93 protein-coding genes, 2 pseudogenes and 1 riboswitch are annotated in these 101,422 nt (G+C 37.8%); of the genes and pseudogenes, 30 read left to right on the forward strand and 65 right to left on the reverse strand.

From position 1 onward, the window contains the following. The 3 genes from ACLIBH_RS06060 to hag all read right to left on the reverse strand — a co-directional run. Positions 1-1,071: motility associated factor glycosyltransferase family protein (locus ACLIBH_RS06060; protein ID WP_439315809.1), on the reverse strand; the 1,071-nt coding region annotated here is incomplete at its 3' end. Beyond that, entirely contained in the window at positions 1,061-1,669 is a 609-nt protein-coding gene (locus ACLIBH_RS06065) for a hypothetical protein (RefSeq protein ID WP_439315810.1), read from the reverse strand. The genes ACLIBH_RS06065 and ACLIBH_RS06060, both read right to left, overlap by 11 nt. Positions 1,670-2,074: 405 nt before the next feature. Then, positions 2,075-2,911 carry a flagellin Hag gene (gene hag / locus ACLIBH_RS06070; RefSeq protein ID WP_439315811.1) on the reverse strand — a complete coding sequence of 279 codons (837 nt, stop codon included), beginning with the start codon at positions 2,909-2,911 and terminating at the stop codon, positions 2,075-2,077. 464 nt (positions 2,912-3,375) lie between these two features. Here hag and ACLIBH_RS06075 point away from each other — a divergent pair. After that, positions 3,376-4,708, forward strand: a pseudogene (locus ACLIBH_RS06075) (short-chain fatty acid transporter). An 81-nt stretch (positions 4,709-4,789) separates the two neighbouring features. Here ACLIBH_RS06075 and ACLIBH_RS06080 read toward each other — a convergent pair. The 10 genes from ACLIBH_RS06080 to ACLIBH_RS06125 all read right to left on the reverse strand — a co-directional run bounded on the left by ACLIBH_RS06080 (position 4,790) and on the right by ACLIBH_RS06125 (position 13,649). Further along, positions 4,790-5,710, reverse strand: coding sequence for a DMT family transporter (locus tag ACLIBH_RS06080; protein WP_439315812.1), 921 nt, complete (start codon positions 5,708-5,710; stop codon positions 4,790-4,792). Between the two features lie 318 nt (positions 5,711-6,028). Next, on the reverse strand, positions 6,029-6,574 hold the full coding sequence (locus tag ACLIBH_RS06085) for a hypothetical protein (RefSeq protein WP_439315813.1): 546 nt from the start codon (positions 6,572-6,574) through the stop codon (positions 6,029-6,031). Continuing rightward, on the reverse strand, positions 6,555-7,112 hold the full coding sequence (locus ACLIBH_RS06090; RefSeq protein WP_439315814.1) for a hypothetical protein: 558 nt from the start codon (positions 7,110-7,112) through the stop codon (positions 6,555-6,557). Before ACLIBH_RS06090 ends, ACLIBH_RS06085 begins: the two co-directional genes overlap by 20 nt. A 12-nt stretch (positions 7,113-7,124) precedes the next feature. Further along, positions 7,125-8,024: a type IV pilus biogenesis protein PilM gene (gene pilM, locus ACLIBH_RS06095; RefSeq protein WP_439315815.1), complete on the reverse strand. Its 900-nt coding sequence runs from the start codon at positions 8,022-8,024 to the stop codon at positions 7,125-7,127. Positions 8,025-8,172: 148 nt separating this feature from the next. Then, positions 8,173-8,532, reverse strand: coding sequence for a prepilin-type N-terminal cleavage/methylation domain-containing protein (locus ACLIBH_RS06100; RefSeq protein ID WP_439315816.1), 360 nt, complete (start codon positions 8,530-8,532; stop codon positions 8,173-8,175). Between the two features lie 21 nt (positions 8,533-8,553). Continuing rightward, positions 8,554-8,637, reverse strand: a riboswitch (cyclic di-GMP riboswitch). Between the two features lie 53 nt (positions 8,638-8,690). Beyond that, positions 8,691-9,890: a type II secretion system F family protein gene (locus ACLIBH_RS06105; protein ID WP_439315817.1), complete on the reverse strand. Its 1,200-nt coding sequence runs from the start codon at positions 9,888-9,890 to the stop codon at positions 8,691-8,693. A 152-nt stretch (positions 9,891-10,042) separates the two neighbouring features. Beyond that, positions 10,043-11,077 carry a type IV pilus twitching motility protein PilT gene (locus ACLIBH_RS06110; protein WP_439315818.1) on the reverse strand — a complete coding sequence of 345 codons (1,035 nt, stop codon included), beginning with the start codon at positions 11,075-11,077 and terminating at the stop codon, positions 10,043-10,045. 10 nt (positions 11,078-11,087) lie between these two features. Further along, a complete protein-coding gene (locus ACLIBH_RS06115; protein WP_439315819.1) occupies positions 11,088-12,701 on the reverse strand; it encodes a GspE/PulE family protein in 1,614 nt (537 codons plus the stop codon). A 47-nt stretch (positions 12,702-12,748) separates the two neighbouring features. Further along, positions 12,749-13,204, reverse strand: coding sequence for a hypothetical protein (locus ACLIBH_RS06120; protein ID WP_439315820.1), 456 nt, complete (start codon positions 13,202-13,204; stop codon positions 12,749-12,751). Continuing rightward, entirely contained in the window at positions 13,197-13,649 is a 453-nt protein-coding gene (locus ACLIBH_RS06125) for a type II secretion system protein (RefSeq protein WP_439315821.1), read from the reverse strand. Before ACLIBH_RS06125 ends, ACLIBH_RS06120 begins: the two co-directional genes overlap by 8 nt. A gap of 61 nt (positions 13,650-13,710) precedes the next feature. On the opposite strand from ACLIBH_RS06125, the gene ACLIBH_RS06130 reads away from it, so the two are divergent. Then, positions 13,711-14,886 carry a type II secretion system protein gene (locus ACLIBH_RS06130; RefSeq protein WP_439315822.1) on the forward strand — a complete coding sequence of 392 codons (1,176 nt, stop codon included), beginning with the start codon at positions 13,711-13,713 and terminating at the stop codon, positions 14,884-14,886. Between the two features lie 205 nt (positions 14,887-15,091). On the opposite strand, the gene ACLIBH_RS06135 is transcribed toward ACLIBH_RS06130, so the two are convergent. Both ACLIBH_RS06135 and ACLIBH_RS06140 read right to left on the reverse strand, forming a co-directional pair. After that, on the reverse strand, positions 15,092-15,559 hold the full coding sequence (locus ACLIBH_RS06135; protein WP_439315823.1) for a flavodoxin domain-containing protein: 468 nt from the start codon (positions 15,557-15,559) through the stop codon (positions 15,092-15,094). A 301-nt stretch (positions 15,560-15,860) separates the two neighbouring features. After that, entirely contained in the window at positions 15,861-16,637 is a 777-nt protein-coding gene (locus tag ACLIBH_RS06140) for an ABC transporter ATP-binding protein (RefSeq protein ID WP_439315824.1), read from the reverse strand. A gap of 352 nt (positions 16,638-16,989) precedes the next feature. Here ACLIBH_RS06140 and ACLIBH_RS06145 point away from each other — a divergent pair, with 352 nt between their 5' ends. Then, positions 16,990-17,151, forward strand: a complete 162-nt coding sequence (locus tag ACLIBH_RS06145) for a hypothetical protein (protein WP_439315825.1) — start codon at positions 16,990-16,992, stop codon at positions 17,149-17,151. A gap of 195 nt (positions 17,152-17,346) precedes the next feature. Here ACLIBH_RS06145 and ACLIBH_RS06150 read toward each other — a convergent pair whose 3' ends face one another. The 5 genes from ACLIBH_RS06150 to ACLIBH_RS06170 form a co-directional block, all read right to left on the reverse strand. Beyond that, positions 17,347-17,586, reverse strand: coding sequence for an indolepyruvate ferredoxin oxidoreductase subunit alpha (locus tag ACLIBH_RS06150; protein WP_439315826.1), 240 nt, complete (start codon positions 17,584-17,586; stop codon positions 17,347-17,349). Positions 17,587-17,978: 392 nt separating this feature from the next. Beyond that, entirely contained in the window at positions 17,979-20,153 is a 2,175-nt protein-coding gene (locus tag ACLIBH_RS06155; RefSeq protein ID WP_439315827.1) for a DNA topoisomerase III, read from the reverse strand. Between the two features lie 398 nt (positions 20,154-20,551). After that, positions 20,552-21,580, reverse strand: coding sequence for a spore photoproduct lyase (gene splB, locus ACLIBH_RS06160; RefSeq protein WP_439315828.1), 1,029 nt, complete (start codon positions 21,578-21,580; stop codon positions 20,552-20,554). After that, a complete protein-coding gene (locus ACLIBH_RS06165) occupies positions 21,573-21,821 on the reverse strand; it encodes a transcriptional regulator SplA domain-containing protein (RefSeq protein WP_439315829.1) in 249 nt (82 codons plus the stop codon). The genes splB and ACLIBH_RS06165 overlap by 8 nt, the downstream gene beginning before the upstream one ends. Positions 21,822-21,908: 87 nt before the next feature. Then, positions 21,909-22,844 carry an AEC family transporter gene (locus ACLIBH_RS06170; RefSeq protein WP_439315830.1) on the reverse strand — a complete coding sequence of 312 codons (936 nt, stop codon included), beginning with the start codon at positions 22,842-22,844 and terminating at the stop codon, positions 21,909-21,911. Between the two features lie 163 nt (positions 22,845-23,007). On the opposite strand from ACLIBH_RS06170, the gene ytaF reads away from it, so the two are divergent. Further along, positions 23,008-23,643: a sporulation membrane protein YtaF gene (gene ytaF / locus ACLIBH_RS06175; protein WP_439315831.1), complete on the forward strand. Its 636-nt coding sequence runs from the start codon at positions 23,008-23,010 to the stop codon at positions 23,641-23,643. Positions 23,644-24,027: 384 nt separating this feature from the next. Here the strand turns inward: ytaF and ACLIBH_RS06180 are convergent, their stop codons facing one another. Continuing rightward, positions 24,028-24,819, reverse strand: a complete 792-nt coding sequence (locus ACLIBH_RS06180; protein ID WP_439315832.1) for an SDR family oxidoreductase — start codon at positions 24,817-24,819, stop codon at positions 24,028-24,030. Between the two features lie 484 nt (positions 24,820-25,303). Here ACLIBH_RS06180 and ACLIBH_RS06185 point away from each other — a divergent pair, with 484 nt between their 5' ends. The 6 genes from ACLIBH_RS06185 to ACLIBH_RS06210 all read left to right on the forward strand — a co-directional run bounded on the left by ACLIBH_RS06185 (position 25,304) and on the right by ACLIBH_RS06210 (position 30,956). Further along, positions 25,304-25,681 carry a GntR family transcriptional regulator gene (locus tag ACLIBH_RS06185; protein ID WP_439315898.1) on the forward strand — a complete coding sequence of 126 codons (378 nt, stop codon included), beginning with the start codon at positions 25,304-25,306 and terminating at the stop codon, positions 25,679-25,681. 1 nt (position 25,682) lies between these two features. Further along, on the forward strand, positions 25,683-26,531 hold the full coding sequence (locus ACLIBH_RS06190) for an ABC transporter ATP-binding protein (protein ID WP_439315833.1): 849 nt from the start codon (positions 25,683-25,685) through the stop codon (positions 26,529-26,531). A gap of 16 nt (positions 26,532-26,547) precedes the next feature. Continuing rightward, positions 26,548-27,186 (forward strand): ABC-2 transporter permease, encoded by a 639-nt coding sequence (locus ACLIBH_RS06195; protein WP_439315834.1) that lies wholly within the window; start codon positions 26,548-26,550, stop codon positions 27,184-27,186. Positions 27,187-27,268: 82 nt separating this feature from the next. After that, a complete protein-coding gene (locus ACLIBH_RS06200; protein WP_439315835.1) occupies positions 27,269-27,916 on the forward strand; it encodes an ABC-2 transporter permease in 648 nt (215 codons plus the stop codon). Between the two features lie 39 nt (positions 27,917-27,955). Continuing rightward, positions 27,956-28,858 carry a CPBP family intramembrane glutamic endopeptidase gene (locus tag ACLIBH_RS06205; protein WP_439315836.1) on the forward strand — a complete coding sequence of 301 codons (903 nt, stop codon included), beginning with the start codon at positions 27,956-27,958 and terminating at the stop codon, positions 28,856-28,858. Between the two features lie 1,237 nt (positions 28,859-30,095). Further along, positions 30,096-30,956, forward strand: coding sequence for a CvfB family protein (locus tag ACLIBH_RS06210; protein WP_439315837.1), 861 nt, complete (start codon positions 30,096-30,098; stop codon positions 30,954-30,956). A 152-nt stretch (positions 30,957-31,108) separates the two neighbouring features. On the opposite strand, the gene ACLIBH_RS06215 is transcribed toward ACLIBH_RS06210, so the two are convergent. The 7 genes from ACLIBH_RS06215 to ACLIBH_RS06245 all read right to left on the reverse strand — a co-directional run bounded on the left by ACLIBH_RS06215 (position 31,109) and on the right by ACLIBH_RS06245 (position 36,163). After that, positions 31,109-32,104 carry a metal ABC transporter solute-binding protein, Zn/Mn family gene (locus tag ACLIBH_RS06215; RefSeq protein WP_439315838.1) on the reverse strand — a complete coding sequence of 332 codons (996 nt, stop codon included), beginning with the start codon at positions 32,102-32,104 and terminating at the stop codon, positions 31,109-31,111. 57 nt (positions 32,105-32,161) lie between these two features. Then, entirely contained in the window at positions 32,162-33,022 is an 861-nt protein-coding gene (locus ACLIBH_RS06220; protein ID WP_439315899.1) for a metal ABC transporter permease, read from the reverse strand. Then, positions 33,022-33,765, reverse strand: coding sequence for a metal ABC transporter ATP-binding protein (locus ACLIBH_RS06225; RefSeq protein WP_439315839.1), 744 nt, complete (start codon positions 33,763-33,765; stop codon positions 33,022-33,024). The genes ACLIBH_RS06220 and ACLIBH_RS06225 overlap by 1 nt, the downstream gene beginning before the upstream one ends. A gap of 467 nt (positions 33,766-34,232) precedes the next feature. Then, entirely contained in the window at positions 34,233-34,523 is a 291-nt protein-coding gene (locus tag ACLIBH_RS06230; protein WP_439315840.1) for a hypothetical protein, read from the reverse strand. A gap of 252 nt (positions 34,524-34,775) precedes the next feature. Then, positions 34,776-34,976: a YwbE family protein gene (locus ACLIBH_RS06235; protein WP_439315841.1), complete on the reverse strand. Its 201-nt coding sequence runs from the start codon at positions 34,974-34,976 to the stop codon at positions 34,776-34,778. Between the two features lie 32 nt (positions 34,977-35,008). Next, positions 35,009-35,236 carry a DUF2164 domain-containing protein gene (locus ACLIBH_RS06240; protein WP_439315842.1) on the reverse strand — a complete coding sequence of 76 codons (228 nt, stop codon included), beginning with the start codon at positions 35,234-35,236 and terminating at the stop codon, positions 35,009-35,011. Between the two features lie 30 nt (positions 35,237-35,266). Then, positions 35,267-36,163, reverse strand: coding sequence for a fumarylacetoacetate hydrolase family protein (locus ACLIBH_RS06245; RefSeq protein WP_439315843.1), 897 nt, complete (start codon positions 36,161-36,163; stop codon positions 35,267-35,269). A gap of 411 nt (positions 36,164-36,574) precedes the next feature. On the opposite strand from ACLIBH_RS06245, the gene ACLIBH_RS06250 reads away from it, so the two are divergent. Continuing rightward, positions 36,575-37,459, forward strand: a complete 885-nt coding sequence (locus tag ACLIBH_RS06250) for a cation diffusion facilitator family transporter (RefSeq protein WP_439315844.1) — start codon at positions 36,575-36,577, stop codon at positions 37,457-37,459. A gap of 172 nt (positions 37,460-37,631) precedes the next feature. Here the strand turns inward: ACLIBH_RS06250 and ilvD are convergent, their stop codons facing one another. Continuing rightward, positions 37,632-39,332, reverse strand: coding sequence for a dihydroxy-acid dehydratase (gene ilvD / locus ACLIBH_RS06255; protein ID WP_439315845.1), 1,701 nt, complete (start codon positions 39,330-39,332; stop codon positions 37,632-37,634). A gap of 274 nt (positions 39,333-39,606) precedes the next feature. Beyond that, a complete protein-coding gene (locus ACLIBH_RS06260) occupies positions 39,607-40,779 on the reverse strand; it encodes a pyridoxal phosphate-dependent aminotransferase (RefSeq protein WP_439315846.1) in 1,173 nt (390 codons plus the stop codon). 837 nt (positions 40,780-41,616) lie between these two features. Between ACLIBH_RS06260 and ACLIBH_RS06265 the strand changes: the two genes are divergently transcribed. Both ACLIBH_RS06265 and ACLIBH_RS06270 read left to right on the forward strand, forming a co-directional pair. Continuing rightward, on the forward strand, positions 41,617-42,687 hold the full coding sequence (locus ACLIBH_RS06265; protein WP_439315847.1) for a branched-chain amino acid aminotransferase: 1,071 nt from the start codon (positions 41,617-41,619) through the stop codon (positions 42,685-42,687). An 84-nt stretch (positions 42,688-42,771) separates the two neighbouring features. Next, complete coding sequence (locus tag ACLIBH_RS06270; protein WP_439315848.1) at positions 42,772-42,972, forward strand: DUF4083 domain-containing protein; 201 nt, start codon at positions 42,772-42,774, stop codon at positions 42,970-42,972. A 57-nt stretch (positions 42,973-43,029) separates the two neighbouring features. Here the strand turns inward: ACLIBH_RS06270 and pstB are convergent, their stop codons facing one another. The 9 genes from pstB to argC all read right to left on the reverse strand — a co-directional run bounded on the left by pstB (position 43,030) and on the right by argC (position 53,087). Beyond that, positions 43,030-43,839 (reverse strand): phosphate ABC transporter ATP-binding protein PstB, encoded by an 810-nt coding sequence (gene pstB / locus ACLIBH_RS06275; RefSeq protein WP_439315900.1) that lies wholly within the window; start codon positions 43,837-43,839, stop codon positions 43,030-43,032. A 65-nt stretch (positions 43,840-43,904) separates the two neighbouring features. Beyond that, entirely contained in the window at positions 43,905-44,789 is an 885-nt protein-coding gene (gene pstA, locus ACLIBH_RS06280; protein WP_439315849.1) for a phosphate ABC transporter permease PstA, read from the reverse strand. Further along, positions 44,790-45,746: a phosphate ABC transporter permease subunit PstC gene (gene pstC, locus ACLIBH_RS06285; RefSeq protein ID WP_439315850.1), complete on the reverse strand. Its 957-nt coding sequence runs from the start codon at positions 45,744-45,746 to the stop codon at positions 44,790-44,792. It lies immediately after the preceding gene. Positions 45,747-45,854: 108 nt separating this feature from the next. Beyond that, complete coding sequence (locus ACLIBH_RS06290) at positions 45,855-46,868, reverse strand: PstS family phosphate ABC transporter substrate-binding protein (protein ID WP_439315851.1); 1,014 nt, start codon at positions 46,866-46,868, stop codon at positions 45,855-45,857. Between the two features lie 880 nt (positions 46,869-47,748). After that, positions 47,749-48,708 carry an ornithine carbamoyltransferase gene (gene argF, locus ACLIBH_RS06295; protein WP_439315852.1) on the reverse strand — a complete coding sequence of 320 codons (960 nt, stop codon included), beginning with the start codon at positions 48,706-48,708 and terminating at the stop codon, positions 47,749-47,751. A gap of 79 nt (positions 48,709-48,787) precedes the next feature. Beyond that, entirely contained in the window at positions 48,788-49,933 is a 1,146-nt protein-coding gene (locus tag ACLIBH_RS06300) for an acetylornithine transaminase (RefSeq protein WP_439315853.1), read from the reverse strand. Next, positions 49,930-50,709: an acetylglutamate kinase gene (argB, locus tag ACLIBH_RS06305; RefSeq protein ID WP_439315854.1), complete on the reverse strand. Its 780-nt coding sequence runs from the start codon at positions 50,707-50,709 to the stop codon at positions 49,930-49,932. Before argB ends, ACLIBH_RS06300 begins: the two co-directional genes overlap by 4 nt. Positions 50,710-50,722: 13 nt before the next feature. Further along, positions 50,723-51,949, reverse strand: coding sequence for a bifunctional glutamate N-acetyltransferase/amino-acid acetyltransferase ArgJ (argJ, locus tag ACLIBH_RS06310; RefSeq protein ID WP_439315855.1), 1,227 nt, complete (start codon positions 51,947-51,949; stop codon positions 50,723-50,725). Between the two features lie 100 nt (positions 51,950-52,049). Next, a complete protein-coding gene (gene argC / locus ACLIBH_RS06315) occupies positions 52,050-53,087 on the reverse strand; it encodes an N-acetyl-gamma-glutamyl-phosphate reductase (protein WP_439315856.1) in 1,038 nt (345 codons plus the stop codon). Positions 53,088-53,413: 326 nt separating this feature from the next. On the opposite strand from argC, the gene ACLIBH_RS06320 reads away from it, so the two are divergent. The 3 genes from ACLIBH_RS06320 to ACLIBH_RS06330 all read left to right on the forward strand — a co-directional run bounded on the left by ACLIBH_RS06320 (position 53,414) and on the right by ACLIBH_RS06330 (position 57,324). Further along, positions 53,414-54,274, forward strand: coding sequence for a MurR/RpiR family transcriptional regulator (locus tag ACLIBH_RS06320; RefSeq protein ID WP_439315857.1), 861 nt, complete (start codon positions 53,414-53,416; stop codon positions 54,272-54,274). 135 nt (positions 54,275-54,409) lie between these two features. Continuing rightward, positions 54,410-55,804, forward strand: a complete 1,395-nt coding sequence (locus ACLIBH_RS06325; protein ID WP_439315858.1) for an aspartate aminotransferase family protein — start codon at positions 54,410-54,412, stop codon at positions 55,802-55,804. 530 nt (positions 55,805-56,334) lie between these two features. Further along, positions 56,335-57,324: an asparaginase gene (locus tag ACLIBH_RS06330; protein WP_439315859.1), complete on the forward strand. Its 990-nt coding sequence runs from the start codon at positions 56,335-56,337 to the stop codon at positions 57,322-57,324. A 215-nt stretch (positions 57,325-57,539) separates the two neighbouring features. Here ACLIBH_RS06330 and ACLIBH_RS06335 read toward each other — a convergent pair whose 3' ends face one another. The 5 genes from ACLIBH_RS06335 to ACLIBH_RS06355 form a co-directional block, all read right to left on the reverse strand. Further along, a complete protein-coding gene (locus ACLIBH_RS06335) occupies positions 57,540-59,063 on the reverse strand; it encodes a succinate CoA transferase (protein ID WP_439315860.1) in 1,524 nt (507 codons plus the stop codon). 253 nt (positions 59,064-59,316) lie between these two features. After that, a complete protein-coding gene (locus ACLIBH_RS06340; protein WP_439315861.1) occupies positions 59,317-59,967 on the reverse strand; it encodes a LytTR family DNA-binding domain-containing protein in 651 nt (216 codons plus the stop codon). Between the two features lie 187 nt (positions 59,968-60,154). Continuing rightward, on the reverse strand, positions 60,155-60,838 hold the full coding sequence (locus tag ACLIBH_RS06345) for a phosphoribosylaminoimidazolesuccinocarboxamide synthase (protein ID WP_439315862.1): 684 nt from the start codon (positions 60,836-60,838) through the stop codon (positions 60,155-60,157). A gap of 247 nt (positions 60,839-61,085) precedes the next feature. Beyond that, a complete protein-coding gene (locus tag ACLIBH_RS06350) occupies positions 61,086-62,207 on the reverse strand; it encodes a M20 peptidase aminoacylase family protein (protein ID WP_439315863.1) in 1,122 nt (373 codons plus the stop codon). After that, a complete protein-coding gene (locus ACLIBH_RS06355; protein WP_439315864.1) occupies positions 62,207-63,031 on the reverse strand; it encodes a MurR/RpiR family transcriptional regulator in 825 nt (274 codons plus the stop codon). Before ACLIBH_RS06355 ends, ACLIBH_RS06350 begins: the two co-directional genes overlap by 1 nt. 133 nt (positions 63,032-63,164) lie before the next feature. On the opposite strand from ACLIBH_RS06355, the gene ACLIBH_RS06360 reads away from it, so the two are divergent. Both ACLIBH_RS06360 and menC read left to right on the forward strand, forming a co-directional pair. Beyond that, positions 63,165-64,562, forward strand: a complete 1,398-nt coding sequence (locus ACLIBH_RS06360; protein WP_439315865.1) for a YfcC family protein — start codon at positions 63,165-63,167, stop codon at positions 64,560-64,562. Between the two features lie 27 nt (positions 64,563-64,589). Then, complete coding sequence (gene menC, locus ACLIBH_RS06365; protein WP_439315866.1) at positions 64,590-65,696, forward strand: o-succinylbenzoate synthase; 1,107 nt, start codon at positions 64,590-64,592, stop codon at positions 65,694-65,696. A 706-nt stretch (positions 65,697-66,402) separates the two neighbouring features. Here the strand turns inward: menC and cyoE are convergent. From cyoE to ACLIBH_RS06405, 8 genes are all read right to left on the reverse strand, one after another. Continuing rightward, complete coding sequence (cyoE, locus tag ACLIBH_RS06370; protein WP_439315867.1) at positions 66,403-67,317, reverse strand: heme o synthase; 915 nt, start codon at positions 67,315-67,317, stop codon at positions 66,403-66,405. 568 nt (positions 67,318-67,885) lie between these two features. Further along, positions 67,886-68,527 carry an L-fuculose-phosphate aldolase gene (locus ACLIBH_RS06375; RefSeq protein ID WP_439315868.1) on the reverse strand — a complete coding sequence of 214 codons (642 nt, stop codon included), beginning with the start codon at positions 68,525-68,527 and terminating at the stop codon, positions 67,886-67,888. Between the two features lie 38 nt (positions 68,528-68,565). After that, entirely contained in the window at positions 68,566-69,429 is an 864-nt protein-coding gene (locus tag ACLIBH_RS06380) for a DeoR/GlpR family DNA-binding transcription regulator (protein WP_439315869.1), read from the reverse strand. Then, the gene (gene mtnA, locus ACLIBH_RS06385; protein ID WP_439315870.1) at positions 69,430-70,473 is read right to left on the reverse strand and encodes an S-methyl-5-thioribose-1-phosphate isomerase; all 1,044 of its coding nucleotides are present in this window, start codon (positions 70,471-70,473) and stop codon (positions 69,430-69,432) included. 15 nt (positions 70,474-70,488) lie between these two features. Further along, positions 70,489-71,697 (reverse strand): S-methyl-5-thioribose kinase, encoded by a 1,209-nt coding sequence (mtnK, locus tag ACLIBH_RS06390; RefSeq protein ID WP_439315871.1) that lies wholly within the window; start codon positions 71,695-71,697, stop codon positions 70,489-70,491. Positions 71,698-71,715: 18 nt separating this feature from the next. After that, positions 71,716-72,720, reverse strand: coding sequence for an ABC transporter permease (locus tag ACLIBH_RS06395; RefSeq protein WP_439315872.1), 1,005 nt, complete (start codon positions 72,718-72,720; stop codon positions 71,716-71,718). After that, positions 72,704-74,242: a sugar ABC transporter ATP-binding protein gene (locus ACLIBH_RS06400; RefSeq protein WP_439315873.1), complete on the reverse strand. Its 1,539-nt coding sequence runs from the start codon at positions 74,240-74,242 to the stop codon at positions 72,704-72,706. The genes ACLIBH_RS06395 and ACLIBH_RS06400 overlap by 17 nt, the downstream gene beginning before the upstream one ends. Positions 74,243-74,404: 162 nt before the next feature. After that, positions 74,405-75,481 (reverse strand): sugar ABC transporter substrate-binding protein, encoded by a 1,077-nt coding sequence (locus tag ACLIBH_RS06405; RefSeq protein WP_439315874.1) that lies wholly within the window; start codon positions 75,479-75,481, stop codon positions 74,405-74,407. Between the two features lie 1,405 nt (positions 75,482-76,886). Between ACLIBH_RS06405 and ACLIBH_RS06410 the strand changes: the two genes are divergently transcribed. From ACLIBH_RS06410 to ACLIBH_RS06425, 4 genes are all read left to right on the forward strand, one after another. Then, the gene (locus ACLIBH_RS06410; RefSeq protein ID WP_439315875.1) at positions 76,887-77,600 is read left to right on the forward strand and encodes a FadR/GntR family transcriptional regulator; all 714 of its coding nucleotides are present in this window, start codon (positions 76,887-76,889) and stop codon (positions 77,598-77,600) included. Positions 77,601-77,672: 72 nt separating this feature from the next. Further along, entirely contained in the window at positions 77,673-78,407 is a 735-nt protein-coding gene (locus tag ACLIBH_RS06415) for a (Fe-S)-binding protein (protein WP_439315876.1), read from the forward strand. Continuing rightward, positions 78,404-79,843, forward strand: a complete 1,440-nt coding sequence (locus tag ACLIBH_RS06420) for a LutB/LldF family L-lactate oxidation iron-sulfur protein (RefSeq protein ID WP_439315877.1) — start codon at positions 78,404-78,406, stop codon at positions 79,841-79,843. The genes ACLIBH_RS06415 and ACLIBH_RS06420 overlap by 4 nt, the downstream gene beginning before the upstream one ends. Further along, a complete protein-coding gene (locus ACLIBH_RS06425; RefSeq protein ID WP_439315878.1) occupies positions 79,830-80,534 on the forward strand; it encodes a LutC/YkgG family protein in 705 nt (234 codons plus the stop codon). The genes ACLIBH_RS06420 and ACLIBH_RS06425 overlap by 14 nt, the downstream gene beginning before the upstream one ends. A 199-nt stretch (positions 80,535-80,733) precedes the next feature. Here the strand turns inward: ACLIBH_RS06425 and ACLIBH_RS06430 are convergent, their stop codons facing one another. The 7 genes from ACLIBH_RS06430 to ACLIBH_RS06460 all read right to left on the reverse strand — a co-directional run bounded on the left by ACLIBH_RS06430 (position 80,734) and on the right by ACLIBH_RS06460 (position 88,802). Continuing rightward, on the reverse strand, positions 80,734-81,948 hold the full coding sequence (locus ACLIBH_RS06430) for a dicarboxylate/amino acid:cation symporter (protein WP_439315879.1): 1,215 nt from the start codon (positions 81,946-81,948) through the stop codon (positions 80,734-80,736). A gap of 48 nt (positions 81,949-81,996) precedes the next feature. Continuing rightward, positions 81,997-83,199 (reverse strand): threonine synthase, encoded by a 1,203-nt coding sequence (locus ACLIBH_RS06435; protein WP_439315880.1) that lies wholly within the window; start codon positions 83,197-83,199, stop codon positions 81,997-81,999. 360 nt (positions 83,200-83,559) lie between these two features. Beyond that, on the reverse strand, positions 83,560-84,903 hold the full coding sequence (locus ACLIBH_RS06440) for a hypothetical protein (protein WP_439315881.1): 1,344 nt from the start codon (positions 84,901-84,903) through the stop codon (positions 83,560-83,562). 178 nt (positions 84,904-85,081) lie between these two features. Next, positions 85,082-86,434 carry a TRAP transporter large permease subunit gene (locus tag ACLIBH_RS06445; RefSeq protein WP_439315882.1) on the reverse strand — a complete coding sequence of 451 codons (1,353 nt, stop codon included), beginning with the start codon at positions 86,432-86,434 and terminating at the stop codon, positions 85,082-85,084. A gap of 162 nt (positions 86,435-86,596) precedes the next feature. Beyond that, on the reverse strand, positions 86,597-87,268 hold the full coding sequence (locus ACLIBH_RS06450; protein ID WP_439315883.1) for an aspartate/glutamate racemase family protein: 672 nt from the start codon (positions 87,266-87,268) through the stop codon (positions 86,597-86,599). Between the two features lie 59 nt (positions 87,269-87,327). Next, positions 87,328-88,491 (reverse strand): NAD(P)/FAD-dependent oxidoreductase, encoded by a 1,164-nt coding sequence (locus tag ACLIBH_RS06455; RefSeq protein ID WP_439315884.1) that lies wholly within the window; start codon positions 88,489-88,491, stop codon positions 87,328-87,330. A gap of 35 nt (positions 88,492-88,526) precedes the next feature. After that, positions 88,527-88,802 carry a (2Fe-2S)-binding protein gene (locus ACLIBH_RS06460; protein WP_439315885.1) on the reverse strand — a complete coding sequence of 92 codons (276 nt, stop codon included), beginning with the start codon at positions 88,800-88,802 and terminating at the stop codon, positions 88,527-88,529. A gap of 323 nt (positions 88,803-89,125) precedes the next feature. Between ACLIBH_RS06460 and dpsA the strand changes: the two genes are divergently transcribed. The 5 genes from dpsA (at position 89,126) to ACLIBH_RS06485 (ending at position 93,131) form a co-directional block, all read left to right on the forward strand. Then, positions 89,126-90,004, forward strand: a complete 879-nt coding sequence (gene dpsA / locus ACLIBH_RS06465) for a dipicolinate synthase subunit DpsA (protein WP_439315886.1) — start codon at positions 89,126-89,128, stop codon at positions 90,002-90,004. Between the two features lie 690 nt (positions 90,005-90,694). Then, a complete protein-coding gene (locus tag ACLIBH_RS06470) occupies positions 90,695-91,267 on the forward strand; it encodes a TetR family transcriptional regulator (protein ID WP_439315887.1) in 573 nt (190 codons plus the stop codon). A 94-nt stretch (positions 91,268-91,361) separates the two neighbouring features. Continuing rightward, positions 91,362-91,712 carry a DMT family transporter gene (locus ACLIBH_RS06475; RefSeq protein WP_439315888.1) on the forward strand — a complete coding sequence of 117 codons (351 nt, stop codon included), beginning with the start codon at positions 91,362-91,364 and terminating at the stop codon, positions 91,710-91,712. Next, positions 91,712-92,026 (forward strand): DMT family transporter, encoded by a 315-nt coding sequence (locus tag ACLIBH_RS06480; protein WP_439315889.1) that lies wholly within the window; start codon positions 91,712-91,714, stop codon positions 92,024-92,026. Before ACLIBH_RS06475 ends, ACLIBH_RS06480 begins: the two co-directional genes overlap by 1 nt. A gap of 472 nt (positions 92,027-92,498) precedes the next feature. Continuing rightward, complete coding sequence (locus ACLIBH_RS06485; RefSeq protein ID WP_439315890.1) at positions 92,499-93,131, forward strand: YczE/YyaS/YitT family protein; 633 nt, start codon at positions 92,499-92,501, stop codon at positions 93,129-93,131. Positions 93,132-93,200: 69 nt separating this feature from the next. Here ACLIBH_RS06485 and ACLIBH_RS06490 read toward each other — a convergent pair whose 3' ends face one another. Continuing rightward, complete coding sequence (locus ACLIBH_RS06490) at positions 93,201-93,878, reverse strand: MgtC/SapB family protein (RefSeq protein WP_439315891.1); 678 nt, start codon at positions 93,876-93,878, stop codon at positions 93,201-93,203. 350 nt (positions 93,879-94,228) lie between these two features. Between ACLIBH_RS06490 and ACLIBH_RS06495 the strand changes: the two genes are divergently transcribed. From ACLIBH_RS06495 to ACLIBH_RS06505, 3 genes and pseudogenes are all read left to right on the forward strand, one after another. Continuing rightward, positions 94,229-95,122 (forward strand): DMT family transporter, encoded by an 894-nt coding sequence (locus tag ACLIBH_RS06495; protein ID WP_439315892.1) that lies wholly within the window; start codon positions 94,229-94,231, stop codon positions 95,120-95,122. A 108-nt stretch (positions 95,123-95,230) separates the two neighbouring features. Then, on the forward strand, positions 95,231-95,377 hold the full coding sequence (locus tag ACLIBH_RS06500; protein WP_439315893.1) for a hypothetical protein: 147 nt from the start codon (positions 95,231-95,233) through the stop codon (positions 95,375-95,377). Positions 95,378-95,491: 114 nt separating this feature from the next. Beyond that, positions 95,492-95,673 (forward strand): annotated as a pseudogene (locus ACLIBH_RS06505) (IS5/IS1182 family transposase); the annotation flags it as partial. Between the two features lie 393 nt (positions 95,674-96,066). On the opposite strand, the gene ACLIBH_RS06510 reads toward ACLIBH_RS06505, so the two are convergent. The 5 genes from ACLIBH_RS06510 to ACLIBH_RS06530 all read right to left on the reverse strand — a co-directional run bounded on the left by ACLIBH_RS06510 (position 96,067) and on the right by ACLIBH_RS06530 (position 101,360). Further along, positions 96,067-96,696: a class II aldolase/adducin family protein gene (locus ACLIBH_RS06510; protein WP_439315894.1), complete on the reverse strand. Its 630-nt coding sequence runs from the start codon at positions 96,694-96,696 to the stop codon at positions 96,067-96,069. A gap of 74 nt (positions 96,697-96,770) precedes the next feature. Further along, positions 96,771-98,072: an amidohydrolase gene (locus ACLIBH_RS06515; protein ID WP_439315895.1), complete on the reverse strand. Its 1,302-nt coding sequence runs from the start codon at positions 98,070-98,072 to the stop codon at positions 96,771-96,773. 11 nt (positions 98,073-98,083) lie between these two features. Further along, a complete protein-coding gene (locus tag ACLIBH_RS06520; protein WP_439315901.1) occupies positions 98,084-98,812 on the reverse strand; it encodes a GntR family transcriptional regulator in 729 nt (242 codons plus the stop codon). A gap of 91 nt (positions 98,813-98,903) precedes the next feature. After that, positions 98,904-99,971 carry a s-methyl-5-thioribose-1-phosphate isomerase gene (locus ACLIBH_RS06525; RefSeq protein ID WP_439315896.1) on the reverse strand — a complete coding sequence of 356 codons (1,068 nt, stop codon included), beginning with the start codon at positions 99,969-99,971 and terminating at the stop codon, positions 98,904-98,906. Between the two features lie 162 nt (positions 99,972-100,133). Continuing rightward, on the reverse strand, positions 100,134-101,360 hold the full coding sequence (locus ACLIBH_RS06530) for a NupC/NupG family nucleoside CNT transporter (protein WP_439315897.1): 1,227 nt from the start codon (positions 101,358-101,360) through the stop codon (positions 100,134-100,136). Between the last annotated feature and the right edge of the window lie 62 nt (positions 101,361-101,422).

The following is a 101,422-nucleotide window of genomic DNA, read 5'->3' on the forward strand; positions in this document are numbered from 1 at the left end:
AATAGAAGGTGAATCTAAAATTAGACCTCGTTCTATGTCCAATTGATCTCTTAGAAAATAAAGTGATGTTCTATCTTGTGACGTTATGAAATGAACTTTTGGGCCTATGTATTCTTCTATTGTTTCGTATCCAACACTTGAGCCAAACACCATTGGAATATGTTTAATTTCACAATCAATCATTTTTTTAAATACTTTGCGGTTTATTTCTCCTGGATCATATGTAAACACAGCATCTGGCAACACATCAAATTCTATTAAACTATTTATAGCTGAACCGACGGAAAAAATATAAGACAAATTATTTTCTTTAACATAGCGTAAATGTTCTATATCTTCGGCAAGCGATGGACCCGCTGAAACAATTATAGCCGGTTTACCTTCAAAGTGAGAGCGATCAATGTCTCGCATCATGTTTGGAGTATTCAATACCTCTTTAAAATTATTTAGGCTATTTTCTACCCACCGCTTTTGAAATTTTACATTCGTGTGGAAGCTCTGACGTCTAGATGAAATTGTTTCCTTAATGTGTTGGTGAAACTGTTCATATTTTTCTTTAACAATATTTTTATAGCTTGGCAACACTATAAGATGAATATTTTGATTACTTGTCTGAAATTCATCTAAGTATGACAATTCTTCTTCAGTAACTTTATCTACATATAAATTCTTCGTTTTTTTCGTTACAACATTTTGCAGTTCCTTGTGCTGCGACATCGCAAAAAAGACCTCAGGAATCGGCTCATACATAGAATAGGAATTATTTGGGAATTGTTCAATGAATTTTTCTATATGGTAGCCCATCCCAATTCCATAAAAAAACACATGTGTATTTTCCTTGATTTTATCCTGATGTGCAGAGATCACTCTTTCCGCTTCCTGGATTGGATTATAAATACTGTGTACCATTAATGACTTGTCTTCCTTAGATCTATAACGAATTGTATCAACACCTACCCGTGATTCCAATACCTCCCATTGATGCATTCGCAACTCCTTCTCATGCTGGGAAAAAAAGTTGCGAATTGCTGGATAACGGGCTCTCAATAGTAAAATGTTATCAATTAACATGTTTTATGTACTCCTCATCTTGCAAGGAAATTGTTACATTCTTTGCCAAGGATTCATAGGCAGGCGTTATTTCATAAGCTAATATATCTGAAATCAACACCGTATCTTGTGCTTCCACTGCTTCTAGCAGTTGTGCAAAACTTTTTTCACAAATAGTCATACTTGATTCGATATTCGACCAATTCGTTGGTTTCCCGCTAACAGTCTTCGTATATGTTGAAAATTGAACCATCCATTGCATCCCTTCAGCTAGTTGATCAATTCCTTGCCACGTTTCCTCAGAAAACCCTTCATAACTGTCATTAACTAGTGACTTCAATGCTGGAATTGCACGTTGCAGGTATTCATGGACGGATTGCATTGTTTCCCAAATCAAGTCTTTTTTTGTCTTCGTTACGATTTCTATCTCAATAATTTCGTTAATTTTTTCTTGTATGTAAGCCTCGTGATTTTCATACACTTCGGTACCGTCTATTAGTAAATGGCTGAAAACAACATCTTTTTGCTGTATGAGCTCGTTAACTTTTCCAAATAATATATTTATAAGAGAATCGTCATTTTTGATCAAGAATTTTTTGTCTTTATGGATTAATTGCATAATAACCTCCAAGATGTCGAATTTTATGCTTTCTTTTATTATCGGATTGTTTGAAGTAGAATTCAAGAGGTTTTTGAAGTATTTACTATCTGAGGGCATCGTAGGCTAATTGTATTAATGGTATTAATATAATCATAAACATGAAGCTTCAATTATTTTAATACATAGCATTTGAGGGAGTAAATAGCGGTAATAGTACTCAACGGTGGACTGACAATTTAAGTATGAGAAGCAAGGCTTAGATTTCAATTTATTCTCGTTGAATATTAAAATCGGAATAAATTAGTGGTATCGAAAACGTATTTAACCAATTCATTTAATCCTTCTAAACTATAAAATACTTGCTCAAATAAACTGAAAGAAGCTCAAAACGTTGACGTTCTGGAGCTTCTTTCATACTAATGTTTAACGAAGTAGCTGTAATACTCCTTGAGGAGTTTGATTCGCTTGTGCGAGCATTGCTTGAGATGCTTGAGTTAGGATGTTGTTCTTCGTGAACTCCATCATTTCTTTCGCCATATCAACGTCTCTAATACGTGATTCTGCAGCTGTTAGGTTTTCTTGAGAAGCGCCTAGGTTATTGATTGTGTGCTCTAGACGGTTTTGTGTAGCTCCAAGCTTTGATCTTTGAGACGACACTGCTGTGATAGCACTATCAATTTTTGCGATATTGGAATCAAAACCAGACCCAGATGAAGTTACATCTATAGCATCTACACCACTTCCGAGATCTGCCGCTTTCATGCTTGAAATTTCCAATTCTAATTGTTGTCCACTATTTGCACCAATTTGGAAGGTTAACGCATTTCCACTTCCAGAAAATGTACCTGTGAGTAAATCTTTTCCATTAAACTGAGTACGATCAGCAATACCATCAATTTCTGCTACTAATTCATCAATTTCATCTTGAATAGCTTGCAAATCATCACTTTCCTGAGTTCCAGTGTTACCTGCCTGGACAGTCAATTCTCGCATTCTTTGAAGAATTGCGTGTGTTTCGTTCAATGCTCCCTCCGCAGTTTGGATAAGAGAAATACCATCTTGAGCATTCTTAGAAGCCATTTCCAATCCACGAATTTGTCCACGCATTTTCTCAGAGATTGCTAGACCTGCTGCATCATCGCCTGCACGGTTAATCTTTAGTCCAGAAGAAAGCTTTTCTAATGAACCTGATACCGCATTGTTGTTTGCACCTAACTGACGGTGTGTGTTAAGTGCTGAAATATTGTGATTAATAATCATTTTCCATACCTCCATGTATGTAATATTTTCTCATGAGTCACGTCCTTGTGTCTCATGCTCGAACACTTATCGAGTGTTCTACTAAGTATATCGGCACGTTTTATTAAACTTTAATCCTTTTTCATTAATTTTTTCAATTATTTTCGATCAAATTATAAATCTGGAGGAAATATTTCCCCAGCTGGAACTATTCTAAATCGAGTTGCTCCGTTTTTACTAGATGAATTGCTTCCGTACCATCTATATAAACTTGTATTTTTACTTTCAAACATTTTTAAAAAATTCCTCTCTTTCCTTTTCCCACGCCATTCCCCTTAATTTAGATTTCTAAAATATTTATCTTGAATCAACATTCGTTCATCATGATTTCCTCCTTCCTCTCCCCTACACTAAGACATGTTTGCGCTCAGCCAATCATATATAATCATATATATGAAAATAAATAAACGAAAGGAGAAGAGAGCATGCTTAAATCAATGACAATGTTTTTTGATCGTCTTGTCCAAAGGTATTTTACCAGATGCTTTTTTGTTTGCTGTTATTTTAACTTTTCTCGCTTTTCTCATGGGCATTCTATTTACAGGAAGCTCACCTATTCAGATGGTGGAGTTTTGGGGAAATGGCTTTTGGAACTTATTGGCGTTTGCCATGCAAATGTCTTTAATTGTCATCACTGGCTATGTGCTTGCAAACACACCACTTGTAAAAAATGTGCTCGTAAAAATGAGTACGTTTGCCACTTCACCTGGGCAAGCAATTATGCTCGTTACGTTTGTCGCAGCAATTGCTTCGTATATTAATTACGGATTTGGTCTTGTTGTTGGAGCGTTACTCGCCATTCAAGTTGCAAAACGGGTTCCTTCAATTAGCTTTCGATTATTAATTGCTGCTGCATATAGTGGTTTTTTACTATGGCATGGTGGGTTGTCGGCTTCTGCACCTTTATTAATTGCGACGCCTGGTCATTTTTTGGAGGATACAATGGGTGTTGTTTCCGTTACGGAAACGCTCTTTAGTAGCTATAATTTGTTCATTGTGATCTTTTTACTTTTGACGTTACCGTTTGTAAATCGTATGTTAATGAAAGCGCAAGGACCTTTACAAGCAAACGAGTCTGCTGCTTGGCAAGCGACGGCGTTTAACGAAGAATCTGAACAAGAACAAACAGAAAAACGAACACCAGCCGATCGTCTTGAAAATAGCCAAATTATATCGCTGTTAGCAGGTCTGCTCGGATTTGCATTTATTATTTATCATTTTGCACGGAATGGCTTTGATTTAAATATTAATATTGTTAATATGACGATGTTATTTTTAGGGATTATTTTTCACCGAACGCTGCGTCGCTTTTTACACAGTGTTTCGAATGCGGTGAAAAATGTTGGAGGAATTATTGTACAATTTCCATTCTATGCAGGAATTATGGGCATGATGGTCGCCTCTGGGTTGTCCGAGCAAATGTCGTTATAGTTTGTTAGCATTTCAACGGAGTTTACTTTCCCGTTATTTACGTTTATAAGCGCCGGGATCGTCAACTTCTTTGTCCCTTCCGGAGGTGGTCAGTGGGCGGTACAGGCTCAAATTATGATTCCTGCGGCTATGGAGCTTGGAGTTGATACGGCAAAAACAACGATGGCGGTCGCTTGGGTCGATGCGTGGACGAATATGATTCAACCATTTTGGGCGTTACCGCTTTTGGCAATTGCTGGCTTGAAAGTGCGCGCTATTATGGGCTTTTGTACCGTCATATTAATTTATAGCTTTATCCCTATTTCAATCGGATTATTATTCTTTTAATCGATTTTCATTAATACCTCAAGCTCTTGCACTGCTTGAGGATTTTTTGCTTTGCTGCTATCGAACTGACGATTTTGCCCGTTATATTGAAGTCTGTTTTTGTTTGAACTGGGCGATTACTACACCTACAATAATGAGAACTGCTCCGAGTAGTACGCTCACTGCCAATTGCTCTCCTAATAAAATTGTACCGAAAAGGAGTGCAAATACTGGAACAAGCATCATTGAAACAGTCGCAGTCACCATATCTATTAAACTAAGAATAAAAAACCACACAGTAAAACAAAGGGCGGAAGCAAAAATTCCCGTAAATAGTACATAATAAATGCTTTCCATATTCCATACAATCGGCATGTTCCATTCCACTGTACTTGCCGCAATAAACAAGCCGATTGAGCCAAATGCCATCTGATACGCAGAGGATTGAATTTTTGGCAAATCATTTAGCTTTAAGCGAAAATATACATTCGAAATTCCCCAAGCAACAGCAGCTAAGACAATTAGTAGCTCTCCAAATAGATGGGCAAAGTTTTCTCCCTTCCAAATATCCGTTCCAAGAATGAAGAGCAAGCCAACCATTCCTATTGTTAGACCGATTCGTTTTGCTTGGGTAATCTTTTCGCTTAATAATTTAGCTGCAAACAGACTGCTCCACATTGGCATAGAATACAACAATACAGATGTTTTTCCAGCGTCAACAAAACGAAGGGCGAGCATAATAAATAAAAAGACGATCGTAGTTTGCAAGAGACCGACTGCTGCTAAGTGCTTCCAATACCGTTTTGGAGGGATGCCGAGCTTTAATATTAAAACGAGCAATACCAAAACAAGCGCCCCAACACCAAAGCGAGCTGCTGCAAATGTAAAGGAGCCCATATACGTTAATGCATCCTTCATGATGACAAAAGAATATCCCCATATCATTGTAATGAGGATAATGAGCGACCATAATATGACTTTATTACGTAATAAATTTAGATGAGCTGTTCGTTGATTTTCCATGCTTCCTCCATTTTATAGAAGTCGAAACAATCATAGCAATCTACAGTGACGCATTTCAAGTGAATGGAATTCGGAGCTAAAGGATAAGTGATAACTATTTGTAAAATTAAAGTGTAGCTATACTGGGGAGCTATGCGTGTACGTCAATTACAAGAAACTATTTAAAAAGAATCGTAGCGGTTATTATTTAAGCGTACGCTAGATTCTAGCGACTATCATTATTCATTCCGATTAATGATGTACTTCTTTAAACCAACAATCGTTCGTGTGCGTGTAACGATTCCGAGTAGGCTTCATGCAATCGATAAAGATTACCACTTATTCTTCAGCTTCCATATAATAAGCTACAACTGTCAGCACAGCTTCCACTTGTTCTCCTTGCTGCTCTATTTCAACCGCTTCAATCGTAAAGAATCGTTCCGCCTTTAAAATTGCTTCTAGGAATGAATGTGTAGCTGTTAGATTCGTGGCCGTAATTTCTATCTCATATTCCATTTGTTCTATATTACGTTCCGATGCCTCTTTTTCTCCAACGTCGTCGTTTTCTTCCTTCGTTTCAAGAGCAATTATATTTACGTTTGTTTTTTTGGCATGTTCTTCAAGCTGACGAAGCACAGTGTCTGGTGTTTTTTCGATCGGTACCTGTAACGTAATTTCTGAAAGCGGCTCCTCATCTAATTCATTCTTCTGCTTTTTTAATTTGGTTACTTGTTTTTCATAAATTTCTACTTCTTGCATAAGATTATCGGATTTTTCAGCAAGTGGGCGAATCATATTGAAATAGAATAGAGAATAAATGAGCGCGGAAACACATAGTAAAACAATACTTATGATTATATAAAATTTAGTTCGTCGATTGCGCATATTCATTTAACTCCTCTATTACCAAGGCGGAATCCAATTGGACAGTTACCACTGCTTCAAAGTGGCTGTCGCTATCCTTGTTTATTTCTGTCAGCTCTATGTCAATAATATATTGCTGTTCCGCTAATTTTTCTGCATAATTCGCAACGGCACTCAACGTCGTAAATTCACCGATTAGTATAGCCTCACTTTGATCGGTTATTTTATAGGCTAAGAGTCGGTCTTTCTTCGTCAGTTGATTAATGTTCTGACGATAAAGAGGGTATACAGGAAACGCCTCTTGCTGTACGATCGACATTTCCTGTTCAATTTTCTCTAGCAATTGTTCATCCGCAGTATCCGCTTGCAACTGTAGTAATTCGGTCTCCCATTGGGCTAGCTTTTCTTTATTTGTTTCTATTTTTGTTGTAAGGTCTTGACGTTGAATAAAAACAATACTTGCCACAAGGATCATCATCAAAATAAACATACTTACAACAAATAAAGAAGAAGCATATTTATTTTCTTTCTTTTCAATGAAATTTATTTCAACTGGCATATGCTCCTCCTTTTATACATCTTGTTTTATTGCTAAGCCAAGTAAATCAATGTATTTTAATTGTTCATTTGCTAGCTCAAATTGGTAAATATCTACTGCAAATTCTTCCTTCGCTGCTTTTATTGCATCTGGCAAATAAGGAAGATCGCCTGCGAATAAAAGCTGCTCAACGCCGGCTTCGCCGTTCATTATTGAATATCGATAGAAATCTAGTATTCTTCTTATTTCAACGAGTTGATCTTGAATCAACTGGCGCTGCATTACGTCATCTGTTCCTGTGCCTGTTTTTACATAACGAGTGAAAATGGCTTTATTTTGATGAAAAGCAGTTAAAACTAACGTATCAATATTCCAATGAGCGAGTAAAATATGGTTCGCACGTTCCTTTTGCTCGTAATAGTAATAACGGTAGACAGATAGAAAGGTGAGGTCTGCAACAACTGCTTTTAAGCCTACTTCTTCAAATGCAGATATGAAGGAATCTATTTTTTCTTTTGGATATGCATATAATAAAATGTCACGTTCTTCTTGCTTTTCTTCCAAATACGCAACAGCAAGCGCTGGATTGTCAAACGGCAAATGGATTGAATTGCCGAGCTGTGTTTTGATATAGCCAATTGCTTCCCCTTTGTCTAACGTTGCTGGAATAGTCATTTGCCGGATAACGACGGTACTATCCGGAACAGAAAAATAAAGTTTTTTACGCCTCCATTTATGTTCAACGACAAGTTTACGGAGCATTTCCTTAAAAACGGCTGCATTTAAAATGACACCATCTTGAATTGTATTAACCGGAAGCTCTAGTTCGCCTTTATATACGAGTCCGTCCTTTGAGGGGTGCTTATGATAGGAATACCGAATTACTTGATTTGTAATAACGATGTTGACACGACCTTTTATTGAGAATACCACATTTTCACCTGCCCGATTGTTTAAATATGCCAATTAGCCCTTATACGTATCAGACGCCCTATGTTGCATAAGCAAGGGCGTCCGATTGTGTGCCTTATTCATTTAAAATGCGATCGTTAACTTGTCCTGCGTTGCTATAACTGGTTAGTTATTCACAACCAGCCATTATATACTTCCCTTTACCGTCGGTTTGAGCAACAGCTGTAGTCCCTGCATAAGGGGCTTCAGTTTCAGGATCTGTAGGAATTTCTTCTAAAAATTCAGCATCGACTAAATCTTGCAATGTCGTGCTGCCATCAATTTCTCCTGCTACATCTGCAAGCCGTGCGGCATTTGCCACCAAATCACAGTTCGCTTCGTGAACATCTGTCTTAGATTTATCTAAAATGTTTCCAATAGCAGGAACAGCGACAGCTGCAATAATGCCTAAAATAACGATAACCGCTAATAACTCTACTAGCGTAAATCCTTTTTCCTTCTTGAACATTTTCTTAAGTTTCATCATCATATGAATTCCTCCTAATTAATTAGTAAATTAGGTCGGTTGCACTAATAACTCCAGATTATCCAAGTGCCCAAGTAGAGATAATCTATCATTGTATCCTAATTCTATTATATAAGAAAATTTAAATTAAATCGACAAATTTAGTGTTTATTTTAAGTTTTTTAGATAAAATTCTCAAACATTGAAAACATTGGCAGAACAATTGCCAAAATAATTCCACCTACAACAACAGCTAAAACAACAATAATGAGCGGTTCGATCATCGTTTTAATTCGTTCGGATAAATGCTCTACTTCCTCTTCATAAAAGTGCGCTACCTTTAATAGCATCGAATCTAACGTCCCAGTTTGTTCACCAATTTGGATCATTTGAACAACAAGTGTTGGAAAGGCCCAATGCCCTTGCATTGGTGTAGTCATTGATTTTCCGCTCGTTAATGCATTGCGTGATTGCACAAATATTCCTCGAATGACACGGTTTCCGACAACTTTTTCGGTAATTTCAACGGCTTGAAGAATTGGTACACCACTATAAAAAAGCGTGCTTAACGTTTGGGTAGCTCGCACGAATGCGCCTTTATAAACGAGTTGACCAAAAATAGGAATCTTCATTTTAATTACATCCATTTTATAGGCAAAGGATCCATTTTTCATCGCTCTTTGATAAAATACTACGAGTAATAGAAGGAATACAAAGAATATCCACCAATAGTTTCCGGCCCATTGGCTAAGATTCACAATCAATTTGGTATAAAAAGGTAGTTCCTGGTCAAAGGAATTAAACATCGAGACAAATTGCGGCACGACAAAAATGAGTAAAAAAACTACTAAAACAAATGTAATGATACCGACAATAGTAGGATACATTAATGCGGATAGTATCTTTTGTCGATTCGTGTACTGCTTTTCATAGTACGTCGCCATTTGCCCTAAAATGTCATCCAATTTCCCACTCGCTTCTCCCGCTTCAATCATAGAAATAAGTAATTCTGGAAAAATGGTTGGATGGATCATAGCGGATGAGGAAAGGGATTGTCCCTGTCGTAATCGCTTATATATATCCTCGAGCGCAATTTTTAACATGTATATATTTGTTTGTTGTGCCATCGTGTTCGTTGCCGTTGCAATCGGGATTCCTGATTGTATTAGAGTAGCATACTGCCGTAAAAAGATGACAAAATCTTTATTCTTTATTTTCCTATGGAACGCGAGGTCTTTATTCCATGGCTTCGTTTCTTCAATATGATAGATAATATACCCTTCTTTTTCAAGCTCGCGTAACGCTTCTGTTTTGTTATCCGCATCAATCTTCCCCTTTAAGCGTTCACCAGACAATCGTTTCGCTTCATATTGAAAATTCACCCACATCCCTCCTCGTATATTATGCTTAGGCATTATTATTCCGTCTATTGTTTCTAGATGTTTCTATCGCAATAAACGGGTATGTTATTCCCGTTACTTTGCACTACAGGCGGAAGCTTTCCGCTTTAATCTCTAACTATATTCTCAGCTTGCTATGCTTCACTTAAATAAGGCTTTGCCGTTTCGTAATGAATACTATTTTCTTGTAGTAGGCGACGTAAATCCATCTCTAACGTATGCATTCCTGAATTTTTGGACGTTTGCAACACATTTTGAATTTGGTAAAGCTTTTCATTTCGGATTAAATTTTTTACTGCTGGCGTATTAATTAATACTTCTGTCGCAACCTTTCTTCCTCTTCCATCTGCAGTCGGGAACAACCGTTGGGAAATAACAGCCTTTAAAATAGTAGAAAGTTGAATTCGTATTTGTGTCTGCTGTTCAGCTGGAAACACGTCGATAATCCGTTCAATCGTAGAGACAGCATCAGACGTATGGAGCGTACTCAATACGAGATGACCGGTTTCCGCTGCTGTAATTGCTGTTGCTATCGTCTCTAGATCACGCATTTCCCCAACAAGTATGATATCCGGATCTTGTCGTAAGCTAGCACGCAGCCCATTAATAAAGCTAAGCGTGTCTAGGCCGACTTCGCGCTGATCAATAATAGACCGCTTATGTGCATGTACGTATTCTATCGGATCTTCTAACGTAATAATGTGTTTCTCGCTCGTTTGATTTATATAATCAAGCATTGATGCAAGCGTTGTCGTCTTACCACTCCCTGTAGGTCCAGTAACGAGAATGAGTCCCTGTGGCAGACGAGATAATTCATTCACAACGGAAGGCATATGTAACTGCTCCAATGAAGGTATTTCCGTTGGGATTAAACGAATTGCGAGCGCTAAATGATTACGCTGATAAAATGCATTCATCCGAAAACGTATACGATTGTCCAACGTATAAGAAAAATCGATTTCTTTATTTTTCTGCAATATTTCCCAAGCAGATTCAGACAATATTGCTACACATATCGCTTCAATATGTGACGGATTTAATACAGCTTCACTCGTTTCAATTAATTTGCCGTTTATTCGAAATACAGGTGCTTTATTTACAGTCAAATGAACATCTGAAGCATTTTGTTCAGTAGCTATTTGCAACCAGCGATTTAATAAATCCTTCATCTTCTACCCCCTACGTCTGTATCGTTACTTGCATTAACTCCTCCATCGACGTCAACCCCGCCTTCACTTTTTCTAGCCCGTCATGGATAAGGAAGGATGTACCGTTCCTTCGCAAATCATCTCGGATTTCAACGACTGAACGATTGTCCATTAATTTTTTTCTAATTTCGTCGGTAATTACGACTACTTCGTGAATGGCGATCCGTCCACGATAACCCTTTTGCTGACAACTGTTGCAGCCTTTTCCTTCATAGATTGTAGAGACAGTTATATTATTTTTAGCAAATATTTCCTTTTCTAAAATTGTTGGCTCTCTTTCCGTCTGGCAATCACGACAAATTTTGCGTACAAGTCGTTGGGCTACAATGCCAGAGATAGATGATACAACTAAATATGGCTCAATCCCCATATCAAACAGTCTCGGAATCGTATCCAATGCACTATTCGTATGAATCGTGCTAAATACGAGGTGGCCTGTCAAGGAAGCTCGAATGGCAATTTCTGCAGTTTCTTGGTCTCTTATCTCTCCGACCATAATAATATTCGGATCCTGTCGTAAAATCGAACGCAACCCTCTGGCAAATGTTAAATCAATTCCACTATTCACCTGAACCTGATTAACTCCCTCAAGCTGGATTTCAACAGGATCTTCAACCGTAATAATATTTACGTGTTCATCATTCAACTGCTTAATGGATGCATACAACGTTGACGTTTTTCCTGATCCCGTCGGGCCACTAATTAAAATAAGACCCGACGGCTCGGTTATTAATCGTGTATATCGTTCATAATTTTCTTTAGAAAAACTTAGTTCCTTCAATTGCATCAAAGCACTACTTAAGTCCAAAATTCGAATTACTACTTTTTCGCCATCAACCGTTGGCAACGTTGAAATACGTAAGTCTACTGGGGAAAGGCCTACCGTCGTTTTAATTCGCCCATCTTGTGGCAATCGTGTTTCTGTAATATTCAAGTTGGCTAAAATTTTAATTCGCGCAATCAACGATTGGTGCATGCTTTTTGGTAATTTTCTTTCCGTTTGTAATCGGCCGTCAATTCGAAAACGAACGAGCAAATGGGCATCCTGTGCATCAATGTGAATATCACTTGCCTTCAGTTGCACACCTGACTGCAGCAATTGATCGAGTACTTCGATAATTGTTGTTTCGGACTCATTTACATCGGTTTCGCCTTGACCATGCTCATAATACTTATTTATTGTAAATAAAATATCGTCCTTTGCAGCAATTACTGGGGAAATGCTTAGTCCAGTAGATATTTCCAAATCGTCAATAATATAATAGTCCATCGGATCATTCATGGCGAGAACGAGTGAATCGGCATCCATTTTTAATGGCATTATATAATGACGCTGTGCTGTTTCCTTATTTACATAGCTTAATACTTTGGGATCAATCGGATAATGAAACAATTGAACGTGCGGAATGCCTAGCTGAAACTCTAACACTTCAATCAGTTGCCGTTCTGTGATAAACCCACGGTCAAGTAGAGCATCTCCAAGTTTTTTATTACTGTTATTGTTTTCAATCGTATCAATAATTTGTTCTTCTGTTACAATACCAGCTTCTTGCAACAGATCTCCTAACCGTTTTCTTACTACCATAAGTTATCGCTCCCTTGAACACTGACAAATGTACATTTTTCAAGCACTTATTTGTTACGCATTATCGTAATTATAATTTCGTTATTTTCGCGCACTTCTTTGCCATTGGCTGTCCCTAAACTCGTAAATTCAACTATTATTTCATTCTCTGTTTGTTGATCTAGTGTGACATTTTCAATCGTAAAGTATTTTCGTTCTCCTTCCACTTGAACGGTTAGTACTTCCGTTCCGTTCCATTCCTGAAGCTTTTCTTCAACACCTTGAAAACCGGATGCCTGTGCTGCTTCTGTTAACTCAGCTTGTTTTGAAGCAATCAGCTGTTGATAATACTCTACACCCATTTCCGCTAAATGACGGGATTCGATATTTTTTTCCATCGTTGCTACCTGACCAGCTGTATTTGTTACTTGATAAAATTGACCGAGTAAAAGAAGCGTAATTAACGTAATAAGTAATAATGTCAAAACAAGTGCAGCACCTTGTTCGTTTTGATATTTATTCATCTGCATCACCTGCTGCGGTCATATAGAAATATGTATTTTTTAAGTCTTCTCCATTTGCAAACACGTGCACATTGCCCCGGTATAAGTTAAGCTCTTTTTCTCGTTCTGTTTGACAAAATGTTAATGTAGGTTTAAATCGTTGATTATCAACAGTTGTTGTGTAGCCTTCATCAAGTGCATATGGAGTTTCTGATTGCTCACAGTTTGCAACATTTGGAGAGTTATCTACATAGGCACGTAAAGATTCATCGTTTTTTAAGTCAAACACAAATTGATCGAGTAAATTACTCGAAACAAGCTCTTCATTCGTTTGTTTGGACCAATTTAATAGCTGTGGGAACATTGGCAATAACACGACAATAACAATGCTTATTAATGTAATAGAAACAATAAGCTCTACTAGCGTGAAGCCGACACTATTTTTTTCCTTCTTTTTACTATACAATAGAGTTCACCGCACTTTTGGTTCTTTTCCTTTAAGTATATCATTTATGGAAGTGATTAACATGCTGAACTTGTCGAATTTCAAAAGAGAAGATGGAGTTACGCTCGTTGAATTACTCGCTGTGATCGCTATTTTAGCAATCGTAGGCTCATTACTATATTCCTTTGTTTTTCAAGGTTTAAACAACGAAAAGAAAACAAGTGGAGCAATTGCATTAAATCAGGACGGAAATGTGTTAATGAGTGAATGGAAAAGTCAATATTATGCAGGAGAACCAGTGCTTTGTTATGATGAGAATAACGAACAATTCACGATCGATAATTATACAATTGTAAATGGTGAAACGGATTTGGAACTTACGAATGGTTGTATACACGGTGTAAACGTGGACGAGCCATTAGAGGTCGAAGTTACATTACAAAATATAGAAGGGCAATCCATTACTTTAGCAGCTGCTTGGGAGCAGCCACCACCTTCGCAGATCGCATTAGTGCTCAACGCTTCTAATAGTGAAGGCGTGGCGGATCCAAATGATATCGATTGGAATTATACGACAAATACTTTGCCATGCCTAGACAATCCACAATATCAGCAAATGAATATTGTTTGGACAGGTAGCGCTATGGAGAAAAACTGCGAACAATACAATGGACCGAATAAAGATAAACATGGGACATATAAAAGCTTATGGAAAAAAGGGAAAATGGAACTAGAAAATAACGAGCATATCGAAGTAGGTCACCATCTGTTTACGGATAAAAAAGTGGAGATAGAAGAGGGTGTCAAAATCACCGTATTCCAAACTGCTACTTTTAATCAAGATGCAACGTTTGAAGAGGATGCAAAAGTCGTTATAAAAGGGAATGCGCAATTCCGAGCGTTGAAAATAGAAGACGATGCCAAACTAGAAGTAGACGGTAATTCTAATCATATAAAGAAAGTGGAAATGGATGAGGATAGTACGTTTACGATTGGTGGGAGCGGCCAGTTTCAGAGTAAAGTAACTATGGAAGAAGATGCAAAGCTTACGATTACAAACCATGCTACTTTTTCTAAAAAAGTGGAGATGGATGAGGATACTGCCCTTACTATTGGCGGTAATGGTACTTTTTCCGATCAAATTATGATGGAAGATCGTGCATCAATCCGAATTGGCGGCGATGCAACGTGTATGAAAAAAGTAAAAAAAGAGAAGAGAAATTCGATTACTGTTGGAGGAGATTCGACCTGCTCTTAGCGTATCGGATTGGACGCATTTCAAAATAAGGTCGAGCCGAAACAAAGCGGCTATGTGAAAAATCCAAATGATGAACGAGTTAGCTCCGGAAATACCTTATCTCTTAATAAAGAAGAACGCTTTTTGCCGGTGATATTTCTACCGCGAAGCGTTCTTTTGAGATACTTTTGTCATTGCATCTTTCCGTCTTGTAAACAATGCAGCCTTATACGTCTTTTTTATTAGCTTTTATCAACGTACAAACTTTATTAGCGAATGCTTGACAACGCCTTATGTCTGCTTCGTCTGGCTCCAAATCTACTTTCAGTCGCTCCGGGACAACGGTTGCTTTTGTTTTATTTGCTTGTTCTGCTATCAAGTCAATCGCTCCGCCATACGTATCATAAAACGAATCCGCAGAACCAAAAACACCGAAAACTACTCCGATAAGCTCAACTTCTTCTAACGCATCATAAAAGTCTTCCACTTCATATGGAAGTTCTCCGTCGTCCCACGTATACGTACCAACAAGCACTGCATCGTAATGCCCCAATTCTTCTGCTTTAATTAAATCAAAATCAAATGTTTTAAGAACAACCGTATGCCCAGCTTTTATAAAATAATCGACCATTGCTTCGGCCATTATTTCCGTATTTCCAGTTGCACTTGTATACACAATGAATACTTTTGCCATTTGCACCTCTCCATAGCAAATATAGGGGATCTGGGAAATATTGTAGAAGGAGAAATCTTCTAACACTTCCACTCATGGAATATTCGCTTTCAGCGGTCGAATGGCAAGCCTCGTCGTACTAAGCACTGTGTGGTCTCACCGATCTCTTTCTTCCCGTTGGAGTCTCGCATATCCATTCGCTCGTGTTGAAGAGCTTTCCTAATTTCCCACACATACATCCGAAAACTCTAAATATATTTTCATTACTAGCTGAACCTGTTCCATTAAAAAGCAGTTTAACGAAGAAGGAAGAGTTTACACACTAAGCTAACGTCATCCACGGGCGATCGCTATGCCATTCAACTAAAACAGGCTTTTCAAAAAATGCGCTTAAATTCTTTTCTGTTAAAACATCCTTCCGCTTCCCTTGATCATAAATAGTCTCTTGCTTCATTAATAATGTATGCGAAAAAATAGGTAACACTTCTTCAATATGATGCGTCACATATATAAGCGTCGGTGCTGTTTTTGACTGGAGCAGATTTTGAAGGGCGTGTAGCAATTCATCGCGCGCGATACAATCAAGTCCGCTCGTCGGCTCATCAAGGATTAACAGTTTAGGAGAGGACATTAATCCACGTGCGATTAATATTTTTTGTTTTTCCCCGTTCGAGCACGTATCGTATGTTCGGTTATATAAATAAGCACAGCCTAATTGTTCCATTAAAGCATGCGCCCGTTCAAAATCTGCTTCTGTTGTCTCTACATGGTATAGGCCAATGGAAGCAAATTTCCCACTTACGATAATATCTTCAACAAGATGCCTTCCATTCATTCTTTCCTGCAACGACGAGCTAACCCAGCCAATCGATTGACGAAGTTCACGAAGGTCTGTTTTTCCGAACTTTTTCCCTAATACCGTTACTTCTCCAGTTGTCGGCCATATGTACCCATTCACCATATTTAAAAGCGTTGTTTTACCGGAGCCGTTTAAGCCTAAAACTGCCCAATGCTCGCCCTTATTCACTTGCCAATTAATATCCGTTAAAATGGTTTTTCCCGACCTTTTCCAGGACACTTTTGTCATATTAATAACCATCAAGCTCCCCCTTATTAAAAAATTCCGGTTCGTTTAGCAATTCAGAAAATACTTCCCATCTAGTTTAGCTTTTACACATGAAACTGTCCAAAAATATATATTGTCATTTACTTTATTTGGTAAGAACATGGTTTACTTATCTCGCATTTCATGCATAGGCGATACTCACATTCCGTGAGCAACATTCAAACTTCTCAAATTAGTTGAGACGTTGCCACTAGCCAGCCGGATCGTAATTTAGTATTGTATAATACAAGTACATGTTAAATTGTATAGGCTCCACGTACAATGACAAAACCGATATATTTATTAATAAAGGAATGTATCAACATTCTATATGAGGTGAGAAATCATGCAAGTGAAAATGAATGTCCAAACAATGTACCACGGTGATCTATTAAGAAAAGATAAAATTTATGAAATTGAGGAAGATGTTGCGAAACGCTGGATTGCCAGCAAAATTGCTGAAATCGTTAATAAAGATGCTCATGCTGAGGAGCTTAAAGACAATTAGTACTTAATTACCTTTCGCAAATTGAATTTATATTAATACTTTTACTAAATTCGTACGTACATACTATATATCTATGGTATTTCGCTAAATTTAAAAATGCAAACTCCCCGCTTATGCTCTATAGCTAAACGGGGAGTTATTTATAGGCTGGATACATTTTTAACAAGTCCAATAATTATTAATGATACTTCAGCTTTATTTATTTCCAAAAAACTCTTCTGCTTTTTCCAAGTACACTTCATTTTCCGGTGTTAAATCATATTCCTCTACAATTGCATCTACCGGACATACTGCAACACACGCACCACAATCGATGCAAATATCTGGATCAATATAAAATTGGTCTGGTCCTTCTTCGATACAATCGACTGGGCATACACTTACACATTCGGCAGCCTTTTCGGCGCTGCATGGTTCTAGTATTACAAAAGCCATCTATAGTAACCTCCTTCGTTCGAGTGAAAAAATAACTGTATTATACTTCAATGATACATGACATTCCTTATACAAGTAAACAAATTACTATTAAAAAATTTGTGAACAATTTTACCTTACGGGCAGTCGTTCTTATCGTAAAGTAAAACGTGAGGATACTTCTCCTCTGTTACATACGTAAACAGGGCATTATAACGCCACATAGAGAAAGGATACAGCTTTACAAATCGATGTGAAACCCTTGTTCGTTTTTTAGTTTACCCGGTTGATTTTTTTCAATCCTTCTTCTAAGCGTACCTTCAAACGTATATTTGTTGTATCGTTTTATACTTCGCCGTGATACGCCACCATTCAATTGCTTTCAGTTCGTACGATACATTAAAGCTTGATTCCTATTTCTTCAGTTTAGCCAATGCTTCTGCAAGTGCATTGTTTGTAAACTGGTCATCCTGCTTTTTTAAATACTGATTCACTTCACGTTTGGAAACATATTTGTTCTTTTCACGCTTTTTACGTTCATTGAAGCTCGATCGTTTTTCTCGATGTCCGCAAGCACACATAAATTGCTGCCCATCGCCTTCCCCACGAAGCTCTAACCGTTTATGACAGTTCGGACAACGTGCATTCGTTCGCTTTGCAATGTTTTTCTTATGATTGCACGAACGATCCTGACAGACAAGCATTCTACCATGTTTGTTTTTAATCTCAAGCATAAGTTTATCGCATTTCGGACATTTCGTTCCCGTTATGTTATCGTGTTTAAATTTCTCATCGCTATTTTTAATTTCTTGAACAATCTGCTTCGTATATTGTTTCATCTCGTTAATAAACTGTTCCTTGGTCAGCTTCCCTTGTGCGATTTGGCTCAGCTTTTGTTCCCACTCTGCTGTTAAGGCCGGAGATCGCAATTCGTTCGGTACGAGCTCAAGTAGTTGTTTCCCCTTAGAAGTAATGAATATATATTTCCCTCTTAACTCCATATAGGCACCATGAAACAGCTTTTCAATAATGTCAGCGCGCGTTGCTACCGTACCGAGCCCACCTGTTTGATTAATTGTCTCTGCTAAATGTTTTTCTTCCGCACGCATATACCGAACAGGGTTTTCCATAGCCTTTAAAAGTGTTCCTTCTGTAAAACGCTCTTGTGGCTTCGTTTCCCCACTTGTAAGAGAAATACGAAGATTTGTTAACGATTCCCCTTTTTTAAATTTTGGTAGCTCTTGCTCATTATCCTCATCATTTGCACTATTTATTTGTTGCTTATAAATCGCTTTCCAGCCTTGCTTTATAACTCTGTTTCCATTTGCAGTAAATTGCTCATTCGCAATACTTACTATAATCGTCGTCCGCTCGTACTCATGCGCCTCGGAAAGAACAGCTAAAAATCGCTTTACAACAAGCTCATAAATCTTGCGCTCTTTAGAAGTTAAATCTTCTAAAATTACAGGCTCTTCCGTTGGAATAATCGCATGATGGTCAGATACTTGCGCATCATTAACGACAGATTTTGGTAGTTTCCAAACATTTTTGCGTATCTTTCTTGCGGTATTTGCATAGTGATCGACTCCACATGCGTCCAATCGATCATTTATTGTTGAAACAATGTCAGATGAAAGCACACGTGAATCGGTTCTTGGATATGTAAGTACCTTATGCTGTTCATATAATTTTTGCATGAGCGACAACGTTTCTTTACCGGAATATCCGAAGAGACGGTTGGCATCCCGTTGCAGCTCGGTTAAATCGTATAACTGTGGTGCATAGCTTTTCTTCAGTGTCGTATCTATCTTAATAATTTTCGCTTCTTTATTTTTTAAGTTTTCATAAAGCTTTGTCGCCTTATCTTTGGAAAAAATGCGGTCGTTATTTTCCCCATCCCGCCACGTAAGTGTTACGCCTGTTTGAGTTTTTGCTTCTATACGGTAAAAGGTTTGCGGTTGGAACTGTTGAATTTCCCTTTCACGAGCGGCTATCATTCCAAGTGTCGGTGTTTGCACCCTTCCACTCGATAATTGCGCATTGAATTTAGTTGTAAGTGCGCGAGTTGCATTTAATCCTACATACCAATCCGCTTCCGAACGTGCGACCGCAGATGCATATAACGGCAAATACTTTTTACCTGATTGTAAATTGCGAAAGCCGTCTTGAATGGCTTTATTCGTTACGGACGAAATCCAGAGTCGCTTAATCGGTTTATTCACACGAGACTTTTCAATGATCCAGCGTGCTACAAGCTCTCCTTCTCTACCCGCGTCCGTTGCAATGACAATTTCTTTCACATCTTTCCGATTTAACTGCTGCTTCACTGTCGCAAATTGTTTACCCGTTTTTGGCATCACGACTAACTGTAAATGCTTAGGAAGCATTGGTAAATCTTCTAACCGCCACGTCTTATATTTTGCATCATATTTTTCTGGATCGGCTAATGTAACTAAATGACCTAACGCCCACGTAACTATATATTTAGAGCCTTCCATAAAGCCATTTCCCTTTTTCGTGCAATTCAATACGTTGGCAAGATCACGACCAACGGAAGGTTTTTCTGCTAAAACAACGGTTTTGCTCATTATCAAAAATCCTTTCTTCGTTACAAACATGCTACGTTTCTTTTCTATACCTACTTTACCATATCAAACCATATTCAGCTTGCTATTTATACATAAAAGCTACGTTCATTTGCTAAAGGGAACAGAATAGAATCGATAGTAAGATTGTATAACTGCACCATAATGATAATTGAAAAAGGTCTGTTTACCAGATTCGCGCGTATACAGAAAAGGCGCTTTCAGAAGGATAAAATGAGGAGCGTAAGTGGAGTGAAAAACAAGGAAATAAACCCCGGACACATGTAAACTTTAAGGAGTTCGAGTACAGTGTATCCGGTTCATATAAAGCAACTTTTTTATTAAAATGTAATTTTTGAAAAGAACTATACATCCCCGAAACAAACCGCCCTTACCCGCACCTACGTAAAGTATTCAAGCGTTGCTTCTGGAAAGTAATTTTCAATATACCGTCCGAGCGTATCTTTTATATCTTCCTGTTCTTCGTTTTGATAGACGTACTTGCCAATCCCGTATCTTCCCCATTTCCATTTACGCTTTGCTTCATCGAGTTCAAGCTTTGTCATTGGATAATTTTCCTGGATCACCCTTTTTGCCGGCTTCGTAAAACGGTGCTGAATCATTTCAAAGGTTAACCCCTTTTTGGCGAAATTAGGAAGCATTGCTTCTAGCTTCTCAAACATTTCGTGATAACCAGCCTTCCACCCTTCATGTAAATAGATCGGTGCCACGATAAATCCTAATGGATACCCTGCTTCGGCTACTTTTGCTGCCGCTTCAATCCGTTCATGCAATCGAGAAGTACCTGGTTCAAAAAATTTAATAACATAATCGTCGTTAATACTAAACCGAAAACGTGTACGTCCTTTGTGATCGGCATCAAGTAAATGATCCACATGGGCAAATTTTGTCACAAAACGCAGTTTCCCATGCTCGGATCGGCCGAAATATTCGATTGCGCGCTTCAACGTATGTGTCAAATGATCAACACCTACAATGTCTGACGTACACGATGCTTCAAAACGAGTGAATTCTGGAGCTCTTTCTGCCATATACTGTTCTGCTTGGTCAAAAATCTCATCGACATTTACATATGTACGAATATATGGCTTACTGCCCATCGTAGTCTGTAAATAACAATAATGACAATGGCCCATACATCCCGTCGCTAAAGGGATTGCATATTCAGCGGATGGCTTTGACGTATCAAATTTCATTGTTTTACGAAGTCCAACAACGAGCGTAGACTTTGCAATTCGGTATTTCTGAAAGTGATTGTCTCCTGGTAAATTACGAATCTGATTATGGGAGGTTGTTTCCCGAATTTCTATTCCCATTTTAGTAAATTTATCTATTAATGTCTTTCCAAGTGAATATTCCATTGCCTGTGGTTCAACATAAACGAGCTGAGGTACAAACGGTTTAACCATACGTATCCTCTATTCCAAACACATTTTCATATGCTTGCTCTGCCTCTGCTTCTGTTTTATATATAGCAAGTTCCTCTGTTAACGGGTAATACGTCTCGTACAGAAACAATGCCATTTGTGATGGATCATCTGGATGAGCAACGATCGCTGCTTCTTGCACGTTGGCAACATCTTGGGCATGCGGATTACGTATAATAACGTACACAACTTCACCAGGCTGATACGATTGATTTATATTCATCTATTTCACCTTTCCTCTATTATGTTTGCCATTATTATGACCGGAAGCAGTCCAATTTATAATAGAAACAGGAAAAGTGTGCATCGATTAAGGTACAGCGAGTGCATGCGCCAAATAAAACAAAAATGGAATTGTCATTATACATAACACCGTTGTCAAAAAAACACCAAGCGCAGCAAAAAACGCATCCCCTCCATACGTTTGTGCATATAGTGAAATTGTTGGCGCGGACGGCATACCTGCTACGATTACAGCAATGACTAAGAGCGTATGCGGAACAGAAAATAAAATAAATACAAATAATAAAACCGGCAGAAGCAGTAGCTTAAAGAAAGCCGCATTCCATAAATATATATTTTTAACAAGAAGTGGAATATCTCCCCAAGTAATTCTAGCCATTAAGCTTCCGATAACAATCATCGATAACGGTATTGTCATTTTACCGACAAGCTCCAATGTATTCGTTACCATGAAAGGCAAATGAAGCGGGGAAAACAAAAGGATAAGACCAAAGCACGTTGAAAATATCCCAGGATTTAAAAAAATACGTTTCCAATCCACCGTTTGTTTATTCGCTGTAAATAAATAAATTCCATAAGTCCAAATTAACATTAAGTAACAAATATTAAACATCGTCAAATAAACAATCCCAGACTCTTGAAACAAAATGAAAATGACTGCATATCCAATAAACCCTTGATTGCCGAATATAATTAGACTTTCATATACTTTCCTTTGTCCATTAGGTAACCGGGCACGCTTTTCCAGCCAACGTCCAAAGATAACGGAAATAGTTAAAATATAAATCGACATAGACATGAGCCAAAACAATTCTTTTATATATGAATGCGAAAACGGAATATCAAGTGAATAAATAATAAGTGCAGGCAACGTCATGTGCAAAATAAGCTTTGTTAGCACAGTATTCGCTTGTTCCGTTAACACATTTTTCTTTCTTGCAATAAATCCCGCAAAAGCGACGCTATACAAAACGAGCATCTCTTGGATAAATTCTACAGTCATCCCATTCGAACCACTCCCATAATGTAACGTATGAAAATAATCGACGAATGGTTATTACCGATAAAAGCGAGCCATCAGAGGGAAAGCGTTCACGAATCGGTCACGCACACCTCAAAATCAAACCCATACAATATGTTAGAAAGCTGAAAAGGGTTTGGTGACTATGCTTTTTTATATGGGGTTATTTTTTTTAGTCGTAGCAGTTAGTATCGATGGATTCGGTGTAGGAATTACGTATGGTTTGAGAAAAATTAAAGTACCAGTTAACGCGCTCGTTATTATTATGATTTGCTCAGGTGCAATTGTATTTCTATCGATGAAAATCGGTTCTATTTTGCAAACATTTATATCTCCCGTTACGGCAAAGCTGCTCGGTGGATTAATATTAATTTGTTTAGGCTTTTTTGTTTTATTTCAGATGATTCGTTCAAAAGTAAATACTGTCAAGATGACCGTGCAATCAACAAAGAGATTTCGCGATATTAAAACAGTGCTTGCCACACCCGATCAAGCTGATCTTGACCAATCTGGGATTATTTCTGCAAAAGAAGCGGTCTTACTCGGTACGGCGTTAGCCTTGGATGCTTTTGGTGCAGGCTTAGGGGCTGCTCTACTTGGTTATTCCCCTTTAGTAACGACAATTTTGATTGCCTTTACGAGTGGACTATTCGTATTTTCCGGGATAAAAATAGGCTTATTGCTTTCTAAAAATAAACATATGGAAAAATTATCTTTATTGCCTCCATTATTACTAATTGCTCTAGGAATGTTTAACATCTTGCAAAATAATGCATTCTAACAATTCATACGTACGCAAAAAGGAGTTAAGAAATAATAGAGAAAGGGGATTTTGTAACGGATTTGCTCATGGAATATACGCGCCTTTCCCGAAAACGAGAGGTGAGCCTTCACGTGCTACAACGCACAGTGGGGTCTCACCGATCTTTTCCTTAAGGCTGCTAAGAAACTGTCGTGTTTTGAGAAATGTCTTTTCGTTAATAAAAAGAGGATGCCCTTAATGCTGTTGTTGTAGTGGAAGGCGGCGACTCCCTCCGAGAAAGTTCCAGCCGAAAAAGCATGAGGAAGAACCTGGACTGTGCTCAAGTCCAAACACTCCTCTTTCATTTAATGCATACGACTCTACACCCGAGTATTTAAATGATTTATTACACGATTGAATTCCTTATAGCGCCTTTACAAGTGCACCATCAACCACAAGTCCTTGACCTGTAATATACGTATTGGCACCAGATGCTAGAAAAACAACCATTTTAGCAAACTCATCCGGTTGCCCGTATCTTTTCATTGGGATTTTTTCGGTTGCTTCTTTCATAAGTTCCTCTGCATCGATGCCTTTTTCCTTTGCCCAAGCACGATTTAATTCAATTGTCCGATCTGTTTCAATCATTCCAGGCCCGACCGTATTAACTAAAATATTATATGGTGCAAATTCTTGGGCAAGGCTTTTAGTTAATCCGAGCACACCCGGTCGCATCGTATTTGATAGAATTAGTTGATCGATGCTTTGTTTGATCGAAGAGGAAGTAATGTTTACAATTCGTCCTTCTTGCTGCTTTTTCATATATGGAATAACTGCTTTTGTCATCCGCACGACGCTAAGTAAATTTTGTTCAAACGCATGATACCAATCAGCTTCATCCATATCCAAAAATCCCCCTGCAGGTGGTCCGCCAGCATTATTAATTAAGACATCTACTGTCTCTCTTTTCTTTTTAACTTCGTTTATCAAACGTTCAATCTGATTCTTATCCTTCATATCGCACGTTACATAATGCACGTTTTCGTTACCGGTCGTTTCTATTATTTCTTTCGCCGCTTCCTTTAACGTCGATTCCGTTCGACTACTAATAAAGACAAATGCATCTTCTTTTGCTAATTCCATCGCGATCGCTTTTCCAAGTCCTTTGCTTGCTCCAGTTACAATTACCGTTTTATTTTCTAAATATAAATCCATTTGTATACCAATCCTTTCATTGTTAGCGTATTCGGAAAATAATGTAGTCGGAGAGGTTTTCTGATTTTTTTCATTCTTGGACGATACTCGCTTTCCACGGGCGAGTAGTGAGCCTCCCCGAGCTAAAGTCTCGCATCTTTCATTCGCTCGTGCCTGAGAACTTTCCATACTTTCCCTACTTTCATCCACAAACCCTATTAATATTGCTTAGTTATTTATTATTTCATTATCGCATTCGTATAAATCTTTTCGCAACTGCTACTTATTAAAAAATGAGTCTATTTGTAAGTCGGTCTTGATGCGTTGATCGCCGTTGCCATATGCTTCGCTTTCTGTGGGCAACGCCTCAAATAGTTTACTCACATTTTTTGAAAACATCTTGAATTCTTGTGTATATTGTGTATAATGTATATATACACTATACACATTAAGTATAAAATTACTAAAATACAATCTGCTTTTTTCTTTGGAGGTGAACGTGACCATGAATATTTTATTGGATACAAATAGTAAAGAACCTCTCTTTTTGCAAATAAAAGAACAGATAAAACAGCATATTTTTAACGGTAAGTTAGAAGAAGGGGAAGCGTTACCTTCCATGCGACTGCTCGCTAAGGAGCTTAAGATAAGCGTAATAACAACAAAAAGAGCTTACGAAGAACTTGAGCAAGAAGGATATGTCGTATCAGCAGTAGGCAAAGGGACATTCGTAGCCGGACAACAACCGCACGTACTAAAAGAATGGCAAATGCGCGAATTGGAAAATGAGCTTGAAAAAATCATTAAAAGTGCTAAAAGACTTGGGTTAACTAAACAGGAAATTATTGAACTACTTGATGTTTACTACGAGGAGGAAATGTAACGTGAATACAGTCGAATTTAAACATGTAAGTAAAAAGAGAAAGGATTTCTCTATCGATAATCTGTCTATGACCATTCCTGAAGGCTATATTACTGGGTTTATTGGGCCAAACGGCAGCGGGAAAACGACAATTATCCAAATGATGATGAATATCTTACAATTAGATGCCGGGGAAATACAGTTGTTCGGAACAACGCACAAAGATTCGCAAGCTAAGCAGCATATCGGCTTTGTATACGATGATTTATACGTGTACGAGGAATTTACAATCCAAAAAATGAAAGCTTTTATTGCTCCCTTGTATGCCACATGGAATGAACAACTATTTCAAACGCTTTTAAAGAAATTTGAACTGCCCGATCAAAAAAAGCTTAAGCACTTTTCAAAGGGGATGAAAATGAAATGCTCCCTTCTATTTGCCCTTGCACACGAACCTAAGTTTATCGTGATGGATGAACCAACATCCGGACTGGACCCGATTTTCCGAAGAGAACTGCTTAGTATTTTGCAGCAGCTGATGATAAAAGAAAGACAGACAATTTTTTTGTCCACTCATATTACTACGGACTTAGACAGAATAGCTGATTATATTATTTTCATTAATGAAGGACAAATTGTATTGCAAAAATCTATGGAGGAGTTAAGAGAACAATTTCATCTTATAAAAGGAAAAAAAGAGTTACTTGATGACGATATTCGCAATTTATTTCGAGGCTATCGAGAAACTGAGGTCGGTTTTGAAGCTTTATTCGAAGGCAATCCTGAGATTTTCAAGCCATTTTTCAAAGAAGTGTTAATTGAGAATGCATCGATAGAAGACATTATGTATTTTATTACAAAAAAGATGTAGAAAAGGAGGATTTATAATGCGTTATTTAGTAAAAAAAGAAGTGTATTTGCATACACCAAGCTTATTATTCTTTCTCTTTTTTGTTCCGATCGGATACGTATTGAATATGCCTATGCTTACTATTTATTTAACTGTTTTTATCCTCCTGCTCGCGAACGCATTTTACTATGATTACAAAAATAATGTTCATGCACTTCTTAAAAGCTTACCGGTCATACCACAACATACGGTACTAGCAAAATATATCGTTCTATTCGTACTACTTATACTGTTTTTATTATACCAATGGATGATTGACGCACTCGCACACTTAGGACTTCCCTATTTAAAAGAACAGCCTATAAACAGGATACATTTTTTATTCACACTCCTTGGTTTTAGTATGTTACTCAGCATTGTTCTTCCCGTTTTTTACCATTTTCGATCCTTTGTTACTGCTGTTGTCGTTATGATGGGACTTATCTTTATAGTCGCTTTTGGCTTTGCAATTACCGCAGGAAACGAAGCGTTTCCTTATACGGATTATTTCCTTTTAAGTATTTTCTATTTAATCGATATCCAGCCTTTTCTTATTTCTAGCTTACTGACTATGTTATGTCTATTTATATCGTATCGTATTTCGACAGCTATTTTTAAACGGAAGGATTGCTTTTAACCTATTAGTCAAAGGGGAATACAAATAATTTTACTGACGGAATGAAAAATTTTAAAGGTTGGTGATTCAAGTGCTTGCTCTATTGAAACAGCATACGCATTATACGAGTATATTAATGTACGTTTCGATTTTGCTTTTTTTAGTGGTTGCTTATGTTATAAAGCTGCCTCCAATATTTTTGTTTCTCATTGTTTTTTTAGCTATTGTTATTTCATTATTCATTTTTGATTATACAGGGAAAATGAATCGGTTCCTTATTAGTTTACCTGTTCCAAAACAAAGGATCGTACAAAGCCGCTACGTAGCTTTGCTATTGCTAGCTTTATTTCTTCTATTCTACCAATGGGGCGTTATGATCTTTACTTCCAACATTTTTGGGGCGGATTATTATGTATATAGCTGGAGAGATATAGTAACCGTTTTTTGTCTTAGCGGTTTAATTATAAGTATTACATTACCTATACTTTACTACTTTCAATCTGTTATCGTTTCGATTAGTATCGTATTGATTCTTTATTTTTTAGGCACGTTTCTCATGCTTGATCCACTCGTTCATGTGCTAGCGATGAAAAATGAAATTATTTTCAACGAGCTCGATCCAGGCTTTAAACGATTAGTGGAAACGTATATTCCTTTTCAACCGTATATTAGCTTATGCGTAGTGACAAGTTTTTTCCTAGTTTCATCTGTAAAGCTAGCTGAGCAGTTTTTTTTGAAGAAGGATTTTTAAACATCAAATGTGAAATTATAAATACGAGGAGGTACAACATTGCTAAAAAATAAAAACGGGCAATTCCGATCTGGGTGGATCATTTTAGTCGCATTTATTATTATGTTCCTTGTTCAAGGTGTGTTTACAATTCCCGGAAGCCTTTTCCTTAGTTTCATCGAGCTATCAGAAGAGTCCGGGTCAATTGCAATCGATATGGGAGAGGCATTTTCAAACTATCCTTGGCTGCTTTTAATCGCTCAAGGCGGAGGCACCGTAGGAGGAATCATTGCAACCGTACTTATTTGGCGACTTATTAATAAACAACAGCCTTCCACATTAGGGCTATCCGGATCTGTCAAAGATTTTGTTTATGGTCTACTGCTTGGAGCCATTTCGATTACTATTATTTTTATCGTGTTATATGTAACGGGGAATATTCAGTTGCTGACCGCCTTCTCAAATCCCCAAATAAGTAGTTTTACATTCAGCTTTCTCATCCTCTTTATTTTAGTAGGATTTTTTGAGGAAATGTTTTTTAGAGGATATGTTATGAATACGATGATCTTAAGAGGGAACAAAAAATGGATTATTTATGTTGCTTCTGCTCTTTTCTTTAGTATTGTACATGGGGCAAATCCAAATGTGAGTCTTTTCGGATTAGTAAATCTCGTGCTCGTCGGACTGTTATTTGCTTATATGTATGATGCTACTAAAAGTCTGCTTTTACCAATCGGGTATCATATTACGTGGAATTACTTTCAAGGAAATATTTTTGGCTTTGCCGTAAGTGGAACGACCCCACATGGACTTTACGAGATTGATATTTCTCAAGGGAACGCTCTTCTAACTGGAGGATCCTTTGGACTTGAAGGTGGAGTTCTAGCAACAGCTTTGATTTTACTCGGATTTGCTGCGACAAAACTGTATGTACATAAACGCAACTATTCGTCATTGCTTTAACAATAAATAAAAAGCGCCAACAGAAAGCGAAGCATATGACAACGGCGATCACCGCAACGTTTTAAAAGCGTGTAACTGCACTAAAAAAGGACGAAACAGATTTTACTAATCTAATTTTTTAGGGATTGGAAATTTATGACCCTTTCTATCTTTGGTGTTTGAATTAGCACTAGCCGTTGCCATATGCGCAGACTCTAGTTGGAAAAGCAACAGCCGAAAATCCATTTAGGAAGTTGCAAAAACTTCCTAAATTAGTTGAGGCGTTGCCAACAGAAAGCGAAGCATAGGGCAACGGCGATCACCGCAGTGTTTTCAAAGTGTGTAACTGCACTAAAAACAGATTTTACTAATCTAATTTCGCTTTAGGGATAGGAAATTTATGACCCGCTATATCTTTGGTGTTTGAATTAGCACTAGCCGTTGCCATATGCGCAGACTCTAGTTGGAAAAGCAACAGCCGAAAATCCATTTAGGAAGTTGCAAAAACTTCCTAAATTAGTTGAGGCGTTGCCAACAGAAAGCGAAGCATAGGGCAACGGCGATCACCGCAGCGTTTTCAAAGTGTGTAACTGCACTAAAAACAGATTTTACTAATCTAATTTCGCTTTAGGGATAGGAAATTTATGACCCGCTATATCTTTGGTGTTTGAATTAGCACTAGCCGTTGCCATATGCGCAGACTCTAGTTGGAAAAGCAACAGCCGAAAATCCATTTAGGAAGTTGCAAAAACTTCCTAAATTAGTTGAGGCGTTGCCAACAGAAAGCGAAGCATAGGGCAACGGCGATCACCGCAGCGTAATCTATACAAAATAATGGTTTTCAAAATTCTAAACATCGATTGCAAACACGCGACTCAATTTTTCATGGACAACTACTTGACAAAAACTAAATTACGAGAGATAATATAAAGCTAAGTAACAAATAAGCATTCTGGCTTTCTACGTACTGTTTTTGAAGATGCTTACTCACACTGGCGCGACTAAGGGGTCGCAAGGATGTAAGAGCAGGTAGGGCTTACATTGCTTAAGTTAGAGAACACCCAGTGGAAAAAGACCGCGGCATAAAATTCAACTCAACCTTAAATCGTTGCAAAAAAATCGTTGAATAGAAACTTTTCACTTATCTAGATCAAGTGAGCATATAAATGAATTTGTTACTTTCATATGTAAGGAGCCCTACCGTATACTATAAAGGGCTCCTTTTCTAATAATAAAATTTACGAAAGCAGGTAATTGTATGAACGGCTTACAAATAGGAACGGTTCAAACAATGGAAGTATTACGAAAGATTGATACAGGATACGTTCTCCATCAAGAGGACAACGAAGCTTTGCTCCACAATAATGAAGCAGATAAAGAACTAGAAACAGGCGAAGAAGTCGAAGTATTTTTATATATGGACAAGTCGGAGCAAATTGTTGCAAGTAGTAAAGTACCTTTCATTCAAATAGATACGTTTGGTTGGGCACAGGTGATAGAGGTTATTAAACCGATTGGCGTATTTGTTGATATCGGAACAACAAAAGACATGCTCGTTTCCGTCGATGACTTGCCATTATTCCAAAGTGCTTGGCCACAGCCGGGTGATCAGCTGTATGTTACCTTAGGGACCGATCGCAAAGGTCGTCTGCTCGCCATACCGGCTAAAGAACAAGATTTCGGCGATTTATGGGAGGCTGCGCTTGAGTTAAAGTTGAATATGCCTGTTACTGGCCGAGTCTATTACACAAGTCGTGAAGGCACTGCGATAATTACCGAAAATAATCATCGCGGATTTATTCACCATACAGAACGTAATGAAGAACCACGTCTTGGCGAGCTTGTGCATGGACGTATTATCGCGATTAAAGAAGACGGGTCAATCAACGTTTCGTTACTCCCATTAAAGCACGAACGATTGGATTCAGATGCAGAACAAATTCTGCAACATCTGGCACAACAAGACGGTCGCATGCCTTTTACAGATAAAAGCGATCCCGAGGACATACGTGCTACTTTTCATATGAGTAAATCAGCCTTCAAACGGGCGCTCGGGCGGCTAATGAAAATGAAGCGGATTGAACAACGCGCGGAAGAAACAGTTTTGATTAAAGAGTGAAACGATTCCGTTAATGAACAATTTTGCATAGAAAAACTGCCCGCTTAAGTCATATTCGGAATGCTTAGGCGGGCAGTTTTTTTCCTGTTGTTTATCTTTCGCTGAAGTTCGTAATTGTTTAGTATGCTTCCTATTTCAAATCATTCTGCAAATTAGGATTCCTTATTTAGTCCATCACTAATAATATCAATATTATAATTTAAATACTTTATATACGTATCGACTTCGTCGCCAGGCTGGCCTATTTCATCCGAATAAATATACTTTTCATAAATTTCAACCCCAGATTCAGCAGAAACGGTTTCCATTGGACGAGAATCTACGTTGGATTCCAAAAATAGAACAGGAACGTTATTTTCTTGGATGTACGTTACAAGCGATTTAATTTGCTCTGGAGAACCATTTTCTTCTGTATCCACACGCCAAATACATTCTTCCTCCATTCCGTAATGATCGAGCATATATTGAAACGCACATTCACTCGTAATTAACGTACGATTTTCTTTAGGTATTGCACCAATTCGCTCTTCGTACTCTTTATCAATTTCTTTTAAACGGGTCAAATAATCTTCGGCTCGTTCTTCATAATACGCTTTATTGTCTGGATCAACCTCGATAAATGCATCTCGCATATCCTCCGCCATCTTAATACCTACACCGGGATCTATAAACGAGTGGGGGTTAACTTCTTCATCTTTACTTCCCTTTGCCGACAAATACTTCGGCTCTACGCGTTCGGTCAAACTATAAACCTTCGCCTCATCCTGACCTACAGAGTCGACCATTCTGAAAAACCAGCCATCCTTCCCACCTTCTAAATTCATACCGTTGTAAAATAATACATCCGCATCTGTAGCTTTTTTAATATCCTCTGGCAACGGCTCATACTCATGTGGATCGGTTCCCGTCGGTACGAGGTTGTGTACTTCGACCTTTTCCCCACCGATTTCTCGAACCAAATCTGAAATAATCGTAAAAGATGAAACAGCCAACAGTTTATTTCCAGTACTTGCTTCAGTAGTTCCAGCAGTCTCTTTAGTATCTGCTACTTCTCCTTTTTCTTCTTTTGTAGCATCACTCGTGCCACAAGCTGCGAGTGCAACGAATGCGATGCTCGCTAAAATTAGTGCCTTTACAAAATTTCTCATAAACCCCATACGCTCCTTTGATGTTTAATCCTATAGTTAATTTTTTTCACCAGTTGATTACTTCCCTAACGCCACTTTCTTTTTATTATTCTTAAGGGTACGCCATAACACCCCTTGTTTTGGTGAAAAGATAAAAGCTAAAACAAATAATGCGGTAGTTGCTAAAGCAATTACTGGGCCAGATGGTAAATTATAAACAAAACTAAAATACATACCGATCACCGCTGAGACTGCTCCAAAAAATGCAGCCATAAAAATCATCGTCCCCATTCGATTCGTTAATAAATAAGCGGTAGCCGCTGGTGTAATTAGCATAGATATTACTAAAATAACACCTACTGTTTGCAACGAAGCGACCGTAACTAACGTCAATAAAACCATAATCCCATAATGAATGAGCCGTACCTTCAACCCATAGGCCGCAGCCATTGTTTCATCAAAACTAGACACAAGCAGTTCTTTATAAAACAAGAAGACAGCAAGGAGAACAATTGCCCCTACAATGATTGTCAGCCACATATCAGACGTTCGAACGGATAATACATTTCCAAACAGAATTTGAGTTAGATCCGTTGCACTTTGAGCCTTTGTAATTAAGATAATCCCTAACGCAAAAGCGGCCGAAAAAACAAGTCCAATCGACGAGTCATTTTTCACACGACTGTTTTGGCTAATAACACCAATACCTAATGCGGTTAGAATCCCCGTCACAACTGCTCCATAAAAATAACTAATACCGAACATATAAGAAATAGCTACTCCAGGTAATACAGCATGCGAAATTGCATCCCCCATTAATGCCATCCCTCGAAGTACAATAAAACTGCCAATAACCCCACAAATTATTCCGACGACAACGGAAGTAATCATCGCTTTCTGTAGAAATCCGTAATTCATTATGTCGTTCATAAACTCGATCATGCTTCCACTCCTAGACTGCCCATCATTGAAAAGGGAGAATTATATGCTTTTTGCATTAGTGAAGGTTGGAATACGTTTTCTACAGAACCACATCCGATAATTTCTTTATTAATTAAAATTAAATCATCAAAATAGTGCTCTACTTTCGATAAGTCATGATGTACAACGAACACTGTTTTTCCTTCGTCACGTAATTTTTTAAGAATGTTAATAATTACTTTCTCACTTGCGACATCAATTCCAACAAATGGTTCATCTAAGAAAAAGTATTCCGCCTTCTGTGCTAATGCACGTGCGAGAAACACACGCTGCTGTTGCCCACCGGACAATTCTCCAATCTGATTTTTTGCATACTTTTCCATACCGACTTTAGCAAGACACTCCATCGCCCATTGCCGATCCGCCTTTTTCGGACGATGAAATAACCCAAGCTTTGGAAACGTCCCTAATAAAACCGTATCCCGTACAATTATTGGAAAGTCCCAATCTATATTTGAACGTTGCGGAACGTAAGCAATTCTTTTTTGCACAGCTTTTAATGGCTTATTTTCCATCGTCACCTTTCCACTATCTCGTGGAATTAAACCGAGAACAGCTTTCATCATCGTCGACTTTCCAGCTCCGTTTGGTCCTAGTATGCCAATTAACTTTCCTGTCTCAAATGAAAAGTTGACATTATCCACTACTTGCTTTCCATAATAGGAAACATTTAAATTCTCTACATCAATCGTTTGCCTCAATGCTATCTCCTCCTGATTCCACTTTTCCATGTTCTATTATTATTAAAACGCCAAAAAGTTTACCTGAGGCAACTTTAAGACGTTAAAAAAGGAACTTTCCGATATTTATTCTTTAATTAAACCTTGATCCAATGACTTTATAGCGTTCGTCCACTTCTATTTCACGCTGCATACATAATCGTTTAAAATAAAAATTTTATTACCTTGAGTTCCGTCTAAATGAATTCATCATCGTCAATTAGTTTGCTTAGGCATTATTTCTTTCCTCGATACAACTTTTATTATAATATAAACATTTCTAAAAGTAAACAACAATTCGTAATCCTTTTTAAGTTCTTTTATTTCCTTTGTTAGGGGTCGTTTTATAAAAAAATAGAAAAGTCCGCAACGCACACAATATGCATCGCAGACTTTTCTAAATAAATAGGACGTGGAAGCACGTCTCCTATTAATCGTAATTAAATTAATTAAGCTTTAACATCCTCTTGCTGAAAAGAGTCTAAAATCGCCGTGACAATAAAACCAATTGCAGCTGCAAATAGACAAGCAATTCCCCAGCCACCTAGGCCGGCACCCATAATAAATGTTCTTTCAACTATCGTAGCAAACAAAAGTAAAATTAAGCCAGCTCCAAATAAGAACATACATGGGTAGTAGCTTATGTACTTCGTTTTAGGCGTTACTTTCACAAGTACAAAACTTAAAATTAAAATAGCAACCGTTAAAATAATACCTATTGTGAATACAGACTGTATCATCGTGTCACCTCATATACCAAATATATATAGTTCGCACTATCTTTATATAGTTTACAATCGAACAGTTGTAAAGTCAATTAAACAGACGATCGAAAGCATTAAAACTGCAAGTTGTCACGATTAGTTCACAAATTAAAAATTAAATGTTGGACAGGCTACACATTCCTCAATAATTGAATCATGCTCATTTGCAATTGTATTTATAAAAAGTATTCTTCCAGTACGGTAAAAATGTATGCAAATTATAAACGATCATTTCGTATCGGTATAAACTCTTCCTACTTGACCGTCTTGTAAGCGAACCTTTATGCCGTGAGGATGAAAGGAGGACTTAGTAAGTATATCCTGTACAATCCCACTTGTCGTTTTACCTGTTCTCTGATCTTTTTTCAAAATAACTTCCACTGCAAGTCCTCTATAAATATTTTCTCTATATCTTCCGTCTGTGCCCATTGCCTATCTCCTTATTTTCCACACGTGATTTATCACTTCTGAATTTCAAATATATCCTCTATTTTCGCTAGCATGTATGTATGACTATCTTCTACACCTTTATTGTAAAAGGTTGGCGCTATTTCCTTCGTTATGAAGTCTAAGAACATCATCGCTTTCAAATTACCCATTTTTTCGCCATGCTCTTTTTCAAAATAATGCTGCATATGTTTAATCATTTCTTCCTGTTGCTCTTTTGATAATTCAAATGTTGCTTTCAATAAGGAGCTCTCCTTTATGTTGTAACGTACTTATTCATTTATAAATGTATTCGTTAGTGCGCCTAGCTTTTCAATTTCAATTGTTACCTCGTCACCTTGTTGCAAATATACTCTTTCTTCTTTCGGCTGTCCGATGATTACACCTTCTGGAGTACCTGTTAAAATTAAATCGCCTGGAAATAATGTCATATGCTTAGAAATATAGCTAACAATCGCCTCACAAGAGAATACCATATCAGCTGTATTTGAATGTTGTCGTACTTCTCCATTTACCGTAGTTTTTAACGTTAAATTATTTGGATCGCTTACTTCATCCTTCGTTACGATATAAGGACCAATAGGAGCAAAGCCATCACATGTTTTACCGAGCAACCATTGCGATGTCTTCTTTTGCAAATCACGGGCGGATACATCATTTGTCGTACAATAGCCGAACACATAATCTAACGCTTCCTTTTCCGAAACATTTTTAGCAGTTTGTCCAATTACAATACCTAGCTCTGCTTCATAATCCACACGATTCGTTACTTGCGGGATGAGAATTGCACGCCTGTGTCCTGTTAGTGCATTTGGAAATTTGTTAAATAAAACAGGTACTTCTGGATACGGTATTTTCACTTCATCTGCATGTTTTTTATAGTTTAGACCAACACATATGATTTTACCTGGCCTTGGTACGCATGGTTCCCAATCCACTTCTGATTCTTTAATTAAAAACTGCGACTGTTCATTTATAGTTAGCTTAGAAAGATAGCGACTCATGGCAGGCAATGCCTCGTTACTATGTTTAATAAAATTCATTACATTAGACGGAATATCATAGTCAGATGGATGTTGTTGTAATGCTGCTTCCACGTCAATGATCCCATCTTTCACCTTTATCCCAAAAGATTGCTTACCGTTTATTGAAAATGTTGCTAATTTCATTTACGTACCTCCTAACAATTAATGTGCTTGTATAAGTTTACCATAATTCAGAAGCTTGTTTAACATAGGTGCAAGTAATTGGATTGCACGTATTTGTTCGTTAAGATAACCATTTTCTTTAAATGTGTATGATTATATACTTTAGGTGAAAATAGATACATGAATACGTGAAGATTACATAATGTAACTAGAACCGACAATGCTATAAAAATGACCGTTTATTGTTTCACGTAGGAAACTCTTTTCTAATTTAAGGAAGATCATATTATAAAACATTACTTACTTCGTGTTTAACTAACGCAACTTTTTTGCGTTATAGGCAGTATGTTTGATGTAATGAATAACATTGCTCTAGACCCACCCAAATAGCAACTGGTAGGATAGAAGGACAAGACATGGTGGTGAAAATAAATGAGGGAAAATACAAAACCAATAATTACGGCAACATGGGTTGGAATTATCGTTAATGGTTTACTCGCAATATTAAAAGGTATTGGTGGCTTGCTATCAGGGAGCAGGGCGCTCATGGCAGATGCACTACATTCAGCCTCAGATATTGTAGGCTCAGTTGTTGTCTTATTCGCTGTCAAAATTGCTAATAAACCACCAGATGAAGAACATCCGTATGGACACGGAAAAGCAGAGAATATCGCTTCGATTATCGTCGCTTTATTACTAATCGTTGTCGGTATAGAAGTTAGCATTTCATCAATAAAAGTATTTTTTGGAGAAACACCAAATGCTCCCGGGATGCTTGCACTCGTAATAATTATAATTTCAATTTTAATTAAGGAAGCACTGTTTCAATACAAATACAGACTAGGAAAAAAGTATAAAAGTTCTGCTTTAATAAGCGAGGCATGGCATCACCGTTCTGATTCTTTATCTTCAATGGCGGCGCTGCTCGGAATTGGAAGTGCATTGTTAGGCGAAGCATATTCTATTAGCGCACTTGTATATGGCGATGCAGTAGCGGGTATTCTAGTTTCAATTATTGTTATAAAGGTAGGATATAGCTTGGCTAAAGAATCTTCCTTAATAATGATGGAAAAAGTGTTGGATAAAGAAGATACGCAAGTATATATTGAAACTGTTAAAAGTGTTAGCGGGGTTCTAAAAATAGATCAAATTCATGTCCGTACACATGGAAGCTATGTCGTTATTGATATAAAAGTAGGAGTCGATCGAAATATAACGGTCGAAAAAGGCCATGCTATTAGCAAACACGTTAAAACGAAACTAATGAACAAGCATCATGAAATTGAAGATGTACTTGTCCATATAAACCCGTACTAATTAACATTTCGTACGGGTTTTTATGGGTTTTTCGGTTGATCGACTAGAAATAAGGAACTGTCTCCAATTCATGCTATTTGAGGCTGGAGTCGCAGCCTTCCACTACCATTAACTGGGAGCTTTTAAAAAAACGGATAAATGAACGTATGTCCACTTATCCGTTTTTCATATATTAATCTTCCATACGTTTAAAATAATCCGTTACTGCACCTCTTGATGAGCACGATACGTTATGCGCATATTTACCAAGTACACCTTTTGTATAAAGTGGAGGTGCTTCCCAGCTCTTACGACGATTTTCTAATTCTTCCTCTGAAACATCCATCGTAATCGTTTGTTCCTCGGAATCAATCGTTACTTCGTCGCCTTCTTGTAGCAATGCAATCGGACCGCCGACTTGGGCTTCTGGTGCAATATGTCCGACAACAAGACCATGAGTTCCGCCTGAGAAACGGCCATCCGTCAATAATGCCACTTTTTCGCCTAGTCCTTTTCCAACAAGGATCGCAGAAATAGACAGCATTTCCGGCATACCTGGGCCGCCTTTTGGTCCAACATGGCGAATAACGAGAACATCGCCTTCATTAATTTCATTATTCATTACCGCTTCTGTCGCTTCCGCTTCTGTGTTATACACTCGAGCAGGACCAGTATGTCGCTTAACCTTTACACCAGATACTTTTGCTACTGCGCCTTTTGGTGCTAGATTTCCTTTTAAGACTATTAACGGGCCATCTTTTCGTTTCGGCTGATCAAGCGATGTAATTACTTTTTGACCTTCTTTTAGACTAGGAGCGTCTTTTAAGTTTTCTGCCAACGTTTTACCTGTTACAGTCAAACAGTCTCCATGCAGATACCCATTTTCATATAACAGCTTCATTACGGCTTGTACACCACCGACATTGTATAAATCTTCCATTACATACTGACCGCTCGGCTTTAAATCGGCAATGTGTGGCACTCGTTTTTGGATCCGATTGAAATCATCAATAGTTAAATCAACATCAATCGCGTGCGCAATGGATAGAAGGTGAAGAATCGCATTCGTCGACCCGCCAAGCGCCATTACGACTGTAATTGCATTTTCAAATGCCTCTTTTGTCATAATATCTTTTGGATAAATACCTTTTTCCAAAAGATTATATACAGCCTTTCCAGCTTCGGCACATTCTTCCATTTTTGCTTCAGAAGTTGCTGGCTTTGCAGCATTACCAGGCAAACTCATCCCCATTGCTTCAATAGCAGAAGCCATCGTATTTGCTGTATACATACCGCCACATGAACCAGCACCAGGGCATGCTTGACATTCGATACGACGTAATTGCTGATCGTCAATATCCCCTTTATTATGCTGGCCAACGCCTTCAAATACAGATACAAGATCGATATCTTTTTCATCGAGCTTTCCAGGTGAAATAGTTCCACCGTAAACAAATACAGATGGGACTTCAGCGTTCGAGATAGCGATCATACAACCTGGCATGTTCTTATCGCATCCACCGATTGTTACTAAAGCATCAAGACTTTCTGCACCAACAACTGTTTCGATAGAGTCAGCAATAACATCCCGGCTTGGAAGGGAATAACGCATCCCGTCCGTTCCCATCGATATACCGTCAGATACAGTAATCGTATTAAATATCATAGGTGCGCCGCCAGCTTCTCTCGCACCTTTTTTAGCGCTTTCTGCTAAATCCTTTATATGTATATTACATGGCGTTACCTCACTCCACGTACTGGCAACTCCAATCATTGGCTTTTTAAAATCCTCATCGGTAAAGCCAACAGCACGGAGCATCGCCCGGTTTGGTGACTTCATCGTACCGTCAAACACTTTACTATTAATCCGCAAATCTTTTGAATCTTTTGTCATTTAGCACCTCACCTTTCTTTCTTTAATTATATTGCTCCGCGTGTAAAAGTTCAATGATTTTCAGTCAGAGTCCTTGTTTATTATTTTTCTCTGTAAATTTCTTTCAACATAACATACGCAACGACCGTTTCTCAAAAAAACGTGCTTCATTTTCACTACCTGTTTTCAAAATCAAAATAGATAAAATGAACAACACAAAAAGCAAGCCTTGCCAGTATAGAATGAATTTGATATCTCCGCTTTTCAAGGCTATAACATAAAGCTTTACTACGTTTTAAAACAAATTCAATTCTCCTATGCGACGAGCGGCTTCTCGTAATCGTTCCTCCTCATCTAATAAACCAGCACGAACATAACCTTCCCCATACGTACCGAACCCATTCCCTGGAGCAACCGCAACGTGCGCTTTTTCCAAAAGAATATCGGTAAACTCCTCCGACGTATAACCCGATGGTACCGGTAGCCAAACAAAAAACGTACCTTTAGGCGCACTCACCTTCCAACCGATATCGTTTAAGCTCGCAACGAATGCATTACGACGTCTTTCATAAATTGCATTCAATTCGTGAACAGCTGTTTGATCTCCGAGTAATGCTGCTGCACCGGCTTCTTGTAACGCTCCAAACAAACTTACATACGTGTGGTCCTGCAGTAAATTAATACTACTTATAACGGATTGATTCCCTACTGCAAATCCAACACGCCACCCTGCCATATTATACGTTTTGGATAACGTATACATTTCAACGCCAATCTCTTTAGCGCCCTCAGATTGTAAAAAGCTTGGCGGCTTTATGCCGTCAAATCCGATCGCTCCATAAGCAAGATCATGCACAACACAAATGTTATTTTTCTTCGCTATTGCTACCGTATAATCAAAAAATGCTTTGTTAGCAGTTCCTGCTGTTGGATTACTCGGATAATTTAAGAACATGAGCTTCGCCTTATCTAGCATTTCAGTAGATAAGTTTTCATAATTTGGCAAGAAGTCATTCTCCTCTAAAAGTGGCATAAAGGAAGGTTCTGCTTGAGCGAGCGCGATGCCCGATAAATAATCAGGATAGCCTGGATCTGGAAGCAGTGCTACATCTCCAGGATTAAGTAGACATTGGCTAATTTCGACCACCCCTACTTTTGTACCACCTAACAGAGCAACCTCTTTGTCTGGATCAATGTGCACGTTGTATTCTCGTTTATAAAATTCTGCAATCGCTTCACGGAAATGGCGATGCCCGGCAAACGGAGAATATTTATGATTAGTAGGTCGCTCTACAGCTGTTTGCATTGCCTGAACAATGTGCTCAGGTGTTGGCATATCAGGATTTCCTTGTCCTAAATTTATAACGTCATACCCTTGCATTTGCAAAGACTGTACTTTACCGGCAAGCTTAGCAAAAAATTGTTCCGGTAATCTTTTTAATGTATTTGATTGTTCAAATATATGCACAACACCCACTCCTTTAAAAATTATAAACCTACTAAATCATAGCGAGATCCATTCAGCTTGTAAAGAAACAAACCATATACGATTGAGTCAAGTATTTGTGGGTGTTATTTTAAGAAGTTAAAAAACCTCTCTTTGTACTCGTTAATTTTAGTATTGCTTCCTACCGACCGCAGTAGATATACACTACGCTTTCCGAGGAGGCTGATGCCGTTTCCGCGGAAAGCATCCACCTGCAGTGAAAATCAACGGTGTTATTCATGTGTATATCGTTCGAAGTAAAATTGATCACATATTATCTAGTTAGATTCGTGCATCTGTTCCCCCACAACCATTTTACTCATACACCATATACGTTTACCTTTTTTACAGAAAGTATTAATTAAAGCTCGCATAATGAGATAGGATGAGGATAATCGAATTCATACAGCATTCAACCAAGAAACACAGGTTGCATAGCAACACCAACTCGTCTGTGTGGAATCCGGATCCACGCACACTCCTGCAGGAAAAGCAACAGCCGAAAATCCATTTTATAAGTTTTGGGAAAAATCGTTTAAAATTAGTTGAGGTGTTGCCTGCGGAAAGCGGAGTGGATCCGGATCGAACACAGCAGACACCAATTTTAAGTCGATTTTAACATTCTGTTCTTTTGTGTTTTTTAAAAATGGCAATTATGAAATTGACTAAAATAGGAATTATTATCACACTGAATTTAAATAATATGATATGTTATTGTAAGAAAGTATTTAAACAGATATATTTTAGCTTCTTTAGTACTGTGACTTTTAATTCAACTTTTAAAATACTATTTTGTTTTTAATGATAGGAGATATGGGGATGAAAAAACAACGTATACAGCAAGTATTAGCAACAGATAAGAAAGCCAAACCACAAACCGATCAATTGGAATTCGGCAGAGTATTTACAGACCATATGTTTATTATGGACTATTCTTCAGAATCTGGCTGGCACGATGCACGTATCGTTCCTTATGAGCCTTTGACGATTGATCCTGCTGCAATGATTTTCCACTACGGTCAATCTGTATTCGAAGGATTGAAAGCATATATTACTCCAACGGGAGAGGCTCAGCTTTTTCGTCCTGAAAAAAACATGGAGCGATTAAACCGTTCAAATGACCGTCTTTGTATTCCAAGGATTGATGAATCGTTTGCCATTGAAGCAATTAAGCAGCTTGTTTCAATTGACAAAGAGTGGATACCAACTTCCGAAGGTACTTCGCTTTATATTCGACCGTTTATTATTTCAACGGAGCCGTATTTAGGTGTAGCACCTTCAAATCATTATAAATTCATCGTCATTCTCTCTCCAGTAGGCGCTTATTACAAGGAAGGAATTAATCCGGTGAAAATCGCTGTTGAAAATAAATTTGTTCGAGCAGTAAAAGGTGGAACTGGCGAGGCAAAAACTGGTGGGAATTACGCAGCTGGTTTAATGGCACAAGAATTAGTTGCAAACAAAGGGTTTGCTCAAGTGTTGTGGCTTGATGGAGTAGAGAAAAAATACATTGAAGAAGTTGGTAGTATGAATGTGTTTTTCAAGATTAACGGTGAAGTCATTACCCCGGCGCTTAACGGAAGCATTTTAGAAGGTGTAACAAGAAACTCTGTTATCCAACTACTAAAGTCGTGGAATGTTCCTGTAACAGAAAGAAAAATATCTATGGAAGAAATCTATGACGCACATAAGCAAGGTAGCTTGGAAGAAGCATTCGGTTCCGGTACCGCAGCGGTCATTTCACCTATTGGCCAGTTGACTTGGGACGAACAAGACCTCGTTATTAATGAAGGTAAAACGGGGAAAACTGCGAAAAGAGTTTATGACACGTTAACAGCTATTCAATATGGTAAAGAAGAAGACCCTTTTAATTGGATTTCAAAGATTTAATGTACCAACTATAAAATGCAAACGAACCAATGATGACTGGCAGCATTGGTTCGTTTATCTATATATATAAAGGGGGGACACAAAATGGATGTTGAACAATTTCATTTCGGTGACTTAGCAATTCAATTATTTTTCTTTTTCTTAATTGCAATTATAGTTACTACACTTATCGTACTATTAATAAGCCTATTTAAGAGAAGTAAACAAAAATCACAACTCGATCGAATTGAAGAGAAAATTGATTTACTCCATAAACATGCCGACCGAGATCAGTCTGATAAATAGTTACTTTTTTCAAACGTATGTGCATCGGAATAGTAAACAAATGGATATTTTCATTCATTAACCAAACCGACCAGAAATGTAGTCTTCTGTTCTATTATCATTTGGATTTGTAAATATATGATCAGTGGCGTCATATTCAATGACTTCCCCTTCTAAGAAAAATGCTGTTTTATCAGAAATACGAGCGGCTTGTTGCATATTATGAGTAACCATAATGATCGAGTATTCCTTCTTCAACTTCTGTACAAGCTCTTCAACTTTCAAGGTAGACTTTGGATCTAATGCCGAAGTAGGCTCATCCATTAAAATAACATCTGGTTCAATTGCTAAACAACGGGCAATACACAAACGCTGTTGCTGTCCACCGGATAAACCATACGCATTTTCATGAAGACGGTCTTTTACCTCATCCCATATATAGGCACCTCTTAAGCTTTTTTCTACAATTTCATCTACTATTTTTTTATTGCGAATCCCATGTATTTTTGGCCCATAGGCAATATTTTCATAGATTGACTTTGGAAATGGGTTTGGCTTTTGAAAAACCATTCCAACTTGCGTTCTTAATTCTTCTACTCTAAAAGACCGATCAAGAATGTGTTGATCTCGATACATTATGTCTCCTGATAGCTTTACAATCGGAACGAGCTCAACCATTCGATTCAATGCTTTAATAAATGTTGATTTGCCACATCCAGATGGGCCGATGATTGCAGTAACTTCGTTTTGATAAAGGGATAGATTAATATCCTTTAGTGCATGTGTATCTCCATACCATAAGTTGAAATCTACCGTACGATAAACAACTTCATTGGCTAACCCAATATGATTTGTAGGTTTCGGTGTTAGCGTAAAGTCTACGTTCATCTTTTCTTTTACTAAAGTCATTATATTCACTCCTTAAAAGCCTGCTTAATAAACGTACAGTGCTCTTAATACCTTTTCTGAAACTTATTACGAATAAAAATAGCAGAAGCATTCAATAAAAAAAGAAGTAGTAATAAAACGATAATAGTTGCAGCTGCCAAGTTAACATATTCATCTACAAGCGCAGAATCTAACGTCCAATAATAGATTTGCATTGGTAATACTGTAAATTTATCTAAAATCCCACCTGGAAATGGAATTAGCAATGCAGGAATACCAATAACGACAAGTGGAGCCGTTTCTCCAATCGCTCGTGATAAAGATAAGATCGCTCCTGTCAAAATTCCTGGTAATGCTGCAGGCAGGATGACTTTTCGAATGGTTTGCCATTTTGTAGCCCCTAACCCATAAGAGGCTTCGCTTAAATGGAAAGGAACGGAACGTATTGCTTCTTGACTCGCAACGATTACAATTGGTAAGACGAGTAATGACATCGTTAGACCGCCTGCAAGTACAATGTTTCCAAAATCCATCGTTCTTACAAAGATTGTTAACCCTAAAATTCCATAAACGATAGACGGTACACCGGCTAAATTCGCTATATTCGTTTGAATAAACGATTGAATGATTCCTTTTTTTGCATACAGTTCTAAATAGATCGCAGTTCCTACACCTAGTACAAAGGTAACCGGGGTTACAACGACCATAAGCCAAGCTGTGCCAAGTATAGCACCCATAATTCCAGCACGATCAAACTGGGTTGATAGCTTTCCAGTTATAAAGTCAATATTTATCCAAGCTATTCCATCTACTAACACTCTTAAAATTAATGTAATAAGAACAATCAATCCAAATAATGAAGCAACTAAAAACAAATTTTTAAATAGACGATTTTGTATTAAACGAGCATTCATTCGTTGTTGTACCTGTGCTTTATCAATGTAGTTCATTTAATATTCCTCCCTGAATTTACGAGATACATAACGAGCAAGTAAATTCATTAGAAATGTAAAGACAAATAATGTCATTGCTACCGCATACAAGCTATAATAAATTGTCGAGCCTGCAGGCGCCTCTCCGCCAGATACTTCAACGATATAAGCAGTCATCGTTTGCATAGATTGTGTAACGTCAAATGTGAAATTTTTCGTACTGCCGCTCGCTATTGTAACAATCATTGTTTCGCCTATTGCCCGAGAGATTCCAAGTACAAACGATGCAATAATTCCTGATAAAGCTGCTGGAATAACGACACGCAATGTAACTTCTAATTTCGTAGCCCCTAAAGCTAATGCGCCTTCACGCATTGCATTTGGAACAGCGTTCATTGCGTCCTCTGATAAAGAAGCAATCATCGGAATAATCATAACACCCATTACGAGACCAGGACTTAATATATTCGTAGTTTCTAACCCGGGTACGATGTATTTTAATAATGGCGTTACAAATGTGAATGCAAAAAAACCGTAAACAATTGTCGGTATCCCTGCAAGCACCTCAAGCAATGGTTTAAACACCTTTTTCACTCTATCTGAAGCATATTCACTTAAATAAATAGCTGTCATAATTCCAATCGGCCCTGCTACGAGCATTGCAATTAAAGAAGAAATAATTGTCCCAGTAATTAATGGCAACACACCAAATTGAGGAGTTTGACTTAATGGCTTTAATGTCGTCCCAGTAAAAAATTGTACAAACGATACTTCTTTAAAAAATGCTATTGTTTCTGTCAACAACGTGTACAATATTCCAATGGTCGTCAGTATGGATACCGCCGCAATTAAAAAGAGGAAACTAGGAATTGTCTTTTCAACCAGCGCCGTAATGCTTTTCGACTTCCTTTTGTTTTCAATTAATCTTCTAGTATTAACAGCTTGATCAACTTTGTAAGTACGATTCACCGCCATAATCTATATCTCTATCCTTTCAAGGCTTATAAGTCGCAATAAGATGAGAGTATCCGTTTCTCTCATCTCATTGCTCTATATGCTCGAATCATATGCAATTGTTATCTTTTATTTAAGCCCTTCTAAATCTGTAATAAGCTGCTGAGCCTCTTCATCTGGAATTGGTGCAAATCCTACTTCGCCAGCAAACGTGTTTACATTGTTCATAACATATAGTGCATAGTCTAATACTTGATCTTTTTCTTTTGCATTATTCACGTTTAAGTAAGTGAAAACCGGACGCGTGAAGTCTGCATACTCTCCATCTTCAGCAATCGTATCAAGAGATGGTTCAACCGGACCGTTGCCAAAATCAACATGAACTGCTTGCAGGCTATCCTGATTGTTTACATAGTATCCGAAACCAAAGAATGCAATCCCATTTACATCTTCTGACACAAGCTTTACTAATGTTGGATATTCCTGTTGTAAATTCACACCATCAACTAAGTCCTTTTCATCAAGCACGCTCTCGTAGAAAAATTCGTACGTTCCGTGGTTTTCGTTCGGTCCCATCGCATTAATTGCTTCATCTGGCCATTCTGGATTAATGTCCGACCACTTCGTAACACCACTTTCTGCTAAAAAGATACTTTTTAATTCATCGGCCGTCATTTCAGTAGCCCAGTCGTTCTCCTTATTTATAACAAATGTTAATCCGTCTAAAGCAACTTTCAGTTCTTTTGCTTCAATTCCAAGCTCATCTGCTTTCGCTTGTTCTTCGTCTTTAATTTTTCGTGATGCATCGTTAAAATCTGTACCATTTTCTGCTAAAAACTTTTCAAATCCTGCACTTGTACCCGCTCTGCTTACTTCAACCGAAACATTTTCTTGTTCTGTTATCATATATTCTTCAGCCAATCGCGCCATAAGAGGATAAACTGTACCTGAACCGTCAATAACGACACTGCCTTCTAATTCCTCTGAATCCCGATCGCCTTCTTCTTCCGTTTCTTTCGCTTCATCTGTTTCTGCTTCTTCAGAAACGTCTGATCCCTCTTCTTCTGCGTCTGCTCCACAAGCTGCCATAACTGCTACGAATGCTGCTAATATTAGGAACATGAAATACTTTTTAAAAGACATAATAATTGTCCTCCCTCATTTTCTCTAGATTAATAGAGTAGGTTTTCCCTCTCACAATTCTTAGTATAGGAGGAGAATATTACGTGTATATGTAGTGAGTGTAAACGTTTTGTAAAGAACACTATATTTAAGGTTTCGTGAACAGTAGTTGACAAAGTATATGACATTAGTGAAGAAAATTCACTAACGTCATTTTGATTTCATAATAGAAAACAAGAAAATTACTTGTAAATTAAAATTCGTTGAAAACCATACATAGGAGGAAATCACTTGTCTATTTCGAAACTTACTTAATATTCAAGGATCCAGCATTATCTTTGAAGGAAGTTGTGTAAATGATGGAATGCACAAAGAAAAGGCCTGTAAAATGGCGATGGAAAATTAATCTATAACCCTACATATTGCAAAACACGAATTATAAGAATCGAATCATGCTTGATTTCAAACGAAAACCTGTAGAAACAAAATACAATACAAAAGAAACACACTCCAATGCAAATTAAACAGCATTGAAGTGTGTACAATAATGGCATTAGCCCTCTTTAAGCTGACGAACTCCTGCGGAAATAGCAAGCTTTCGAAGATCACTGTAGCGTCTCGGATAGAGGAACTACAGAAGCAGAGGCAGTAACCGCGAAAATCCTGTCGGCTGTAGTGCAAGTCAGCGACATCAGAGCGCAAGCCTTCATGTTTTCGTTCTACATAATTATTAAGTATTCCTCGACTTAAAATACATCACCAACGGCATTCGACAAAGAACCCTTTATTTACAGACTACTAGTTCTGACGGCACTCAAACTAAAAATACGATTATCATTATTCACGAAAGAAGTGTACGCCTGTAATTATTCAGACGACTATTATGCAACATTACATACCCTTATAAGAGCGAGGCTAATATTGCTTTTTGTGCGTGAAGTCTATTTTCCGCTTGATCAAAAACAACCGAATGATCACCGTCTATAATCGAGGAAGCCACTTCTTCTTCTCTATGAGCAGGGAGACAATGTAAAAATACATAATCATCCTTTGCTCCTGTTACGAGTGCATCGTTCACTTGATACTTCATAAAACCTTTTTTACGTTCCTCTAAATCCCCATTCCAGCCCATGCTTGCCCATACATCCGTATAAATGATATCGGCATTTGCCACTGCTTCAACTGGGTCATTCGTTTGCTCGACTTTAGCCCCTGATACGGCTGCTTTCTCCAATACTTGTGAAAAAATCTCTTGCTTCACTTGACTATTGTCTGGCGAAGCAATCGTACAGTCAATCCCCATTATTGCACAGCCCATTAGTAAAGATTGCGCCATATTGTTACCGTCACCGACAAACGCTAGCTTCAAGTCATCAAACGATTCTTTCTTTTCATAAATAGTTACTAAATCAGCTAATACTTGACAAGGGTGAAAATCATCCGTTAATCCGTTTATGATCGGTATAGAAGCATTTACTGCGAGCTCCTCTACAATAGCATGCTCATACGTTCGAATCATAATTCCGTCTACATAACGAGACAACACTTTAGCAGTATCGGCAATCGTTTCACCATTACCAATTTGCAGATCATTTTTATTTAAAAATAATGCTTGCCCGCCAAGCTGATACATCCCGGTTTCAAACGAAACTCGTGTTCTCGTTGATGACTTTTCAAAAATCATCGCCAACGTTTTCCCTTTTAATAATGGATGAGGTTCGCCCATTTTCTGCATGTTCTTTAATTGTATCGTATAGCGAATCAAATCCATTAATTCTGCTTTTGTAAAGTCAGCAAGCTTAAGAAAATGCTTTCCTTCTAATTTACTTCTCATATGTTGTACCACTACGGGATTAATCATGACACCTTCACTTCCTTATCTCATTATTAAAGTTTAAATTTCTTAATGCCTAATTCCAGAGACTCGTTCACAATACAAATTACACATCATCACTTAACACATCTGCCAAAATAGTTACGGCTTGATCAATCTCATCTTTCGTAACCGTCAAAGGTGGCAGCAACCGGATTACATTTGGACCAGCACTTAATACGATTAAACCATTTTCTAACAGTTTCGGTATGATTCCGGTAACATCACTCTTACAATGTATACCGATCATCATTCCTTTTCCTTTAAAGGAAGCTATTAAACGATTCGTACCTACTTTTTCCGTTAACTGTTCCATAAGGTATGTCGCTTTTTCATTCACTTCTTGTAAAAAGGTTGGTTGTATCACCGTTTGCATTACTGTTTTCGCCGCAGCCATTGCAAGTGGATTTCCTCCGAATGTCGAACCATGGGACCCAGGACCAAAATGTTCTTCAAGAGGCGATTTAGCTATTATTGCCCCTACAGGCATACCATTTCCAAGCCCTTTTGCAATCGTAATAATGTCTGGTTCAATTGAATAATGCGCATAGGCAAAAACCTTTCCTGTCCGACCAATACCCGTTTGGATTTCATCGACAATCAGTAATACATTCTGTTCGTTACATAATTGTGCTACCCCTTGAAGGAAATTAACCTCTCCGGGATGAACACCACCTTCTCCCTGAATTACTTCGAGCATAACCGCCGCTGTTTGGGAATCAAGTGCTTTTTCAACGGCTGACATATCGTTGTACGGAACATATTCAAACCCATCCAGCATAGGACCGAAGCCTTCTTGAATCTTTGTTTGACCCGTAGCTGCCATTGTTGCAAAGGTTCTTCCATGAAAAGACTGTTGAAACGTTACAATCTTTTTCTTACCAGTTGCTTTTCGTGCGAGCTTGATTGCTGCCTCATTTGCTTCGGCACCACTATTACAAAAGAACACTCGATCACCACTACTGCTTTCTACGAGCAGCTGAGCTACCTCTTCTTGGATCGGCTGTTCATATAAATTTGAAACATGCCAGTATTCATTCAGTTGCTTTTCAATTGCCTGTTGTACGTCTGAATGACGATGGCCTAGGTTACATACACCGATACCCGATCCAAAATCAAGATACGATTTTCCACGAGTATCCTGAATTACACACCCTTTAGCCCGTGCAACAGATAAATTCAATCGTTTGTATGTCGGAAGTAAATAGGTCATTGTACTACCTCCGCAGTTTTTTTAATAACCGTTCCTACAAGCCTTCTATCAGACTGAAGAGCAGATTGCTTTCCATCGACAATCATTACTTCATTCACGGCACCTGTTAAACTATCGAGCGCAGCAGTAACTTTAGGAACCATGCCTCCGTATATTGTGTCGTCGGCAATCATGTCTCTTATCGTTTCTTCAGTAACTGTGGCAAGCAGTTTACCGTTCTTCATTACTCCTGGCACATCTGTTACAAAGATAAGTTGTTTCGCATTTAAAGCCTTAGCGACTGCACCAGCAGCAGTATCTGCATTAACGTTGTATCTTTTTCCATCTTGCCCTAGAGCAATTGGTGCCAGGACTGGTACGATATCTTGATCTAATAAGTTCTTCAAATACAGATCATTTACTTGCTCAATCTCCCCGACGTAACCAAATTGGGCGAAATCAATCGGCTTTGCTGAAAATAAATTGGCATCCGAACCCGACAGCCCAATCGCTTGCATACCCGCAGCATTCAAGCTTCTTGTCAAACGTTTATTTACATTCCCGCATAGTACCATTTCAACGACATTCATAATATCTTCCGTTGTTTTACGCAAGCCATTCACGAATTCAAACGAAATATTAAGCTTTGTCAGCATTTCCTTAATTTCTGGGCCACCACCATGCACGATAACCGGTTTTAACCCTGTTTCTTGTAGCAGCTGAATATTCGTAAAAAAATCTTCCGATAATTGATCAATTGTACTGCCACCACATTTTAAAACAATTACATCTTGCACGTTGACATCCTCCTTACGTGCGATAGCTTGCATTGATTTTTACGTAATCATACGTAAGATCACATCCCCAAGCTTTCCCTTTTCCATCACCGACGTTTAAATCTACCGTTATTTTTACTTCTTCATTTTCTAAATATGCTGAAGCCTCATCTTCAGAATATGTTGTTGGCTGACTATCTTTTAGAAGTGGGATCGTACCGATCGACATATCAATGGTATCCGGGTTTACGACTGCACCACTATATCCTACCGCAGCAATTATTCGACCCCAGTTTGCGTCCGAACCGTATACGGCTGTTTTTACTAAGGAAGAACTAACAATCGACTTTCCTACTTGAATTGCTTCTGTATCATTTTTGGCTCCGTATACTTCCGCCTCAATGAGTTTTGTTGCACCTTCCCCATCTCGCGCAATCATTTTCGCCAAATCTTCACATGTTTTTTCTAACAGAGCAACAAATTGGCTCCAATCCTCATGCTCAGGGGTTAACGTTTTGTTCCCCGCTTTTTCACTTGCCATTACAATTACCATATCGTTTGTAGAAGTATCTCCGTCAACCGTAATACAATTAAACGTTTTATTCGTTGCTTCTTTCAATGCACGATCAATCATATTAGATTCGATAACAGCATCGGTCGTTAAAAATGCAAGCATCGTTCCCATATTTGGCTCAATCATGCCTGAGCCTTTTGCAGCCCCTGCCATTGTCACCGTTTTTCCATCAATTGTCGCTTGATAACAAGCCGACTTATTAAACTTATCCGTTGTCAAAAGTGATTGGCCAAATTGTGCAGCGCTATCTTCTGTTGTCGCTAGTTTAAGATTTTTTATATTAGGGATAATTTTATCCATTGGCATTTCTAACCCAATAATACCTGTAGATGCCACAGCGACGTAATGCTCTGGGAGTGAAAATTGCTCCGCAGTCACTTGACGCATCGTATACGCGTCCTTTTTCCCTTGCTCGCCTGTACAAGCATTTGCATTGCCACTATTAATAATAACAGCCTGCAGCTTTCCTTCTTTTGCAAGACTTTCTTTCGTTACATACAGAGGAGCTGCTTTAACCTCATTTAATGTATATACAGCTGCTGCATTCGCAGGTTCATTGCAATAAAGAATACCTAAATCATTTCTCTTTCGTTTTACTCCAGTATGCATGCCAGCCACTTGAAATCCTGCTGGAGTTGTAATTGTACCTCTTTCTATTTTCTGAATACTTTTTTGACTCGTGAGCATTTTCAATCTCCTTTCTTCTTTATCGATATTTTAATTTTTACGTTGTACATAATTTGTTTACTTCCGCATTTGATATCTTCTCACCTAAGGGGGAAGAAACTTATGGGAATACCGGCATAAAGTCTAGCCCCGTTCTTTCATCAAGCTGGAGCATTTTGTTCATATTTTGAACCGCTTGCCCAGATGCGCCTTTGATTAAGTTATCAATGACGGAAACAACCATAATCCGATTCGTTCTTTCATCATATGTTAAAGAGATATCGCAAAAATTCGAACCATACACTTCTTTCGTGCTTGGGTATGTGCCCTTCTTTCTAATTCGTACAAAGTAGTCATTTGCATAGCATTCGTTGAACAAATCAAATAACTGCTCTGTAGTTGTCGGTTCTTTTGCAGTTGCATACATTGTCGCCATAATTCCTCGAGTCATCGGCACGAGATGCGTCGAAAATGTAACTGCACCTGATTTTTCATTCCAACGATACAACATTTGCTCAATTTCCGGTGTATGCTGATGTGCATTTACTTTATAAATTTTAAGGTTTTCATTCGTTTCGGAATAGTGTGTTGCTCCAGAAACACCGCGCCCTGCTCCGCTCACTCCTGTTTTTGCATCAATAATAATTGAGCTTTCATCAATCAGTTTATTTTTTATTAAAGGCGCTATCCCTAACAATGTAGCTGTGGGGTAACATCCAGGGTTTGCTATTAAACTCGCATTTGCTACATCCGCATCCAGCCACTCCGTTAATCCATATACCGCCTGATTTAACAACGATTCCTCAGCAGCTTCCATACCGTACCATTTTTCATACGTAGTCTGATTTGTAAGTCGGAAGTCTCCTGACAGATCAATTACTTTTACGTTCTGCTCCATAAATACCGGAGCTAGTTTTGTAGACACCCCGGAGGGAGTCGCCGTAAAAACGAGATCTACTTCACTTGCTAATTTTTCCGCATTAACGGAATCAAGCTGTAAATCGACTACTTTTTGCATATGAGGATAACTTGCTTCAATTGATTTACCCTGCAAACGAGTAGAATGAATGGAATGAATGGAAACGTGCGGATGTTTGTGCAAAATACGAATCAATTCTGCACCACCATAGCCAGTCGCTCCTATTATTGCTACTTTCATAGTTCATTCACTCCTTTTTAGAAAACAACGTATTCACCATCTTATACGAGAATAGCATAAGAAAATAGCTCCTTCGCTGTCTAATAAAACCTATTATATACTGTATAAAAATAAAATCAATAGTATATTTATAAATTTTTAAATTATTTTTTACACTAATTAACGTTGATAAATCGACATTTACGCCTGTATCCTGTATACAGGAGATATGCATGAACGATGTATAATTATGTAAATAACATTGAATCACACCTTAAAACCGCTGAACATAAAAGGATTTGTTTGCTACAATAATGAAAAGAATTATACAAAGGAGCACGGAAAAGATGGCAGACATGAATGTATTTAAAAGAATTGCAAGTTATCGAGATAAAATGAGTAAATCTCAACAAAAAATTGCAAACTATATTATCGAAAATCCAAATTCCGTTCCGTTTTTAACCGGAAGCAAGCTTGCAAAGGTAACGAATGTAAGTGAGGCGACCATCGTACGTTTCGCAGTATTTTTAGGGTATTCCGGTTATAACGAGCTGCAGCAACAATTAGTCGCCTCAGCCGAGAAGCAATTAAATACAGTAGAGCGTTTGCAAATGTCTCGGACCGTTTATAATGAAACAGAAAAAGCGATTTACGATATTTTTAACGATGATATTAAAAACATAAAATCCACAATGGAAGGATTAAATATTGAAGACGTTGAACGGACAGCTAATTATATATTGCAAGCAAATAAAATTTATATCGTTGCCAACCGTAGCGCAGTCGCTCTCGGATCATTCCTACAATATTACTTAGATATTATTTTTGGAAAAAGCGAATTACTCCAAACTACGACAACTGCATTCGATCGAATTCATAACGTAAATGAACAGGATGTCGTAATTGCAGTAAGTTTTGCCCGTTATACGAAAAGTACGCTTGACGTTGTTTCCTATGCGCACAAACAACAGGCAAAAATTATCGCTTTAACCGATTACTTTTCATCTCCAATCACAGCATTTGCTGATGTTTCTTTATTTGCAACGAGTAAAATGCCTGCATTTCTTGATTCATTTGTTGCCCCGCTAAGTTTAATAAATACACTAATTACTTATATAGGAAATCAAGATGGGATTCACATAGATAAGCGACTTGAATCACTTGAACAATTATGGGATACGTATGAAGTGTTTTATGAAGAAAAGTAATTGCAAGCAAACTCAAACCTTACTTATGAAATTAAATTTTCATAAGTAAAATAATAACGAAATATACATTGCATAATTTTATGTACTCGCATATACTATATTGGAAAGATCAAATATAATGCGAGGCGATATACTATGTCGAAAAGCACTTCTCAAAATTACAAAGAGAAGTCAAAGCAAATGTTTAATGAAGCTAGCAAAGTTATTCCTGGAGGTGTTACAGCAAACATTAAGTATTTTTCACCTCATCCTATTTTCATGAAACGTGGAAAAGGCAGCAAACTAATTGATGTCGATAATCGTGAATATATTGATTATTCTCTTTGTTACGGTGCATTAATCACTGGACATGGACATCCAAAAATTTCAGAAGTTGTTACAAATCAACTGGCATCCTTTGGTACGGCAATTTTTGGGACTCCCCATGAACTCGAAATAAATATGGCTGAAAAATTAATTGAACTCTATCCTAGTGTCGAACAAGTACGCTATACAAACTCTGGATTAGAAGCAACTTTGTTTGCCATTCGACTCGCAACCGCACATACAGGGAAACAGAAAATTGCTAAATTTGAAGGGCATTATCATGGCGGCTATAACGAAGTGCTTATTAGCGTAAACCCAAATAAAACAGAAGCAGGAAATAAAGACACCCCAAAATCAGTTTCTGAATCGAAAGGGATTTCTAAAGAGGAATTGGAAAATACAATCATTTTACCCTTCAATGATATACAAGCGACTGAAAAGCTGTTACGTACTTATGCTCGTGAGCTCGCTGCGGTAATTTTAGAACCAGTTCAAGGCGGCTTTATTCCTGCAGATCAAACATTTATCCAACAGCTACGAAAGCTGACAGAGGAGCTAAATATATTACTAATATTTGATGAAGTAAAAACAGGCTTCAGAGTTGCACTCGGTGGTGCACAAAGCGTGTATCAAGTTAAACCTGATCTGACCGCATTAGGGAAAGTACTTGGCGGTGGTTTTCCAATCGGAGCTGTTGGCGGAAAAAAAGAAATTATGATGCTCAGTGCTACGAGTGCAGAAGATGATGTTTTTTCAATCGGAACGCAAAACAAACGTAAAGAGGATACTGTTTTCCATAGTGGAACGTATAACGGCCACCCAATTATTTTAGCAGCTGGTCTTGAAGCAATTCGACTTCTAGAACATAACAAAACGATGGAAGAATTGTTTCACCATACGATGCTTTTACGTACTAAACTGGAGAAGCTGTACAAAGCGTATGATATACAGATGAAAACGATCGGACTTGGTAGCATATTCAATATCGTTTTAACAGACCGGCAAATTCGTACGTATCGAGATATGTGGAATACAGATATTGCCACCCGTCAAGCGATTGACACAGAATTATTAAATCAAGGCATTTATATAAAACCATTAAATCGTTACTCCTTATCAACGGTTCATACAATTGACGATATTGAAAAAACAGTTGTAGCTCATGAAATCGCAATAAGAAAAGTAATGAACACGCAAGCACGCAATTACTCTTTCGCAAATTAAAAGTTGCTTATGAGCTACACAATTTTCGTATGTGTAACGAACGTTCGAAGCATTACAAATTATTGATACTCTCGTTGCACACGAACAACGTCTACTTTTCGGTTGAATATACAATCACTCAAACCAAAGCCTCTGTCCGGGGCTTTTTTTCATCGACACCAGCTTCGAGCACTTCCTATTTAAGCAGATTCATACTACACTTAAAGAAAGCGTATTTAACCAGCTTCTGACTCTTATACTGCACCTCACTACTATATGGACACACCTTTTATAAAACAAAACCGGCGGAACGCGTCCGCCTAGAATGAAAAGCTTAGTCAATTGAAAAAATAATTATTTAATCACTAGCAAAACAAATTGCTTGTAACACAAGGCGGTGACTCCTGCGGGAAAGCATGCGTCTTGAGACCCCACAGCGAGTGTCTTTTTGCGAGCGAGGAGACTCAAGCCATGCCCGCGGAATGCGTCCGCCTAAAGTGTAAAGCAACAAGCACACCGAATTAGTACAAATTCTACGAGGGGGATGTAACGTGAAAAGAATAGCGATCATTGAGATGGGTGGTACAATTTCAGCACAAGGAAAGGATCGCCTTGATCTCAAAGATTACCAGTCAGGAATTTATACAGGCCAAGATTATTTATCGACAGTACCTGAATTAGGAAACTTGGCACAAATACATTTTGAAGCATTTGCAAATGTAAGCAGTACTGCCGTTGATAGTTCAATGTGGATAAAACTCCGCAAGCGGATTTTACATTATATTAATAAAGAAAACTTTGATGGCATCGTTATAACGCACGGAACAAATACAATAGAAGAAACTGCATTTTTCCTACACTTAACCGTACCCACAGCTAAGCCAATCGTGCTTGTTGGCTCGCAACGACCGTTTAGTGCTTTAAGCAGCGATGCACATTTAAATTTATATAATGCGGTGAAAGTAGCTACCAACGAAAATTCATATAAAAAAGGTGTGCTCGTTGTGCTTAATGATGAAATTAATTGCGCGCGAGAAGCAACGAAAACAAATACATATCGTTTGGAAGCTTTTCAATCAGGGGCATCAGGCTACCTCGGCTATATCGATCCAGATCGTTCTGTTCAATACTACCGATCTCCACAAAGAAGACATACAATTAACTCTGAATTTTCAACGATGTCATTTGCATCGTTGCCAAATGTTGAAATCATTTATTCGTATGCAGGTGCAACTGGACACTTAATCAACTATATAGCTCAATCCGGTAAATTTAAAGGAATTGTTACAGCAGGGACTGGAGCAGGACTCGTTTCCCCCTTAGAAAAAGAAGCGCTACTAAACGCTGTAAGTGAAGGCATCACAATCGTCCGTAGCAGTAGAACGGGAAACGGGAGAGTTGTGAATATTGATAGCTATACCAATCCACCAATCATTAGTGGAGATAATTTACTCCCGCAAAAAGCACGTATTCTGCTCATGCTCGCATTGCATGCCGCTTACACACCTGCAAAAATTCAACGAGTATTTAACGAATATTAACAGTAAGTGAGCAACACGATTACTCCTTACAATGTAACGATTATTTATATGGAAGACAACGTTTTGCATCATTTCCTATTTCAAGGGCGTGATCACTTTATCGACTTTTTGAACATGTACGTACTTTACGTATTATAATGATCCAATAAAAAAATATGGCTCCAATCATTCACACTCGTTGATTGGAACCATATCCATCACTAAATTCTATTGCTTTACTTTACTTCTGCTGCATCTTTTTCAAGCATTGTTCCAGATTCTGCTAAACGTAAATGCCATGAAAATGCTTTATCCAGCATATGTGGAGTATGCCCACCGACTTTTTCTTTTGCTTCTTCAAAATATGCTCTTAACTGTTCCTTATACATTGGATGTGCACAGTTTTCAATAATTTCTACAGCCCTTTGCACAGGTGCTTTCCCACGAAGATCCGCATATCCGTGCTCTGTAACAATAATATCAACGTCATGCTCTGTATGATCTACATGCGAAACGAACGGAACAATTGATGAAATTTTACCATCTTTTGCGACAGACGGTGTAACGAAGATTGTAATGCGCGCATTCCGGGCAAAGTCACCAGAACCACCAATACCGTTCATTACTCTTGTGCCACCTACGTGCGTTGAGTTAACATTTCCGTATATATCGACTTCAATTGGAGTGTTAAATGAAATAACACCTAAGCGACGAATGTTTTCTGGATGGTTAGAGATTTCCTGAGGTCTGAAGACAATTTTATCCTTATACTTCGCAAGGTCTTCTGCAAGTGTATCTACTCTCTTTTTAGAAAGTGAAAACGCCGTACCAGCAGCGAACTTTACAACGCCTGCGTCGATAAGATCAAAAACACCATCCTGCAACACTTCAGAATATACTTCAATATCGCGAAACTCAGATTCTCTCATTCCATTAAGCACTGCGTTCGCAACGGAACCAACCCCCGACTGAAGCGGTGCTAATTCTTTCGTTAAGCGTCCTGCTTTAATTTCATCGCGGAAGAAGTCTAGTAAATTGTCTGCAATTGTTTGCGTTACTTCGTTTGGTTCAAATAAAGGAGATGGAATATCTGGTTGCTCCGATAGTACAATTCCTCGGACTTTTTCTGGATCAACTTTAATTCCAATTTCACCTATTCTTTTATCAATTGTATCTAATGGAATTGGATCACGATCGCCAGCTTCATTTGGAACATAAATATCATGAATACCTTCATATTCACTTGGTGCTGACGTATTCAACTCAATAATTACATGCTTCGCTTCTTGTACAAAAATTGGTGAGTTACCAACAGATCCTGTCGGTATAATCATACCATCTTCTGTTATCGCTGCTGCCTCAATTACCGCATAATCAATTTTCTCAAGTGTACCTTTACGTACTTCTTCAGCTGTATGGGATAGATGCTGATCAATATAGAACATTTCGCCATTATTAATCTTTTTACGCATTACTGGATTTCCTTGATACGGAATTCGCATATTGATGATGTCTGCTTCGGCCATTGATTGGTCTGCAGTCGGCCCTAAGGAAGCACCTGTATACAGGTTCACTTTAAAGTTCTCTTTCTTCCCTCTTTCTGACAGCGCCATTGGAAATTCCTTCGGCTCCCCAAACAACGTAAAACCACTCATTCCAAGTGTCATACCATCTTTAACCCAGGAAGCAGCTTCCTCGGCAGAAACAACCTTATCTAAAAAAGCCTCATTTCTAATTAACTTACTCAACTCAGCCGTCATTTAAATTCACCTCTACTAAAATTATACATGATTATGTAATTGTTATTTTATCAATGAAACATAAAAAATTCATGTCCTAATGTATGAAAGGGCTTTTATTTCCACTAAGACAGAATATATTATACATTAGTTACGATTATACTACAATACGTATTATATTGATTCAATTATGAAGTTGGTCGTCTTCCACTCAATGGTTCGTTACAAATAGAATTATGCATGAAGTAAAATTATTAAATTGAAACGATTATCGTTAAAATCCAAATCGTTTTCTAAAATTTTTTGCATAGCTTTGACTAACTGGAACCCGGGAATCATCTTTCATTACTAAACTGAACGTTGAATGAGAATCTGGATGAATTTCTTTTATTTGATGTAAATTAACGATATAAGAACGATGACAGCGAATAAACATATCCTTAGGTAATACGAACTCAAGCTCAGATAGATTATTACGATGTGTCCCTTTACCAACCATCGATAAAATATGTGTTTTTCTGTTTTGTGCTTCCATATAGATGATATGCTTTAAATGAATAGGCAACCACTTATCTGTTGTTTTCACTGTCAAAAACGGTGGTGTTAAATCATTTAGCTCTTGAGGGAAAAAGGCTGTCATGGCTCCTTTTAAGTGATCATTCTCAATAATAGGAACCGAAACACCGTAATACGGGGTACTAAACGAACTGTCGTCAATCTGTGCCGCTACTTTTTTTTGCGTTTGAATGGCCTGATAAGTTACAGGTTCTTTTTTGATAGGGTCATTTATACATATATTTAAATCAATTGATCTACTCGGTTTAAAATAAATAAAACTAGTAGAATCACTAACAGCAATTGACTTTTCCCCAGGAAATAGGTTATAAAAGCTATTAATTAATGTAGGAATCTTTTCAATCTTCATTTTATTCAACTCACTTCTATACCTTTAAACCATTTATTCATACACATCAAATTATACAGCATGACGATATCTCTGTCAGTCATAAATGACAACATTTAACACGAATGGTTTTGTTTTCTGCCTCAAGTGTATAAAAACAGACTCGAATTGCATGAAATACACTATCCGAGTCTTAGACTTTTTAATGTTAATCAAATAAGAGCTGTTCTAGTTCCATTGGCTTAATATACGTATTATTTTTATAAACACGCATATTTCCGCCAGAGATTTCATCGATCAACATGATTTCACCTGTATTTTTGTCCTTGCCGAATTCTAGCTTTATATCGTATAATTCAAGTTCACGTTTTGCCAATTCTTCTTTTACAATTGACGCAATCTGTTTCGTTAGTTGTTTAACTTCTTTGTACGCTTCTTTTGACATAATATGTAGCTCAGCCAAAGCATCGTCTGATATTGGTGGGTCTTGACGTTCATCATCTTTAAGCGTCACTTCAATAAATCCATCGAGAGACTGCCCTTCCTCACAATACGCACCGTAACGACGATAAAAGCTCCCAACTGCACGATAGCGACAAATTACTTCTAATCCATTTCCAAACATTACAGCATCTTTTACTGTCATTGTCACATCATTTAAATTCGCCTCTATAAAATGAGTCGGTACACCTGCTTTTTGCAGCTTTTGAAAGAAAAATTGCGTCATCCGCAACCCTGTCCTACCAACACCAGCAATCGTTAAGCCAACAGTGTTTGCACCTGGATCGAACACTCCATCTTCGCCTGTTACGTCATCTTTAAATTTTAAAACAACATGATTTGCATCCTTACGATAAACATCTTTTGTTTTTCCTTGGTATATAAGTTCCATGCTGATAATTCCTTTCGTGGAAAAAGATTAAATTCTAATTATATAATAAAACAAATAATTGAAAGGAACAAACAATGTCGTTACATGATTAAGCTCCGTATTTGCTGCTGGGGATTAAAAGTCTTAAAAATCATTCTTTTATTCAACTTTTTTTAATACACTTCAGCTCCCGTCGTTAACATATAGGTAATAATAAATCGCGCCTATGTTCTTCCACAACCATTTTACGGAGAGCCGCTTTCAATCATTATACATTGTACGGCTGTAATACAGCTTCATATAAAATAGCTACACCGTTCATTAACGCATCTCTATTAAATGACATATGTGGATGATGCAGGCCTGGTTCTAAATCACAGCCTAGCCCAACCATTGTTGCTTTCAAAGAAGGCTTTTTTATCGTATAGAAGTGAAAATCATCTCCACCAGGTGTTACTAAAGCAGGATCAACATTTTCATCACCAAGCACTTTCTTTATCGCGTTTTGCATAATATTGATCGCTTCCTCATCGATTTTTGCTGCTGCGACACCTGTGCTATTCGTCACTTTAATCTCAACATCGTATAAATTCCGTACTGCTTCAAAAATAAAATTCACTTTCTTTTCCAATGTTTCCATTAATTCATTATTTTGCGCACGCAAATCCAATGCGAAGCTTCCATTCCCTGGAATAATATTTGTGCTTTTTCCACCTGCATGAAAGTTCGTCATTTTTATCGAATAAGGTATTCGGGGATCGAGGTGAATTTTACCTAACATCGTTACGATTTGCGCACCAATTTCAACGGCATTTTGATTCAGATGAGGTCTCGCTCCGTGCGCATCCTCTCCAATAATTTCCGCTTCAATACTTCTCGTTGCCCCATGTACAATTACTGGTGTCGCCCTCCCCATCTTCGTTTCCTGAAACGGCCGCAAATGAATACCAAATAAATAATCGACATCAGCAATCGCCTGCTTTTCAATCATCTTTAATGCACCTGTGCCGTCTTCTTCTGCCGGTTGAAAAATAAATTTAATGGCCACCTTTTCTTGTAAAGCAGGGTTTTGCTGAAGCTTCCATAGCAATCCAAGTACCATTGACATATGTGCATCATGCCCACAAGAGTGATTTGCTTGAAAGACGCCGTTCACTTCTTGCCACAATGCATCAATATCAGCACGGACAGCTACAACCGGCAAGCCTTTGTTGAAGGAACCAAACTTACCAATTACACCTGTGCAATCATCAAACGTTTCCACTTCGCAATTACTAGCTTGTAAAATACTCGCAATATATTTTGTCGTCTCTGTTTCTTCCCAACTAATTTCTGCGTTTTCGTGCAAATAATCAAACGTTTCCAATACACGCCGTTCAATAAAACTCATTATACTTCGCCATCCCTTATTAAATATTTGTATGTACCTTTTATTTTGCCACGATCTTTAACCTGCTGCATACATTCAAATAATAGAGCATTAATTACCGAAATTGTCGCTGGTCCTTTATCAATTAGTGATTTATGATATGCATTTATCGATATAACAACATCCGAAAACTGTGCAATCGGAGATACGAGAGAATCGGTTATAGAAATTATTTTAATGCCTTTATTTTTTGCTTCTTCTGCAAGCTGAATCGTTTGCAGTGCATAACGATAATATGAAAACAAAATGATACAAGCGTTTTTCGGCATTAAATCCAAAAGTCCTGCGTCTGCCTCTGGTCTATATAATAATACATTTCCCAAAATATAATTTAAATTAAAGTAACACCAATGTGCGTACGTAAATGACTGATAAAAACCGACAACCATTATTTTTTCACTATTTACAATCCTATTTACCGCTTCCTCCATCGTGTTTTCATCCAAATGATCAATTGTTGTTTTTAGGTTTTTCATATCAACAGCTATACTTTGAGCAAAACGTCCATCCACGCTTTCATGATCTGTTTCTACAGCTGCACGTTGATTAAGGTTTAACAAAAATTTGCGTACGTCTTTTTGGAGTGTACTATAACCATCATAGCCAATTTCATTGCAAAACCGCAATACTGTTGTTTCACTTACTCCGATAATACTTCCTACCTTTTTAGCCGTATGAATCGCAAAAACAAATGGGTCTGTCAGTAAATAGTCCCCAACTTTTTTTAATCCTTTTGTTAAAATTGAAAACTTTTCCTTCGTACTTCTTATATAAAATGGTTCCATTATTTTCCTCCAAAAATAAAGTTTGAACATTTTTTACTATTGAAATAAAGTATAAACTATAATATACTGACGCTCAAGTTGCAATGTTTAGAAAATACATTTAATTCGAGGAGGAAGATATGAGCAATCAAAGTTGGAAGGAAAAAAGAAGGTACGTTTACCCGATGCATACGTCATATTGTTTGCTATTCTTTTAATTGCAGCAATATCAACCTATTTTATTCCAGCGGGAAGTTTTGAAAGGGAAACATCAGAAAGTGGTGCTTCAATCGTTGTCCCTGGAAGTTATGAGCAAATTGAGCAACAGCCTGCTACCGTTATAGAAGTGTTTCGATCCATTCAAGAAGGTTTGATTGGAGGAGCAGGAATAATCTTCTTAGTTTTAATCATTGGCGGCGCTTTTGCAGTAATCGAGAATACTGGAGCAATCGATACGTTAATAATGAAAACGATTTCAAAAACCCGAAATAAAGAATGGCTCCTAATTACGATTGTTGCAGCTCTATTTTCCGTGTTCGGTGGTCTCGGCATTATCGTAAATGCGGTAATTGCATTTATTCCTATTGGTATCGTACTAGCAAGAGCGATGAAAATGGATGCGATCGTAGGTGTTTCCATTATATACATCGGAGCGTATTCTGGGTTTTCTATTGGTTTTCTAGACCCTTCAACAACTGGCTTTGCCCAACAAATTGCCGGTTTGCCGTTATTTTCTGGACTAGGACTGCGAATTATTATTTATATTAGTATATTACTATCTTCAATTCTTTATATTGCTTGGTATGCAAATAGAGTAAAGAAAAATCCTGAAAATAGTATTTTAAAAGAAAATCGATTTCCTAAGTATGATGAAAAAAGTATGGATAAAGTAACTCCTAATTTAACAACTACGCACAAGCTTGTTTTAATAATACTGGCACTTGGCATAGGGACGTACGTTTATGGAGTGTTTCAGCTTGAATGGTCTATAAATGAAATGGCAGGTGTATTTATAGCAATTGCAATCGGAACAGCAATCGTTGCAAAAATCGGCGCCAACCAGTTAGTCACGGAATTTATGAATGGATGTAAAGGCGTTATGTACGGTGCATTAATTATTGGAATGGCACGATCAATAGTCGTTATTTTAGAAAACAGTATGGTCCTTGATACGGTCGTGCACGGAATGGCTATTGCGATGGGATCTTTTTCAAGTGTAGCAGGGGCAATCTCCCTTTTTATCGGAAACGGACTATTTAATTTAATCGTTTCCTCTGGAAGTGGCCAAGCAGCAATTGTCATGCCAATCATGACACCGCTCGCAGATATTATGAACATCCCACGCCAAGTTGCTGTACAAGCATACTCAATGGGAGACGGCTTTACGAACATGCTCACACCTTTATCCGGCGTTTTAATGGCTAATTTGGCGATTGCCGGAATTCCTTGGACGAAATGGATTCGCTTTGCCATCCCTTTAGCAATTATTTGGTATATTATAGGTATCATTTATTTAACGATAGCAGTACTTATTAATTGGGGTCCAATGTAACAGTCAATCTAGAAAGGGAGAGCATACATGCGAATTAACGAAATAAACATGTTTAAATTAAACATGAAAATGAAAAATCCATTTACAACGAGCTTTGGTACGCAGCATACTCGGTCATTCATTATCGTAGAAGCGAAAAGTTCAAAAGGAGTATCTGGCTGGGGGGAGTGTGTCACTTCAGATAGTCCGTTATATATTGAAGAATTTACAGATTCAAGCTGGTTAATGCTGGAGAAATTCCTCATCCCACTTATACTAAATACAACGATTGATCATCCCGATGATGTACAAGAAAGATTTAACCCGTACAAACGAAATCACTTAGCTAAATCAGCAATTGAAGGCGCAATTTGGGACTTATACGCAAAGACAGAAGGTATACCTCTTGCAACAGCATTAGGCGGAACAAGAACATCCATCGAAGTTGGTGTTAGCCTAGGTATTGAAGATAACATTACAAATCTATTAGCGAACATTAAAGAAAAAGTCGCAGAAGGATATAAAAGGATCAAAATTAAAATAAAGCCTGGTAAAGATATTGAAGTAATTGATACTGTGCGGCAACACTTTCCAGATATCCCTTTAATGGTCGATGCGAACTCCGCTTATACATTGGAAGACGTACACGTATTGAAGGAAATGGACAAATTTAACCTAATGATGATTGAGCAACCATTAACAGCTGGCGATCTAATTGACCATGCCAAATTGCAAAAAGAAATCAAAACACCTGTTTGTCTTGATGAAAGTATTCACTCCTTCGAAGATACACAAAAAGCGATTGAGCTTAAAAGTGGGAAAATAATTAATTTGAAAATAGGTAGAGTAGGCGGGCTGACGCAATCAAAAGAAATTCATGATTTATGTACTCAGTTCGGAATTCCTTTATGGTGTGGTGGCATGCTAGAATCAGGGATTGGCAGAGCACATAACATCGCTATTACTTCTTTAGAAAACTTTACTTTACCTGGGGATACAGCCTCCTCCTCACGGTATTGGGAAAAGGATATCATCGAGCCTGAGGTCGTCGTAGAAAACGGGAAGCTAACAATACCTGACAAACCAGGAATAGGGTTCGAAGTAGACATGAACGAATTGTTGAAAAATAGTGTAGAAAAACAGACCTTCAAATAGAAGTTTTAAGCTGGATTTGAGATCGATGAATTTTCACTTATGAACTAGACGAAAAATAATGTGATCATTTTGTTTAGTTAATTGACACGTTCAGAACAAGTACATGATTTAAAGTAGCTTCAAACTCTAGGTATACAACTGAGAGTACATCGTTTGTGGGCATTGATGCGAGGCAGCTGCACCTATATATCAAAATTTATGTTTCTATGTTAAAAGTGATGGTGTTTTTACACCATCACTTTTTAAGTATGAGTAAAATGTTTATGGGGAACAGATGCACGAATCTAACTAGATAATATGTGATCAATTTTACTTCGAACGATATACACATGAATAACACCGTTGATTTTCACTGCAGGTGGATGCTTTCCGCGGGCACGGCTTCAGCCTCCTCGGAAAGCGTAGTGTATATCTACTGCGGTCGGTAGGAAGCAATACTAAAATTAACGAATACAAAGAGAGATTTTTTAACTTCTTAAAATAACACCCCACAAATACTTGACTCAATCACTTTTTAATGAAGATTTGACAGAGAAGGCTCACCACTCGCACGCAGACAGCGAATATATTACATGAGTGCTAATAGTAGAAACTTCCCCTTATCCAATATTTGCCGAATACCCAGTACCTTTACTTGTATTGCTCTCCCATTCAATGAACCGATTATTAGACGGAAATAGACATGCGTTGTTTTTCACAAGCCCATCTACACGACACCAGGAAGAGTTACGATCATCATTGTCAGAAATACAACCGTTAAATAGGTTAATGAAAAGTAGAAGTTACTGTTCGCCCATTTTAAATCATCTGTATTTATAAACCCGCGAATCCCAATATAGAGCCAAATTACATTCATTATCGAAGCAACTATAATAAAAGTAATGCCAAGCGGTGCTAATAATAAAGGAATAGGAAGTAAGCTCGCTATGTAAATTACGGTTTGGCGCTTCGTCATTTCAAACCCTGCAACAACTGGAAGCATAGGAACACCAGCCGCCTTATATTCCTCATAACGTCTCATTGCAATTGCAAACGTATGTGGAATTTGCCAAATAAATAAAATGAGAAATAAGCAGATCGGAACAATATGATAGGCCGGTGCGACAGCTGCCCAACCAATTAACGGTGTAAATGCTCCCGAAATGCTCCCAATAACTGTATTTAAGGTGAATCGTCGCTTCGACCAGAATGTATATAAAACTACATAAGTAAACCAGCCTAAAAACCCATAAATTGCAGCTTCAAACGTTGTAAATAGTAAAAGAACAATGCCTGCAGCTGAAGATGTAATACCAGTAAAGAGAACAGCCTGCAACGAAAAGTGCCCTGTAACGGTTGGACGTTGTTTCGTACGAAGCATTTCTCGGTCTAAATCTACTTCAAACCAATTATTTAGCATAAGAGCACCTGCAACGGTCAATAAGCTACCAACCATCGTTAAGATAAACGTATCGAAAGAAGCAGTAAAAGACCCGCCTGAAAAATAAAGTGCCAGCCAAAATCCAGTGAGAACTGGAAATACATTCGCAATTAAAACTACCCCTTTTAAAAGCGACTTTATATCCGAAAGCAATGTTTTTTCATTATAAGATTGACCCGATGTATTGGAAGACTTTGCCACGTTGTTCACTCCATATGTTCTTTTATAAATCCGATATGTAAGTACTATTTCTTTTATTATACCAAACAAGCCCAATCGTAGATAGCTTATCATGATTTGTGCTTAATTTGTAAAATTATACTTGATGTGGCTATTAAGTGATTACCTATTATTATATGATGTAGCATTTTTATCATATAAATAACAGACAAGCAACTCCCAATTCCTTTCCTGAATATGGTAGTCATTGCCTTATATTTTATAGTAAAGCCCAACACAAACATTGTACACATAATTTTTTATATAGATCCAGAACACGTGAGGGGATATTTTACATCTTCACAGGTCATTAGCGAATGGAGGATGCGAGACTCCTGCTGGAACAGCAACAGCCGAAAATCCATTAAAGAAGTTGAAATACTTCTTTAATTAGTTGAGGCGTTGCCCGCGGGAAAGCGAGTATTTTCCATTAGCAAGAATGTTAAATTAAGCAAATGGGTTTTCTTCACTAACACCATTTATTATTATAGAACCAAAAAAACAAGATCAGAAAAATTCCGATCTTGTTTTTACAGCTCATCTACATAGCTTATTTCTGCCCATATGTTTTAAATGCTTCTTCCATCCGAGCCATTTCCATATTATCCAATATGACTGGACTGCCAATCGATTTAGCTCGATAGTATACTTCTGCACAAAATTCTATTTCCTCGGCAATATTAAAGGCATTCTTAATATCTTGCGCACCTGTCAGCAAACCATGATTCGCCAAAAAGACTGCGCGTCGATCTTCCATTCCCTTAAATGCATTTTCAGCCAATTCCTTCGTCCCGAAGCTTGCATACTTTGCACAGCGAACATCTTTCCCTGCATAGGCAACTAAATAAGAAACTGCCGGCAAGCGCCATCGTAGCGAAGAAAGCGTCTTTGCGAAGGTGGAATGCGTATGAACGATAGCATTTAAATCTTCTCTTTTTTTATAAAAGATAGAATGCATCTGCAACTCACTAGATGGTTTGCGTCTTCCATCAACAATATTATGATCCATATCGAGAACAACAATATCCTCTGGAACGAGATCATCGTAATCAATTCCACTTGGGCTAATAGCCATTAGCCCTTGTTCTCGATCATATATGCTAATATTACCGCCGGTCCCTTTCGTCAAACCACTATGGAGTAATTTTTGGCAGTATGTGATTATGTCTATTCTCTCTTTCTCCAGTAGCAATTAAAATGCCCCTCTCGTCGTTCAATTCACACTATAAATTATAATTGAGATGGTACTGGTTCTGCAATAATTAAATCAATGCCACTCTCGCGATATAATTCTAAACACGATTTCTGGCCATCCGTAAGCGGAACGAATGCATCCGTTATTAGTGCATCGACTCGATCGGCTGGACAGATTTTGAAAAAAGCTATCGTATCTATTTTTGAATGGTCGGCAAGTATGAATAATTGATTGGAGCGCTTAATTATTGCTTGCTTTGCCTCTCCCTCATCCATTAACGAATCCGTTATTCCATCTGAAAAGTTTAATGCCTTACAGGAAATGAACGCTTTGTCGATAAAGATGGATTCTAAGTACTTTGACAAGGAGGAACCAATTAAAGAAAGGGAAGTTCTTCTTACAAACCCACCTAGTAAAATAACGGTAATTTCAGGATCATCCGATAATTCTACTGCTATATTAATATTGTTCGTAACGACCGTTACTTTCTTTTTAAATTTTATATAACGGCTGAGTTCATATGCGGTTGTACTCGCGTCAAAGGCTATCACATCACCGTCTTTAATATACGCTGCTGCTTCTTTTGCAATAGCTTGCTTTTCACGAGTGTTTGTGCTTTTCCGTTCATCAATTGGACTTTCCAATTCCCGTTCACCAATTTCTTTTAATCGGACACCACCATAAACTCTTTTTACTTTATCCTTTTTCTCAAGCTTTTCAATATCTCGTCGTATCGTCATTTCGGATACTTGAAATCTTTGACTTAAATAGGATATTTCCGCATAGTCCTTCGTTTTTAAAATATTAATAATTTCTTCCCTTCTCGCAGTTGGCAAAAGCACCATACATCTTCTCTCATTTCTTTTCGTATTTTTAGCAAGCTGCGCTACATTATCCACTTATGCAAATAACTTTTTTAAGTTCTCTGCAAATGGCGCACGGACAATTCCTTTTTCCGTAACGATGGCCGTTATATTTTCATGAGGTGCGACGTCAAATGCTGGATTATATACAGCAACATCCGCAGGTGCAGTATATTGCCCAAAGCCTTTGATTACTTCCTCTTTGTCTCTTTCTTCAATTGGAATGTCTTTGCCTGTTTCGGTATTCATATCAATCGTTGGTGTTGGTACAGCAACATAAAACGGAATATTGTACTCTTTTGCCAAAATAGAAACTCCTAATGTTCCAACTTTATTCGCAACATCGCCATTCGCTGCAACTCGATCTGCCCCTACGATTACAGCACCAATTTTCCCTTGAGACATTACAACAGCTGCCATACTATCTGTAATTACGGTTACATCGATTCCAGCTTGATGAAGTTCAAATGCCGTCAACGTAGAGCCTTGTAATCTCGGACGAGTTTCGTCAGAGAAGATTTTTAAGTCCCATCCTTTTTCTTTGGCTAAGTACATAGGTGCTGTTGCAGTACCGTACTTTGTAGTAGCAAGTGCTCCGGCATTACAATGCGTTAAAATCCCCATACCATCTTCGAGCATGCTTAACAAATGCTCACCAATTTGTTTATTAATTTGTTCATCCTCTTGATGAATGTTAATCGCTTCTTTAAGAAGTGCCTTTTTAAGCTCTGGTACAGCTAATGATTTGTTCGCTTGCGCAAAATCCTTCATTCGGTCAATTGCCCAGAACAAATTAACAGCTGTCGGTCTAGATGTGGCCAAGTAATCAGTTCCTTTTTCCATAACAGACCAAAAATCCTCAAAAGACGTTTCTGGTGCGTCTTTAATACCTAAATAAACTCCATACGCTGCAGTAACACCTATTGCCGGTGCACCTCTAACCTTCATTACACGAATCGCTTCCCAAACCGATTCCAACGTCGTATATTCATCATACACAATTTCATTTGGTAAAAGCGTCTGATCTAACAATACTAATCTATCATTTTTCCATTCAATTGTTAATAGCGGTTTTGTCATAACGCACCTCTTGTTTTAGTTATTTTTCATTGCTTGTTTCACAACAGCTAAAAAGTCATTTCCTGTTTTAAATGTATGTCTATTTTTAATAAATTGCTTAGCAATTGATAAACAAATTCTTTCTGCACGTACTCGCTTTGCCTCATCCTCAATGGATGTTATGTCTTTAACTTTAGCCAATCCGACAACACGCCGAGTCATTTCCAGTCCAGCGACTCCTGCCGTATCACTTAATACATTATCTAAATACCATGCTTTAAAGCCTTCTTCTTTTGCCATTCGATCGGTAACATGCGTGTCCCAATAACGGTTAAATTTTGTATTAAATAGATCAACAATGTCAGAGATTGTCTGTTCTGCCCATGCTACAAATGATTGTTTTTTATGCGCGTCTCCATGAACGAGAGCAAAAATCATGTTAGCAATCACATTACCTACGTCATAACCAATCGGGCCGTAAAAAGCAAACTCAGGATCAATTACTTTCGTGGACTCCTGTGTAACAAACAAGGAGCCTGTATGAAGATCGCCATGAATGAGCGCTTGTGCATTATTCATAAATTCGAATTTCAGCTTGGCTGCTTCTAAATGCAGCTGTTTATCTTCATAAATTTCTTTTTCAATCCATGCTTTGTTCGCTGCAAAAAGCTCGTTACGATTGTTGTAATCATTAAATGGCTCTGTATATACAAGATCCTCAGAAATTTCACATAGCTCAGGATTAATATATTCCTGTACTTTTGATTTCTTTTCTTTATGCTCCATTATTACATCTGTTGTTGGGAGTAACGTTTGAACCATAAATGTAGATATATGCTCAGCAAGCTTTGGAAATGTCTCAAATTCCAAAAGCGCATCACGCAAAATCGTATGATCGGATAGATCTTCCATAATACAACAGTTCATTATATCATCATATAAATACACTTCTGGTGCATGTCCAGGTGCTAGCTCTCCATGAAGCTTCAATACATTTGATTCAATTTTAATTCTGTTCGTTGACAGTTTAATATCTTCTGAAATCCGTGCCGTATCTCCTGCTTGTTTGACAATTACGGATTTACCAGTCGTGCGATCAACAATATGATATACATAGTTCAAATTGCCATCGCCTATTTCTTTGCTCGTTAAATCACTATTTTCATGAAAGAAAGACACCTTTTCTTTTACATACTCAATGACATCTTCATTTTCCATTAAAAAATAGGTCGTAAACTTTGCCATTTCAGTATTCCTCCTTCATTAATGGTTTCTTTGATTATAGTAAGTCGAAGCCAATGCAAGTGCCAATACTAACCCTTTTACAATATTTAGTGAGTAATAAGGCACAGACATCATTATAAGTCCATTTTCTAATATCCCAACTAAAACTGCTCCGAAAAACGTACCTATCGCGTTTGGCTTACCTTTACCAGCGAAAGAAGCTCCAATAAATGCAGCGGCAACGGCAGGCATCAAGTAACCTGCACCAGCGTTTATTTGTGATGAACCTATATAAGAGGCTAAAATTATACCTCCCAAAGCAGCAAACAACGTTGAAATAATGTAAGCTAATGTACGATAACGGTTTACAGGTATACCAGATAATCTTGCTGCTTCTCGATTTCCACCAATCATATACATATAACGACCGTGCTTTGTATGGTTTAGAAACACATGGACGATTAATACAACAACAATCATTATAATAATAATCCAAGGCGTTTGACCGAGCTTTGAGAAAAATTCAGGTATCGTACCTTCAGTTGGCGAGCCATCCAAACGTGGCATACCGACACTGACAGAGCCTCCACCAGTATATGTCATTGCAACCCCTTCGAAAATAAACATCGTAGATAGCGTCGCAAATAAATCTGGTATTTTTACTTTTACAATTAAAAAGGCGTTCACACCAGCAACAACTAATGTAACCAATAATGCTAACGGAATTGCAATTCCTGCCGGCATGCTGTACCAAACAAAGAACGATATAACTAAAGAGCTTGCCAACGTAGCAGAAGACCCGATCGATAAATCAAACCCATCAACCGAAAGCGATACCGTCAAACCAATAGCAATAATCGTAACAATAGATATACTTCTTAAAATATTAACGATATTAGATCCTGTTAAAAATAAGTCTGGTAAAGCAATGGTAAAAAATGCGATCAATACAATAATGGCAATAATGGTTCCCCAATTATTTACAGATTGCATTATTCCGGATCCAGATAATTTATTTAGACTTTTATCATTGTTTTTTACCATTTTCTTCATTTCCTCCCGTAGAATAATGCATGATTTCTTCTTCGCTTGTATTTGCAGTAACTAATTCTTTTACAATTTTATTATCATACATTACATAAATTCGGTCTGTTATTGCCAACATCTCAGAAATTTCACTTGAAGCGTAAACAATTCCTTTCTTGTCAACAGCCAACCCATCAATCAATTGAAATATTTCTTTTTTTGCACCTACATCGACACCTTTTGTAGGTTCATCAAATATATATATATCAGCTTCCGACATGAGCCATTTTCCTACAGCAACCTTTTGCTGATTACCACCGGATAGTAAAGCTACTTTTTGATTTTCGCTCGGAGTCTTTACTCCAATATCTCCAATCATTTTTCGTGCAGCCGATTTTTCCCGTGAAGGCTTTAAGAAACTGAGTGCATTCGTAAACTTTTTAAGGTTTGCAGCCGATAAGTTACTATACACCGGCTCTTCCACTAATACACCCTCTTTACGTCGTTCTTCAGGAACGAGAGCAATCCCTTGTTTAACTGCATGATAAGGCGTTCTAGCTGTTACTTCTTTTTCATTTAATTTAACTGTTCCCGATTCCTTTGCACTTGCACCAAATATCGTCTTACACAGCTCTGTTTTTCCAGCTCCTACTAAGCCTGCAATCCCTACTACTTCACCAGCATTCACATTAAAACTAACATCTTTTACTTTTCCTTCTTTATCATGCAGATTATGCACAGTTAAAAGTGAATCGCCGACTGTTTTATGTTGCTTTTTATAATCTTCGTGTGAAGCATTTCCTAACATATACTCAACAACTTTTTTCGTCGTCAATTCTTTAATCGGGCTTGAATTAACAATTTGCCCATCTTTCATAATTGTAATGTCTTCGCAAATTTCAAATAGCTCCGGTAAACGGTGTGAAATAAAGATAATTCCTACATTTTGCTTTGTCGCTAACTCTCTAACAATCCGAAATAGTTCTGCTGTTTCTTTATTACTTAATGGCGCAGTAGGCTCATCAAGTATGAGAAACTTCCTCTCTTGAACGATTGCTCTAGCAATTAATACCATTTGTTTTTCTGCTAAGTCTAAATTAGATACCCCTTGCTTCGTATCCAGCTTTATGTTTAAATGCTTTAAAATCTTTTTTGCTTCTGAATGTATTTTTCTCCAATTTACGAACTGATTTTTCCCCATATCATTAACAAGGACATCAAGCATAATATTTTCTCCTACCGATAAGTAAGGAATTAATGCTGTATCAACTTCTTGATAAACAATATCTATTCCTAGGTCCTTGGCATCTTTTGGAGAGCGGATCGTTACTTCTTCATTATTGAAAAAGACTTTTCCTGTATAATGATTGTAGGCTCCAGACAGCACTTTCATTAAGGTAGACTTACCTGCACCGTTTGCTCCTATCAGCGCGTGGATTGTACCTGTCTCCATTTCAAAGTGAACATCCGAAAGCGCCTTTACACCTGGAAATTCGATTGAGATATTTTCCATCCTGAGTTTTGTTTTTACCACGTCCATATTCTCACCTATCCATTATGGGAATCTTGTAATTGTTGTGGCTCTAGCTACGGTATGACCGAAGCATTTCCTCTATACGAAACTTTGAAGCCAATTTGCTTTAAAAGTGTAAAAAGCTAGTAAAGGAAGACAAGCCAATTCTTCCTTTACTAGTTTTCAATATTAGTTGTTTCTTAGTTTTTCCATCCACTCTTCATTAAAGTCGTCAGAAATGCCCCATCCATCAATTACATCGCCTAGATTTGTCATGTTTGTTTCAGATGTTAAGTCTTCTTGTTTGATTAGTTTAGGCTCTAACTGATAATGATCTGGTGTTTCTTCGCCTGCAATCTTTTTCGCTAATAGACGCATATTCATTACACCAATAAGAGATGGATCAACTGCAGCCGTTGAAATCCAGTTGCTTCCTTCTTCCATCATTAAATTAATGTCTTGATTAGAAATATCAATTGAAATTAATTTGATGTCCGAACGATTGTTATCTTTCATCGCATTGAATCCACCTTTTGCAAGCTCGTCCCATGAACCCCAGATCGCATCTACTTCACCTTCCGGGTACTTTCCAAGAATAGAGCTTACGCCGGCAGAAACATCACCTTGAACATTTTGCATGTTAGCAGGCCCGATTGTTTCAAGCGTTTCTATCTTTCCAGCTTCTTCATACTGCTTATAAATTTCCTCTCTACTATCTAAAGGAGGAATTCCACCAAGCCATAGTTTTATAACTTTTACAGGCTCTCCGTCTTCAGAAAGTGCCGCAACTTCTTCTAAGCTAAGCTCGGCCAATTTATGGTCATCCTGAACCGTCGTTGTTACATCTTCTAAATCAACGACCGTATCAAATGTTACAACTTCCATTCCTTTATCTAACGCAGGTTGAATCATATCGTTTGAATATGCTTCTTTTCCGTGGGATATAACAAGACCATCATAATCTTTTTGAATTGCTTGTTTTACAAGGTCTTGGAATTTAGCATCGTCCCCGTCAGAAATAAATGTATCTACCGTAAATCCAAATGCCTCACCTTCAGCACGTGCTCCATCCAAAAATTGTTTTGTATGGTCGTCCGACGGTAAATTACGGATAACAGCGATTTTCACATCATCTTGAATCGCTTCAGGTACGCCTTCAATTTTTTCCTTCGGTTCAGACGATTCCTTTTCGCCAGAATCCTTTCCTCCACATGCAGATATAACAAGTACAGTTGATAATACTAGTAAAAGTAAGAGCTTTTTCAAAGTAATTCCTCCCTATAAGTTTTTCACGCTATGGAAATTATTTATTCATAATGATTCTGACGGAAAGCACCCACTCCTTTCATAAATAAAGCGCATACATCTTTATTAAAAAAACAAAAAATAACACCCAAAAACATTTTAAACGTAAATTTAACACTAAATTTACATTACAATAACATTATAATAACACTTATTAACAAGTTGTCAATCGTATTTTGCAGATTTTCCGACTTTTTTTAACAATAACTTAACTTCCAAGTGCTGTAACACCGCTTGTTTAACATCACTTTTAACATTTATAACAAATGATAACATAACGTACCTATTTATAATGGTATTTTCAAATAGGTGTAATTTCCGAGGAAAGCAGAAACTTCAAAAAACGTGCGTCAGCCCTTTTTAAGGCACAATTAAAATGTTTGTATGAGAGCATATGAACGTTAAGAATATCATTTTCTTATCTCGTTCATTTCGCTTTAGGGACAGGAAGCTTATGATGCATTCTATCTTTGATCAATGAATTAGCAATAGCCGTTGACATATGCGAAGACTCTAGTGGGAAAAGCAACAGCCGAAAATCCATTTAAGAAGTTGAAAAACTTCTTAAATTAGTTGAGGCGTTGCCCACAGAAAGCGAAGCATATGTCAACGGCGGTAACCGCACCATATTAAAAAGTATGTAACTGCACTAAAAAAAGGACGAAACAGATTTACTAATCGCACATTTCGCTTTAGGGACAGGAAGCTTATGACGCATTCTATCTTTGATCAATGAATTAGCAATAGCCGTTGACATATGCGAAGACTCTAGTGGGAAAAGCAACAGCCGAAAATCCATTTAAGAAGTTGAAAAACTTCTTAAATTAGTTGAGGCGTTGCCCACAGAAAGCGAAGCATATGTCAACGGCGGTAACCGCACTATAAAATAAAACGTAAATAAAGAAATGTATTTTACGATTCTACTAGCCATCCACAAAAATGGTAATCAGCCCGTATGAGTAAAATGTTTGTGGGGGAACAGATGCACGAATCTAACTAGATAATATGTGATTAATTTTACTTCGTACGATATACACATGAATAACACCGTTGATTTTCACTGCAGGTGGATGCTTTCCGCGGGCACGGCTTCAGCCTCCTCGGAAAGCGTAGTGTATATCTACTGCGGTCGGTAGGAATCAATACTAAAATTATACTAAAATTAACGAATACAAAGAGAGGTTTTTTAACTTCTTAAAATAACACCCACAAATACGTGACTCAATCAATCAATCAGCCCCTTCTCATTGACCTTTATTCAAGAACATGATAACTTAATTATTAATATATTCAGACTGTTAAGGTCATCAGATGACCTTATGATTAAATTCATTTACTACATAATACGACAATAGGAGAAAAAACAATGCTGTATAAACCTGTCAAAACAAAAAAAACATATGAAAAAGTAGCTGATTCTTTAATTGACAATATTAAAATGGGAAATTTAAAGCCTGGAGATAAATTAGAGTCCATTGAACAGCTTTCGAAAAGCTTTGAAGTGAGCCGCTCTGCTATTCGAGAAGCTCTAAGCGGCATGCGTGCAATGGGGTTGATTGAAGTGAGGCAAGGAGAAGGTACATTTGTTGCAAGCTTCAATCCTGAAAAGTTCAACGTACCGGTAGCTCCTGCACTTTTAATGAAACAAGAGGATGTAAAAGAGCTTCTGGAAGTACGCAAAATACTCGAAGTTGGCTCCGCTAGAGCAGCCGCAATAAATCGTACGGAAGCCGATCTTTTAAATATAAAAGAAGCACTTCTTCAAATGGAAAATACAAAATTAGATGGAAAGCTAGGAGAAAACGCGGATTATCAATTTCATCTGGCCATTGCACAAGCAACACATAATCGGATGCTTATCAACTTATTAAACAACGTTTCCGAAATTATGCAAGAAGTTATACGAGAGTCACGGAAACTCATTCTTTATACAAAAGGGAAAAATAATTTATTACAAAAAGAGCACCTACTTATCTATGAAGCAATAAAGTCCCGTCAATCAGAGCTAGCGCAAAAACATATGCTACATCACTTGAATGGGGTAGAAACTGTACTATCTCAATATTTAAAAGAACAGTGAACACTTTGTGAAATTAACTTAATGGTATGTTTTATTAGAAAATCTACGACAAAACGAAACGGAGGAATGAAATTGAACGTGTCCTTATTTATTACATGCTTATGCGACCTTTTCCATACAAATGTCGGTAAGCATACTGTAGAAATATTGGAAAAGGTTGGTTGTGAGGTAGACTTTCCCGACTCCCAAACATGCTGCGGTCAGCCTGCTTTTAATAGTGGCTATTTACAAGATTCCAAAGAAGCTATGAAACAAATGATTCGTGCATTTCAAAACTCTGAATATGTTGTCGCCCCTTCTGGATCGTGTGTCGGTATGTTAAAAGAGTATCCAAAAGCCTTTAAAGACGATCCAAGATGGGAAAAACCTGCCAAAGCGCTTGCTGAGAAATCATATGAGCTAACACAATTTCTAGTAGATGTACTCGGAATTGAAAATTTCAAATCCTCCTTCCAAGGAAAAGTAACGTATCATCCTTCCTGCCATATGACAAGACTTCTCGGTGTCAAGGAAGCACCGATTACTCTACTAAAAAACATTCCAGGTGTTGATTTAATAGCTTTGCCGATGAAAGAGGATTGTTGCGGATTTGGCGGTACGTTTTCGATAAAAAACGCTGCAATATCCAGTGAGATGGCAAAGGAAAAATCGCACCACGTATCAGAGACGAAGGCCGAATATTTAGTTGGCGGCGATATGGCTTGCTTAATGAATATCGGTGGGAAAATGACTAGAGAAGGAAAGAATATAAAAGTAGTTCACATTGCAGAAATTCTAAATTATAGCGATGAGGTGGATAACAAGTGAGCATACGTATTGCAGAGGATAAGTCCTATACCGATCGGATTGAACAAGGAATCGAAAATAGCTTTATGAGGCAAGCTGTCTCATCCGCACAGGAACGATTAAAAAAAGGACGAATCCGAGCTGCTGAAGAATTAGGAGACTGGGAGACTTGGCGAAGCTTAGGGGAAGATATACGAGCCCATACGATTGAAAATCTTGATTACTATTTACATACATTAAGTGATCAAGTTTCACGTCGAGGTGGAAATGTTTTTTTTGCAAAAACAGCCGATGAAGCAAATGATTACATTAAAAAAGTTATTAAAAAGAAAAATGGAAAAAAGGTAGCAAAATCAAAATCAATGGTTTCTGAAGAAATTGGTTTAAATGAAGCATTACACGAAATTGGCACCGAAGTGATCGAAACGGATTTAGGCGAATGGATTTTACAACTCGATGAAGATCCGCCTTCTCATATCGTTGCACCAGCACTACATAAGGATCGACAACAGATTAAAAAGACCTTCCGAGATAAAAGAGGATATACCCTTTCCGATAAACCAAAGGAGCTTGCTCAATTTGCCCGAGAACAATTACGAAAAGAATTCTTAACTGCTGACATCGGCATTACTGGCTGTAATTTTGCCGTCGCAGAATCTGGAGCCATTACACTCGTTACAAATGAAGGGAATGCCCGTTTAGTTACATCCTTACCGAACACACAAATTACTGTTATGGGTATGGAAAGAATTGTTCCTTCCTGGGAGGATCTTGATATCGTAGTCAGTCTATTGACCCGAGCAGCTGTCGGACAAAAATTAACAAGTTATATTACGTGTCTAATGGGTACACGTTTAGAAGAAGAAATTGACGGCCCTGATGAGTATCATTTAGTTATCGTTGATAATGGGCGCTCTAAAATTTTAGGAACTGAATTTCAATCGGCACTTCATTGCATTCGCTGTGCTGCATGCATTAATGTTTGTCCCGTTTATCGGCATGTTGGCGGTCATGCATACGGTTCAATTTATCCAGGGCCAATCGGTGCAGTACTTACACCTCTTCTTGATGGGTATGAAAATCATAAGGAGCTCCCTTATGCATCTTCATTATGTGCTGCCTGTACAGAAGCATGCCCGGTAAAAATCCCACTACATGAACAACTTATACGTCACAGAGAAATAATAACAGAAAACGAAAAAAAAGCACCGAAACTAGAAAAACTAATGATGAAAGGATTTGCTAAGTGGGCATCGAGTCCGGCCGCCTACAAAGTGAGTACAAAAATGGCATATCCAATACTCAAGCCTTGGTCAAGAAATGAATCCATTTCAAAAGGACCCGGTCCGTTAAAAAATTGGACAATACATCGTGATTTCCCGGCGCCGAACAAACAATCATTTCGAACGTGGTTTAAAAATAGAGAGAAAGGTGTAGATTATAATGACCATTCATAATCGAGATGTATTTTTGGAAAACGTCGCAGCAAACTTAGGCAGACAACGTCGGACTCATGTACGAAGAAAAACATCTGTTGACACGTATCCACAATGGAACGTATATGAAGACTATACAGTAGATGAATTAGTCGATGTATTAGAAAAACAATGCACGTCCATTCATACAGATTTCAAAAAGACGACTTCTCTTGAATTACCAAACGTATTAGAAAAAGTAATTAAGAGCTACAAAGGAGAGTCGCTTATTGTTTCTGATGATAAGCGGAACCAATCTTATAATTTAATAAATGTTTTTACCAAATTAAAGTCTGAAGGAACAGAGGTACACATATGGGATCCAGCATTACAGTTGGAAAACCAACATTTTGCAGAGCGTGCAGATATCGGCATTACTTTTAGTGATATAACGCTAGCCGAGTCAGGAACAGTAACGATATTTAATGATAAGTACAACGGCAGGTCCATTAGTCTGCTTCCCAAAAATTACATTACCATCATTCCAAAAGACACGTTAGTACCGAGACTTAGCCAAGCAACCAGAAGAATCCATGAGATGGAAAAAAAAGGTGACTTACTTCCTTCCTGTATTAGCTTCATTACCGGTCCAAGCAATAGTGCAGATATAGAAATGAATTTAATTGTAGGTGTACATGGCCCTGTTTCGGTTACATATATTGTAGTTTCGTAATAAACCCGCCCACAGGACTATTTGCATGAAACTGAAAAATAATGATTCTTTTCAAACGATAGGCAATACAAAAAAGATGTCAGACAGCCCATCAATCATTTAAAAGATCGGTCGTCTGACACTTTTTCATATATTCGTAGTAATCGTTCCTCTGTATAGTATATTTATGTCTATACTATTTACACGTAAGGCTTCATAATTACGATACATGCCCCGCATTTTCCGCTTCCAGCTGTTTTTCCGATCGATCTACTATTACACTTGCAGAAGCATCCCCTACAACATTTACAGATGTTCGGATCATATCAAGGATTCGATCAATACTTGCAACGAGTGCAATTCCTTCCAATGGTAGATTAATAGCTGTCAGAACCATTGTTAACATGATCAAACCTGCTCCCGGAACACCTGCTGCACCGATGGATGCGAGTGTTCCTACTAAAGCGACCATTAGCAATTGGGAAAAGGTGAGCCCTATATCAAAATATTGTGCAATGAACATAACCGCCAACCCTTGATAAATAGCTGTACCATCCATATTAATTGTTGCACCAAGTGGCAAGATAAAGCTGCTCGTCTCTCTTGTAACACCAAGGTTTTCTTGCGTATTTTTCATTGTAACAGGTAACGTTCCAGAGCTGCTTGCAGTAGTAAATGCTACTGTTGCAGCTGGAAATATTCCTTTTAGAAAATGAATTGGATTCATCTTTCCAAGCGTCTTTACTGCACTCGCATAAATAAATGCAACATGAATAACAGCCGCTACAGCCATTGCAATAATAATTTTTATTAGTGGCAACAGAACAGATAGACCATATTGCCCGACGATCGGCGCGAGCAACCCAAATATACCAATAGGAACTAACTTCATAATCAAACCAGTTATTTTATACATGACTTCCGAAAATCCTTCAAAAAAACGTTGAACTGGTAATGCTTTTTCACCTACCATCGTAATTCCAATTCCGATTAATATAGAGAAAAATATAATTTGCAAAATCGATCCGGACGCTAATGATTCAATCGGATTTGTTGGAATAATATTGAGTAAGGTAGCTATGACGCCTTCCGACTCAGCAACTTCAACTGTTTCGCCTTCAAGTGTTACTCCCGTATTTTTTCCAGGTTGGAAAATAAAACCTGCCGTTAAACCAATACTTATTGCAAACATACTTGTAACTAAAAAATACAAAATTGTCTTTCCGCCAAGACGACCGAGCTTTTTCATATCGCCAGCACTTGTCACGCCGACTATAATTGTAGAAAGAATTAAAGGAACAATGATGAATTTAATAAGTCGTAAAAATAAATCACCTAATGGTTTAACAAGCTCTGCCTTATTACCAAGTATTAGACCAACAATAATTGCAAAAATAAAGGCAATAATGATTTGCCATATGAATTTTCTTCCCATTACAAATCCCTCCTTATTATCTATGCATAGTCCCTTCTCATGCTTCTATTAATGAATTGGAGAAACAAGCGATGCATGATCGGTAATAATGTCTGGATATTTCATTCCTGCTCCTGTATTTAAAACGACAACAGTCTCTCCTGCTTTTATCCAATTGTTTTCACGTAATTTCCGAGCGGCAAAAAAAGCTGCTGCACCTTCTGGACAAATAAACACGCCTTCTTTTTGAGCAATTTCTTTAACTTCCTCAATAATTTCTTGATCATTGACAGAAATTGCACAACCTTTCGTATAATAAAGCGCGTCTAATACGAGAAAATCACCTAACGCTTTTGGAACATTTATCCCAAATGCAATTGTTTTTGCTTCTTTCCAAAATTCCGATTCTGCTTTTTTCTTTTCCCAAGCTTCAACGATTGGTTTACACCCTTCAGCCTGCACAGCAACTAAACGCGGCATCTTTACTCCACATAACCATTCGATTTTTTGCAATTCCTTCAACGCCTTATATATTCCAATTAAACCGACTCCACCGCCTGTCGGATAAATGATAACGTCTGGAACTTCCCACGCCAGCTGCTCAATAATCTCTAATCCCATCGTTTTCTTTCCTTCAATTCGATAAGGTTCTTTTAATGTAGCGACATTAAACATTTGCTCGTTACGGGCAATTTCATTTGCTATTTCTCCAGCGTCGCTTATTAAACCTTTTACTAATCGCACATCTGCCCCAGAAACTAGACATTCCTTTTGTGTAAGAACGGGTGCATCTAAAGGCATTATTATTTTAGCGTGCATCGCTGCTCGAGCTGCATACAAAGCCCAGGCAGATCCTGCATTACCATTTGTCGGCATAACGATCTGCTTCACATTTAGCTCGTTTGCTTTGGAAATACCAACGGCTGCTCCTCGTGCCTTAAACGTTCCACTAGGAAGCATGCTTTCATCCTTCATAAATAGCTTGTCAATCGCATATGCTTTTGACATTTCTCGCATTGGAAGCAATGGGGTCATCCCTTCCGCTAACGAAACAACGTTTTCCTTTTTTTCAACAGGGAGCAGCTCGTGATACCGCCATAAATTATTTTCTCTTGCTCGTAAGTCGGTGCGCTTCCACTCTTCTTTCAACGTCTCTAAATCATAAGCAACTAATAACGGTGCACCACATGTACATACGGTTTGAATTGTGTCCTGTTCAAACTTTTTAGAACACTTGGCGCAATACAAATGCGAAATATAGCTATAAGGCACATTTACCCTTTCCTTTCTCTTTGTATTTCTACGCTTATCCTCCTTCCCTATAATTGACAGAGAGCATGTCTTCAAATATATATATGCTTGTAAATATGTAATTATTAAGAAAAGACAGATGAACTTATAATCGTGACGATAATGCGTAAATCCGAACAGACGCTTCGGCTACTAATGTATGATTAATGAATATGTAAAAGACGCCCAGAAAGCTCGCTAAATAAAAAAACAGGCAGTTCATCCTTTATTGGATGTTCCGCCTGATCGCTTCACTTATATGTAGCCCTATCGACTGCACTACTATTTGCGAATATATGCTTATGAAATCGAACAAGAGACTTCTGTCTTCTAATGATAAAATTATAACCAGAATACGTGAATGAGATAAATTAATGTAGTATGGACACATGTAATTACGAGTGCATACAATAAATTCCAACGCAAAATAATTTTAAACACATTTTCCTTCAAAATACTAGATATAACGGTAATTACCGGAGTAATAGGAGATATAGTTGTAGCAACCGCCCAAGAGCTTAACAGCATCATCGCCATTGTAATGACGTGAATGCCTAATTGCTCATACGATACAGTCGCAATAATCGCACTAATCGTCACAATTTGGTGTACTCCTAAAAATGAAAGCAACGCAATAATAAAAATCGTGAAGAAAATTAATAAAAAAACGGACGTGCCTGCAAGCTTTCCCCACCAGGCATTAAAATACTTCGCAACTTCTGTATTCGCCAGAACAACACCAAAAAATCCAGCCGTGAGCAACAAACTTATTTCATTCGCTCTCGTTGGCAGTATGTCTTGTCGATAGCGCTTTACTTCATCCATAAATTGATTAGGCACACGTAAATAAACGCTCCATACGAATGCAAAAAACAAGACGATTACTGAAATTAGCACGCTCGCATTTAACGGGATAAGCGGTTCAAAAATAAATATAAATCCGGTTAAAAGAAGAAGTACAGCAAATAGCTCGTAAATTTTTTTAGGATTTTTACGTGTCCCATTAACTGTAACTGGGATTTCGATATGACGCATTTCTACAAACCGAAATAGAATAAATGCTGTACTAATTTGAAATGCACTAAGTATAAAACCATACGGTAAAAACTGATAAATCGGTATTTGCAATGAATAGACAACTAAAAAAACGGAGGCAAAATATGGAGCCCACGTATGAACAGATGTAAAGCCACGCACATATACCCGACCTAATAAGTTATTTGGAAGATTTAGCTTATCCAGCATCGAATGAATAATGTATAAGGCACCCATATTTGTAATAGGACCTAACAAGGAAAACAGCCCAGTGATAAATAAATATAAGACATGAGGCTTATTATTAAAACGCGTTGTCAAGCGTGCCAAGTCCTCATGATACCGCCCTAAGCCGATCGGTATTCCTAAAATGGGAACGAGCATAATGAGACAAACGAGCGGTACGTTTTTATTAACCCCTTCTATCCATACTTCAATCGGTGCCTGTTTGTAAAATAGAACAAGTACACCTATAACTACCATAATTGTCCCAAATAAACGCGGTAACCCTTTACTATAAATTAAGCTAATAATAATTACTATTGAAGATAGAATTAGATACAAATAAGAAATTTTAGGTATTGAAAATAGTTGCCCAATAATAAATAGTAAAATCAATCCAATAATAAAAAGATTACTCCATTTTTTCAATGCGATATCTCCTAGCAGTTAACATAAAATACGCAACAAACAAACTCCAAAACGTCTACGAGTAATTACAGCATTCTCGTTGAAATTACCAGATCAGTTTTCTATTCTAAATCGCTTTTAGCGCGATCGAAAGCATCGCTATTAAACTATTTGCTAAAGGGATTGCTTCCCATTTACTTTATAAAAACCATACGATAAGTCCTACTATAAGAAAATAGAGTGAGTTCGGCAAGGCGAGAAACATTACTTTAATCGGGTCGACCTCTTTGCTTAATATGCCTCCGATTAAACCACATACGACAAATGCAGTTAAACCGACAGGCGGCATGTTCTGTCCGGCGGCAGCGATATGCGACGCCCCTAAAGCGATAAATGTTGGATCGACATTCATATTTTCAAGAATTGGCCCTAGAAATGTAATATTTACCGATTGAGCGGTCGTTTGAGATCCGGTCAACATCCCGACAACAACAACAGATAAAGCACCACCGATTTTAACCATAGACGAAGCCAATCCTTCTGCCATAATTGCAACCTTATCAATTAGCCCCGAAGCATAAAAAACACCGACCATTACACCTGCACATAATTGAATCTGTACCGTCTGGCTTACTTTTGACAACCCGCCTTTAATGATATTTTTCACATCTTTTCGAACAGCAGTGAAAACAAAACTAACAATAATCGCAATTATTATTGCTGTTACTACATGAAAAGTAACGCCTTGTACGATTGGAACTTCTTTCATTGGCTCTAATATTGCTGTAAATATCCGCCACTCAGCAAATATATTGTAATCAAATAATGTATTTGTGATTACTATTGCTACTAATACACTAAGTGGAATTAATGTCATCCACCGTTCCTTTATTATTTCAAATACGGACTGCGTTGTTTTTAAATGCTCGGGCATCTGCTTTCCGCGGACAAAACGAAAGGATTCCAAAATAGCAATTACTGCTCCTATTGAAACTGTAATATACGCAATTTTAATAACTGGATCTGGGTCGGTATCGATTAAAGATGCCGACAAAAACACACCTTGAGTTATAGGTGGCATTATTGAACCAATAGACGCCCCTACTAAAATAATCATCCCAATTTGCTCAGGCTTTAGTTTTAATTCGTATAGTGAATGTATAACTAAAAAACCGATTACAGTAGCTGCAGCAATCGCATCCCCTAAAAATGAACCTGCAATAATTAATGTAATAAAAATGGCAGCAATTAATCCTTTTGGAGAATTCCCAAATGCCGATCGAAGCGTATTTAATGTTGTATCCATAGCACCAAGCTTCACTTGAGATTCAGCATATAAAGAGCCAAAAACAGAGAGCATAATTACCCACGAGAGCCGATCGATTCCATCAATAAAAGCGAGTAGCGTATCAACTGGGCCAAGACCAGAAATAATGGCCGATGAAATCGCTGCAACGAGTAGCGCCACTTTAATATTGCCACCAACTTTAGGAATGCGTTTGACTAATGCAATTAGAAACAATAATAACAACGGGATACTAATTTCAAGCATGCTTTCTTCTCCTCCTTTGGCATTAAATTTAATCATTTGTTCTTCATCGGATGCTGCTTACTAATTGCAGTTCAAACAAATCTAGTATTCATTAATTTATATTAGGGGTAAACGCACGTAACCCGTTTACGACATTAAACAAATGTTGCAATTAAACGATCGTCAATTAAGCGCCTGGTATATGTAATTCGTCAGTGTCGTACTATCAAAGATTGGCAGATCTGTTATTTCTCGTATCGCATTTTTATATGGTGGCATATTCGTACATTCTAGAACGATCGAACGGATATCCGAGTTTTTTTCTATCAGTTGAGACGTTGCTTGCTTCATTTCGGTACGGACAAGCGTTTCATCCAGCTCTACCGTTTCATTGATGATTGCACCAGCAAAAGCAGGAAAGGTGTCCATTCCCTCAATAACAAGCGGATACGTAGACGCTTGCACTCCTTCTAAATGCGATGTCGTTAAGCTTTTTTTTGAGGCGGTAAGCACCCCTACCGTTCCCCCTGTAATTGAGTGTGCAAGTGGAATTTGCATAAGACTCGATGAAAAAAAGGGGACGTTCAGTCGTTGCTGAATCTCTTTTTGATATATTGATAGAAAGCCACAGCTCGTTGTAACAGCTTTTACCCCTTCCTTTTCAAGCTCAAGGGCAGCATGAATAAATGGATCTAATACGGACCGATCTACTTCATTTACTACGCGAGCAACAGACGCACCTTTGACTGTTTTGTAAACAACCGGAAAGGAAAACGTTTGTTTATTTCCAATATCCCCTAATGGTCGATGAAATTGAGTATCGAGCATTAATATGCCAATGGCTTTTTCATTCATAACATTTACACCTCACTTACATGGAACGCAAGCATCGTTTTTTTCCTTGCTATCTTGTTTTATTTATGTGGTCTATGATCAAAACGGTTCAATTTAAGCGGTAAAAGTAAGTCGTTTTCTTTTTTTGCTACTAAATCAGCAACAAGGACTCCTGTAATCGGCGCAAGAGCAATCCCATCCCCCTCATGGCCTGCAGCAATTATAAAGCCTTTAACATTTTCTACTTCATCAATAATCGGTAGCCCATCACCTGTGAATGGACGAAAGCCAGTCATCGTTCGAATTATTCGAATGCTTTCTAACGCTGGCGCAATACGGATGGCATGTGCTGCAATCTTAGCAAACACATCAGGCGCTACTTTTTTTTCAAAGCCGACAAACTCCCTGCTCCCGCCGATTAATAAGTTTCCGCTATCTGTTTGCCCTAAGGATAGACCAATTCCATACGGTGGCACCGCTCGCTCGCTACTAGACAAATGTTTAGCAGCGATATACTGTGAACACAAAACATTTCCATTAACAATTGGACGCGTTCTTTCTGAAATCAGAATTACACCTCGCCGTGGCTGAATTGGTAAAGTAATATTCGCCATACGAGCTATATTTACGGCAAAAGGTCCGGCAGCATTAATAACATATCGTGTCGCTATTTTCCCTTGTGTCGTTTCAACCCCCGTCACTTTACCTTTTTCCGTCAAAACATTCGTTACTTCCGTATGTGTACGTATCTGCACTCCTTTACGCTTAGCGGCCTTTGCAAATGCATTGCTTAATAACAATGGATTAACTTCTGCATCCGCATTGCAGTACGTTGCCCCTACTATATGCTGAGAAAAACAGGCTTGAGCAAATAGTGCTTCCTTTCTATCCAACAGCTGTACTTGGATGCCTGCTTTATTTTGGTTTTCAACGAATTCTTTCATAAATGGAACATGGGCTTCATTTTCAATGACCACCATGCCTCCAGCTTGCTTGAACTCAAATGGCACACCAAGCTCTTCTTCCAAATCTTCATAAATATCTCTGCTTGCTTTTGCAAGTTTAATAGGATATCCAGGCTTTTTTGATTGTAAAAATATCGCCTTGTCACAGGAGCCAGAAGTTTGTCCTCCTATTTCGCCTTTATCGATTAAAACAATATTATCAACGACTTCTGTCAAACGATAGGCAATTGAAGCTCCAATTACACCGCCGCCTATAACGACAGCATCTGCTGTTTCCATACGTGCATCTCCTTCAAAAAATAAATCGTCTACTTTTATTTTGCTTCAGTATTTGCTAATTCCTTCAATGTAACCGGCCGGATCGGATAATTATGCGTGAGTTGAGAGGATGCGGGTACAGTCTGCTTATTGTACGAAGAAGCCAGTTTTTCTAATAGCGGTCGGCATGTTTTCCCTTGGCAAATCCCCATACCTGCTCTCGTACGTATCTTTAATTCTTTCGTCGTTCTCGTTCCTTGTTCCAGTTCGCTCAATATTTCACTTAGAAGAACTTCCTCACATCTACAAATAATGGGATCATTAATCGTCATTACCTCCAAGTTGTTGTTATAATTTCTATATCATTAAATGTTTAATCTGTGCATAGTATATCTAGAGCTTTCTTGTACCAATTTATCTATGGAGAAATGTTTTTTACACCGACTTTAATTTGTAAAATTATATATTTTCAGTTATATTTGATTAATTATAGTACACATTCATTTTCCTGTAAATAAGCGTTTTGGCATCAAACGATCATTCCATTACTTATTTCATAGGAAATCGAACTAACAAGGCAACTCATTATCTAGAAAAGTGTATAACGATATTCATTCTACGTTATTATTAATACTATTGAAAGGTGGAATTTAATATGTCAACCGACTTAAATATCCTTTTATTAGGTGGAGATGAACGCTATCTTTATGCTGTAAGCAAACTTTCTTCAACATACAAACAACTTTATTTAGTAGGCTTTGATGAAATTGACCAATTTGACGATGCGGGCAAACGAGTAGATCTGTCTGAGGTCGATTTAAGCACAATGGATACTATTATCTTGCCTGTCACTGGTACAACAGAAGACGGCATCGTGAGTACTACTTACTCCAAAAAAGATATTACATTAACGAAAGAAATGATCACCAAAACACCAGAGCACTGTGTCATTTACACAGGCGTTTCAAATTCGTATCTAGATGAAATAACCACATCTAGAACACTCGTCCGAATTTTTGCACGGGACGATATAGCGATCCGAAACTCTATTCCTACCGCAGAAGCGACACTACAGTTAGCTATCAAACATACAAAAAGTACGATTCACGGTGCACAAATTTGTGTGCTCGGTTTTGGAAGGGTAGGGTTTACCGTTGCCCGTCTTTTTGCTAATGTCGGCGCAAACGTAACCGTTGCTGTTCGAAAACAAGAACATATGGCTCGAATAGATGAATTAGGAATGAATTCCGTCCATATAAATGAACTACCAACGATAATTAAAGATACGAGCATTTTCATCAACACAGTTCCACATCCTGTATTAAACTTAGAGCATATTCGCAAAATGAAACCAGATACAATTATTATTGATCTCGCCTCAGCACCGGGTGGAACGGATTTCGAGGCAGCAAAGTCACATGGAATTAATGCAATGCTTTCGCTTGGCCTTCCAGGAAAAACTGCACCAAAAACAGCAGGAACTATAATTGCTGAAACACTAGATACTTTATTTCAAGAACAAATTCGTAATTAACAAAAAAACAAGTTCGTTTTACTTGGAAGGTTAATTCGATTAATGAAGCGACATAAATTTACAAATACATGGTATCGTTAGCTGTCTAGCTTCAACTTCTAAAAACATGATGACTTTCCGCAGTTCTTTATGAATAGTCGTTGACATATGCGAGAACTTCAGTGGGAATAGCAAGACGTGAAAATCCATTTAAAAAGTTGGATAAACTTTTTAAGTTAGTTAAGACATTGCCCACAGAAAGCAAAAGCTATGTCAACGGCGAGATTGAGTCACGTATTTGTGGGTGTTATTTTAAGAAGTTAAAAAACCTCTCTTTGTATTCGTTAATTTTAGTATTGATTCCTACCGACCGCAGTAGATATACACTACGCTTTCCGTGCCCGCGGAAAGCACCCATCTGCAGTGAAAATCAACCGTGTTATTCATGTATATCGTTCGAAGTAAAATTGATTACATATTATCTAGTTAGATTCGTGCATCTGTTCCCCCACAAACATTTTACGCATACCAACGGCGACAATAACCGCCCGCAGCGTGTTTTTTCATGGCTCTAAAATAGCCACCAACAAATACGTGACGCACTCATTAAAGCGACTCCCGTTGACTTTTTTTACACGGCATAATAAAATGAATGACAGTCAGTCATTTTATTATGCCGTTTCAATTACATCATATTCCGAGGAGAATCCAATGGACAATAAAAAGGATAAAATTATTGCATCTGCAATTTCCGTCTTTCGTGAAAAGGGAATTGAAAAAACGAAAGTATCCGACATTGTAAAAGGGGCCGGAATTGCCCAAGGTACTTTTTATTTATACTTTTCTTCTAAATTAGCTGTGATGCCATCAATTGCAACCGTTATGATGGAAAAAACCTTGAAAGAAATTCAACAGCAATATGAACCGTCAGATCCCTTCCCGAAACAACTGGAACAAATTATTCATGCTGTTTTTCAAGTTACTAGTAATAACCGCGAAATTTTTTCGCTTATGCTTGCAGGAATGGCGTCTAGTGAACACTTAAAAGACTGGGAAATTATTTACGCCCCTTATTATAAGTGGATGAGCAATTTTTTAGAACAAGCAATTCAACAGAAAGCCATACGTTCAACTATTTCAACAGATCGTACTGCTGTTTTATTAATTGGCGTTATTGAGTCTGGTGCTGAACAATCCTTTTTATATAGTGAATTAGATGACGATGAAATGGAACAAAAAAAACAAGATGTCTTAAATTTTATTTTGAATGCTTTAGCCTCATAAGCAACTTTGTGCTTGAGGTCGATTGCAGCAACCAAACTATACATTCAATAAAATGACTGAATGTCAGTCATTTTGTGCAGAAAGGATTTTACACATGAAAAATAAAGCCTGGATTTATGTTGGCTTAACAAGTCTTTTTGAGCTCATTTGGATTTTTGGATTTAATGTGGCAAGTACGTGGTGGCATTGGGCACTAATCGTAGTTTTTATACTACTCGATCTACACTTTTTATCGCGTGCATGCGAATCGTTACCAACTGGAACGGTATACGCCATATTTGCCGCGGCCGGAACAATTGGAACAGCATTAATGGACGTATTCATTTTCAATGAACAACTAACAAATAGTAAAATTCTTTTTATGGGGCTAATCATTATCGGTGTCATTGGTTTAAATGTTGCTGATAACCGATCAAGCGCAGATAAGAAGGGAGAAATGGCTTAATGGGCTGGTTATTTGTTGCACTCGCTTCAGCATGTGAAATGGTCGGTGTACTCGGACTGCGATTATACAGCACAGACCGAAATTTACGAAATGGATTCATCTATTTTGGAGGTATCGCTGTTTCATTTGCTTTTATTTATATGTCGTTTTCGTACTTGCTCGTCAGTGTTGCATATTCTGTTTATGTTGGATTTGGGACTGCTGGTGCCGTTATTATGAATATGCTTTTTTTTAGCGAATCGAAAAGCATGTTTCGAATCGTTAGTTTAGTGATGATCATTGCAGGAGTGACCGGTTTAAAAGCACTTTCATAACAAATCTTTAATAATGGATCTAGCAATAAATCGGATCTATGCAGACCGAAAAACATGTTGCAGCATAAAGCTGGGATACCACACTTAAAAGCGATTAGTAATAATTCAGCTGTAAATAGGAATAGACAAGGGAAGTGCGTAAGAATAAACATTCCGAGTCTATTCTTATCTATTTCATAACAACCACTAGCACTAGACTAAAGGATTAATACGGATTGTTTTCAGTAATGGATAAACGAAAATATACCATCTTCAACCCTTTATTTGCTATAGTAGAAGGGATAACTATAGAAACGCACCATCGTACGATAAGCAGCATCCAATTTCATTTCTATAACGACACGATACAGTAATCAACTTCCGTCCGGTAAGATGGAAATAAATGCATCGTAACTTAGACTACAAGCATTTTAAAGTAAATTGAAATAAAGCAAGACTTGCACATATGACTACGTTAAGGGAGGAGAAAGGTTTGCGCTTACAACAGGCTGGAATCTACTATTATTTGTCCGGGTTGATTATTTTAACGTTAGGTATCGCACTCGCAATTGGATCACAACTTGGGACATCTCCTTTTGATGCACTACTCGTTGGTTTATATCGTACTTTTGGCCTTTCCGTAGGTAGCTGGGAAATTGTTGTAGGAGCATCAATGATTGCATGCAATGCACTAGCTGAACGAAAAAAGCCGGAATACTTTGCTTTAATTACATCTTTAATTACTGGAATTGGTATTGATTTTTGGTTGTTTATGCTTAATCTCTCTTTTGTTCCACATACATTAATTGGCCAATGGTTATATTTAATAGCAAGCCTTTTACTAACTGGATTAGGAATTTCTATTTATTTACAGTCAGAAATTGCCCCAAACCCGATGGATCGCTCTATGCTTATCGTCTCGAATATAACTGGTTTAAATGTTACGTATTCGCGAGCACTTATTAATGTTGCCCTTGTCATTATTGCCTTTTTATTTAATGGAGCAATTGGGATCGGTACATTGCTTAACGCAATAATTACTGGAATGTTTATAAGTCTGTTTTTGCCTTACTTTCAACGATTGCGGAATAGATCTATAAATGATAGAAAACGATTCGTTTCTTGATTTGTTTAAACGTTATTTAGAAGGTAAACAAAATAACAGTGGGCAGCTTCTGTACGCGTAATAAATCATTTAAACGGTTTCGACCTTTGCACTTTGCACCCCTTTCATTTTATGGATATAAGTATATATATCCGTCGCTAAATAATCTTTCACAGTAAAAATATTGATCCCTAATTGGAAATTCCCTTCTGGTAAGTCTTCTATTTTCATACTTTTTATTTCAAGCTTTTTTTGTTTTAACTGTGTAATTATTTGATCGATTTCTTCATTATTTGAAACGTAAATTGTCAATTTCATCTCGCGGGCTCGTAATCGCTTTGGGCCGATAACGCCTATAATCGCAGGTAAAACCTTTAAGCTAAATAAAATAAATACGGCTGCAAGAATTGCATCAAAATAAAATCCCCCACCAACTGCGATCCCAATCCCTGCGGCAGCCCATATTATTGCGGCAGTTGTAAGCCCAGAAACGGTCAGACCGCCACGCCTTAATATTACTCCAGCGCCTAAAAATCCAATTCCACTAACAATCTGTGCCGCCAAACGCATAGGATCTGTTCGGATGTTTTCCGATGCATCTGCAAACTGTTTTGCCGCATCGATAGAAACGACTGTCAATAAGCAGCTTGCTACGGAAATAACGATACACGTCTTTAGTCCAAGTGGTTTGTTTTTTAATTCACGCTCCAGGCCAATAATCATCCCTAGAAATGCTGCTAATCCAAATCTTAATACGATTTCCTCCACACCTTCACCCCTTTATATTCTATTTCGGCTTTACGGTCTTAAGAAGATGGACGTATGACATGTAGCTTCATTATTTTTGCTATCCAATTTATACCCTGTTTTAATGAAATTGAATCAAATGAGTTAATATGAAGTATAGCAAAGGGCTGCACTTCCAATCCAACGTGCAAGCAACGTAAACGAAAATGAAGTGTTTAGGAACAACTGCCCGAGTCATACGCTGTTATATGGAATTCATTTTAATCGGAAGGATAGGCAACTGACAAGGAAAACTCATTCCGTTACAATAGAATCATACGATTGAATAGTTGCAAAAAGACCATTTACTTGTTATTCCGAAAGGGGAACATATGAATAAAGTTTATTTGGGGATTTTAGTTATCTTAACGACTTCCTTAATGGGGTCCGCATTTGCCATTGGAAAAATTGGACTCCTATATGCATCTCCCCTTTTGTTAGTAGCTTTACGCTTTACATTAGCGGGAATTATTATGGCGATAATCGTTTTCATAACAAAACAATCCCATCCAAAAACATATAAAGATTGGCTCAAAATATTCATTATCGGCTTATTTCAAACAGCTGGTGTTATGGGCTGCATTTTTGTTAGCTTACGTACAATAACAGCTGGCGAATCGTCCATCTTAACTTTTATTAATCCACTTCTCGTCATCCTATTTGGAACGTTTTTTTTGAAGCTGCGCTATCAAGCGTTGCAGTGGATCGGAGTGGTTGTCGGATTTATAGGGGTATTTATTACGTTTGGCGCTCATGTCGAGTTAAAAGTCGGGACCTTACTCGGTTTTCTTTCCGCAGTGTCATGGGCAATTGGCACATTAATTATTAAGACGTGGGGTAACTCGTACAATGTGTGGGTTTTAACTGCTTATCAAATGCTGTTCGGTGGCATTATTCTGTTTGGAAGTAGTCTTCTATTTGAAAAACCATTCTTTGAAATTGTTCCTTTATCCATTTTCATTTTACTATGGCTAGCAATTATGGCTTCTGTCGTTCAATTTGCAGTTTGGTTTTATTTATTGCAGAAAGGAGACCCAGGCAAAACAAGTGCGTTTTTATTTCTTGCGCCTCTGTTTGGTGTGTTATCCGGGTGGATATTGCTAGATGAAAAAATAGAGTGGTTCGGTTATGTTGGCGGTATCTTTATATTTATTGGAATATTTCTCGCAAATTGGACGAATAAAAAAAGAGAAAAAAAGTGTGGCACACTTACAAGTCAAGGTTAGACGGATTAAAGTAGTTGTAAATAAAACATGAGCAGTCTCAAATTGCTCGCATAAATTTCAACGCAATTGCCAAACTAATGAGCAAAGGCAATGGAGGAGCTGAAGCGAATGAGCAACAATAGTAAAAAGAGAAATAACCAATTTAAGAAAAATGAACAAAGCGGAGAACATCGGAATGGCCGTAAAAGCCCTTTTAAAAATCATGCAGAAGATGGAAATGAGCCTAACGAATATTTAGATCAAAAAAGCGACTAAGGACAAGGACGTAACAAGAAGGCTCCGCCAAAGAAGGAAAAAACCAAATCTGAACCTAAGAAACGTAGGTGTAACCTAAAGGAAGAGCGTGAACAATGGTGAAAAGAAAAGGCTGAAAGAGAATACGAGACCTTGAAATACACAAGCCCCAAGGAATGTATCCATTGTCCATTGGCTACTGAAGGCATTTGTCAAAAAGTATTTAAGGTGAGATCACCAAAAATCTTCGAAGACATATTGCTCCAAAAGCTTGGAAAATCATCTGTAATCGACGTATAGCCGTTGAACGAATTCATACAGCATTCTACCAAGAAACAGAGGTTGCATAGCAACACCAACTCGTCTATGTGGAATCCGGATCCACGCAGACTGCTGCAGGAATAGCAACAGCCGAAAATCCATTTTAAAAGTTTTTGGGAAAAACGTTTAAAATTAGTTGAGGCATTGCCTGCGGAAAGCGGAGTGGATTCGGATGGAACACAGCATTTTTAAGTCGATTTTAAAATTCTGTTCTTTTGTCATTTTTTAAAATGGCAATTATGAAATTGACTCAAATAGCTCCAAATAAAAAAAGCTTTTTGAATTGAATTACAGCCTAATTGTTAGACATAAGTCTTCCAATTAGGCATGCAGTTCAATACGCTTCATAATATGCTCTCTTAATATTGTTCACCTTCACTATTTTATAATCAACCACTTACGTAAGTTTTAAAGCCTTCCAATGCTTCGTCCAACGCTTCATCTGTTAAAGGGTGTACGCGTTTCAAATTATAGCTACCATAAGCAAGATGTGCTACTTCTTCAATCACTTCCGCTCGGCGGTATGCATCAGCCAACGTTTCTCCAACAGCTACAACTCCATGGTTAGCAAGTAAAATTCCATTACATTTCTCTTTATTAATCGTCTCCACTGCATATTGTGCTAGTTTTTCTGATCCGTATCGGGCGTATGGCGCAACTGGCACTTCTCGACCAATGTCAGCAATTGTATAATGTACCGGTGGAATTGCTAAATTTGCACAAGCAAAAATAGTCGCATAGGTCGAATGGGTGTGCACAATCGCACCAACTCGTTCATCCTTTTCGTAAATATACCGGTGCATGGAAGTTTCAGACGAAGGGTTTCGATGTCCTTTCACAACTTTTCCGCTATGGACATCGACTTCTAACACGTCATCAATTTCCATTTCATCGTATGGTAAAGCTGAAGGTGTAATATAAATAATATCTCCTTTTCGAACACTAACATTTCCTGCCGTTCCTACTGTTAGCCCATTTTTTGAACTCATTTTAGCAAATTTTAATAGTTCTTCTCTCATTTTTTATCTCCTCGTTTATATGCTTAAGCGTCAACCACTTTATTGAAATAAATGTGCACCTAGCAGCTTTTTAATTACAGTAACTTTTCTTTAATTTGTGCTATATGCCAACGCACTGCTTCTTCGTCGATTGTAAGTAGATTTCCATTTTCATACAGCACCTGCCCATCGACAATCGTATAGGCAACGTCTGCTGCTTTTGCAGCATAAACGAGCTGTGACTCCACATTATTGACAGGTGTAGTATGCGTGCTTTGTAAATCCACTAACGTAATATCTGCTTTTTTTCCTATTTCAATCGTACCGATATCTTTGTTTAATCCAACTGCTTGAGCACCTAGACTTGTTGCCAATTGTAACGTCGTATAGGCAGGTAAAGCTGTCGGGTCTTCTAGTGTAACTTTTTGGAGAAAACTCGCAAATCGCATCTCTTCAAACATATCTAAAACATTGTTGCTCGCTGAACCATCCGTTCCAAGCCCGACTGCGACGTCTGCTTTTACTAAGTCAGTAATTGGCGCCACACCACTAGCAAGCTTCATATTGCTTTTTGGATTATGAATAATTCCAACATTTCGTTGTTTTAAAATTAAAATTTCCTCAGGTGTCAAATGTACACCATGAGCTGCAATAACATGGCGAGAGAATAAGCCAACTTCTTCCATCAATTTGATTGGTGTCCGATTATACCTTTCGGAAATAATTCGCAATTCATCTCTTGTTTCAGCCAAGTGTGTATGAATCCCTACATCCAATCGCTCCGCTTGGACAATAATTTTTTTTATTGTTTCTGGTGAGCACGTATATGGCGCATGAGGACAAAGCATCGTTTGGATGCGGCCATTTGCAGCATTATGCCAATTTAAAACAAGTGAAACGGAGGAAGCGAGCTGATCATCGGTATTTTGTTTCCCTTCGATAATCCCTTGTGCTAAAATCGCTCGTAAGCCAGATTGTTCAACACCTGTTGCGATCCGTTGCATTCCAAAATACATGTCTGCAAATGTCGTTGTACCGGATTTAATCATCTCCGCCATGCTTAACATGGATGCCCAATACATATCCTCATGGGTCATTCGATCCTCTACAGCCCAAATTTCATTCAACCATTTCATCAAAGGAAGATCATCCGCATAGCCGCGCAATATACTCATCGGTGTATGGGTATGCGCATTAATGAGCCCTGGAATAGCGATCATTCCTTCCCCATCAATTATTTTATCGGCTGCTGTATATTCTTTTGGATATTCGCCAACGCCTACAGCTTCTATCTTCCCTGATTGTATATAAATATAGCCATTTTCTATCCGATCTGCTTCTTTCGTCATTGGTACGATATGTGTGTTTGTAATTAAAATACTTGCATCTAAGTTCAAGAGATCACTCCCTATCTACGCTTTCTTATAATGTGAAATCGGAGCAAATCTGTCCGAATATAACTCTTCCCATAATATAATGGTGCATCCTTTGCAAAATAGATTTGCTCTAACACTTGCAAGGATTCACCTGGAGTCACATTTAATTTATTTGCGATTTCAACGGTTGCATTTTCTGCATAAATCGTACAATTTGAATGCGTAATATGCGTCTGTTTTTCTTCTTCTAAATAATTAAAAATAGATTCAAAATTTGTGTTTGCTGTAAAGGGGGCATCTAATAATTCTACTGGTGCGATTGCAATGTCAAAAGCAAATGCTTTCGAATCAGCCGTGCGCACTCTTTCAAAACAAGTGACTCGATCTCCACGATTTAGCTGCAAAAACTTTTCAATTTCCTTCGAAGCTGGGATCGTCTCCACCTTAACATCGGTTGTTCCAAGCTGAAACCCACGTTTTTTAATAAAGGTGGTCATACTTTCAAGTTCCTCAAGCCCTGCCATCAGCTTTGATTCCGTGTTTCGGACAAATGTTCCGACACCATGCCGGCGGTCTATATATCCATCAAGCTCCAACCGTTGCAAGGCTTCCCTTAAGGCTGTTCGGCTTACGTGCAATGAACTTGCTAATTCTTTTTCTGACGCTAACCTCTCTCCTACGTGCCAAGTCCCATTTTGAATAAGCTCTACCAACTTCTCATAAATTCTGTCTGGAAGTGATGGGTGTTTTTTTATTTGCATCACGTACACGCTCCCCTTCCCTTAACGTTCTCTTTTTCACATTACACTTCTTTAATAAAGATACCGTCTTAAATGAGTCGCAATGAGCATGTTAATTCGAAGACTTCTCCATTCGAATATGATCCTTAATCGTACGTGCTGCAAATACGCCTTTATAAGTTACAATAGCATCAACAAAATTCGGTGTTACAATGTCAAATGAAGGGTATAATCCACGAATTCCTTCAACCGCCGTTCGCACGTCTCTTGCATAAAATATTTCCTCTTCATCACGGAATTCAATTTCAATTTGATCGATATGTGGTGAATTCTCATCTGGCCCTTCATAACCAAGTACATAAAAAGGAATGTTATGATGCTGTGCAACAACAGCATATTGATACGTACCAATTTTATTACAAATGTGTCCTTCAAGCGTTATTTTGTCTGATGCAGTAACTAATTTCGTGACCATGCCTTGTTCCATTAAAAATCCTGGCATATTATCTGTTACAAGCGTTACCTTTGTACCTGTTTCCTTAATTGAATGAGCAGTAAGACGTGCACCTTGAAAATATGGTCGTGTCTCTGTACAATACATTTCAATCGTTTTCCCTTGTTTTTTTGCTTCAAGCAGCATGTGGATTAAAGCTGAATCCGCAAAGCAATGCGTCAAGACCTTGTCCCCATCTTCTAATAAGTTTGCGGTGTTTTTCCCACATTGCATTGCAATATAATCCGCCTTTTCTGTCTCTTTGTCCATCAAGTCATGCACTGCTCGGGCTACTGCCTCTCCATTTTCCCCAGCGTTTATTTTTTCCTTCGCCGTTTCCATGCACGCATCAAGAATCACTTTTAACCGTTGCCCTGTTGGCCGTGTAGCTAGTAGACGATCATATACTTCGTTTGCATATGCCTGTAATTCTGTACCTGTAAGCGATCCTTTATCCTCCAGCCCAATAACAAAGCCATATCCTGCTGCAATCGCGATAACAATTGCGCCTTGTATTGTCATATCTTCAATCGCTCGAGCTACATCTTCATACGTTGAACATGTTTCATACGTCGTTTTTTCTGGATATAAACGACGATTTAGTAAAACAACAGAACCTTCATCGTATTTAACCGTATTATTAAGGTAAGCTAGCATCGGTCCTGTCTGATTATGCTGTTCAGTCATTCGTATTCCTCCGTTACTAATTATTAGGTCGTTTTTAAAATGAAGTCTGCAAGGCTTATAAAAGAATTCCCCCTTGCAGACAAGAATTGCATGTGATTGGCGAATGAATTTCTCTTTACACCGTTGACATGGTAAATAGTGCTACTTTCAAAATGTGTGCTTTTATACAAAAAACATGCCAGCTATAGAGCCACTTAGCATAGAAGCTAAAGCACCTGCAATAACACTTTTAAACGACAGTTTCATAAACAGCGGTCGTCTTTCTGGATTCAAGCTGCTTAGCGTACTCGATAAAGTTGCCATTGAAGTGAAATTCGCAAACCCACAAAGGGCAAACGTAATAATCATTTCTGTCTTTGCACTCACTTGATCCAATCCATTCACAAAGTTAATATAAGCGATAAATTCAGTAAGTACGATCTTTTCTCCAAGCAATGAACCTGCAAATACGGCATCCTGCCACGGTATTCCAATCGCAAATGCGAGCGGAGCAATTACATATCCTAATAGTTGTTGCAAGCTTGTTTCCACACCAAACCAGCCACTCACATATCCGATAAAGCCATTTACCATATATATGATTGCAACAAATGCAACAAGCGTCGCTCCAACGATTAATGCAATTTGCAATCCATTTCCAGCGCCTTTAGAAGCAGCATCAATTACATTTGATGCGTCATTTTCTTTCGAAATTTCAATATGCTCGTCTTCCTTCACATCCTCCGTTTCTGGATGAAAGAGCTTGGCAATGATTAAGCCTGAAGGTGCAGCCATAAAACTTGCTACAAGTAAATATTCCAGTTTTACACCGAGTAAGGAATACGCGGCTAACATTGTACCTGCCACTGAAGCGAGTCCAACTGTCATAACTGCAAAAATCTCTGACACAGACATCCTTGACAGATAAGGTCGTACGACTAAAGGGGATTCTGTTTGTCCGAGAAAGATATTTGCTGCAGCTACGACCGATTCGCGTTTAGTAGACGTGAATATTTTCGAAAAGAAACCACCAACGTATTTAAAAATAAACGGCATCACATTTAAGTAGTATAAAATTGCAATTAATGATGCAAAGAAAATAATCATAGGGAGTACGTTGAACGCTACAACAAATGTAATTCCTGACTCCTCAGTATACAATCCACCAAAAACAAAGTTAATTCCTTCGTTTGCATAGCTAATAATGACATTTACAAAATCAGAAATTGCTTTTAAAATGATCGTCCCGATTTTGGAATTCAAAACAAACCAAGCGAATACAATTTCAAACAAAAGTGCACTACCAATTAATCGTGGACTTACTTTTCTTTTATCACTGGAAAATATAAACGCAATACCGCAAATAACCAATACTCCAAATAGTCCCCATAACACATTTATTAAATTCATACATAACCTCCGTTAATGTTACTTTTTCGTATAGTATTTACTACTTTCATACGGATCTTGTA

Origin of the sequence: Virgibacillus sp. W0430 (assembly GCF_051846935.1) — a bacterium.
Lineage (GTDB): Bacteria > Bacillota > Bacilli > Bacillales > Amphibacillaceae > JBPYCR01.

Coding starts and splice junctions, on each gene's coding strand:
- ACLIBH_RS06335 (WP_439315860.1), bottom strand. CDS start 59,063: ATGACGGCTGAGTTGAGTAAGTTAATTAGAAATGAGGCTTTTTTAGAT.
- ACLIBH_RS06065 (WP_439315810.1), bottom strand. CDS start 1,669: ATGCAATTAATCCATAAAGACAAAAAATTCTTGATCAAAAATGACGAT.
- ACLIBH_RS06470 (WP_439315887.1), top strand. CDS start 90,695: ATGGACAATAAAAAGGATAAAATTATTGCATCTGCAATTTCCGTCTTT.
- splB (WP_439315828.1), bottom strand. CDS start 21,580: ATGGTTAAACCGTTTGTACCTCAGCTCGTTTATGTTGAACCACAGGCA.
- ACLIBH_RS06135 (WP_439315823.1), bottom strand. CDS start 15,559: ATGGCAAAAGTATTCATTGTGTATACAAGTGCAACTGGAAATACGGAA.
- ACLIBH_RS06130 (WP_439315822.1), top strand. CDS start 13,711: ATGCTGAACTTGTCGAATTTCAAAAGAGAAGATGGAGTTACGCTCGTT.
- ACLIBH_RS06475 (WP_439315888.1), top strand. CDS start 91,362: ATGAAAAATAAAGCCTGGATTTATGTTGGCTTAACAAGTCTTTTTGAG.
- ACLIBH_RS06350 (WP_439315863.1), bottom strand. CDS start 62,207: ATGAGTTTTATTGAACGGCGTGTATTGGAAACGTTTGATTATTTGCAC.
- ACLIBH_RS06245 (WP_439315843.1), bottom strand. CDS start 36,163: ATGAAATTAGCAACATTTTCAATAAACGGTAAGCAATCTTTTGGGATA.
- ACLIBH_RS06340 (WP_439315861.1), bottom strand. CDS start 59,967: ATGAAGATTGAAAAGATTCCTACATTAATTAATAGCTTTTATAACCTA.
- ACLIBH_RS06265 (WP_439315847.1), top strand. CDS start 41,617: ATGAAAAAACAACGTATACAGCAAGTATTAGCAACAGATAAGAAAGCC.
- ytaF (WP_439315831.1), top strand. CDS start 23,008: ATGCTTTTTTATATGGGGTTATTTTTTTTAGTCGTAGCAGTTAGTATC.
- ACLIBH_RS06270 (WP_439315848.1), top strand. CDS start 42,772: ATGGATGTTGAACAATTTCATTTCGGTGACTTAGCAATTCAATTATTT.
- ACLIBH_RS06530 (WP_439315897.1), bottom strand. CDS start 101,360: ATGAATTTAATAAATGTGTTATGGGGACTATTTGGAGTATTGGTTATT.
- ACLIBH_RS06495 (WP_439315892.1), top strand. CDS start 94,229: ATGAATAAAGTTTATTTGGGGATTTTAGTTATCTTAACGACTTCCTTA.
- ACLIBH_RS06395 (WP_439315872.1), bottom strand. CDS start 72,720: ATGGTAAAAAACAATGATAAAAGTCTAAATAAATTATCTGGATCCGGA.
- ACLIBH_RS06290 (WP_439315851.1), bottom strand. CDS start 46,868: ATGTCTTTTAAAAAGTATTTCATGTTCCTAATATTAGCAGCATTCGTA.
- ACLIBH_RS06345 (WP_439315862.1), bottom strand. CDS start 60,838: ATGGAACTTATATACCAAGGAAAAACAAAAGATGTTTATCGTAAGGAT.
- ACLIBH_RS06140 (WP_439315824.1), bottom strand. CDS start 16,637: ATGGTTATTAATATGACAAAAGTGTCCTGGAAAAGGTCGGGAAAAACC.
- mtnK (WP_439315871.1), bottom strand. CDS start 71,697: ATGGCAAAGTTTACGACCTATTTTTTAATGGAAAATGAAGATGTCATT.
- ACLIBH_RS06080 (WP_439315812.1), bottom strand. CDS start 5,710: ATGGAAAATCAACGAACAGCTCATCTAAATTTATTACGTAATAAAGTC.
- menC (WP_439315866.1), top strand. CDS start 64,590: ATGCGAATTAACGAAATAAACATGTTTAAATTAAACATGAAAATGAAA.
- ACLIBH_RS06460 (WP_439315885.1), bottom strand. CDS start 88,802: ATGACGATTAATGATCCCATTATTTGTAGATGTGAGGAAGTTCTTCTA.
- ACLIBH_RS06410 (WP_439315875.1), top strand. CDS start 76,887: ATGCTGTATAAACCTGTCAAAACAAAAAAAACATATGAAAAAGTAGCT.
- ACLIBH_RS06110 (WP_439315818.1), bottom strand. CDS start 11,077: ATGAAGGATTTATTAAATCGCTGGTTGCAAATAGCTACTGAACAAAAT.
- ACLIBH_RS06155 (WP_439315827.1), bottom strand. CDS start 20,153: ATGAGCAAAACCGTTGTTTTAGCAGAAAAACCTTCCGTTGGTCGTGAT.
- ACLIBH_RS06120 (WP_439315820.1), bottom strand. CDS start 13,204: ATGAATAAATATCAAAACGAACAAGGTGCTGCACTTGTTTTGACATTA.
- ACLIBH_RS06400 (WP_439315873.1), bottom strand. CDS start 74,242: ATGGACGTGGTAAAAACAAAACTCAGGATGGAAAATATCTCAATCGAA.
- ACLIBH_RS06180 (WP_439315832.1), bottom strand. CDS start 24,819: ATGGATTTATATTTAGAAAATAAAACGGTAATTGTAACTGGAGCAAGC.
- ACLIBH_RS06455 (WP_439315884.1), bottom strand. CDS start 88,491: ATGGAAACAGCAGATGCTGTCGTTATAGGCGGCGGTGTAATTGGAGCT.
- pstA (WP_439315849.1), bottom strand. CDS start 44,789: ATGAACTACATTGATAAAGCACAGGTACAACAACGAATGAATGCTCGT.
- ilvD (WP_439315845.1), bottom strand. CDS start 39,332: ATGACAAAAGATTCAAAAGATTTGCGGATTAATAGTAAAGTGTTTGAC.
- ACLIBH_RS06215 (WP_439315838.1), bottom strand. CDS start 32,104: ATGAGAAATTTTGTAAAGGCACTAATTTTAGCGAGCATCGCATTCGTT.
- ACLIBH_RS06195 (WP_439315834.1), top strand. CDS start 26,548: ATGCGTTATTTAGTAAAAAAAGAAGTGTATTTGCATACACCAAGCTTA.
- ACLIBH_RS06500 (WP_439315893.1), top strand. CDS start 95,231: ATGAGCAACAATAGTAAAAAGAGAAATAACCAATTTAAGAAAAATGAA.
- ACLIBH_RS06480 (WP_439315889.1), top strand. CDS start 91,712: ATGGGCTGGTTATTTGTTGCACTCGCTTCAGCATGTGAAATGGTCGGT.
- ACLIBH_RS06165 (WP_439315829.1), bottom strand. CDS start 21,821: ATGAATATAAATCAATCGTATCAGCCTGGTGAAGTTGTGTACGTTATT.
- ACLIBH_RS06510 (WP_439315894.1), bottom strand. CDS start 96,696: ATGAGAGAAGAACTATTAAAATTTGCTAAAATGAGTTCAAAAAATGGG.
- argC (WP_439315856.1), bottom strand. CDS start 53,087: ATGAAAGTAGCAATAATAGGAGCGACTGGCTATGGTGGTGCAGAATTG.
- ACLIBH_RS06115 (WP_439315819.1), bottom strand. CDS start 12,701: ATGGTAGTAAGAAAACGGTTAGGAGATCTGTTGCAAGAAGCTGGTATT.
- ACLIBH_RS06430 (WP_439315879.1), bottom strand. CDS start 81,948: ATGGGAAGAAAATTCATATGGCAAATCATTATTGCCTTTATTTTTGCA.
- ACLIBH_RS06100 (WP_439315816.1), bottom strand. CDS start 8,532: ATGATGATGAAACTTAAGAAAATGTTCAAGAAGGAAAAAGGATTTACG.
- ACLIBH_RS06230 (WP_439315840.1), bottom strand. CDS start 34,523: ATGATACAGTCTGTATTCACAATAGGTATTATTTTAACGGTTGCTATT.
- ACLIBH_RS06235 (WP_439315841.1), bottom strand. CDS start 34,976: ATGGGCACAGACGGAAGATATAGAGAAAATATTTATAGAGGACTTGCA.
- pstB (WP_439315900.1), bottom strand. CDS start 43,839: ATGAACGTAGACTTTACGCTAACACCGAAACCTACAAATCATATTGGG.
- ACLIBH_RS06320 (WP_439315857.1), top strand. CDS start 53,414: ATGGCAGACATGAATGTATTTAAAAGAATTGCAAGTTATCGAGATAAA.
- ACLIBH_RS06450 (WP_439315883.1), bottom strand. CDS start 87,268: ATGAATGAAAAAGCCATTGGCATATTAATGCTCGATACTCAATTTCAT.
- ACLIBH_RS06445 (WP_439315882.1), bottom strand. CDS start 86,434: ATGCTTGAAATTAGTATCCCGTTGTTATTATTGTTTCTAATTGCATTA.
- dpsA (WP_439315886.1), top strand. CDS start 89,126: ATGTCAACCGACTTAAATATCCTTTTATTAGGTGGAGATGAACGCTAT.
- ACLIBH_RS06170 (WP_439315830.1), bottom strand. CDS start 22,844: ATGACTGTAGAATTTATCCAAGAGATGCTCGTTTTGTATAGCGTCGCT.
- ACLIBH_RS06185 (WP_439315898.1), top strand. CDS start 25,304: ATGAATATTTTATTGGATACAAATAGTAAAGAACCTCTCTTTTTGCAA.
- ACLIBH_RS06210 (WP_439315837.1), top strand. CDS start 30,096: ATGAACGGCTTACAAATAGGAACGGTTCAAACAATGGAAGTATTACGA.
- ACLIBH_RS06090 (WP_439315814.1), bottom strand. CDS start 7,112: ATGCCAGTTGAAATAAATTTCATTGAAAAGAAAGAAAATAAATATGCT.
- argJ (WP_439315855.1), bottom strand. CDS start 51,949: ATGCTCACGAGTCAAAAAAGTATTCAGAAAATAGAAAGAGGTACAATT.
- mtnA (WP_439315870.1), bottom strand. CDS start 70,473: ATGACAAAACCGCTATTAACAATTGAATGGAAAAATGATAGATTAGTA.
- ACLIBH_RS06145 (WP_439315825.1), top strand. CDS start 16,990: ATGCAAGTGAAAATGAATGTCCAAACAATGTACCACGGTGATCTATTA.
- ACLIBH_RS06085 (WP_439315813.1), bottom strand. CDS start 6,574: ATGCGCAATCGACGAACTAAATTTTATATAATCATAAGTATTGTTTTA.
- ACLIBH_RS06150 (WP_439315826.1), bottom strand. CDS start 17,586: ATGGCTTTTGTAATACTAGAACCATGCAGCGCCGAAAAGGCTGCCGAA.
- ACLIBH_RS06250 (WP_439315844.1), top strand. CDS start 36,575: ATGAGGGAAAATACAAAACCAATAATTACGGCAACATGGGTTGGAATT.
- ACLIBH_RS06300 (WP_439315853.1), bottom strand. CDS start 49,933: ATGACCTATTTACTTCCGACATACAAACGATTGAATTTATCTGTTGCA.
- ACLIBH_RS06520 (WP_439315901.1), bottom strand. CDS start 98,812: ATGCAAATAAAAAAACACCCATCACTTCCAGACAGAATTTATGAGAAG.
- ACLIBH_RS06355 (WP_439315864.1), bottom strand. CDS start 63,031: ATGGAACCATTTTATATAAGAAGTACGAAGGAAAAGTTTTCAATTTTA.
- ACLIBH_RS06525 (WP_439315896.1), bottom strand. CDS start 99,971: ATGACTGAACAGCATAATCAGACAGGACCGATGCTAGCTTACCTTAAT.
- ACLIBH_RS06325 (WP_439315858.1), top strand. CDS start 54,410: ATGTCGAAAAGCACTTCTCAAAATTACAAAGAGAAGTCAAAGCAAATG.
- pstC (WP_439315850.1), bottom strand. CDS start 45,746: ATGGCGGTGAATCGTACTTACAAAGTTGATCAAGCTGTTAATACTAGA.
- argF (WP_439315852.1), bottom strand. CDS start 48,708: ATGATTAATCCCGTAGTGGTACAACATATGAGAAGTAAATTAGAAGGA.
- ACLIBH_RS06425 (WP_439315878.1), top strand. CDS start 79,830: ATGACCATTCATAATCGAGATGTATTTTTGGAAAACGTCGCAGCAAAC.
- hag (WP_439315811.1), bottom strand. CDS start 2,911: ATGATTATTAATCACAATATTTCAGCACTTAACACACACCGTCAGTTA.